The organism is Duganella rivi (assembly GCF_009857435.1).
Classification (GTDB): domain Bacteria; phylum Pseudomonadota; class Gammaproteobacteria; order Burkholderiales; family Burkholderiaceae_D; genus Rugamonas; species Rugamonas rivi.
Genome location: NZ_WWCK01000004.1, coordinates 514,422 through 629,764, shown reverse-complemented (window position 1 = coordinate 629,764; position 115,343 = coordinate 514,422). Strand labels below are relative to the sequence as shown.

Here is a 115,343-nt window from a genome sequence, read left to right as displayed (position 1 = left end):
GCAGCGGCGCTGCGGTGAAGTGCAGCCAGTGGCCGCTGGCGCCGATGTTGGGGAAGAAGTCTTCCGACTCGTATGCGCCGGGAATCAGCGTGGAGCGCTGGCTGTGGCCGGGATAGTGGGCGGCGATATTGTCGTCGCCATCCACGATCAGATCCGACAGCAGCGGGCGCTCCTTGATGTAGAACGGCTGCCACTGGTTGCGCGTGCCGACCATGCAGGCGCGCGTCCAGCCCAGCAGCTGCTCGCAAGCGCGGTTCCAGTGCGTGATGACGTGGTGGCGGTTGATGGCAAAGGTGGCGACCGGATGGCCGTCGAAGAATTCGGACAAGGCCACTTCCGCTTGCTGGGACAGTTTCATCATTGATCCTTAGTTCACGAGTATCTGGCACATATCGCTGACCATCAGCGCGCATTTTTCGGTGAGCTGCTGGCGCTGCTCGTCCGCCAACGCCAGCGTGCTCCATGCTTGTTCGCTGGCTTCGCTCGGTGTGGCGATCAGGTGCGCTAGTCCCACGGCCAAGGCCAGGCCGGTGGCGTCAGCGCGGTGCTGGCGGCTGATGGCGTCCTGTATCGCCGCCGGGAATTTCCAGTAGGCGGCCAAGGCGCTGCCAGCCTGCGCATGGTCGACGCCGAACACGGCCATTTCGGCTTGCGCTACCGTCGCGTCTTCATGCTCGTTGCACCACTGGCTTACCGCCGCGTACTCTTCGGGAAAGCGGGTGGCCAGCACCAGCCTGCCGAGATTGTGCAGCAGGCCGGCGGTGAAGGCGGTGTCGGGGCTTTGCCGCAGATGGCGAGCCAGCGCGCGCGCCCACACCGCGGTGGCAATCGCGTGGCGCCAGAACGCGTCGAAATCGAGCGGCGCATTGGCGGTCGGCGGTACCGCGCTGATCACGCCGCACGCGGTCACCAGCGTACGGATGCTGTGCAGGCCGAGCACCGACATCGCTTGCTGGATGCTGGTGACCTTGGACGGCATGCCGTAGAACGAGGAGTTGGCCAGCCGCAGCGTCTTGGCAGTCAGCGCCTGGTCGAGGGCGAGGCGGCCGGCGAGGTAGTTGAGATCGACGTCGTCTTGCTCCATGCTGGTCAGCAGCTCGGCCACCACCGCCGGCAGCGACGGCAGGTCGTGGACGCGGCGCACTACTTCATCCAGCGAGACGTGGCTCATGGCGCGGCCTCGCTCAAGCTTAGCGTGATCAGGCTGCCGCGCGAGGCCGAGTGCAAACCCATCGGATAGCCGCGCACGGCGTAGCGGCGGCCGTTGATGTGTGCGTGATGACCCGATGGCGGCGGCGCGGCGCCGTGCGGGAAAAGCTCAGGCAGTACATCGCTGGCGGCGTTGCCGAGCAGGGCGCCGGCACGCTGGAACATATTGCCGGCCGCGCCGTTGATGAAGGCGATCATGCCTTCGTCGTCCATGCCGATCACCGGCAGCGGCAGTTGCTGCAGAATCTCGCGCGCGATGTTGAGGCTGATTTCATCGCGGTCGATCTGGCGCTGCATCTGGTGCAGCAGCTGCTCCATGCGGCGGTTGGCGCTGGCCAGTTCGTGGTTGGCGTTGCGTACCTCCATGTTGAGGCGGATGTTGTCGTCGGCGATTTCCTTGAGGCGGAAGGCATCGGCAAGGTGCGCGCGTAACTGCTCGTCGTTCCACGGCTTGGTGAGGAATTTGTAGATCGCGCCCTCGTTGACGGCGTCGGTCACCGATTGCAGCTCGGTGTAGCCGGACAGCATGATGCGGATGGTATCGGGGCGCATGCTGCGCGCCTGGCGCAGGAAGTCGGCGCCGCTCAGGCCCGGCATGCGCTGGTCGGAGATGATCACGTCCACCGGCTGCTGCGCCAGCAGTTCCAATCCTTGCTCGCCGCAGTTGGCGGTCAGGATGTCGTAGCCGTCCGGGCGCAGCAGGCGCTTGAGCGCGGACAGGATGTTGGCCTCGTCGTCGACCAGCAGCAGGCAGCGGCGCTTCGTCTGCACGCGCAGCAGGTGCGGCGGCAAGCGCCGGTCTTCGCGCAGCAGCTCGCCAACCGCGCCCGCCGTTAGAGGCGCGGCGTAAAAGCCGCCTTGCACCAGATCGCACAAGTTAGTGCGCAGGAAGGCGCACTGCGCCTCGGTCTGCACGCCGTCGGCGGCGATGCGGATGCCAAGGTGGTGCGCCATGGCGATCAGCGCCTGGCATAGGGCGGCGGCGTTGTCGTCATCGGCTACCGCATGCACGCGGCCGGCGTCGAGCTTGATGTAATCGAAGGGATAGCGTTGCAAGTTACTTAAGCAGGCCGGGCCGGCGCCGAATTGATCAAGCGTCAGGCAGGCGCCGAGCTGCTTGAAGAAGCCAAGCGCGCTGTCGCTGGCGGCGGGATCGTGGGTGAGCGTGGCTTCGTTCAGTTCCAGCGTGAGCGCGGCTGGCGCGATGCCGTATTGTTCCAGCAGCGCCGCCACCTGGTGGCCGAAGCGTGGATCGTGCAGCTGCACCGGCGCGACGTTGATCGCCACCTGGAGATCGCCGCCAGCGAGCACGCCGCCTTGCCACAGCTGGCGGTCGGCACAGGAACGGCGCAGCAGCGACAGGCTGTCGGCAGTGGGCGACTGCGCCTCCAGGCCGGCGATAGCGCCATTGCGCAGATCGACCAGCGGCTGGTACAGCAGCGATTGATCATCGAACTTCATCAGGCGTTCCTATCGAAATGGAAGCGATCTGCTCGAAAATACTATCGGTCGATTATACGGCCAAACGCCGGCGTGGGCGACAGCGGGCCCGTGCGGTGCTAGTGGTAGCAAGGACTCTTGCAACAGTGTCGGCTTGTTATCTCTCTTATGGATCGCGCTGTTGCTTATCGGCGACGGGGGCTGCGCGCTGAGCAATTTTCGGTATGATAGTCGCTACACACCAACCGAAGAGCGGGAGGCGGCAATGACACAAGCATGGCTAGTGCTCACTCGTCCAGACGGGCGCGACGTTGCTGCGCCGTCCGAGGCCCAGATGGCGGCAGCCCTGGCCGACGTGTACGGCGGCAAGGTGATCGCGTCCGACGGCGGCCCCGGCAGCGCCGTGCTGCGCTTCGGTTACGACGACGGCTTGATGTACGAAATGGAAGTCTCGACCGGCGGCGCGGTGCGCTTTGCCGAATGGTCGGATCGCGACTGCGAAATCGCGCTGGCGTCGCCGCGCACCATGACGGTGGCCGCGCAGGCCGATGCCTTGCAGCTGTGGCGCTTGATGGCGCAGCGGCAGGTGGCAAAAATCCGTAACCAGCCCTGGCGCGACGATTAACGGCGCCGCTGTTCCAGGCGCGTCTGGCAATGGATGCAGAAGCGCGCTTCCGGGCGGGCGTTCAGGCGCGAGTAGCCGATTGCCTCGCCGCAATGCTCGCACAATCCATAACTGAGGTCTGCAAACTTGGCCAGTGCATGGCGCACGATGTCGAGCTGGCGCGCCGTATGCGCGGCGGCCTCGTGCACGGCAGCGTGCAGCGTGCGCTGGCTGGCGTTGTCGGCTGGGGAAGCCTCGGCCACGTGCGGCAGCGGCTGGCGCAAGTCGGTGCTGCGATCAAGATCGTCGGCCAATTGACTGAGCAGCGCGACGCGGGCGCGTTCCAGCCGCGCCTGCAAGCCATGCCATTCTTCATCGCCGAGTCCGTTCATGCCGTGACCTCCTTACGGCATTGGACAGCTGCGGCGGGGATTCGTTCTACAGCGCGTCGAGGTGGTGCTTGAGTTTTTCCAGCGGCGCGACCACGTGATCGGGCTTGCCGCTGGCGACCGCCGCGCCGAGCGACAGCAGCTCGCCGGCGAGGTCGACCAAGTCCTTGATGCGGTTGATCTGATCGATCTTGATTTGCGCGCGGGCGGCGATGTCGAGCAGCTGCTGTTGCTGCGGGCCGAGACCGCTGGCAGCCAGCACGGCGGCATCGAGATACAGGCCGTTGGCGCGCTGGCGCAAGGCCACCTCGTTTTCAAACAGCGCTTGCGCCACGCCTTGCGCCATGCCGGGCATGCCGCCTTGCGGCGCCGGCTGGCGGATGGCGCGCATCAGGCGCCGGTGCAGCGCGTCGGCGCAGGCGGACAGGTGATCGGCCAGCGCTTCGATCTCGGCTTGTGGTTTCAGGTTAGCCATGTTCGCTCCTTACGGTTGGGCGGGAAGTTGCGCCACCAATGCGCGGTGTTGCTGCTCGATCGCATCGAGATTCTTGCGCGCTAGCGTGAAGCGCAGGCCGATCAGGCGGAACTCGGCCTGCCTGGCTTGCTGCTGCGACTTGGCGAGGGCCAGCAACAGCTTGTCGCGCCTGGGATCGAGGAAAGGGATTTCCGTTTCCAGCATGCCGATGACGATGCGTTCTTCGTTGTCGCTGGTCTTATCGTACAAGCGCAACAGCGTGCGCATGGCGTCCAGCAGGTCTTGCACCGGTTGTTGGCCTTCGCGCAGCACTTCGTTGACGGCGTGCTCTTGCAGAGGCCGCGTGATGCCGCGCGCGACCAGCCGGGTCAGGCCGGCGAAGGCGTTGACGTGGCGGTCATCGAGGCCGGCATCGGGCCACGCCTTGATGCCGGTGCTGATGCTTTTCACTTGGTCTTCCAAATCATACTGATGGTCGCCGGCCAGCTTGCCCAGCGTTTGCATATAGGCTTGCAGGCCGTATCGCAGCTTGACGAAATCATCGCAGGCTTGCTGGCGGTGCACGTTCAGCTGCTGCTCGCGTGCGTCGGCTTCGGGCGAGAGGAAGGGCTGCTGGCGCTGGTAGGTGTTGCGGTAGCGCTCGGTCAATTCGTGATACGCACCGAGCTTGGGCGACTCGGCGGCAAAGGCGCGCACCTCGGCCATGCGCGGCGTGCTGCTGGCGCAGCCGGTGAGGGCGGCCAGCAAGCCGAGGATAAGCAACAAGCGGGAAGGTTTCATGGGCACTCCACTTCTGGTTGGTGGAGTGATTGTTGCCGCTGGTGAGGGCGCGCGTGTTGCGCGGGCGCAGACTATGTGGTCAGCGCTTGCCGCCAGCCGAGGCCGGTGTTGGTGTCGGCGGACGGGATGTATTCGCAGCCGAGCCACCCGTCGTAGCCGAGCTGGTCGATGAGGGCAAACAGGTGGCGGTAATTGATCTCGCCGGTACCCGGTTCGTGGCGGCCGGGCGTATCGGCAATCTGCATGTGCTTGATGAGCGGCAGATTGGCCTTGATGGTGTTGGACAGCTCGCCTTCCATGCGCTGCATGTGGTAGATGTCGTATTGCAGGAACAAGTTGGGGCAGGCGGCTTGCTTGATGACCTCCAGCGCCTGGCTGCTGCGGTTGAGGAAATAGCCGGGCATGTCGTAGTGGTTGATCGGTTCGATCAGCACGTTGATGCCGGCTGGCTGGAATTGCGCAGCGGCGTAGCGCAGGTTATCGAGGTAGGTGGCGCGGGCCAGTTCGGGGGCGAGGTTGGGTGGCACCTTGCCGGCCATGCAGTGGACTTGGCTGACGCCGAGAGCGGTGGCGTATTGGAGTGCGCTAGCGACGCTTGCGCGGAATTCCTCGATGCGCGCAGGATCGCAAGCCATGCCGCGGTCGCCGTTGTTCCAGTCGCCGGCGGGCAGATTGAACAGCACCAGCTTGAGCTGATATTGGCGCAGCAGCTCGGCGATCTGGGCCGCGTCGTACGGATAAGGGAACAAGAACTCGACGGCGTCAAAGCCGGCGTGACGGGCGAGAGCGAAGCGCTCAAGAAACGGCGCTTCGGTGTACAGCATCGACAGATTGGCAGCGAACTTGGGCATGGGATAGCGGGGTGCGCAATGACGGAGTCGCTATCCTAAACCATAAGCCTACCGTGCGGTGCGCTTTCACCCCGCACGGCGATCTGCCGGGGTCAGACCCCTTTCTGCAGTGGGTGTGGCTACTATCGGCCGCGGCCGCCGGAGCGGTGTTGGGCGGACGAGCGTGGCGCGTTGGCGTTGCCGGTGCGTGGAGCTCCACCCCCGTTGCCGCGTGGGGCGCCACCGTTGCCGCCGCCGTTACCACTGGCCGAACGTGGCTTGTTGCCGCCGCCGTTGCCGTTGCCATTGCCCGGTTTGCGCGGAGCGCCGCCGTTGCGACCGCCGCCGCCGTTGCGGTGGCCAGGGCCGCCGCTGCGCAGCTGGATCGGCTGCGGACGAGCAGTTGGATCCGGCTCGAAGCCCGGGATCACATCGCGCGGCAGGGTTTGCTTGATCAGTTTCTCGATGTCCTTCAACATCTCGTGCTCGTCCACGCACACCAGCGATACCGCTTCACCGGTCGCGCCGGCGCGGCCGGTACGGCCGATGCGGTGCACATAATCTTCCGGCACGTTCGGTAAATCGTAGTTGACCACGTGCGGCAGCTGGTCAATGTCGATGCCGCGCGCGGCGATGTCGGTCGCCACCAGCACTTGCAGCTTGTTGTCCTTGAACTCGGACAGCGCCTTGGTACGCGCCGACTGGCTCTTATTACCGTGGATCGCCATCGCGCCGATGCCGTCTTTTTCCAGCTGTTCGACCAGCTTGTTGGCGCCGTGCTTGGTGCGGGTGAATACCAGCACCTGGTGCCAGTTGTTGGACTTGATCAGGTGCGCCAGCATCGGGTGTTTCTTGTCGCGGTCCACCGGGTGGATTTTCTGGGCGATGATTTCCACCGTCGAGTTGCGGCGCGCTACTTCGATGGTGGCCGGCTTGTCCAGCAGGCCGTCAGCCAGCGCCTTGATTTCGTCCGAGAAGGTGGCCGAGAACAGCAGGTTCTGGCGCTTCGGCGGCAGGCCGGCCAGCACTTTGCGGATGTCGCGGATGAAGCCCATGTCGAGCATGCGGTCGGCTTCGTCCAGCACCAGGATTTCGATCTTGCTCAGGTCGACCGTGCCTTGGTCCATGTGGTCCAGCAGGCGGCCCGGGGTGGCGACCAGGATGTCGACGCCGTGCTTCAGTTGCTTGATCTGCGGGTTAATGCCGACGCCGCCGAAGATCACAGCCGAGTTCAGGTTGGTGTACTTGCCGTACACGCGCACGCTTTCTTCGACCTGGGCCGCCAGTTCGCGGGTCGGGGTCAGGATCAGGGCGCGTACGGCGCGCGCCGACTTGTTGCTGGTCAGCTTGATGCCAGTGGCATCGGTCGACAAGCGGTGCAGCAGCGGCAGCGTGAAGCCGGCCGTCTTGCCGGTGCCGGTCTGTGCGCCCGCCAGCAGGTCGCCGCCGTTCAGCACCGCAGGAATGGCCTGTTGCTGGATAGGGGTAGGCGAGGTGTAGCCGGTTTCAGCTACAGCGCGGACGAGGGCGTCGGACAAACCGAGGGATGAGAATGACATAGTAACTTTATGAGAATTCAGTCGAGGATTCTTGGTTTGCGGCATCGGACTGAGCGGTGCCGCAACTTTCAGTATAGCATCTAGTTTCGGATGGGAAATACTTTTTACAAATGAAAAACTCTGTGCGCATGTGACGGCCAAGGCCGCCACATAGCCACAGAGTTTTTTGTAACAAACTGCCTTGGGGAATTATGCGAATGGTGCCAGCAGGCCAACCATCTGGCCGAACACTTTCGGGCTGCCGGCAATGATATCGCCCTTGTACAGGTAGTCGGACTCGCCGTTGAACTCGGCCACGATGCCGCCGGCCTCGGTCACCAGCAGCGCGCCGCCGGCGATATCCCAAGGCTTCAGGCCTTTTTCGTAGAAACCGTCCAGGCGGCCGCAAGCGACGTAAGCCAGGTCTAGCGCGGCGCTGCCGGCGCGGCGGATGCCTTGGGTGCGCTCAGCCATGATGCCGTACATTTCCAGGTATTCTTTCAGCGCGGCCGGGCTGCCGGTCTTGTAGCCGGTGGCCAGCAGGGCGTTGGCGATACGATCGAGCTTGCCCACGCGGATGCGTTTTTCGTTCAGGTAGGCGCCGGCGCCCTTGGTGGCGGTGAACAGGTCGTTGCGGGCAGGGTCATACACCACCGACTGGGTGATTACGCCGCGCTGCGACAGCGCGATCGAGATGCAGTACTGCGGGAAGCCGTGCATGAAGTTGGTGGTGCCATCGATCGGGTCGATGATCCAGGTGTATTCTGCCTCGTCGTGGGCGTTGGCCGATGCGCCGGATTCTTCCGCCAGGAAGGCGTGGTCAGGGTAGGCCTTGGACAGCACTTCGATAATCGCTTGCTCAGCGGCTTGGTCGACGTCGGTGACGAAGTCCTTGTGGTCTTTTTCGGTGACGATCAGGCGATCGAGGTCGAAGGAGGCGCGGTTGATGACGGCGGCGCCGCGGCGGGCGGCTTTCACAGCCGTATTGATCATAGGATGTTGCATGGGCTTTTCCGTATAAAAATGCTAACGCCCACCGGGGGAATTCCAGCCCGGCGGCACGACAGGGAGACAAAATGACAAAGAGCGAAGCGGTGGCAACAAGGTAAAATTCGTCTAGGAATTCCCGTATCGACACCGCGCAATAGCGCTATTTTAAATGAACCTGCCCCAAATCAACACGAATCTTTTCAAACAACTGCGATTTATCCTGGTCGAGACTAGCCGCGCAGGCAATATCGGGGCGGTGGCGCGGGCCATGAAAACCATGGGCTATAGCGACCTGGTATTGGTGAACCCGCGCTTTGACGATGCACTGCAAGACCCCGAGGCGATTGCGTTTGCCAGCGGCGCGCAGGATATTCTAGCCAATGCGCGGGTGGTCGGTTGCGTGTCCGAGGCGCTGGAGGACATTCATTATGCGGCCGCAGTGTCGGCCCGCCTGCGCGAATTTTCGCCGCCAGTGTTGTCGCCGCGACAACTGGCAGGGCAATTGGTGGCACAGCCGGAATGGCGCGCCGCCGTCATCTTCGGCAACGAGCGCTTCGGCTTGCCGAACGAGCTGGTCGAGAAATGTAATGTGTTGATTAACATTCCCGCCAATCCCGAGTATTCCTCCTTGAACCTGTCGCAGGCCGCGCAGGTGGTGGCCTACGAGTGCCGCATGGCGGTGCTGGACGGCGCCGGCGTGGCGCTGACGCCGCGCTTGCCGGTGGGCGAGGCCAGCGAAGTGGGCTTCCAGGGCGAGGCCGCCAGCGTTGAGCAGATCGAAGGCATGTACACGCATTTGGAGCAGGCGCTGGTGCAGATCGGCTTCCTCGATGCCGGTAATCCGCGCAAGCTGATGCCGCGCCTGAAGCGCCTGTTCGCGCGCGCGCAGCTGGAGAAGGAAGAGGTCAACATCTTGCGCGGCATCGCCCGCCACATGACCGGCAAGCCCGGCGCCAAGGACTAGTCCCGCCATGCCGCGCGCGCCCGTCGTCCGCCGCTACGTTCGCGCCGCGCGGGCCGCCCACGCCGTCCGAGCCGTTGCCGTAGCCGCGCCCGCTGCAGTCGTTGCCTTCGCCGCCGTAATGGCCTTGGTGGGCGGTCTATGCGCCCCGGTTGCCGCCGTCGAGCTGCACCTGGTGGGCGCGGAAACCTCGTTCTACTGCATCCCGCCGGCGCCCGGCAGCACCGACGCGCCAAGCGGATTGGCTTACGAGCTGGCGGGCGAAATGGCGCGCCGCGTCGGCCACCCAGGAAAAATCCAGCTCTACCCGCTGGCCCGCGCGCTGATGATGGCGGCCACCACGCCCGGCACGCTGGTGGTGCCAGTATCACGCATCCCGGCGCGCGAAAAACTCTACCAATGGCAAGTGCCGATACTGGAAGACGATTTCGTTGTGGTGGCCAACAAGGACGCGGAAGTCGACATCTCCTCGCTGGCCGCAGTGCGCAAGCTGGCACTGGGCGTGGTGCGCGACGGCGCCGGCGCGCGCCTGGCCGAGGCGCACGGCTTCGACCGTATCAGCACCGTCACCCACGACGACCTCAACGCCCGCAAGCTCAGCGCCGGCCGCATCGATGCATGGCTCAGTTCGTGGAATGGCATTCTGTCGGCCCAGCGCAATGCCGGTCTGCGCGCCGATGCGCTGCGGCGCGGTGTGGTGGTGAGCCGCGTCAAAATCTACATGGCCAGTTCGCCCGAGCTTGAACCGGCGCTGATGGCCGACTGGCGCGGCGCCATGGACGCCATGGTGCGCGACGGCACTTACGAGCGTCTGCTCAAAAAATACCAATACGAGTTACCGAAATAGGACAGCATGAGCTTGAACTGGGATCATCCGCAACCGTACATACTGGAACTGTCGCCGGCCGCAGGCGATATCGATGGGCTCGATCACACCAACAACGCGGTCTACGTGCAATGGTGCGAGAAGGCCGGCTGGGCGCACTCGGAAGCGCTGGGCCTGTCGCTGGCGGACTACCGCCGCCTCGACCGCGCCATGGCGATCCGCCGCTCCGAATACGACTACATCCTGCCGACCGCCGCCGGTGAAGCGCTGCTGCTCGGCACCTGGCTATACGCCACCGACGGCAAGCTCAACATGGAACGCCGCTTCCAACTCGTGCGCGCCAGCGACGGCGTGACCGTCATGCGCGGCCGCTGGGAACTGATCTGCATCGAAATTAGCACCGGCCGCGCCCGCCGCATGCCAGCCGAATTCTGCGACGGCTATTTGCCCGCCGTGGTGGCCGCAACGAGCTAGACGCGATCTAGACGCCATCCTCTATTTTTGCCTGGGAGCAGGGTTGTGGTTTGGCTTACACTAGCCCACAAACCATAAAAATGGATGGAGACAATGCAGATTTCCCGCAGATCTTTTCTGAAGATCGGCGTGGCCGGCGCGTGCACGCTCGCAGCCGGCGGCGCTATCTATCGGCTGGCGCAAGCGCCGGCCACTCATCGTTTTGCGCTTGAAGGCGGCGCCCAGGCCGTGCTGCATGCCGTGATTCCGGCCATGCTGGGGCCGGCCTTGCCGAGCGAGCCGGAGGCGCGTGCTGCGGCCTTGGCTGCCGTCAGCCAGCGTGTGCGAGACACCGTGCTGGCGCTGCCCTTATCCACGCAAAAAGAGGTGCAGGATTTGTTCGGCTTGCTCGCGCTGGGGCCGGCGCGCCGCTTGCTGGCCGGCGTGGCCGGCGGCTGGGACCAGGCCGATCCGCGCCAAGTCGAAGCTTTCCTGCAAAGCTGGCGCACGCATAGCTTGCAGACGCTGCAAATCGCCTACCAGGCGCTGCACGATTTGATTATCGGCGCATGGTATGCCGATCCGTCCTCGTGGGAGCGCATCGGCTATCCCGGCCCGCTCAAGGAGCTGGCGGCATGAGCGTGATTCCAGATCCAATTCAGGACGGTCTCGCCGCTGGCTGGCAAGTCACCGACTGCGCGCAACTGCAAGCCGATCAAACGCTGGAAGCCGATGTGGTGATCGTCGGCAGCGGCGCCGGCGGCGGCGTTACGGCGGAAATCCTTGCGCTGTCCGGCCTCAAGGTGCTGATCGTGGAGGAGGGCGCGCTCAAGTCGTCCAAGGACTTCAAGATGCGCGAGGCCACCGCCTACCCGGAGCTGTACCAGGAAGCCGCAACCCGCAAGACCAAGGACAAGGGCATCACCATTTTGCAGGGCCGCACGGTGGGCGGCAGCACCACGGTCAACTGGACCAGCAGCTTCCGCACGCCCGACATCACGCTGCGCTACTGGAACAAGCGCTTCGGCCTCAGCGATTACACGCCGGAAGCGCTGGCGCCATGGTTCGAGATGATGGAGCAGCGCCTCAACATCATCGACTGGCCGACGCCGCCCAACGAGAACAACGACCTGCTGCGCCGCGGCGCCGCCAAGCTCAACATCCCAACCGGACTGATTCGCCGCAACGTCAACGGCTGCTGGAATCTCGGCTACTGCGGCATGGGCTGCCCGACCAACGCCAAGCAGTCGATGCTGATCACCACCATCCCATCGGCCTTGCAGCACGGCGCACACTTGCTGACGCGGGCGCGGGCCGAGAAGCTGGCGATCCACAACGGCCAAGTCAGCACGCTGGAATGCGTGGCGCTGACCGCTGACGGCCTCAGCCTCACTGGCCGCAAGCTGATCCTGCGCGCCAAGCACTTCGTGCTGTCGGGCGGCGCGATCAACACGCCGGCCTTGCTGATGCGCTCGCTTGCGCCGGACCCACACGGCTTGCTGGGCAAGCGTACTTTCCTGCATCCGTCGATGGCCTCAGTGGCGACGTACACGCAGCGCGTTGAAGGCTACTCCGGCGCGCCGCAAACCACGTACTCCGACCACTTCCTGCACACCGACCGCATCGACGGCCCGATCGGCTACAAGCTGGAAGTACCGCCGCTGCACCCGCTGCTGTTCTCCGCCATCTTGCCCGGCTTCGGCGCGCAGCACGCGGCGCTGATGCAGCAGTTCCCGCATCTGCATGCGATGGTGGCGCTGCTGCGTGACGGCTTCCACGACGACGCGGTGGGCGGCAGCGTGGCGCTGGTGAATGGCGCACCGGTGCTCGATTATCCGGTCAGCGATTTTGTCTGGGATGGCGCCAGGCGCGCCTTGCTGACCATGGCCGAGATCCAGTTCGCAGCTGGCGCCACCAGCGTGATGCCGGTGCACGAACGCGCGCAGCCATACACCAGCTGGGCGCAAGCCAAGACCGCCATTGAGTCGCTGCCGTACAAGCTGCTGCAAGCCAAGCTGGCGTCGGCGCACGTGATGGGCGGCTGCGGCATGTCGGACGATGTGCGGCTCGGCGTGACCAGTTCCAAGGGCCGCTATCACGGCCTGAGCAACCTGTCAGTGCATGACGGCTCGCTGTTCCCTACTTCCATCGGCGCCAACCCGCAGCTGTCGATCTACGGCATCGTTGCGCGCCTTGCCAGCGGCCTCGCGCAAGAGTTGACCGGCAAGCCGGCGGCGCGGCCGGTACGCGCTTAAAACACGGTATCATGCAGTCATGATTAAACGACTGCTGATCCTGCTGTTGCTGTTGCAAGCCGCGCTCGTCGGCTTGCTGGCCGTTGGTCTCTACTACTGGTGGCGTCCGGCGTGGCAAGCCACGCTGAGCGCACCGTCCACGGTCGCGGTTTATCTCGCCTTCGGCCTGCTGGCGGTGCTGCTGGTGCGCTTGTTCATTTCGGCCAACAACTTCTACCTGAGCTGGCGCGCCGGCAGCATCACGCCGCCGGATCACGCGCTCAATCCGCGCAGCGCGGCCAGCTTGTTCTGGCAAGAGTTCCATTCCTCGATGCTGACCACGTCCTACTACATGCTGCGTCCGATCGGCATGCAAGTGCATCCCGAAGCGCGCGGCTTGCCGGTGCTGCTGATACACGGCTACGTGTGCAACAGCGGCTATTGGCTACCGATGAGCAAGCTGCTGAAGGAGGCGCGCATCAGCCACTATGGCATCGACCTTGAACCGCCGGGCGCATCCATCGATGATTACGCGCCGCAGGTACAGGCGGCAGTCGAGCGGCTGCGCAAGGAGACTGGCAGCGATAAAGTCATCATCGTTGGCCATAGCATGGGCGGACTGGTGGCGCGCGCTTATCTGCGCCGCTACGGCGATGCCCATATCGCGCGCGTGATCACGCTCGGCACGCCGCATCACGGCACCGCGCTGGCGCACTTCGGCCCCGGCAGCAACGCTGCGCAAATGCGGCGCGACAGCGCGTGGCTGGCCTCGCTGGCCGCATCTGAGGCAAATACGCAACGGATGTTGATTAGTTCCATCTACTCTGTTCATGACAACATCATTGCGCCGCAGGACTCCAGCGACTTGCCTGGCGCCCGCAATCTCGTGTTCGGCGCTATAGGCCACGTGGCGCTGGGAAGGCACCCTGACATCATGCAATGCACTCTGAGAGAGATCGAGACCGCCGCGCACGCGTGATTTTGTGTGAGGATGTTGCAGCCGCCTTGCTGTATGGTTATTCCTGTACCCGTAGCAATAAGGCGAGGCGATGGCGAGCGATTTCTGCACACTGATCCTGGATGAATGCCCTGACGCGGTCGTGCTGACCACGCTGGAAGGCGTGGTGGTGTATTGGACCAAGGGTGCGCAAGCCGTGTTCGGTTACACCAGCGAGGAAGCGCTGGGTAGCCGGCTGGACGAGTTGATCGTACCGACGGCCCTGCGCGTCGACGGTGCGGCGGCGGTGCAGCAAGTGCTGGCGCACGGTGTGGCCAGCTACGAGTCGGTGCGCCAGGCCAAGGACGGCACGCTGGTCTACATCGACAGTTCCAGCAAGCTGGTGCGCGGCGCCGACGGCCAGCCCGAGTACATTTTGTGGAGTAAAAAAGACGTTACCGCGCTCAAGGTGCTGCGCGACGCCAAGCTGGTCGCGGCGCGGTACGACGGCATCCTCGAGTCCATGCCCGACGCCATCATCATGGCCAACACGGCAGGCCGCGTGGTGCTGGCCAACAGCCAGGCCGAGCGCCTGTTTGGCTACCCGCGCGGGGCGCTGCGCGGCATCGTGCTCGAGCAATTGATGCCGCTGCGTTTTCGCGGCGCCCATATGGCGCACCGCACCGGCTATGCCGCCCAGCCGCAGGTACGGCCCATGGGCAGTGGCCGCGACCTGTACGGCCTGCGCAGCGACGGTGCCGAGTTCCCGGTGGAGATCAGCCTGAGCCCGATCGACACGGAAGAGGGCGTGCTGGTGATGAGCGCCATCCGCGACATCAGCGAGCGCAAGCAATTCGAGCAGGCGCTGCAAGAAAAGAATGTCGAACTTGCAAAAGCTGTGGCAGCCAAGGATCGCTTCCTCACCGGCATGTCGCACGAATTACGCACGCCGTTGAACGCGATCATCGGTTTTACAGGTACTATGCTGATGAAGTTGCCTGGACCCATTAATGATGAGCAGAACAAACAGTTGCGCATGGTGCAAAGCAGCGCCCGTCATCTGCTGTCGCTGATTAACGATTTGCTTGACCTCACGCGCATCGAGTCGGGCAAGGTGGAATTGGACGTCGCACCGCTGCCGTGCCGCGCCTTGATCGATGAAGTGCTGACCTCGTTCAAACCGCAAGCGCGCAGCAAGGGACTGGCGCTGGAGTTTGAAGCGTCGGCCGAAGAGTTGACGGTGTCAAGCGACCGCCGGGCGGTACAGCAAATCCTGATGAATCTGCTTCACAATGCGATCAAGTTCACCAATAACGGCACGGTGCTGGTACGGCTGGCCAAGTCGATGGTGGGGACGCGCGCTTGCGCCACCATCAGCGTCAGCGATACCGGCATCGGCATCGCCGCCGAGCAGCGCGACGACATGTTTCAAGCCTTTTCGCAGCTCGATGCCGCTGCGCTGCGCCAGTTCGAGGGCACCGGACTGGGCTTGCATCTGAGCCGCAAGCTGGCGTCGCTGCTGCATGGCGAGATTTTGTTTGATAGCGAGTACGGCGTGGGCAGTGTGTTCACGCTGGCACTGCCACTGGAAGAATAAAGAAAAGGAGGGGTCACGTGTCAGCACGTATCCTGATTATCGAAGACAATGCCACCAACATGGAGTTGATGGTGTATTTGCTGCGCGCGTTCGGCTACACGCCGTTGTCGGCCAGCGATGGCGAGGCGGGCGTGGCAGCCGCCAAGCGCGAGTTGCCCGATCTGATTATTTGCGATGTCCATCTGCCCAAGCTGGACGGCTATGGCGTGGTCACCGCGCTCAAGGCCGATCCCGAGGTGCGCCATATCCCGGCGCTGGCCGTGACCGCGCTGGCCATGGTGGGCGACCGCGAGAAGCTGCTGGAAGCGGGCTTTGACGGCTACATTGGCAAGCCGATTGAACCGGATACCTTCGTGTCGCAAATTGAGTCTTTTTTACAAGGGGCAGTGTCGTCCCCGAGTAAGAACGACACGGCCACGATCTTGATCGTGGACGATCACGTACTCAATCGTGAATTCCTGATGACGCTGCTGAGCTACGGCGGCCACCGCTTGCTGGAGGCCGCCAACGGCGTCGAGGGCTTGAAAATGGTGCTGGCGGAAAAGCCCGACCTGGTGATTTCCGACATCCTGATGCCGAACATGGACGGCTACGAATTCGTCACCCGCATGCACGAGCACGCGGAGACGGCCGACGTGCCGGTGATTTTCTACACCGCCACCTACCGCGAACGCGAAGCGATGGCGGTGGCGCAATCGTGCGGCGTGCGCTGGGTGCTGCCGAAACCGTCCGACCCGGAAGTGATCCTGCAAACCGTGCAGGAAGCGCTGGGACTGGCCGCGCGTGAGCCGATGGCCGAGGGCTTGCCATCGTTTGCGCCGGAACCGCCGCAAGAAGGGCGCTTCCACGACATCGACCACAAAGTGGCCGAGTATCTGGATGAACTCGAATCGAGCAGCCAGCTCATCACGCAGTTTGCCAACGACACCGACGATAGCTCGCCCGAGAACCTGTCGCGCATGACGCAGCGGCTGTCGCAATCGCTGTCCAGTCTGCAAGCGGTAAGCTTGCGCTTGACGGCGCTGATCGAACTCGGCATCGAACTGGGCGCCGAGCGCGATCCCGGTGCGCTGGTGGAAATCGGCTGCCGCGTGGCGCAGAATATTTGCGTGTCGAAGTACGCGTGCATCGGCGTGCTGGAGCCGGGCGCGACCGAGCTCAGCTACTTTGCCAGTTGTGGCGCCGGCATGCCGGTGCGGCAGATTGCGCAAACCCCGCGTGCCGGCGTGCTGCGCGGCTTGCTTGACCAGCGCCTGCCGTGCCGCATCAACGATTTGAATGGCGACCCGGCCAGCATCGGCTTGCCGCCGACGCATCCGCCTGTGCATAGCTTCCTCGGCGTGCCGATTGCGTCGCCTGAGCGCACCCATGGCTGGCTCTACCTGGTCGATAAGCTGGGCGCAGACGGCTTCTCGGAAGTCGACGAACGCGTGGCCGGCACGGTGGCGGCGCAAGTGGCGGTGGCTTTTGAAAACCTGCTGCTGTATGAAGAAATCAAGCGCCATCACGCCCAGCTGACCTTGGACATGAACGCCCGCATCCGCCTGGACGAAGACCTGCGCCGCTTCCGTCTGGCGATGGATGCCACGGCCGACGCCATCTTCCTGGTGGACCGCGCCGGCATGTGCTTCGTAGACGTCAATGCGACGGCGTGCCGCATGCTGGGCTTCGAGCGCGACGACTTCCTCAAGGTTGGCCCGAATCGCTCGCTGGAAGGCGACCTGCACAAGCTGGAAGAACTGTACGACAAGCTGCTGGCCGGCGACCAGAGCGGCGCCATGACCGAGCTGCAATTGCACTGCCATGACGGCACGCCGCTGGCGGTGGAAGTGCAGCGCCGCACGCTGCGTTCCGGCTCCAGCTGGATCCTGGTGGCGGTGGCGCGCGACATCACCGAGCGCAAGGAAGCCGAGCAGCGCCTGCTCAAGCTGGCCCACTTCGACACCTTGACCGGGTTGCCCAATCGCAGCCAGTTCTACGATTCGTTGGCCCACTCGCTGCGGCAGGCGGAAGAGCACAAGTGGTCGCTGGCAGTGCTGTTCCTGGACGTGGATCGCTTCAAGAATGTGAATGACACGCTGGGCCACACCATCGGCGACGAACTGCTGCGCCAGTTCTCCAGCCGCCTGGTCGATTGCCTGCGTGTGCGCGACACCATCGGCCGTTTTGGCGGCGACGAGTTTGCCGCCATCCTGATGCTGCCCGACGGCGCGCAGAACGCGATTGCGGTGGTCGATAAAATCCGCGACTCGCTGCGCCGGCCGTTTGATTTGAAAGGCCACGAGGTCACCGTCACGGCCAGTATCGGCATTGCCGTCTACCCCGACGACGGCGCCGAGCCGGACACGCTGATCCAGTACGCCGACACCGCCATGTACCGCGCCAAGGAAGCGGGACGCGACGCTTTCCGTTTCTTCACCGCCGAAATGAACGCGCAATCGCTGGCGCGGCTGGACTTGGAAAACGCTTTGCGGCGCGCCATCGAGAACGAGGAATTCGTGCTGCACTTCCAGCCCAAGGTGCACATCGACAGCGGCCGCATCAGCGGCGCCGAAGTGCTGATCCGCTGGCAGCGGCCGGGCCATGGCATGGTGTCGCCGGCGCTGTTTATTCCGCTGCTGGAAGAGACCGGGCTGATCGTGCGCGTCGGCACCTGGGTGATCCACGAGGCGTGCCGCAAGATCGCTTACTGGGGCAAGACCAATGCCGGCGCGGTGCACTTGTCGGTCAACGTGTCGGGCATCCAGTTCTTTGTCGGCGGGCTGGAAGAAGAGGTATTGAGGGCGATCCGCGAGCACGGCATCGCGCCGGAGTTGCTGGAGCTGGAGTTGACCGAAAGCTCGCTGATGTCCAACGCCGAAGAAACCATCACCGTGCTGCAAAACCTGAAAGCGCTCGGCATCCAGATTTCCATTGACGACTTCGGCACCGGCTATTCCTCGCTGGCGTACCTGAAGCGCTTCCCGATCGACAAGCTGAAAATCGACATTGCCTTCGTGCGCGAAGTGACCAGCAACCCTGACGATGCGGCCATCGTGCTGGCCATCATTAACATGGCGCACAGCCTCAAGCTCAACGTGATTGCCGAAGGCGTCGAGAAAGACGCGCAGCTGTCCTACCTGCGCCGCCATGGCTGCGATGAAATGCAGGGCTATTACTTCAGCCGTCCATTGCCGGCAGACGATTTCGAAGCCATGCTGCGCGAAGGCCGCCGCATGCAAGCGCCGGTGGATGAAAGCATGGTCGAACAGCAGACCTTGCTCATCGTCGACGACGACGCTTTCATGCTCGACGTGCTGACCGATTTCCTGTCGCAAGACGGCTACCGCATCCTGACCGCGCAAACGGCGGCAGAGGGCTTCGACATCCTGGCACGCCACCGCGTGCAAGTGATCCTGTGCGACCAATGCATGCCGCTGATGAGCGGAACCGAATTCATGGAGCGGGTGAAGAACCTGGCGCCGGACACCTTCCGCATCATGCTGTCAGCGTATGCGGACCTCACGCCGATCATGGCCGCCATCAACCACGGCGCCATCGACCGCTTCTACACCAAGCCGTGGAAAGGCGCCGTCCTGCGCGAAAACATCCGCGAAGGCTTCCGCCTGCAAGCCCAGGCCCACGGCCCGGCCGCCAGCGTCTCCGCCGCCACTCAAGAAGAAATCAAAATCGCTAGCTAACGATTCGGGGTCAGCTCTGTCATTTGGACATCCAAACCAATTGTTTGATTTTCCTCAATACGCCAATTTCAGCACTTTCACGTATTGATAAAGATCAAAGATTTGCACTGACTGTCCAAATGACAGAGCTGACCCCGATCTACTCATCATATTTTGACGCGGTTTTCGCCATTGCAGACTGTCGTTATTCATCTACCTCTTTCTAAGTTCGGCCTCAATTTTCTTGATGAGATCCTGGCTCCTAAACGCCGGTGCCGAGTTTCCGCAGCTATCCACCCATAATGTGCCATCCCGATCTTCAGAAATAAAGAGGACGTGTTCTTCGCCAAGCAACATGCCATAGCGTGCGCTGGTGTTTTCGTCACGTACCGAGATAGTGTCTGGGAGTTTCCCTTTCAATCGGGTTTTCACTTTGATCTTTATCGTGTATGCAGTGATACCCACAGGATCGGTAGCATCTTCTTTAAGCTCATTTTTCTGTATGACACGGCCTACAATAATTGATTGGGCAGTCTTTATCTCATCGTCAAGCGGGATCTTATAACCCGAGATCTCTGTTTGAGGGGCAAGGCAAAATGCATTAGCTGTAGGGGTAAGTAGTACAAGATACAGCAAAGGTGCAATCAGTAGCCTGGAGGCGAGCGCGGCGTTGAAGATAAGATGCATTTTTCCCTCAGTTGGTGACTGTGGGCATCAGGATAGCACCTTGCTAAGCATGGAAAATGCGCGAACTCTCACCGTTCGCGCCAGTCGATCCTGAATTAGAAAGCGCTCTTGACCACGCCGCCGTCGACGCGCAGCGCGGCGCCGGTAGTGGCGGAGGCCAGCGGGCTGGCCACGTAGGCGACCAGCGAGGCCACTTCCTGCGGCGTGCCGAAGCGCTTGATCAGGGAAGTAGGGCGCACGTGTTCGAAGAATTCGGACTCCACTTGCTCGAAGGTTTTGCCGCTGCCGTTCGCCATGTCTTGCACGAAGTCGCCCACGCCGCGCGATTTGGTCGGGCCGGGCAGCACGCTGTTGACGGTGATGCCGGTGCCGGCCACCGATTCCGCCAATCCGCGCGAGACGGCGATCTGCGCGGTCTTGCTCATGCCGTAGTGAACCATCTCGGTTGGGATCTGGATGCCGCTCTCGCTGGAGATGAAGATGATCCGGCCCCAATTCGTGCGCTTCATTTCGGGCAGCACCAGCCGCGCCAGCCGCACGCCGCTCAGCACGTTGACGTCAAAGAAGCGCTGCCAATCTTCATCGGGAATATCTTCAAACGCCTTGGGCTCAAAGATGCCGAGGTTGTTGACGAGGATGTTGATGCCGGGATGTTTGCGGGCCACTTCCTCCGCTGCCGCAGCCTGGCTCAAGTCACCGGCAAAAGCGTGCACCGTACCCTTGGTCTCCGAACGGATGCGTTCCGCCGCCTCATCGGTACTGGCCTGCGAGCGGCCGTTGACGATTACGCTGGCGCCTTCTTGCGCCAGCGTGTGTGCAATTGCGTAGCCGATGCCGGCCGTGCTACCACTGACCAAAGCCAGTTTGCCTTTGAGCTGCAAGTCCATGTCGATTCTCCTTGGGTGAATGAGGTTCTCCGCCACTGTAGCAAGAATTCGCGCCGGCCTCTCTCTGTCGATAGTCGAGCGGTTTTCTACCCCATAGTGTAATTTAGTTGGAGTAATATCAGGTGCATGAAACTGACTCCTCTCGTTGGCGTCCTGAGCTTGCTGCTGGCCTGCGCAGCAACCCATGCTGCGCCGCTGAAAATCTATGGCATGGAGAGCAAGCCGATCAGTTTTCTGAACGGCTCCCGCCCCGACGGCTTTGCGGTGGAGCTGGCCCGCGCCATCCAAGACCGCCTCGGCCAGCGCGACCCGATCAACATCGTGCCATGGGCGCGTGCCAACACGGTGGCGGTAGCCGAGCCGGGCGTGATGCTGCTGGCCATAGGCCGTACCGTCGAGCGCGAACGCAGGATGCATTTCGTCGGCCCCATCTTCTACACCCGGGTGACGGCGTTTGCAGCCAAGGGCAAGCCGGCCGAGTGGCAGAAACAGAATGTCGATCTGCGCCAGCTGCGTGCCGGGGCGCGCCGTGGCAGTCTCTTTGTAGCGCTGCCGCGCGCGCAGGGCTACAAGGTGCAGGACGAGACCAATACTTCCGAAACCGCCGCCAAGATGCTGATGAACCACCGCTTCGATCTGTGGTTCGATGGCGAGGAGCTGTACGCCGACGCGCTGCGGCTGGCCGGCTACCGCGAGGCCGACGTTGAAATCGTGTTCCGGCTCGATCTGATCGAAGTGCACTTTGCTTTTTCCAACGGCACGCCGGATGCCACCATCAAGGCTTGGGACAACGCCCTGCGCGAGATGAAGCGCGACGGCAGCTTCGGCAAAATCTACCGCAAGTGGCTGCCGCCGCATCAACTGCCGGCCGACGCGGCCTTGTCGCATTAGTAAGCATTCTCTAGAATGGCTCGGCTAGAATAAAATACCGGCAAACAGCATTCATGGGATGGAAATGGCTAAGAAGTTGAAGAAGAACGACGACCAGCAATTGGACGCAGTGCGCATGTCGTCGCAAGAAATCTGGCAAGCCGGTTTGGCGGCCTTTGCCAAGGCACAGGAAGACGAGGGCAAGTTCTTCTCGATGCAGTTGTTCGAGGAGCGCGTGCTGCGCGCCCTGAGTTCGATCGGCGTACCGTCCCGGCAGGAAGTCGACGCGCTGCAGCAGCGTATCGACGAGCTGACCAAGCAAGTGGCCGCGCTGTCCGGCGCCGCTAAGCCAGCGGCTAAAAAGGCCGCCGCGCCCGCCAAGGCCGAGAAACCGGCTGCCGCGAAAAAGCCTGCGGCCAAGAAGCCGGCCGTTAAAAAAACGGCAGCGAAAAAGCCCGCCGCCAAGAAAGCCAAATAACTAACTGGCGGCATCTGGCCGCTAAGTGCGCCTAAAAGCGTGCGCGGGTGTTCCTCTGTGGTGCGCATCGGTGTTATGCTTGCACGAGAATAAACAGAGGTTCCACCGCTATGCTACAAAAAGCCCCACGCCGTACCCGCGAACGGATATTAGAGCTGTCCTTGCGCTTGTTTAATGAGTTCGGCGAGCCCAATATCACCACCACGGTGATCGCCGAAGAGATGAATATCTCACCGGGGAATTTGTACTACCACTTCCGCAACAAGGACGATATCGTCAACTCGATCTTCGTCCAGTTCGAGGCTGAGATCGAGCGCATTCTGACCGTGCCCAATGGCCGCCGCTCCAACATCGAGGACGTGTGGCTGTACCTGCACCTGATGTTTGAACTGATCTGGCGCTACCGCTTCTTCTACCGCGACTTGAACGACCTGCTGTCGCGCAACCGCAAGCTGGAGCTACACTTCAAGCAAATCCTCGCGCACAAGATCAAGGTCGCCAAGCAGCTGTGCGAAGACCTGCGCAGCGAGAAATCGCTGGAAGCCTCCGACACCGCCATCGACGCCATGGCCACCAATATGGTGGTGGTGGCGACTTATTGGCTGTCCTACGAATATGTACGCAACCCGCGCAAGTACAGCGAGCAGCAGTCGATGGCCGATGCGCTGGCGCGCGGCTGCTACCAGGTGCTGTCGCAGATCGGCCCTTATCTGCGCAATGAAACCAGCTTGCTGTTCCAAAAACTGTCCGAAGAATATCTGAAGAAGTTGAAGTAGACCGGAGGCTTCATGGCGTGGACCCCTTTCCCGTATCCCGATCCAGCGTTCCGCTACACGCCGGAGAGTTTGCAAGCGGCGTGGCCGCAACTGCACGCTGGTGACCGCGAGGCGTTTCCCACCCACCCGGCGCTGCTGCAAGCCTGGATTGCCTATCACGCCGGCGAGTACGAACGGGCCGCGCGGCTGGGATTGGACGTGGGCGTGAATGGCTACGCGGTGGCGCACAAAGCCATCTGCATGTACACCAACTACCTGGAGCCGAATCTGAAAAAGCGCTTGGCCACGTTTGAATGCGTGGCCGAACGCTGCGAGCGCCAGCAACTGGAGCAGCCCAATAATCCGGCCGGCTATTACTGGCACGCCTACGCGCTAGGCCAGTACTCGCAAGGGATTTCGGTGATGAAGGCGCTGGCGCAGGGACTCGGCGCCAAGATCAAGCGTAGCCTTGACACGGCGATCCAACTGGCGCCGCAGCGCGCCGATGCGCACATCGCGCTGGGCGTCTACCACGCCGAGATTCTGGACAAGGCCGGCGCCGTGCTGGCCGGCCTGACCTACGGCGTAAAGAAGGAAGAGGGCTACCGCCAGTTCGAGACGGCGCTGCAATTGAATCCCGATTCGGCCATCGCCCGCATCCAGTACGCGCGCGCGCTGCTGATGTTGGACGGTAAAAAGAAAACGGCGCAAGCCATGAGTTTGTACGAGCAGGCTGCCTGCTGTAACGTGCGTGACGCGTCCGAGCGGCTGGATCAGGACGCGGCGCAAAAAGAATTAGAAGAGGAAAAACTGAGTGGTTAAGTCGATTTGTGTGTACTGCGGCGCCAATCCTGGCGCATCCCCCCGTTTTGCCGAAGAGGCGCGCGCATTGGCGCGGGCGATGGTGGAGCGCAACCTGGCGCTGGTCTACGGCGGCGGCAAGGTGGGCCTGATGGGCGTGATCGCCGATGAAGTGCTGCGTCTTGGCGGCGAAGTCACCGGTGTGATTCCGACCGCGCTGGTTGAACGCGAAGTAGGGCATACCGGCCTGACGCGCCAGTTCATCGTCAAGGATATGCACGAGCGCAAGGCCATGATGGCGCAATTGTCCGACGGCTTTATCGCCATGCCCGGCGGCCTCGGCACGCTGGAAGAGCTGTTCGAGGTACTGACGTGGGCGCAACTGGGCATCCACTCCAAGCCGATCGGCTTGCTCAACGTTGATGGCTATTACGATGGTCTCGTCAGCTTCGTGCGTCACGCCACCGAGCAAGAGCTGGTGCGTCCGCAGCACGCGGCCCTGATGATGGTCGAAAACGATGGCGAGGCGCTGCTGCGCCGCTTGACCACCTGATCTTCACTACACTCATGAAAGTTGTAGTTTTGAAACGACGTTGCCTCGGGGAATAAATGCGTCGTTTTGGTGCGCTACGCCCCATAAGCAGTTCGGTACTGAACATTACGGTATTCAATGGTGATGGTAAATTGAAAACTGTTATGTCAATTTGGCATTAATTGTGATTTAATCGCAAGACGTGACAGGGGACGGGCCGCCTTCGGCCCGACAATAATATTCGTACCGGAGATTCAGCCTTGAAAACCTTAAAAATGTTACAAGCATCCGTCGCCGCAGCCATGTTGTGTGCTGCCTCCGCGCAGGCGACGACGATCATCGATTTCGACAAAGCCACTGTGGAAAATGGGCAGTTATCGCATGTGGTCGCTGCGTGGGTGGGGAATACCTATGTGGAAGATGGCTTCCAGCTGCAAAGCTCGGGCTGGCCAATCAATGAATTGGTGGTAGCTGACCTCACCTACAATGCCGGCTCGTATTCGATGGGCACGACCGCCCTCGATACCGTTACGCTGACCAACGCGGCCAGCAACCCGTTCAGCCTGAATTCGATTAATCTGCTGCGTCCGCTGGGCGTTGGTAACTACAAGATCACCTTTACCGGCACCAAGGCCGATAGCTCGGTGGTGACGCAGGACTTCACCTTCACCAACCTGACCTGGAACACGGTGACCTTCGGCGCCAACTTCAGCAATCTGACGTCAGTGACCTGGTCTGAAGGTTCGCCGCTGCCGTTCGGCCGCGTCTACGTGTTTGACAACATCAGCGTGACAGCGGTGCCGGAACCGGGCACCTACGCCATGCTGCTGGCCGGCCTGGGCTTGGTCGGCTGGGCGCGTCGCCGCAAGCAGGCTTGATTTAGCTCCATAACTTTCGGCCTTCGGTCTCTAGCTGGGTCAGGTAGAGACGAAGGTCGAATTCATATTGGTGGTAGTTGGGCTCCATGTAGGTGCACAACTTGTAGAACGCCTTGTCGTGCTGCTTTTCCTTGATGTGCGCCAGCTCGTGCACCGCGATCATGCGCAGGAATTCCAGCGGCACATCCTTGAACATGGTCGCTACCCGGATCTCGTGCTTGGCCTTGAGCTTGCCGCCCTGCACGCGCGAGATGGCGGTATGCAATCCCAGCGCGTGATTGATCACGTGGATCTTGCTGTCGTACTCGACCTTGTTGATCGGTTCGGCATTGCGCAAAAACTCCGTCTTTAAATCCTGCACATACTGGTACAGCGCACGGTCGGTGCGCAGGTCGTGCGGCTTGCTGTAGCGCTTGAGCAGGGTGTCGCCCAGCTGCTTGTTGGCGATCAGTTGCGAGACCTGCTGCTGGAGCTGGTCGGAATAGGCGCTGAGGTACTTCAGGTGGGACATGGCGGCGGCAAAAATGAGCGAGTCGAGACTCTACCACAATGGCAGGGGCCGAATTCTCCGTTGCGCTATATAATCGAGTATATTGCGGTTCTGACTCAGGGAGAATTGATGTTCAAAGCAAGCGTGGCGATCGCGCTGGTGGCGCTCGGCGGTGCAGCATCGGCGGCTGATGTGACGGTATCGGCGGCAGCCAGCCTGACCAACGCTTTCAAGGAAATCGGCGCGGCATTCGAGAAAGAACATGCGGGCGGCAAGGTGCTGTTCAACTTTGCCGCCTCCGACCCGCTGGTGCAGCAGATCGCCAAGGGCGCGCCGGTCGACGTGTTCGCTTCCGCCGACCAGGATGCGATGGACAAGGCCGACAACCTCAAGCTGCTGGCTCCCGGCACCCGCAAGAACTTCGCCAGCAACAGCCTGGTGCTGATCGTGCCGCAGGGCGGCAAGGTTGCTGTGAAGAGCGTGGCCGACGTAGCGCAGCCTGCCGTGGCGCGCATCACCATCGGCAATCCAGCCAGCGTGCCGGTGGGCCGCTACACCAAGGCCGCGCTGGAGCAGGCCAAGCTGTGGGCGGCGGTTGAGCCCAAGCTGATCCTCGGCACCTCGGTGCGCCAGTGTCTCGACTACGTGGCGCGCGGCGAGGTGGACGCCGGTTTCGTCTACGCCACCGATGCCGCCATCGTCAAGGACAAGGTCACCGTGGTGGCGACCGTGCCGACCGGGACGCCGGTCACGTACCCAATCGCTGTGATTGCCGCCGGGCCGCAAGCAGCACTTGGCCGCAAGTTTGCCGATTACGTGCAATCGCCTGCTGGCCAGGCGATCCTGTCCAAGTACGGTTTCGGCCGCCCATAACGTGGATGCAATTGAACCAGCTTGGGTAGCGTTGCGGCTGTCGTTGAAGGTGGCCTGCTGGGCTACCGTGATTGATCTGGTGTTTGGCGTGGCGCTCGGCTATCTGCTGGCGCGCAAGCGCTTTCCCGGCCGCGAATTATTAGATGCTTTGCTGACCCTGCCGATGGTGATGCCGCCAACCGTGCTCGGCTATTACCTGCTGGTGCTGATAGGCCGCAACGGCGTGATCGGCGCGTGGTTGCAGCAGCACTTCGGCATCAATCTCATTTTTACCTGGCAGGCGGCGGTGATCGCGGCGGCCGTGGTGGCGTTTCCCTTGGTGCTGAAAGGCGCGCGCGCCGCGTTTGAAAGCGTCGACACGCAGTTTGAGCAGGCCGCGCGCGTGCTTGGTGTGTCGTCGTTCGGCGTGTTTATGCGCGTGACTTTGCCGCTGGCGTGGCGCGGTGTGCTGGGCGGCACTTTGCTGGCCTTCGCTCGCTCGATGGGCGAGTTCGGCGCCACGCTGATGGTGGCCGGCAGCATCCCCGGCAAAACCCAGACGCTGTCGATCGCCGTGTACGAAGCCGTGCAAGCAGGGCAGGACGATCACGCCAACCTGCTGGTGATCATCACCTCGGTGGTGTGTATCGCCGTACTGGTGGTGGCCAACAAGCTGACGCCCAACCGCAACCCGCTGGTGTGATCCATGCAAATTTCTCTCGACATCAGCAAGACTCTGCGTTCCGGCGAGCGCGAATTCCAGCTTGAAGCGCGCTTTGTTTCGCAGGGCCAGCGCGTAGTGGTGTACGGCCCGTCCGGCGCCGGCAAGAGCCAGATGATGAAGGCGCTGGCCGGCCTGATGACGCCGGATCGCGGCCGCATTGAGCTGGCCGGCCGTTGCTTGTACGACGGCGTGGCCGGCATCGACGTGCCGGCACGCGAGCGCAACGTCGCTTACCTGTTCCAGGATTACGCGCTGTTCCCGCACTTGAACGTGCGGCAGAACATAGGCTTCGGCCTGCAACGCGGCTGGCGCAATCCGCGCGCCGGCGTGGACGGCGAGGCGATACGCTATTGGCTGCAAGCGTTTGAGCTGGAGCACGTGGCGCACCAATTTCCCCATCAACTATCGGGCGGCCAGCGGCAACGCGTGGCCTTGGCGCGCGCACTGGCGCCGCAGCCATCGGCGCTGCTGCTGGACGAGCCGTTTGCCGCGCTCGATCCCGGCCTGCGCGCACGCATGCGCGCCGAACTGGATACCTTGCAGCGGCGGCTGGCGATTCCGATGCTGATCATCACCCACGATCCTGAAGACGTGCGCGTGTTTGGCGAGCATGTGCTGCGCATGGAACAGGGCCGCATCGTCGAGGAGACGCAAGCATGACCATGGAATTGCAAGGCAATGTATGGCTGACCATCGACGGCCAGAAGCTGGGCGGGCTAGACCGCGTGGCGCTGTTGGCAGCGGTAGCGAAGGCGGGCTCGATCACCGCCGCTGCCAAGTCGGTCGGCATGAGCTACAAAGGCGCATGGGATGCGATCGAAGCGATGAACAACCTGGCCGGCGAACCGCTGGTCGAGCGCGCCGCGGGCGGCAAGGGCGGCGGCGGTACGCGGCTGACGCCGCGCGGCGCGCAGCTGGTGGAAAACTTCGGCAAGGTCGATGCGGCGCACCGCGAGTTTGTCGCGCACCTCAGCAGCCAGTCGCACGCATTGGCCGACGATTTTTTGCTCATTCAAAGGATGAAGATGACAACCAGCGCGCGGAATCAGTTCAGCGGCAAGGTCGTGGCGCTGAAACACGGCGCAGTGAATGATGAAGTGGTGCTGGAAATCGTCGGCGGCCAGCGCATCGTTGCCACCATCACGCGCGATAGCAGCGAGAGCCTGGGGCTGGAGATCGGCGTGGAGGCGTTTGCCTTGATCAAGGCCTCGTCCATCATCGTGGCGACTGAACTCGGCGACGTCAAACTGTCGGCCCGTAATCGGCTGATCGGCAAAGTAAGCCGCGTGCTGCCGGGCGCCGTGAATACTGAAGTGAGCATCGAACTGCCCGGTGGCGGCGCCATCGCCGCTATCGTCACGCGTGACAGCGGCGAGGCGCTGGCGCTGGAAGCCGGCGCTGAAGCGAGTGCGATCTTCAAGGCCTCCAGCGTGACTATCGGCACGCCGGCATAAGCACTTACTGCTGGTTGCCTCCTTTCGAGGATTGCTCGGAATCTGCGCCGCTGCGCGTACCGTTTTTATCGGCTGCGGCGCGCGCTGCGGACTGGCGGCTTTCGCCACCCTTGCGGCCGATGGCGGCCATGTGCTCGCGATCGCGGCTGACGGCTTCTCCACCTTTTTGCCCGGCGCGCCGGGCTTCCTCCGAATCAAACTCATGCGCCGTGCCTTTTTGGTGGGCTGCTTGGCCGCCCTTGCTGGCGATGGCGCGCTGGGTGGCTTCGTCCATGGCGGCAAAGCCGCGCTTGGCCGTGCCCTTGGGTTTGTCGCTTGCTGAATTATTTGCCATAAAAACCTCCGTCGGTTGTGTGGGTGAAGCAGCGGTTTGGCTTGCTGCTCTGTGTGGTTAGAGTTGCAAGGTTGACGGAAGTTCCAGTTAATGCCGCAGCAAGCTCCCCGGCTGGAGGTGGGCCAGCTGTTCGGCCACGCGGTGCTGGTAGCTTTGCAGCGACTGGCGGCCCGGTTGCCATTGCGCGGCGATGGCGGAGCCGAGTTGGGCGGCGTCCTTGCTGTTCATGACGCGCTGCATATCGGCGCCGGCTTCGGCAATCAGGTCGCGGCCCAGTTGCAGATTGAGGGCGCTGACCTTTTGCATGGTGTCAAAAATGCGTAGCGAGACTTCGACGTAAAAATCCAGCAGGAGGCTGACGTTCGAGCAGAGGGCGGGATTAGGGAGTGGGAACATGGTGAATCCTCGGCGTGTTGGCGGTTCTTGATAGACGCCGAGGCGGGCAGAAGGTTCCCTTGTATTTTTACGGTGTCGCCACCTGCAACACCAGCTTGCCGAAGTTCTTCCCTTCAAACAGCATATTCAGCGCTTGCGGGAAGTTTTCCAGGCCTTGGACGATGTCTTCCTTGCTCTTGACTTTGCCTTCCTTCATCCAGCCGGCCAGCGCGGCGACACCGAGGTGGTAGCGGTCGGCGTAGTCGAACACCACGATGCCTTCCATGCGCGCGCGGTTGACCAGCAGCGACAGGTAATTCGACGGGCCCTTCACCGCCGTGGTGTTGTTGTACTGCGAGATGGCGCCGCAGATGACGATGCGCGCTTTCAGGTTGATGCGGGTGAGTACGGTGTCGAGGATCTCGCCGCCGACGTTGTCGAAGTAGACGTCCACACCCTGCGGGCAATGCTGCTTGAGGCCGTCCTTGACCGAGTCGTTCTTGTAGTCGATGCAGGCGTCGAAGCCCAACTGGTTGACCACGAAATCGCATTTGTCCTTGCCGCCGGCAATGCCGACCACACGGCAGCCGAGTTGCTTGGCGACCTGGCCCACGGTCTGGCCGACGGCACCGGCCGCGCCCGACACCACGACGGTGTCGCCGGCTTTCGGCTGGCCCGATTCGAGCAGGCCGAAGTAGGCGGTCATGCCGGGCATGCCCAGCGTGTTCAGGTAAGTGGTCAGCGGCGCCAGTGTCGGATCGATTTTGTAGAACGCGCCGCTCTTGTCGTCGGCCGCCCCAGTCCAGTAGCGCTGCACGCCGGTGCCGCCCGAGACGTGGTCGCCGACGGCAAACTTGGGCGACTTCGACGCTACCACCACGCCGACGCCGCCGGCGCGCATTACCTCGCCGATGGCCACCGGGCGGATGTAGGATTTGCCCTCGTTCATCCAGCCGCGCATGGCCGGGTCGAGCGATAGGTACAGCACCTTGACGCGGATCTCGCCGTCAGCCAGCGGGCGCAGCGGCTCGTCGGCCTGTTGCCAATCGCTGTCCTTGACCATGCCGACTGGACGCGCAGCCAAGCGGAATTGCAGATTTGTCTCCATGGATTTCCTCCTTGTTGGGATGTGGATGACTATATCTCAAATTGCACGATCGTGCTATTTTTGTCTGGTGAGGCAAGGCGTGCGACAATAGGTGTCTTTTTGTCCAACCTTCGACGGTTTTAACGGTTTTATGAGCAATCCCGAATACATTTTGACCCTGTCTTGCCTGGATCAGCGCGGAATCGTTCATCGCGTATCGGGCTTCCTGGCTGACCACGGCTGCAACATCATCGATTCGGCCCAGTTTGGCGACAGCGAATCGCATCTGTTCTTCATGCGCGTGCACTTTGCCCGCGAAGATAGCAACGTCAGCGACGAACTGCTGCGCGCCGACTTCAGCCTGCTTGCCGCCGATATGAAGCTGGACTGGGAACTGCGCGACGCCCACTACAAGCCGCGCGTGATGCTGATGGTGTCGAAGATCGGCCATTGCCTGAACGACCTGCTGTTCCGTTACAAGAGCGGTTTGCTGCCGGTGGAAATTCCGGCCATCGTGTCGAACCACATGGATTTCTACCAGCTGGCCGCCAGCTACAACATCCCGTTCCACCACCTGCCGCTGGCAACCGGTGCACCGCTGGAAGACAAGCTGGCGCAGGAAGCCAGGATCATTGAGCTGATGAACACCCACAAGATCGACCTCGTAGTGCTGGCGCGCTACATGCAGATCCTGTCGCCGGGCCTGTGCGAGGCGCTGAAAGGGAAGGCGATCAATATTCACCATTCCTTCCTGCCGAGCTTCAAGGGCGCCAAGCCGTACGCGCAGGCGCACCACCGCGGCGTGAAACTGATCGGCGCCACCGCGCACTTTGTCACCGGCGATCTGGACGAAGGCCCGATCATCGAGCAGGATGTAGAGCGCGTCGATCACTCGATGGATGCCGACACCCTGTCCGCCATCGGCCGCGACGTCGAGTGCGTGGTGCTGGCGCGCGCAGTGAAATGGTTTGTTGAACACCGCATTTTGCAAAACGGCGCGAAAACCGTCGTATTTAAGTAAGAGATTTTTTAGATGGCCCTCAAAGCAACAATTTACAAAGCAGAACTGTCGATTGCCGACATGGATCGCAATTACTACGAAACGCACCAGCTGACCTTGGCGCGCCATCCGTCCGAGACCGACGAACGCATGATGGTGCGTCTGGTCGCCTTCGCGATTCACGCCAACGAGGCGCTGACCTTCACCAAGGGCTTGTTCGACGTTGAAGAGCCGGATCTGTGGCACAAGGATTTGACCGGCGCGATTGAGCTGTCGATCCAGGTCGGCCAGCCTGATGAGAAGGTGATTCTGAAGGCTTGCGGCCGCTCGGAGCACGTCTACGTATACAGCTATGCGGCCACCAGCCACATCTGGTGGAAAGGCTTGGCCAACAAAGTCGAACGCTGCAAGAATCTGACCGTGGTGGATTTGAACGCAGACGCCACCGAGCAGCTGGGCAAGATGGCGCAGCGCACGATGCAGCTGCAATGCACGATTCAAGACGGCCAGATCTGGCTGACCGATGGCACCACCACGGTTGAGGTTACCCGCGAGGTATTGAAGTCCGAGCGTTAAATTTTTAGGGAGGCTGCGATGAAGAAGTGCTTCACTTTGCTGGCGCTATATACCTTGGCCTGCGCCACGGCTGCACAAGCGCACGTGACGCTGGATCAGGCCAACGGCTATGCGGGCACGTATCAGAAGCTGGCCTTCCGCGTCGGCCACGGTTGCGACGGCAAGGCCACCACCGGCCTGACCGTCACGCTGCCGGAGGGCGCGTCGCACGCCAAGCCTATGCCCAAGGCGGGCTGGAAAATCAACATCGTCAACAACGGCGCACTGAACGAAATCAGCTGGCGCGGCGGCTCGCTGCCCGATGCTTACTTCGATGAGTTCGTGGTGCAGGTGAAGCTGGCCAGCGAGCCGGGCAAGCTGTACTTCCGCATCGTGCAGGAGTGCGGCAAGGTGAGCGTGGCGTGGGATGAAATCGCCGGTGAAAAGATGAAGGCGCCCGCACCGGTGCTGGAAGTCTTGCTTGCACCGGCCGGTACGCCGCATCACGCGCACTGATTACTTCACGACCGCGCCGCCTTTCATTACCCACTGGACTTGCTCCAGTGTTTTCACATCTTTCAGTGGCTCCCCATCCACGGCGATCAGGTCGGCAAACTTGCCGGCCTCGATGCTGCCTACCTTGTCGCTCCAGCCCAGCAGATCGGCCGCATTGACAGTGGCGGTGCGGATCGCTTGCGCTGGCGTCATGCCCAGTTTCACCAGGACGGCGAACTCGCGCGCGTTCAGGCCGTGCGGGTAGACTGCGGCGTCGGTGCCGAAAGCAATCGGCACACCGGCCTTGATTGCCTTGCCGATGTTGACACGGGCCGTCGGCAGCACCACCTTGGCTTTTTCCAACAGCGGCTTCGGCAGCTTGATGGCTTCGGCGTTTTCAATCAGCCAGTCGCCGAGGTAGAGCGTTGGCACCAGATAGGTCTTGTGCTCCTTCATCAGCTTGATGCCTTCCTCGTCGATGTAGGAGCCGTGCTCGATCGAATCGACGCCGGCCAGTACCGACAGCTTGATGCCGTCGCCGCCGTGCGCGTGGGCGGCGGTCTTGCGGCCGAGGCGGTGGGCGTCGCTGATGATGGCCTTCAATTCGTCCAGCGTGTATTGCGAGGTGCGCGGATCGTCGCCGAAGGACAGCACGCCGCCGGTGGCGCAAATCTTGATGACGTCGGCGCCGTACTTGATGTTGCGGCGGGTGACTTTCATGGCTTCGTCGGCGCCGTCGGCCACGCCGAGGGCCGTGGACTTGTACTCGGGCGCGTGCATGGTGTCGTCGCAGTGGCCGCCGGTAATGCTGAGCGGCGGGCCGGAGGCGAGGATGCGCGGGCCGGGCACGTCGCCGTCGTTGATGGCGTCGCGCAGGCCGATGTCGGTGTAGTTGTCGGCGCCGACGTCGCGGATGGTGGTGAAGCCAGCCCGCAGCGTGGTCAGCGCGTTCTTGGCGCCGACCAGCGTCACGCGCGGCACGGACTTGGCGATGATGCTGTAGCCGGCGTCTTCCGGCGCGCCGGTAATGTGAGTGTGGGCGTCGATCAGGCCGGGCAGCAAGGTCTTGTTGCCGAGGTCGATGACTTGGGCGCCGGCCGGGATGGCGAGCTTGCTGCCGGCGGCGGTGATGCGTTCGCCGCTGATCAGCACCACGGCGTTGTCGACCAGCGTGCCGCTGCGCACATCGACCATGTGGGCGGCCTTGACGGCGATGGTAGTGGGCTCTGCTGCGCAAGCCGCCGCGCAGGCCAGCATCAGGATAGACGAGGTGATCGCTTTCAAGTATTTCTCCCTAAAGTTGATGTCTTGTTGAGGAGCGCCAAACCCAGCTCGCCGCCTAGCGTACTCGGCAATGATGCTGATGGCTAGAATATTTTCATGAACTCCCGCCGCGACGCCATCTACAAGCAGCTATTTTCCCATCCCGAAATCGTGCGCGACCTGGTGGCTGGCTTCCTAACAGCCGACTGGGCGCAAGCTGCCGCCGGTGTTGCCTATCGTGTTCTATCACGGACACCATCCATGGCGTGCTGCTACCGAGTTGAGCCAGCTGATGCTGTCGCCGCCGGACGGATTGGAGCGCTTTCAGGCGAATCAGAAATATCTGTTGATCGATCAGCGCCATGACTCTGATCGGGGCGATATCGTCAGCTTGCTGTTCGATGTCTTGCGAGCATCGACTGAAGCGGAGATACATGTCGCCGCCATTGCCTTCGCCAAGAGGATGAGACAAGCTGATCTAGCGTCAGTTAGAGACAGCCTCGCTAATTGGCTGCAGCTCACCTTGCAAGACGACTTAGGCGGCGCTAACCTAGACATCGAGGAGGACTTTGCTATGCCACCAAAAAGAAAATTTAGGTTTGAAGAGGTCTTTAATGATGAGTTCTTCGAGGAACTTAAGAAAGGACCGGAAGAGAGTCGGCAACTAGGACTCGAGCAGGGGATTCAAGAAGGAAGGCAGCAAGGAGTGCAGCAGGGATTGCAGCAAGGGGAGCTGCTGGCGTTGCGCGACGTGCTGGATGATTTGCTGACCGGAGATGTGCCTGCTGCGGCTGCGCCGAAGATCGCGGAAGCTGACAGCAGCCAGCTCCGCGCTTGGATTAAATCTTTGATCGCTGGTGTTAGCCCTCAACAATTATTTGCCGAGGGCTGAGAGGCGCTTACACACCCAGCAGCGATACCGATTTGGTGTTGAGATAAGCTTCCAGCGCCTCAGGGCCGCCTTCCGAGCCATAGCCCGAATCTTTCACGCCACCAAACGGCATCTCGGCGCTAGGCGTGGCAGGCTGGTTCAGCCACAGCATGCCCACTTCCACATTGTTCATCAACTGGTGCGCATTCTTGATCGAACGCGTGAACGCATAACCAGCCAGGCCAAACGGCAGGCGGTTCGATTCCGCAATCGCCTCATCCAGCGTGTCGAAGCCACGAATCGCCGCCAGCGGGCCAAACGGTTCATCGTTAAACACACTCGCATTCAGCGGCACGTCGGCCAGAATGGTTGGCGCGAAGAAGTTGCCGTCAGTGCCAACGCGTTCGCCGCCAGTGGCAACCTTGGCGCCCTTGGCGCGTGCATCTTCCACGAACTGGCTCATCGCCGCGACGCGGCGCGGATTGGCCAGCGGGCCCAGCGTCGTGCCTTCCACCAGGCCGTTACCCAGTTGCAGACGCTCGGCATGCGCCACCAGCGCGCGGGTAAATTCTTCCTTGATGCTGTTGTGCACCAGGAAGCGGGTAGGCGAGATGCACACCTGGCCAGCGTTGCGGAACTTGGCGCCGCCGGTTGCTTCCACCGCCAGCGCGACATCCGCATCGTCCGCCACAATCACCGGAGCGTGGCCGCCCAGCTCCATGGTGACGCGCTTCATGTGCAGGCCAGCCAGCGAAGCCAGCTGCTTGCCCACCGGCGTCGAACCGGTGAAAGTCACTTTGCGGATCACCGGATGCGGAATCAGGTAGCTGGAAATCTCGGCGGGATCGCCGAACACCAGCCCCACCACGCCCGCCGGCACGCCTGCATCAACGAAGCACTGGAACAGCGCAGCCGGCGAGGCCGGGGTTTCTTCCGGCGCCTTGCACAGGAACGAGCAACCGGTGGCCAGCGCTGCCGCCAGTTTGCGGACGACTTGATTGATCGGGAAATTCCACGGCGTGAACGCCGCCACCGGGCCGACTGGCTCCTTCAGCACCAACTGCTGCGCCGCAGGATTACGCGATGGCACGATACGGCCATACACGCGCATGCCTTCGGCCGCGAACCAGTCAATGATATCGGCGCCAGCCAGCGCTTCGCCCTTGGCTTGCGCCAGCGGCTTGCCCTGTTCCTGCGTCAGCAGCACAGCGATGTCGCCGGCGCGTTCGCGCAACAGCGCAGCAGCGCGGCGCATGATGGCGGTACGTTCAAACGCCGGCACTTTGCGCCATGCTTCAAAACCGCGCTGCGCCGCCGCCAGTGCGCGATCGAGGTCGGCGGTGCTGGCGTGAGCGACCGTGCCAATGGCTTTGCCGGTCGCCGGATTCATCACCTGGATGGTCTTGCCGCCGGTGGCGTCAGTCCATTCATTGCCAATCAGCAGGCGGACGTCTGGGTAGGAAATAGTGGTCATGGGGAATCTCCGGTCATTTAAATGTGTTGCTGCGCCAGTTTGACGGCGCTAACGCCCTATACTTTGCCAGAAATTCGCCCATCGCGTATGGGCGGCCTTAGTTTTGCGGTGCGCCGCCCAGGCGCTTGATGGTGCCGGAGCCCATGATGCTCTTGCTGATCTGCGGATCGCCGTAGTAGTTGATGTCGCCCGAGCCGGCCACGCTCAGGTTCAGCGATTTCCTGGCCCAGACGGTGGCTTGGCCGGAGCCGCCGATGCTGACCACCGCGTCGCGCGCCTGCAATTGGCCCACTTGCACCCGGCCCGAGCCGCCGATCGACACTTGCAGGCGCTCGGTGTTGCCGGCCGCTTTCAGGCTGCCGCTGCCGCCCAGGGCGATCGCCACGGATTCGCTTTCCATTTGACCAACACTGATCGAGCCGGAACCGCCAACGTCGATGGTCAGGTTTTCGCCGCGCAGCTTGTCGGCGGTGACGTTGCCGGAGCCGCCGATCGACAGCTTGTCCAGCGTGCGCGCCTGCACCACGATTTTCATGATCCGGGTGTCGAGCTTGAGGTTGTTCTTGAGCGGGCGGATGCGCAGGGTGCCGTTCTCCACCACGGTTTCGATGGCCGACTGGATGTTGTCGTCGGTCTCGATGGTAACGCCCTCGGTGCTGCCGAGGCGAATCTCGACGTCGCCGCTGACGCCCACCGACAGCGCGTTGAAATGCCCAACTTCGCGGTTCTGCTTGACGATTTTGCCGCTGCCTTGCACGCGCTCGGCGCCGCTCATCCAGCTTAACGGGCCGGCTTGCGTGGTGACGATAAGGGCGCTGGCGGCCAGTACGCCGGTGGCCAGGAAAAGTGCGGATACGATGCGGCGGATGGTCATGATGCTCTCCTCTAGTGATCTTGAGTTTGCATCCTAAGGGCTCGCCGCGCCGCCCGAAACCGTGCTGCGACGGATTGCAGCCTCGGCGGAATAGAATGCGCTACACCGGGAATGGGCGGCGCATGAGGTATCATTCGTCCATGCTGACTATAACCATCAAACAGGGCAAGGAAAAACGCCTGCTGGCAGGCGATATCCTGATTTACGCCACCGCCATCGAGCGCGTCGACGGACGCCCGCAAGAAAAGAACAAGCCCGGCGCCACCGCCATCGTGCAGACCTCGTCGCGCCAATTCCTGGCGCGCGCCGCCTACAACCCGAATTCCGAGATCCGCGCCCGCGTCTGGAGCTACAAGGAAGACGAGCCGGTCGACCACGCCATGATGAAGCGCCGCGTGCGCGCCGCCATCGCCAAGCGCGCCGCCGCCGTGCGCGCCGCCTTGCCGACCGAGCTGGTGCCGGTGATCCGCGGCGACGAAGACGGCTTGCCGGGCCTGCTGGTCGATAGCTGGGGCGGTACCGCCGGTTTTCTGATCTGCCAATTCCAGTCGGCCGGCGTCGACGCCTGGAAAGTGCCTATCGTGCAAGCCTTGCTGGCCGATACCGGCTGCCCGAACGTGTTCGAGCGCTGCGACGAACTGATCCGCAAATCCGAGGGCTTGCCGGTGTTTTATCGCCCGCTGGCCGGCGAGGAACCGCCGGAGCACGTGCTGGTGACCGAAAAAGGCACACGTTTCAGCATGGATTTGCGCACCGGCTTCAAATACCCCAAGCTGCGCAGCTAAAAAGTTTCGACTCTGCAAGTTTTTCTCTTATAATCGTCCGGGACCCACCGGAGATCTGAACAGAGATGGAACACTACCAGTCGTCGCAAATCCGCACCCTGAGCTACATTGAGAACGAAGACCACCCGGTCTTCGGCACCCTCGTCGAGCAGATCCTGCACCTGCTGAACTCCAAGCTGATTTTCAGCGATATCCTGATCCACCAGAACAGTCCCTTGATGCTGCGCCAGCCGAAGGGGCTGGTTGCCGTCACCGACTCTCCGATTACACGCGAAGAATTGCAGGAGTTTTTCGAGGTGGTCGAACCCAACTGGGCCGAGCGGATTCAAGACCGCGCCTTCGACCGCGCGGTTGACCTGCACACCGCCCGCATCCGTGCCAACTGCTTCAGCTTCCAGGGCCGCAAACGCCTCGGCTGCGTGATTCGGCGCTTCCCGAAAGAGCCGATGCAGCTGGCCAAGCTGGGCCTGGGCCAGCACGAACAAAATTTCGCCAAGCTGACCAGCGGCCTGGTGTTGATTATTGGCGACACTTGCCAAGGCAAGTCGACCACCATCGCTTCCATGCTGGACGATATCAACAAGCACCGCTCCGGCCACATCATCACGATTGAAGACCCGGTGGAGACCTTGATCCCGCAGCGCCAATGCGTCATCACGCAGCGCGAGGTGGGTTTTGATGGCGACGTCGAGAGCTTCTACCTCGGCGCGCTGGATGCGCTGCGCGAGCGCCCGGACGTGATCTGCATCGGCGAAATCCGCGATGCGCAAACGGCGCAGGAAGCGCTGGCGCTGGCGGAAGCCGGCCCCTTGGTGCTGGCCTCGCTGCACGCACGTTCGACCGAGCTGGGCCTGCAAAAGATGATGCGCCTGCTCGGCAACACCGAGCCGCAGGCGCAGGCCTTGGCGCACGCCCTGCGTGGCGTGCTGTGCCAGGCGCTGCTGCCGGCCGTGAAGGGCGAGCGCTACTACCTCGCCACCGAGTGCCTGACCAACAACCCGGAAGTCACCGAGATGATTGCCGAGGGCCAGATTTCCAACCTGCGCATCTGGATGGAAGACAAGCCGGGCGAGGGCTGCCACACCATGAACACCTCGCTGCACGCGCTGCTGGCCGAGGGCAAGATCTCGGTGCAGGACGCGCGCAATGCGACCACCGACCGCATCGGTTTTGTCGAACCGTAATCAATCCAGCGGAATGGCGCGGTAGCGATTGACGTCGGTGCTGTTGATCGGTGGCGCGTTATTTCCCCATGCGCTGCGCAGGTAGGAGACGACCTGCGCCACTTCCGTATCGTTCATCACGTGGCCGAAAGGCGGCATGCTGTATGGACGCGGGTTGCCTGCCGTGGCAGGCGCAAAGCCGCCATTCAGCACGATGCGGATCGGATTCACGGCATTTTCCATCGTCAAGGCGCGGTTGCCGGCCAGCGGCGGATAGGCCGGCGGCATGCCGGCGCCGCTGGCGCCGTGACAGTCCACGCAATGCTTCTCGTACAGCTTGGCGCCGGCCGCCAGGAACGCCACGGCTTCCGGGCCGCTGTCCCGTTCGAAGGTAGGCGAGCTGGCGTCGGCCGGCATGGTGCGCAGATAGCTTGCGATGGCGTTGATGTCGCTGTCGTCCAGGTATTGCAGGCTTTCTTTCACGATTTCCGTCATGGGCCCAAACACCGTGGCGCGCGGCGAGACGCCGGTCTTCAGCAAGGCGGTGATGTGTTCTTGCTGCCAGTCGCCGCGGGCATTGAGTGCGGGCGCGTACCAGCCTAGCGCCGGGATCATGCCGCCGGATAGGCTTTCTCCGGCCTGCGCGCCGAGCGGATTGCGCGCGCTGTGGCAGGCGCTGCAATGTCCCAGGCCTTGCACCAGATACGCGCCACGATTCCATTCCACCGATTGTGTGCTGTTAGGCTGGAAGATTTCCGGCTTGAAGAACAGCAGGCGCCACGCGGCCAGTGCAATTTGCGTGTTGTAAGGGAAGCGTAGCTGATGCGGCTGGTTGGCGCGGCTGGCGGCGGGCACGGTTTGCAGGTAGGCGTGCAGGGCGTCGGCGTCGTCGCGGGTGATGCGGGTGTAGTTCGGATAGGGGAAGGCCGCATAGAGCAGGCGGCCATCCCTGGATTTGCCGTGGTGGAGGGCGCGCCAGAAATCGTCGGCAGTCCAGGCGCCGATGCCAGTGTTGCGGTCGGCGGTGATGTTGGGCGAGATCACGCTGCCGAACGGGGTTTGCAGGGCGCGGCCGCCAGCGTAGGGGGCGCCGCCGCGCGCGGTGTGGCAGGCCATGCAGTCGCCGGCCTTCGCGAGATAGGCGCCACGGGCGATGCGTTCGGCGGGCGCCAGGGCGGCAGTTGCCGCGGATGGCGGCGTCAGGTCGTCGGCCCGGAATTGCTGCGCCAGCAGTGTGGCGGCGAGCAGCAAGGCGGCCAGCAAAATGGCAATAATGGTATAAACGATTTTCCTCATTTCGCACCTCCGCGCGGCGATGGCGCGGCAGCCGGCAGTGCTGCTGTCCTTGCGCCTGCCGTGGCTTGATGGGGCGAGGCGATTGCGCTGCTGGAAGCGGCGGACGCAGGGACGCTGCCGCAGGCCAGCGGTAGCGGGGCGGGGAGGCTGGTCGCGGGGCGGGCGTTGGTGTCGGGGGCTTGCTGGCTGAGCCATGCGGAGGCCGCGGCGACATCGGCATCGCTCAGGCGGGCGGCGATGTCGGCCATGCAGTCGGGCGCGGCGGCGCGGCGCGACTTGCTTTTCCAGTTGCCGAACTGGGCGTTGATGTAATCGCTGGGCAGGCCGAGCAAGCCGGGTATCGCTGGCTCAACGCCGCTCAGCGCCGTGCCGTGGCAGGCGACGCAGGCGGGAATCTTCTTGGCCGCATCACCTTGCCGCACCAGCGCTTCGCCGCGTGCCAGCTGCGCAGCGTTAGCTTGAGCGCCGCTGCCTGCCGTTGCCGCAGCATAGGGCGGATGCTGGGCCGCAAAGTAATCGGCAATCTCGCGCAGGTAATCATCCGTCAGCCGCGTCACCATATACGTCATCATTGGGTAATGGCGGCGGCCGTCGCGGAAATTGCGCAGCTGGTTGTAGAGATAACCGGCAGGCTTGCCGGCAATGCGGGGGAAGTAGGCGTCGCCGCGCTCTTTTACGCTGTGGCAGGCGAGGCAGGCGGCCACGCGCTGTTCCAGCGTATCGGGCGGTGCGACGGGTGCGGCGGCCATTGCGGCGGCCATACTGAATGCGGCGAAAATCGGCATACCCCTCCTTGTGCAAGGCGGCGCATGGCGGCCGCTTGACTAGGATATACCGGTTTTGGCTGGTTTCGGCAGTTTCACCGGTTTCAATGGCGGCAGCTTGTTGCCAAGCTCTATCCAATGGCGGTAGACACGCAGCGCCACTTGCGCATCGTCCGCCGCGTACAAGATCTGCTTTTCGTTCAAGCGCGGCAGCGCCCAGTTGGTGGTGGAAATCTTCTTGGACTTTTGCAGCTTGAGGCCGAAGAATTTGGCCACCGCCGTTTTCGCGCCAAGATCATTCTTTTGCCCGGGCGCGCGTAGCGCCACCGACATATCGACGATGCCGGCCGCGCGGATATCCAGCTTGGCGTGCAAGCGCTTGACGTCGTCCGACAGGCCGAAGCCTATCTTTAGCGGCAGCGGCCGTTCCAGCACGGCGATCAGCATCGCCCGCATGAACGGCTCGGTGCTGGCGCCGATCTGCATCAGGAAGGCCTGCTTATCGGTGGCAAATTGAATCAGGTGCGGGCCGGTGGAGGTTTCACCGCGCGTAAAGGTCGGCTTGGACTCGGTATCAAAACCGATGGCGTCGCAGGCCAGCAGGGCGTCGCGCGCAGCGACGGCCTGTTCCGGCGTGACCACCATCTGGACATCGGCAATGCTAATGCCGAGGTAGGGCGGCAGATTGTCTTCTGCCGCCGCATCGGCCTGGTCGGCCGCGACAGGGCTATCCAACTCAGCCCTTTTTGGAGAATTTCGCGGCCAGCTGGTTCAGCTTGTCGGCACGCACCTTGGCGGCTTCCTCGGCTGCCTTGGCTTCGCGCTCGGCTTTTTTGCGCTCGGCTTCTTTCTTGTAGCGCTCTTGCAGCACTTGCGTGGCGTGGGCGCGGTGGGTATCGGTCACTTCGGCGCCTGGCTTGCCGTCGAGGTCATGGCGCACTTTGGCTTTTTCCATGACTTTCAGGTAGCGCAGCGAACCGGTGTGAATACCCAGCGCGGTGCGCATGGTTTTGCGATCCAGATCAGGCATGACGGCGAGCAACTGCTTGTCGATACCAATCGATAGCGGCAGGAAATCGCGGAAGGCCGGGAATTGGGTTTGCAGTTGTTTCAGCAGGCTGCGCGGGGACAGGGCGGCAGGCGCCGGGGTGGAGGCAGCTGGGGCTGGCTCGGCAACCGGTGGCTGTGGGGTAAGACTAGTGTTCATCGACTTCATAGGTTAAGCAACAGCCGTCAGCATATCATGGGGGGCAGCGGATTGCAGTGCCTTTTGAGCTACTGTGTCAATTTGCTCAGGCTTAAGATGGACTTAGCGTGGCGCACGCGTGTGCTTTTGCGGCCCAAAACGTGTATAATGCTCGACGCACTAACGCAATACCCTTGATCTTCCCTGATAAGAGAAACAAGCCCGTGGCTGGAAGCGGGCTTTTTTTATTCCGCAGATAATCGTCAGCTAAATTACAACATTTCCACCCAAGCGCACCGCTCGCGGTCGGCGCGGGGCTAGCTTTTTTGTAATTTTCGGCGAGCACGCTTTGAGAGATTTTTAATGACCAAACCGAAAACTTTAACGTTGTCCGTCAAGAAGCCCACCCGTGCTAGCGCCGCGCCGCTGGTGGTGCCGAAGACCACGCTATCTTATGTGATCGATAACGAAGAGGCAGCGAGCAAAGTTACGGTAGTCAAAAAGAAAACCCGCCTGAGCGCGGCAGCGGATGCTGCTGCGCAAGTGGAAGCGGATGCGCCGGTTGCCGAGGTGGCCGACGAAGCGGTCAAAGTAGTCAAAGTGGCGCGCAAGAGCGCTGCCGCCGTGGCCGAGGCCGATGCGCCTGCGGTGGTGGTCAAGGCTGCGCCGAAATCCAAACTGGTGAAGGCCAAACTGGAACCAGCACCGGTGATCGTCACCAGCGGCGCCACCGCGCCAGCCGTCAACCAGGTGACCGATGCCGCCACCTTGGCGTCGATCGACACCTCGGGCTACCAGCTGCCGGGCGTGAAAGTGCCGGGCCGCCGTGGCCGCAAGCCATCCGAGTTCATGCCGGAAAACGACGAGATCGCCGCGCTGAACGCGGTCGAGCGCGCCGAGCTGAAAGCCGTGTCGAAAGCCCGCGAACGCAAGGCCAAAGGCGGCGCCGAGCTGCTGGGCATGGATCCGAAAGCGTCGGCTGAAGAGCTGGAAAAACGCCGTACCCAGATCAAGAACCTGATCAACAAGGGCCGCGAGCGCGGCTTCCTGACCTACGCCGAGATCAACGACCAGCTGCCGGAGAACATCATCGATCCAGAAGCGATCGAGGGCATCATCGCCACCTTCAACGACATGGGCATCGCGATCTACGAGCGCGCGCCGGATGCGGAAGCGCTGCTGCTGAGCGATAACGTCGCCACCGTGACCTCGGACGACGAAGTGGAAGCGGCTGCCGCGACCGCGCTGTCGACCGTCGATTCCGACTTCGGCCGTACCACCGACCCAGTGCGCATGTACATGCGTGAAATGGGCGCCGTGGCGCTGCTGACCCGCGAAGGCGAGATCGAGATCGCCAAGCGTATCGAAGAAGGCCTGAAAGACATGATCCAGGCGATTTCGGCTTGCCCGACCACCATCGCGGAAATCATCGCGCTGGCCGGCAAGATCGAATCGGACGAAATGAAAGTGGACGACGTGGTGGACGGCTTCGTCGACCCGAACGAAAACACCCCTGCGCCTGCCGTGACCGCGGCCGCCTCGGATGACGAGGACGAGGACGAAGAGGACGACGAGGAAGAAGACGGCGACGTCGGCGGCGGCGCGGCCGGCTACTCGACCGAGCAACTGGCGCAACTGAAAACCGCCGCGCTGGAAAAATTCGCCTTCATCTCGGCGCAGTTCGAGAAAATGCGCAAGGCCAGCGGCGGCTACGGTTCCAAGGCCTACGTGGCGGCGCAAGAAGCGATTTCGGCAGAACTGCTGGGCATCCGCTTCACCGCCAAGGTCGTCGAAAAGCTGTGCGACACCCTGCGCGGCCAGATGGAAGAAGTGCGCCACATCGAGCGCGCCGTGTTGGAACTGTGCGTGAACCGCTGCGGCATGCCGCGCGCCCACTTCATCAAAGTCTTCCCAGGCAATGAAACGGATCTGGACTGGGTCGATGGCGAAGTCGATGCCGGCTACCCATACAGCACCGTGCTGGGCCGTAACGTGCCAGCCGTCAAGGAACTGCAACGCAAGATGATCGATCTGCAATCGCGTGTGGCGCTGCCGCTGGCCGACCTGCGCAAGATCAACAAGCAGATGGCGGCCGGCGAAAAACGCGCGCGCCAGGCCAAGCGCGAAATGACCGTGGCCAACTTGCGTCTGGTGATCTCGATCGCCAAGAAATACATCAACCGCGGCCTGCAATTCCTCGACCTGATCCAGGAAGGCAATATCGGCCTGCTGAAGGCGGTGGACAAGTTTGAATACCGTCGCGGCTACAAGTTCTCGACCTACGCCACCTGGTGGATTCGTCAGGCGATTACCCGTTCGATCGCCGACATGGCGCGTACCATCCGTGTGCCGGTGCACATGATCGAGACCATCAACAAGATGAACCGCATCTCGCGCCAGATCATGCAAGAAACCGGCAGCGAGCCGGATCTGGCGACCTTGGCAGTGAAGATGGAAATGCCGGAAAACAAAGTCCGCGAAATCATGAAGATCGCCAAAGAGCCGATCTCGATGGAAACGCCGATGGGCGAGGACGGCGATTCGCAGCTGGGCGACTTCATCGAAGACAACACCACGCTGGCGCCGCTGGACGCCGCGCTGCACGCCTCGATGCGCAACGTCATCAAGGAAGTGCTGGATTCGCTGACCCCGCGCGAAGCCAAGGTGCTGCGCATGCGCTACGGCGTGGAAATGTCGAATGACCACACGCTGGAAGAAGTGGGCAAGCAGTTCGACGTGACCCGCGAGCGTATCCGCCAGATCGAAGCCAAGGCCATGAGCAAGCTGCGCCAGCCATCGCGCTCGGACAAGCTGAAAACGTTCCTGACGCAGAACTAAGCGTTAGCAGAGCAGATAGAGAAGGGAGGCCATGTGCCTCCTTTTTTTCGCCTATGCTAGGATGGTGCGATGACTGAATCCAATTACTTGCAGGGAAGCTGTTTGTGCGGCGGCGTGCGGTATCGCGCGGCGTTGCCGGTCGCGCATGCAAGCCATTGCTATTGCACCATGTGCCAGAAGCAGCATGGCGCGGCGGCTGGTTCATATGCGAATGTCGCCAGTGCCGGCTTTGTGGTCGAAGCGGGGGCGGAGCTGATAACCGAGTACGCTTCCTCTGATCATGGCCGCCGTGGTTTTTGCCGCGCGTGCGGCTCGACGCTGTTCTGGCGCAGCACTGAATCCCCAGACCGCATTGCCATCACGCTCGGCACGCTGGAGCCGGAATACGCCGGCCCAGTTGAACGCGAGTGGTTTGTCGAAAATAAGCCAGCCTGGCTGCCGCTCAAATAGCACCTGCAACACTGATGTGCAGGCTGCGCGAGGTGGCGCTTAGCGTTCCACCGAGTGCGGCGAGGCGGCCTTGCATGGCGTTGAGCGTGGCTGTTTCGGCGCCGTTGCCGGAGCGGTCGCTGCTGAGCGTGATGGCGAGCCGGTTCGCTTGCAGATCCAGCTCGGCTTGCAGTTCGCTGGCGCCGGCGGCCAGGTGGCGCAGGCCGGACTGGACGACGTGGAACAGGGCGCTGGTTTGTTGCTGGCTCAGCGTGGCACTGTCGTTCGCTACCAGCAGGCGGTATGGCAGGCCCTGGCGCCGCTGCATCTGTTGGAGTTGCCACTCGATCGCCGCCGACAAGCCCAGTTCCAGCGTCGCCGGATGCAGTTCGTTGATGATGTCGCGCACGGCGCTGATGCTGGCGCTGAGCGTGTCCAGCGCCTGCGATGCGCGTTCATGCAGCAGCGGTTGCTGTTCGCCGGTGCGCGCGTGCAGCATGGCGATGTCGAGCTTCAGCGCCATCAGGTTTTGCGCCAAGTTATCTTGCGTATTCAGCGCCAGCCGCCGGTGCTGGCTTTCTACCGCGTTGCGCTGTTGCGCCGCGATCTGCCGCGTCTGCTCTAGCGCCTGCTCCAGCGCGGTTTCCTTCTGCTTGCGCTCGGTGATGTCGATGGCGCTGCAAATCAGCAAATGCGGTGTGCCGTCGCTGTGGTAGGTCGGGCGCTTGTAGGTCAGCAGCCAGCCCATGCCTTGGCGCGCCTTGTTCCACAGGTAGGCTTCATCGATGCAGGTGCGGCCGCTGGCGAAAGCGTGCAGGTCGTGTTCGCGCAGTAGCTTGATTTGCTCCGGCGGCATGTGGACGCTGCCATCGGTGCCGACCGCCTCGGCAGCACTGACTCCCCACAGCACCTCGCAGGCCGGGTTCATCATGACGACTTGCGACCGGCTGTTTTTAATGAACAGCGGATGCGGCATCAGAGCGATGATGTCGCGTAGTTCGGCTTCGCTGGCGAGTAGCGGCTCACCGCTCTCGGCTTGCAGCCAACCCATGACTTGGCTGAGTTCGGCGTATGGCGGGAAGGCAAACGAGTGGGGCATGATGTTCCGGGCAAGTTGGCTTGGAATAATTGTAATGCAAGATTGCTATTTGTTGCATTTTTCTAAATAAAAATCCCCGGCGTCCGTGAGGAGGCCGGGGATTTAACTGGCGCTAAGCAGGCTTAGCCGGTGTTGCGCAGGCCGGCCGCCACGCCGTTGATCGACAGGTGAATGCCGCGGTGCACGCGCTCGTCGGCCTTGCTTTCGTTTGACAGCGCGCGGTGGCGCTTGATCAGCTCAACCTGCAAGTGGTTCAGCGGGTCGAGGTAGGCAAAGCGGTTCTGGATCGAGCGCGCCAGCAGCGGATTGCCGGCCAGGCGCTCGGTGGCGCCGGTGATGCTTTGCAGGATCTCCAGCGTGTTCGCATGCTCCTCGGTGATGCGCTTGAAGATGCGCTCGCGCAGTTCCTTGTCCTGCACCAGTTCGGCGTAGCGCGAAGCGATGGCCAGGTCGGTCTTGGCCAGCACCATGTCCATGTTGGACAGCAGGGTGGCGAACAGCGGCCAGTGCTGGAACATCGACTGCAGTTGCGCCAGGCGCTCGGCCTTGTCGCCGTCGGCAATCCAGCCGCCGATAGCGCTGGCGAAACCGTACCAGCCCGGCAGCAGCAGGCGGCACTGGCCCCACGAGAAGCCCCATGGAATTGCGCGCAAGTCTTCGATGCGCTTGGTCGATTTGCGCGAGGCCGGGCGCGAACCGAGGTTCAGCTCGGCGATCTCGGCAATCGGCGTGGCGGCAAAGAAGTAGTCGGTGAAGCCCGGGGTCTCGTAGACGAGGTTGCGGTAGGCCTTGTAGGCGCGATCCGAAATCTCGGCCATCACCGCTTCGAAGCCGCGCAGCTGCTGCTGGTGCGCGTCGTCTTCCGACAGCGGCATCAGGCTCGCTTCCAGCGTGGCCGCGACCAGCAGTTCCAGGTTGCGGCGGCCGATGTCCTTGTTGGAGAACTTCGAGGCAATGATCTCGCCCTGTTCGGTCAGGCGGATCTGGCCGTTCACGGTGCCATGCGGCTGTGCCAGGATCGCTTCGTACGACGGGCCACCGCCGCGGCCAACCGTGCCGCCACGGCCGTGGAACAGGCGCAGCTTGACGCCGGCTTTTTCAAACACTTTGACCAGGTGCGTCTCGGCTTTGTACAGCTCCCAGTTGGAGGTCAGGAAACCGCCGTCCTTGTTGGAGTCCGAGTAGCCCAGCATGACTTCCTGGATCTGGCCCTGCTTGGCGATCAGTTCCTTCACCAGCGGGATCGCCATCACGGCTTCCATGATGCCGGCCGCGCGTTGCAGGTCGGGGATGGTTTCGAACAGCGGAATCACCATCAGATCCAGCTCTTTTTCCGCGATGCGCAGCAGGCCCAGCTCTTTTTGCAGCAGCAGCACTTCCAGCAGGTCGGACACGGTCTCGGTGTGCGAGATGATGTAGTTGCGGATCGCGCGCGCGCCGTAGCGGGCGCGGATCTCGCGCGCCGCGCGCAGCACGCCCAGTTCCGACACGGTCTCGGCGGAGTAGCTCACGTACGGCGAATTCAGCAGGCGCGGCTGCGACAGCTCGTTCAGCAGCAGCTTGACCTTGGCGTCTTCGTCCAGCGCGGCGTAGTCGGCTTGCACGCCGGATTTGGCGAACAGCTCGCCCAGCACGCGCTCGTGGATATCCGACGACTGGCGCATGTCCAGCGAAGCCAGGTGGAAGCCGAAGATATCGGCCGCGCGTTTCAAGGTGGACAGGCGCGGCTGCACCAGCACGCCGCCGTGGTTGGCGTTGAGCGAGTCGATCAGCACTTGCAGGTCGGCCGAGAAGGCGGATGCATCGGCGTAGGGCTCGGCGTGGCCGACTTCCTTGCGCAGGATATTGGTCGCACCGAGTGCGCGCGCGGTCGAGGCCAGACGGGCGTAGATGCCGATCAGGGCGCGGCGATATGGCTCGTCGGCGCGGTGATCGGAGGTGTCCGGCGACTGGTCGGCCAGCGCTTGCAATTCCGGCGAGCAGGCGATCATCAGGGTCGAAATCGACAGTTCGGCGCCCAGCGTGTGCGCTTCTTCCAGGTAAAAATCGAGGATGGTGGTGGCCTGGCGGGTCAGCGCGTGCGACATGGTGCTGCCGTTCACGTTCGGATTGCCGTCGCGGTCGCCGCCGATCCAGCTGCCCATCTGCACGTAGGGCGCGTTGATCTCGGCGCTCTCGCCGTAGTGGTGGGCGATGTCCTGCTCGATGTCATCGTACAAGCCCGGCAGTTCGCGCAGGAAGGTGATGCGGTAGTAGGACAGGGCGTTTTCAATCTCGTCGGCCACGGTCAGCTTGGAGTAGCGCAGCATGCGGGTCTGCCACAAGGTGGCGATGCGCGCGCGCAGCAGGTGCAGGTTGGCGGCGCGTTCCTTCGGCGTCAGCGGCAGGTCGCGCTCGGCCAGCAGGCGCGCGATATCGTGCTCGGCATCGAGGATGGATTTACGCTGCACCTCGGTCGGGTGGGCGGTCAGCACCGGCGAAATCAGCGCCTCCTTGAAGAAGGTCGACACGGTGTCGGCCTTCACGCCGGCCTCCTTCAGCTTGCACAGCGCGAAATTGACGCTGCCCTGCTGCGGGTTCGAGCCGGCCAGCAAGTGGGCGCGGCGGCGGCGGATGTGGTGCTGGTCTTCGGCGATATTGGCCAGGTGCGAGAAATAGGAAAAGGCGCGCACCACGGAAATCGTCTGTTCCTTGGTGAGGATTTTCAGCATGCCGTCCAATTCCTTGGCGGCGCCGGCGTCGGCTTCGCGGCGGAAGCGCACGGCGGTTTGCCGGATGGTTTCGACCACGGCGTAGACTTCCTCGCCTTCCTGGTCGCGCAGTACGTCGCCCAGCAGGCGACCGAGTAAGCGAATGTCTTCCTTCAGAGGCGCGTCCTTGTCTACGCCCGGTTGTTCAGCAGTGAGATGCGTTGCACTAGATTGGTTTGCCATGTGTTAAGCCACAAAGAGATAAATGTCGGTGCATGGGCTTGTGACCCGGTTCTGCGAGAAGGTGAGCATGCTAAAATTTGTGATCTTAAACACGCGCGTGGTACTGGCTTGCGCCGGTTAGCGTCAGCTACAGCGAAAGAACTGGTTTTGAAAACATCCGAATTGGTAACTCCCCCGTCCAGATTGGTGATCGCCTCACGCGAGAGCCGCCTTGCCATGTGGCAGGCGGAACACGTGCGCGAACGCTTGACAATATTATATCCGCAGTGCGATGTCAAAATTGTCGGAATGACGACGCGCGGCGATCAAATTCTGGATCGCACCCTGTCCAAGGTCGGCGGTAAGGGCTTGTTTGTTAAGGAACTTGAAGTGGCGATGGCCGAGGGCCGTGCCGATCTGGCCGTGCACTCGCTCAAGGATGTGCCGATGGAGTTGCCGGAAGGTTTCGCCCTGGCGGCCGTGCTGGAGCGCGAAGACCCGCGCGACGCCTTCGTTTCCAACGATTACGCCTCGCTGGACGAGCTGCCGGCTGGCGCCGTGGTCGGCACCAGCAGCCTGCGCCGCCAGTCGCTGATCGCGGCGCGCTATCCGCATCTGGTGATCAAACCGCTGCGTGGTAATCTGGATACACGCCTGGGCAAGCTGGATCGTGGCGATTACGCCGCCATTATTCTGGCTGCCGCCGGCCTCAAGCGCCTGGGCCTGCCGCAGCGCATCCGCGCACTGTTGCCGCCGGAAACCAGCCTGCCGGCCGCAGGGCAGGGCGCAATGGCGATTGAGATTGCCGAGCGCAGCGACGGCCTCGACCTGATGGCGATTCTGGCGCCGCTGAATCACGAAGCCACCGCGCAAGCCGTCACGGCTGAACGCAAAGTGTCGAAAGTATTTGGCGGCAGCTGCCAGGTGCCGCTGGCCGCCTTTGCCACGGTCGACGGCGCCGACATGCACCTGCGCGCCATGGTCGCCACGCCGGACGGCACGCGCATGGCCAGCGCCGAGGTGCGCGGCGCCGCGGCTGACGCCGAAGCGCTGGGCGCGCAAGTGGCCGAGCTGCTGCGCGCGCAGGACGCCGAGGATATCCTGTCGTCCTGCCTGAGCGAAGCCGCCCAAGCCGAAGCCGACGCCCGCTCGGCCACGCTGGCCGCCGACGCCACGGCCGCCGCGCCTGGCGCCGCCGGTGATGCCGCAGCCGCCGTTCCCGGCAAGCCGGCCGCCTGATCCGAGGATGACCGGCGCCGTCGTCATCACCCGTCCGCTGGCGCAAGCCGGGCCGCTGGCCGAGCGCGTTGCCGCGCTGGGCCGCGCGGTGGAAGTCTTGCCGCTGCTGGAAATCGCGCCGCTGGAAGACCAGTCCGCGCTGCTGGCCGCCTTGGCGCAGCTGCACCGCTACGCACTGGTCGCCTTCGTCTCGCCCAACGCCATCGACGCCGCCTTCGCCCACATTGCGCAATGGCCGGAAGGTGTAACGGCAGCCGTGGTCGGCGAGGGCAGCCGCGCCGCTCTGGCTGCCCATGGCGTGTCCGATATCGTCAGCCCGGGCGACGCCGCCCAGAGCGACTCCGAACACCTGCTGCAAACGCTGGATCTGTCCGCCCTGAACGGCAAACCAGTCCTCATCATCCGTGGCGACAGCGGCCGCGAGCTGATGGCCGACGGCCTGCGCGCCGCCGGCGCACTGGTCGACGTGGTGCCTGCCTACCGCCGCTCGGTGCCGCCGCTGACGCCCGAACTGGCCGCCACCCTGCGCCGTTTGCTGGCGCAGCAAAACGACTGGATCATTACCAGTTCTGAAGCCCTGCGCGGTCTGGTCGCTCTCCTGCATCAGTTGGACTTGCATCACCCTGACGCAATGCAGCACAATAGCGTTGTAGCTATGCAACAACAGCATCTCATCGTGCCACATGCCCGTATTGCCGAAACGGCAAATAATTTAGGATTTTCCAAGCTGACGCTCACAGGATCAGGCGACGAACGCCTGCTGGCCGCGTTACAATCATGCCTATGAACGATTTGCCTACCTTACCTGATCCAGCGGTTTCGTCCGCGAAGCCTGCCGAGACTCCGCCGCCTGCACCGACGCCGGCGCCGGCCCCGGCCCAGCCAGAACCGAGCCTGCTCGAAACCCTGCAACAGCCGCAAATGCTGGCGGTGGGCATCGTCGTGCTGACCATCCTGCTGGCCGGCCAGACGTGGTCGTCGCACGCGCGGGTCAACAAGCTGCGCGAGGAAATGGCGCTGCGCCTGCAAAAGGGCGACGCCAGCAACGCCGACACCGGCAACCTCGTGCGCAACGTGCAGGAAAGCACCAAGGAACTGCAAGCCAAGGTCGCGCTGTTGGAGAGCAAACAGCAGGAAGCGCAGAGCCAGCAATTGGCGCTGGAGCAGTTATACCAGGATCTGTCCAAGAACCGCGACGAGTGGGCGCTGACCGAGATCGAACAAGTGCTGTCGACCGCCTCGCAGCAGCTGCAACTGGCCGGCAACGTGCCGGGCGCGCTGATCGCGCTGCAAAATGCCGACCGCAGCCTGTCGCGTTCGGACAAGCCGCAATTCATCACCATCCGCCGCGCCATCGCGCGCGACACTGACAAGCTGAAAGCGCTGCCGAGCGTGGATTCGGTCGGCGTGGCGCTGCGCCTCGATAACGCCATCGCGCAAATCGATACGCTGCCGATGCTGTCGGATGAAAAGCCGACCCTGCCTGCGCCGCCGGAAAAGAAAGCCAAGGCCAAGGTCGTGCACGGCAAAGATGGCAAGCCGGTGAAAGTAGAAGAAACCACCAGCCCATGGCTGCAAGCGCTGCAAGACGGCTGGAATGGCTGGAGCAGCGAGATGTGGACCGACGTTCGCCAACTGATCCGCGTGCGCAATGTCGATACGCCGGATGCGCTGATGCTGTCGCCGACCCAAGCCTACTTCCTGCGCGAAAACCTCAAACTGCGCCTGCTGAATGCCCGCATGGCGCTGCTGTCGCGTAACGAAGGCGCCTTCCGCGCCGACCTGATCGCAGCACAGGAAGCGCTGGTCAAATACTTCGACACCCGCGCCCGTTCCACCCAGACCGTGCAGGCACTGCTGCGTCAGGTTCAGAGCAGCAATCTCGCGATTGAGATGCCGACCCTGTCCGACAGCCTGAACGCTGTGCGCAACTACAAAGCGAAGCCATAGTCATGCGTTTATTTCTCTGGTTAGTCGCCATGATGGCCGCCGCCATCGGCATTGCCGTGACGGCGCGCTTCAATCCGGGCAATGTGGTGCTGTTCTACCCGCCGCACCGCATCGACCTGTCGCTGAACTTCTTCGTGGTGCTGGAAGCGGCGCTGTTTGCCTTCCTGTACATCCTGATCCGGGCCTTCCGCGCGACCATCAAGATGCCGGGCAAGGTGGCAGCGTATCGCCAGCACAAGCGCGAGCGTGATGGCAACAAGGGCCTGCGCGAAGCACTGAAAGCCCTGTTCGAAGGCCGCTTCGGCCACGCTGAAAAGGCCGCACTGCGCGCCTCGGAATTGCCGGAAAACGCCGGCGTGGCCGCGCTGATCGGCGCCCGCGCCGCGCACCGCATGCGTCAATCGGCGCGCCGCGACAACTGGCTCAACAAGCTGGCCGATGACAGCAGCATGAAAACCGCGCGCCTGATGACGGCCACCGAGCTGCTGGTGGACGATCACCAGCCGGAGCAGGCGCTGGAAGCCGTGCGCGAGTTGAATGCCAGCGGCACCCGCCACATTCACGCCTTGCAGATGTCCTTGAAAGCGCAGCAGCAAGCCAAGAACTGGCCGGAAGTGCTGCGCCTGGTGCGCTCGCTGGACAAGCACCGTGCACTGCATCCGGCCTTGTCGTCGCGTCTGCGCGAGCTGGCTTACGATGATTTGCTGTCCGATGCCAGCCACGATGCTGAATCGCTGCTGCGCGTCTGGGCCACCGTGCCGAATGCCGACCGCATCAAGCCATACGTGGCGTGCCGCGCCGCGACCGCGCTGAATGCACGCGGCCTGCACGACGAAGCGCGACTGGTGGCGGAAGAATCGCTGGCTGCGGATTGGGACGAGCGCGTGGTGCGCGCCTACCGCGAAGCGGCGGCCCCGGCCGGTTCGCAAGCGCTGCTGATGCAGATCGAGCATTGCGAGAACTGGGCCAATGCCCGTCCAACCGATGCCGAGCTGGCGCTGACCTTGGGTTCGCTGTGCCTGAAGCAAAAACTGTGGGGCAAAGCCCAGCGCTATCTGGAGCAAGCGCTGTCGGACGCCTCCGATCCGCGCATGGTGCGCGAATCCCACCTCAAGCTGGCGCAAATGCACGAAGCGCTGGGGCAGGAAGAAGAAGCCGCCAACCACTACCGCCAGTGCGCACTGGCGACAATCCTCTAAGTCAAAAGGCCGCTTGTTAGCGGCCTTTTTTTACGCAGGGTCGGAGTCGACCGGGAAGCCTTCGATTTTCCAGCGGAGCATGCCGCCGGCGAGGTTGGCGACTTTGGTGAAGCCGGCTTTGGCCAGCAGCACGCTGGCCTGGGCGGAGCGGACGCCGGAGCGGCACACGGCTACGATAGGCTGCTCTTTATCGAACTCGGCCATGCGTTCGGTTAGCTGCGACAGCGGCACCAGCGTGGCGCCGTGCAGGTGGCCCAGGCGGTCGATGAATTCGGGAGCTTCGCGCACGTCGACGATCTGCACTTTGCTCAGTTGTTCCAGCAAGCCCATCGGTTCGATTTCCCACACGCCGCTGAAGCGCAAGGTCAGCGGCGCCCAGTCCGGCGCGTCGGTTGGCGCGTCGCCTTCCGGCTTGCCGCTGCGCATATTGGCTGGCACCGCCACCGCCATCAGCTTTGGATGCGGCAGGTTCAGATTGGTCATGTGGCCGGTGAAATCGCCCACGTCCACGTCGCCGCCAAGGCGTGGGTTGTAGCGGCGCTCTTCCGCCACGCTGGTCACCGTGATGCCGCGATAATCGTGCGCAGGGTAGAGCAGGCACGCAGGCGGCAAACTCAAAATTTGTTCGTGCACCGAGGCGAACAATTGCTGCGGGCTGCCCTGCTGGAAATCGGTGCGGCCGCAGCCGCGAATCAGCAGGCTGTCGCCGGTGAAGGCCATGCTCTCGTCATCTAAAACATAAGTCAGGCAGCCGCTGGTGTGGCCCGGCGTGGCGCGGACCGTGAGCGATCGGCTGCCGAAACGGATGGTGTCGCCATGACGCAGCGGCTTGTCGACGCCGCTCGCGCCCGCCACTTCCGACAGCGCAATCGCACTGCCGCAGCGCTGGTGCAAGCGCCACGCGCCGGTCACGTGATCGGCGTGAACGTGGGTATCCAGCGTCGCCAGCAGCTTGAGCCCGAGTTCCTGCAACAGCGCCAAATCGCGCGGCACTTGCTCGTAGACCGGATCGATCAGCACCGCGTCGCCGCCGTCGCCGAGCAGGTAGGTGTAGGTGGACGAAGTCGGATCGAACAGTTGGCGGAAAATCATAATTCGGATTTCAAATAAGGATGACCCTTATCATAACAAATGTTCAAGGGTGTTGCGCTGCACAAGCGGCCTGTACTTCGATATAATGTCGCGGTTAAACACCGCCTGCATATAAGGAAATCCCATGAGCTTGAACAAAGTATCCTCCGGCAAAGACGTGCCGAACGATTTCAACGTCATCATCGAAATCCCGATGAACGCTGACCCGATCAAATACGAAGTCGACAAGGAATCGGGCGCGATCTTCGTTGACCGCTTCATGGGTACCGCCATGCACTACCCGTGCAACTACGGCTACGTGCCGAACACCCTGTCGGCCGATGGCGACCCAGTGGACGTGCTGGTCATCACCCCATTCCCACTGATCCCAGGCGTGGTAGTGCGCTGCCGTCCAATCGGCGTGCTGAAAATGACCGACGAAGCCGGTGAAGACGCCAAGGTGCTGGCGGTGCCGGTCGACAAAGTACTGTCGATCTACAGCCACTGGCAGAAGCCGGAAGACCTGAACGAACTGCGCCTGCGCCAAATCCAGCACTTCTTCGAGCACTACAAAGATCTGGAAAAAGGCAAGTGGGTCAAGATCGAAGGCTGGCACGGCCCAGAAGCCGCCAAAGAAGAGATTCTGGCCGGCGTCGCCAACTACGAAAAAGACTTGGCAGCTAAGTAATACTGAAACCCTTTGGCGATGCGGCGATCTTGAACGCCGCAGCACACAGGGTTTTTTTTACGGCTGGCGCGCCGGTTCGCCGGACGCCATCTCCGCCTCGCGGCGCAAGCGCGACATGTACTGCGGCGTAATGCCAAGGTACGAGGCGACCGCGCGCTGCGAAATGCGCGCCTCCAGGCCCGGATACTCCTCGCGGAAGGCCGCCAGCCGTTCCTGCGCCGAAGTCTCGCCATGGTTATACGCGTGCTGCGCCAGCGCTTGCAGGCCGTGGATGGCGATATGCAGGTGGTACTGCTGCATGCCTTCATTCTGCTCGCGCAATTCCGAGGCCAGTTTCCAATCCAGCGTGAAGCCGTGAATCGGCGTCTCCGCGATCAGGAACTGCACTGCCGGCTGCCCGGTTTCCCCGGCGATGAGATCGGTCAGCGTGGTGGCCGACTCGCCCTCGCGGTAAAAGCGCAGCGTCACTTCCACACCCTCGCGATTGAAAAAGCCGCTGCGTGCCACGCCGCTGGCTAGCCAATGCACTTGCGTGGCCGGCACGCCGGCGCGTTGCAAATACTCGCCCTTGCGCACGTGGAAGGGCTTGGCAATGGTCGCCAAAATATTGGTGACGTTGTTAAATGACTCTTCGGTGACGTCAATCCGCTTCATCGTCGCGGATTTAAAGCGGTTACGTTGTTTTATGAAATCTGCGTTCATGCTGTTTTTGCCACATTACTGAGGAAACAGCCTTATTGTAACCGCTTACGGGTTTCCCTTACGTATTTATCTGCCCTTAAATGGTGCATGTTCCGCTAATTCATCGATATAGTCGTTCATGGCGGCGGTTTCTTGCGCTAAGAAGTCGGCAATCGCGTCGGCAAAGCGCGGGTCGGCCACCCAGTGCGCCGACCAGGTGGGCGTCGGCACCAGCCCGCGCGACATCTTGTGGATGCCTTGCGCGCCGCCCTCAAAGCGGTCGATGCCGTGCTGGATGCAGTAGGCGATCGACTGCACGTAGCAGGTTTCAAAGTGCAGGCCGGAGACAAATTCCAGCGTGCCCCAGTAGCGGCCGTACATGACGTTGCCGCCGATGAGATTCAGCGCTACCGCCACCGGTTCCTCGCCGCGCCTGGCCAGCACGATCATCAGGCTGTCCGGCGTTTCGGCCAGCAGGCGCTGGAAAAACGCCAGCGACAAGTAAGGCTTGGAGTAGTGCGCCTTGTAGGTCGAAACGTAGCACTGGTAGAAGAAACCCAGCACCTCCTCGGTGATGGCGCTGCCCGCCAGGTGCTCGAAGTGGATGCCTGCGTCGTGCACGCGGCGCTGGTCTTGGCGGATTTTCTTGCGCTTCTCCATTTTCATGCTGGCGAGGAAGGCGTCGAAATCGGCGTAGCCGTGGTTCTCCCAGTGGAATTGCACGCCTTCGCGCAGCATGTAGCCGGCGTCGGCCAAGGCTTGGCGGTCTTCGTCATGCGGGAACAGGATGTGTAGCGAGGAGGTGCCCAATTGCTGCGCCACTTGCAGCGCGGCGCGCGCCAGCAGTTGGCGGTCTTCGGCGGTGCGGGCCAGCAAGCGCGCGCCGGTCACCGGCGTGAACGGCACCGCCGACAGCAGCTTGGGATAGTAGGGGATGCCGTTGCGGTGGAAGGCGTCGGCCCACGCGTGGTCAAACACGTATTCGCCGCGGCTATGCTCTTTGAGATAGAGCGGCATGGCGGCATGCAGCACGCCCTCGCGTTGCAGGATCAGGTAGCGCGGCGACCAGCCGGTGTGCGGCGAGGCGCATTCCGTCTCGTGCAGCGCGTGCAGAAAGCTGTAGCTGAGCGTCGGGTTATCGCCGGCCAGCGCTTGCCACTGCGCCGGATCGATGTCCGCCAAGCTGTCGATGATCGCTAACTCTACTTCTGCCACACTGCCTCCTTGCGTAATGTTGTGCCAGTCTAGCGCATGCGGCGCAGCTTTGCCCGTGCGATAATTTGATTTTGCGACCGCTAAAGAGCTGCCATGGCCTCGAACTTCTTCAATCTGTACACCCACGACTTCGCCCGCGTCGCCATTGCCGCGCCGGTGTGCCGCATTGCCGATCCAGCCTACAACGCCGAGCAGACCATTTTGCTGGCCGAGCAGGCTGCCGCGCAAGGCGCTGCCTTGGTGGCGTTCCCGGAACTGGGCTTGTCGGCTTACACCTGCGACGACTTGTTCCACCAGCGTGCTTTGCTGGACGGCGTGCTGGACGGCCTCGCGGCGATTCTGGACGCCTCGCTGCAATGGAAGATGGCGGTCGTGGTCGGCGCGCCGCTGCGCGTCGAGCATCAGCTGTACAACTGCGCGGTGGTGATCGCCAACGGCCAGATCCAGGGCGTGGTGCCGAAAAGCTACCTGCCCAATTACGGCGAGTTCTACGAGGCGCGCCAGTTCAGCAGCGGCGATTACGCCGTTGCCACCGAAATCGACCTGCTCGGCGAGCGCGTGCAGTTCGGCTCAGGCTTGCTGTTCGAGGTGGGCGATATGCCGCTGCTCAAATTCCACGTCGAGATTTGCGAAGACGTGTGGGTGCCGGTGCCGCCGTCGTCGTTTGCGGCGCTGGCTGGCGCCACGTTGCTGGTCAACCTGTCGGCTTCGAACGCGCTGGTCGGCAAGGCCAATTACCGCAACCAGCTGGTGGGCCAGCAATCGGCGCGCTGCATCGCGGCCTATCTGTACACTTCGTCCGGCGGTGGCGAATCCAGCACCGACATGGCGTGGGACGGGCAGGGCGTGATCTTTGAAAACGGCGAGCTGCTGGCCGAAGCCAAGCGCTTTACCGACGAGCCGGCGCTGACCTTTGCCGATATCGACCTCGAACGCCTGTCGCGCGAGCGCATGCGCATGAACACCTTCGCGCAGTCGGTGCAGCGCCACGCGGCCGAAGTGGGCAAGTTCCGCACTGTGTTCTTCCACCTTGAAATCGAGCGCGACCAGCCGCTGGCGCTGAAGCGCTGCATCGAACGGTTCCCGTACGTGCCGGCCGATGCGCGCCGCCGCGACGACCGCTGCAACGAGGTCTACAACATCCAGGTTCAGGCGCTGGCGCAGCGTCTGACCAATAGCGGCTTGAAGAAAGTGGTGATCGGCGTGTCCGGCGGCCTCGACTCCACGCACGCGCTGCTGGTGTGCGCGCGCGTGATGGACAAGCTCAAGCTGCCGCGCACGAATATTCTCGCTTACACCATGCCGGGCTTTGCCACCAGCGAGCGCACGCTCAAGCAAGCGCATGCCTTGATGAAGCTGGTCGGCTGCACCTCGCAGGAAATCGACATCCGCCCAAGCTGCATCCAGATGCTGAAAGACCTCGGCCACCCGTACGCGGAAGGCAAGGAGCAGTACGACATCACCTTTGAAAACGTGCAGGCTGGCGAGCGCACCAACCACTTGTTCCGCCTGGCGAACCACAACGCCGCGCTGGTGATCGGCACCGGCGACCTGAGCGAGCTGGCGCTGGGCTGGTGCACTTACGGCGTGGGCGATCATATGTCGCACTACAACGTCAACGCCAGCGTGCCGAAGACGCTGATCTCGCACCTGGTGCGCTGGGTCGCCGAGTCCGGCGTAATCGGCCGCAACGATGCGCAAGTGCTGCTGGATATTCTCGGCACCGAGATCAGCCCGGAACTGGTGCCCGGCACCGCCGATGGCCAGCCCGAGCAGCGCACCGAAAGCACCATCGGCCCTTACGAGCTGCAAGACTTCAACCTGTACTACGTGCTGCGCTTCGGCTTCAATCCATCCAAGGTGGCGTTCCTGTCGCACACCGCGTGGAAGGACAAGGAGCAGGGCCGCTGGCCGGACGGCGATCACGTCACGCGCAACCAATACGACCTGGCGGCGATCAAGAAGAACCTCGGCATTTTCCTCGACCGCTTCTTCCGCACCAGCCAGTTCAAGCGCAGCTGCGTGCCGAACGCGCCGAAGGTCGGCAGCGGTGGTTCGCTGTCGCCGCGCGGCGACTGGCGCGCGCCTAGCGATGCGCAAAGCGTTGTATGGTTGGAGGAATTACGCTCTATTCCGGTGCAAGAGTGAATGAATAAGCTTATGTGAATGGACAGCGCACGCCTGTCGATTACAATAAACCTTTAGATAAGGAGAAGTCATGAAACAGATCACCGCGGTAATTAAGCCGTTCAAGTTGGATGAAGTACGCGAGGCGCTGGCGGAAGTCAACGTCACTGGTCTGACCGTGACCGAAGTGAAGGGCTTTGGCCGCCAGAAGGGCCACACCGAACTGTATCGCGGCGCTGAATATGTCGTCGACTTCCTGCCGAAAGTTAAAGTGGAAGTGGTGGTTGATGACGGCGTGGCTGAGCAAGTGGTGGACGCCATCATCAAGGCCGCACGCACCGGCAAAATCGGCGACGGCAAAATCTTCGTGCAGAACGTGGAGCAGGTGATCCGTATCCGTACCGGTGAGACTGGCGCAGACGCAGTCTAAGCAAACACGTTTTCTGCCTTACTCAAAAATGCCGGATCATCCGGCATTTTTTTTATATCCTTGCTTGGTTATATTAGTTCTCGATTTGTAGGTCGTTTCGTAATATAGACACACTGTCCACATCCGTGAGAGCCCGTGTCATGAGCAAACATACCTATAAAATTGCCGCGTTGTCCCTGTTGTCCATGGCCGCCAACTTGAGCGCGGCGCCCAGTGTTTATCCCACCGGCGTTACCCGCTACGATACCGCCACCGCGTACAACAGCTACGTGATTTTCAGCGGGCAGGACAAGAAGACTCACCTGATCGATATGAACGGCAACGAGGTGCATAGCTGGAATGCCGAAGGCTTCCCGCCGGTGCTGCTTGATCCAGCTCTGACCGGCGGCCAGCGCGGCAACGTGCTGGTGCAATTGGCCAGCGCACCGGGCACCTCCAACGAAGGCAACGGCTTGCGTAATCAGGCGATTGGCGAACTCGATTGGAATAGCAAGGTGGTGTGGCAGTGGGGCGCGGCAGCCAGCGCGCAGGATGCGTACGCCGCGCCGGTCGAAGGCAAGGCCAACGCGCAAGTGCCGGGCGGCAGCGCCAAGCAGCACCACGATTGGCGCCGCCTGAAGAACGGCAACACGCTGGTGCTGGCGAATCTGGTGCATCCGGTGGCGGGCTTCAGCGCGCCGCAAGTGCTGGATGACGTGATCTACGAGGTCAACAAACAGGGCGACATCGTGTGGAAATGGGTGGCCTCCGAGCACCTCAACGAATTCGGCTTTACGCCTGCCTCGCTCAAGCTGGTGAAGGAGGGCAGTTCGCCGCGCGGCAAGGGCGCGCCGTTTGACTACCTGCACATCAATAATATGTCGGTACTGGGCCCGAACAAGTGGTTCGATGCCGGCGACCAGCGCTTCAACCCGGACAATATCCTGATCGATTCGCGCGAGGCCAACTTCATCGTCATCATCGACAAGCAGACCGGCAAGGTGGTGTGGAATCTCGGCCCGGACTACCCGGCGCAAGTACGCGGCCCGCGTGTGCTGCCGCGTCCGGTGGATCAAATCATTGGCCAGCATGACGCGCACCTGATCGAGCCGGGCCTGCCGGGTGCAGGCAATATCCTCGTGTTCGACAATCAGGGCGAGGCCGGTTATCCGCGCGTCAGCGTTGGTGTGCAGCCGCGTTCGCGCGTGCTGGAAATCGATCCAATCAAAAAGCAAATCGTGTGGGAATACACGGGCGGCGATTCGAACGTGCCGGACTGGGGTTTCTACAGTTCCTTCATCAGCAGCGCCCGCCGCCTGCCGAACGGTAACACCCTGATCGATGAAGGCATGAACGGCCGCATCTTTCAGGTAACGAACAAGGGCGACATCGCCTGGGAATACATCAGCCCTTACTTTGCTCCGACGCCGGTCGCCGGCGCGGGCAAGCCGGTGCTGAGCAATTGGCTGTACCGCGCCCAACCGGTGCCGTACGACTGGGTGCCGGAAGGCACGCCACGCTCTGAGAAAGCGGTGATCCCGCCTGAACCGGGCAAGTTCCGCGTAGCTACGAACTAAACACGCGCTGATCCAATAACGACAACACGCGCCGGCCTCCATGCCGGCGTGCGGGATCCCTTACACTTTTTTTCGGACTCATCATGCAACAGAAAAAACTCGCCGTCGCCATCGCTGCGGCCTATGGCATCGCCTTCGCTGTCGCCCCGCAGGCGCTGGCTCAAAACGCTGCGGCGCTGGCCGTGGCCGCGATTTCGGATACTGCGGTGGAGGCGGCCGCCGCGGCGGACGGCGTCGATGGCGTGGGCGCCGCCGGCGCCGATGTGTCGCAAGTGATTGCCAGCGTCACCGTCTCCACCCGCCGCCGCAACGAGACCTCGCAAAGCGTGCCAACCACCATGAGCGTGCTTGACGATAAGACGCTGGAAAACAACCGCGTCTACCGCGTGCAGGATTTGCAGCAACTGCTGCCCAGCACCACGGTCAACTTCGTGCACGCGCGCCAACTGAGCTTTGCCGTGCGCGGCCTCGGCAACAATACCGCCAGCGATGGACTGGAAGGCAGCGTCGGCCTGTATCTCGATAACGTCTACCTGGCGCGCCCCGGCATGGCGGCGTTTGATGCGCTCGATGTGCAGCAACTGGAACTGCTGCGCGGCCCGCAAGGCACGCTGTTTGGCAAGAACACCACGGCTGGCGTGTTGAATATCACGACCAGGCAGCCGACCTTCCGCAGCGAGAACTCGGCCTCGGTATCGGCAGGGCAGGACAAGTTCGCGCAAGGTAAGGCCAGTATCTCCGGCGCGTTCTCGGACACGCTGGCCGGCCGCTTGTCGGTCTACAAGACGCACGAGGGCGGCTACATCAAGAACGTCTACACCGGCAAGGACGTGCAGGGTGGCGACCGCCAGGGCGTGCGTGCGCAATTGCTGTGGGAGCCGAATGACAAGGTCAGCGCGCGCGTGATTGCCGACTACAACGAGGAAGATTCCAACAACGGCACCTTGCTGTTCTTCAGCGCCGGCCCAAGCGGCAAGTGGCTGGCCCAGGCCGCCGCCGTCGGCGGCCACCCGATTACCGACCCTGCACGTCACCAAGTCAGCCTGGACAGCGGCTCGCACGTCAGCGTGCACCAGGGCGGCCTGTCGACCGAGATCAACTGGAAGCTCGATAACGACTACAAGTTCACCTCGATCAGCGCCTTCCGCTTCTGGAACTTCACGCCACGCAATGATGACGGCCTCGACGTGCCAGTTACCCTCAACGTCGGCGCACTGGCGCGTCACCGCCAGTTCACGCAAGAGCTGCGCCTGGCCACGCCGCAGGGGCGCGAAGTGGAATCGGTGGTCGGCGCGTATTACTACTACCAGAATCTCGACAACACCAACTTCACCTACAACGGCCCGCTGGCCGACAAGTTCAACGGCACGCCGAACGGTGCATGGTCCAACATCACCAGCTTTGCCGACGGCCATCTGCGCGTCAACAGCTACGCCTTGTTCGGCCAGTCGATCTGGCACATCGATCCGAAGTGGGACCTGACCGCCGGCCTGCGCGCCACCTACGAGGACAAGCGCGCCTACGAGGTGCGCTACGCTCCGACCGGCGGCGCGGCCGTCACCGGCGCAGCGCTGGCCTCGCGCAACGCCCGCTACGGCGCGTTCAACTCGGGCGACATCAAGCTCAACAACCTGAGTCCGTCAGGCTTGCTGACCTTGGCCTACAAGTTCGACGCCGACGTGCTGGGCTTTGCCACCGTGTCGCACGGCGAGAAATCGGGCGGCATCAACCTGACCGTGCCGGGCGCGGCTGGCGTGTCCTCGCTGAAGATCAACAACGAGAAAGCCAACAACGCCGAGCTCGGCATCAAGAGCAACTTCTGGGAACGTCGCGCGCAGGTCAACGCCAGCGTGTTTGCCAACGTGGTGCGTGGCTACCAAAACAACGCCTACGATCCGTCCACGCAGTCGTCCTACATCACCAACGCCGGCGACGTGCGCAGCCGCGGCGTGGAACTGGAGACCACCTTCCTCGTTGCGCGCGGCTTCACGCTCGGTGCCAACGGCGCCTTCAACGACGTCAAATACCTGAAGTACACCAATGCGCCATGCCCGCCGGAGATCGCCGGCACCTCGTGCAACCTGTCGGGCCGCGCTGCGCTGGTCAACGCGCCGCGCTGGACGAGCAGCCTGAACGCGCAGTTCGCGCAGGCCGTGGCCGAGGGCGTGGAAGCTTACTTCAACGCCAATACCTCGTACCGCACCGAGAGCTTCGGCACGCTGGACGCATCCAGGTACGCCAAGATCCCGGCGTATGCGCTGACCAATTTGTCGGCTGGCGCGCGCTTCAAGGCCGGCGGCGCCAAGTGGGACGTATCGCTGTGGGCCAAGAATGCCTTCGACAAGCTGTACTACACCAGCCTGTGGAACAGCAGCTTCGGCGCCTACAACGCCGTGATCGGCACGCCGCGCACCTTGGGCCTGACTGCCCGCGCAGATTTCTAACCAGGAGACTTAGAGCATGACCAATCATAATCGCCGCCGCATTCTTCAGTCGCTTCCAGCGCTGGCGCTGGCCAACTACTTGCCTTCCGCGCTGGCGGCCAGCAAGCAGCAGCCGAACATCATTTTCATCTTGGCCGACGACCTGGGCCACGCCGATCTGGGCGTGTATGGGCAGACCGATTTCAAGACGCCGCATCTCGACAAGCTGGCCAAGCAGGGCATCCGCTTCAACCAGGCATATGCCAACTCGGCGGTGTGCTCGGCCACGCGCTTTGCGTTGATTACCGGCCGCTACCAGTACCGCCTGCGCGGCGGCCTGGAGGAGCCGATAGCCGGCGCGTCCGATACCATCGGCTTGCCGCCGTCGCATCCGACCTTGCCGTCGCTGCTGAAGCAGCAGGGTTATGGCACGGCGCTGATCGGCAAGTGGCACTTGGGCTACTTGCCGGCCTTTGGCCCGCTGAAAAGCGGCTACGACAGCTTCTTCGGCAACTACGGCGGCGCCATCGATTACTTTACCCACAAGCCGGGCGTGGGCCCGAACGTGAAGGAAGATTTGTACGAGGGCGAGGTGCCGGTGCAGCAGATCGGCTACTACACCGATCTGCTGGGCGCGCGCGCAGTCGACTTCGTCAACAAGCAGCAAGCGGGCAAGCCGTTCCTGCTATCGCTGCATTACACCGCGCCGCATTGGCCGTGGGAAGGTCCGGGCGACGAGGCGATCTCGCGCGACATCGACAACATCTTCCACTACGATGGCGGCGACCTGGCCACTTACGGCCGCATGGTCGAATCGCTGGACGCCTCGATCGGCCGCGTGCTGGCGGCGCTGGAAAAGAAAGGCTTGGCGGACAACACCATCGTCATCTTCACCAGCGACAACGGCGGCGAACGCTTTTCGAAAACCTGGCCGCTGACCGGCCAGAAAACCGAGCTGCTGGAAGGCGGCATCCGCGTGCCGGCCATCTTGCGCTGGCCGGCCAGGGTGAAAGCAGGGCAGGTGAGCGAGCAGGTGGCAATCAGCATGGACTGGCTGCCGACCTTGCTGGCAGCCGCCGGCGGCGCACCCGATCCGCAATACCCGACCGACGGCCAGAACCTGCTGCCGATCCTGACCGGCCAGGCGCCCAACAACGAGCGCACGCTGCTGTGGCGCTACAAGGCGAACGCCCAGCGCGCGATCCGATCCGGTAACTGGAAATACCTGAAGATCGGCAAGAACGAGTTCCTGTTCGACGTGGTGAAAGACGCGCGCGAACGCGCCAACCTCGCCAAGCGCCACCCGGAGGTGTTCGAGCAGTTGAAGGCGCAGTGGGAAACGTGGGACAAGGACATGCTGCCGATTACCGCCGATGTCCGCACGCATGGCGTCGGCGGCAAGGTGCAGGCCGACCGTTACGGCGTGGACTAAATAAAGAGCGCAATCAAGCGATCCTGCACGGCGCAAGCTGGCGGCCGCGGCCCGCGCGGCCGAAAACCAATAGTAGTTAATTTTGGTGCGTTAAGAAACTATTATGGTGCAAGTGCGCACCGTCAAAAGGCATTTTCTCCTATGTGTTGCATCTATGTTGAAAGCTGGTGGCTATTTAATTGACACCTAGTGTCAGTGCATGATTCCATGCGCAGCTGTAACCGAAAGTTAAAAGGTTGCTTACCAAGCGATGCCTGCTCACACACCCATGTGAATCCCGCAGGCAGGTTCAACAAAATTGGCCCTAAGCCAAGGAGAAATATTGATGAAGTTGCGCATGAAATCGATGCCACTGGCGATTTTCCAGATCGTTGCCAGCGGTGCGTTGTCTATGGCGGTTGCCCACCCGGCATTTGCCCAGGAAACTCAAGCCGCGCCGCAGCGCGTGGTGATTACCGGCTCGCTGATCAGCCGCGCCGACAAGGAAGGTACCAGCCCGGTACAGATCCTGACGGCCGAAGACCTGGTTCGCACCGGTTCGACCTCGATCGCGGAAGTACTGAGCAATCTGTCGGCCAATGGCCAGGGTGCACTGGGTAGTGGTTTCTCCGGCGCGTTTGCAAATGGCGGCGCCGGCGTTTCGCTGCGCGGCCTCACCGTCGGCCTGACTTTGGTGCTGATCGACGGCAAGCGCATGGCGCCATACCCGCTGTCGGATGACGCACAGCGCCAGTTCGTTGACGTCTCCAACATTCCATTCGACGCGGTTGACCACATCGAAGTGCTGAAGGACGGCGCATCGTCGATTTACGGCTCCGACGCGATTGCGGGCGTGGTCAACATCATCCTGAAGAAGAGCTTCAAGGGTACCGCCCTGCGTGCCGACGCGGGCAGCTCGCAGCACGGCGGCGGCACCATGTACAAGACCGCGATCACGCACGGCTTCGGTGATCTGGAGGCCGACGGCTACAACCTGTTCGGCTCGCTCGAACTGCGCCATTCGGAAGCCATCAAGGTCGCCGACCGCGACAACTACCTGTGGGCGCAGGGCGACTGGAGCGCCCGCGGCGGTATCAACCTGAACCGCGGTGTGCCGAATGCATCGAACAACTACCTGGTCGCGACCAGCAGCCCGTTCTTCTACACGCCGAAGGGCGCCGACCCGGTGCACAACCCGGCCAACTACCAGTTCCTGGACACCAACTGCAACTATGCCAAGTACATGAGCGGTGGTTGCGCGATCCGCGACACGGTGTCCTTCCTCCAGCCTGAAACCAAGAACGTCAACGCCCTGGTCGGCTTCACCAAGAAGCTGAACGAAGACTGGCAGCTGTCGGTCAAAGGCTCGGTGTTCCAGCGAGAAAGCGAAAACAACCGCGGCGTGCCGCCGGTCTTCTCGCCGACCAGCTTCGCCGGTAACACCTCGCTGGTACCGGGACAAAACCCGCAAATCGTCAACGTGTACGGCCCGACCACCTTCAAGCAAGGCGTGGCCGGCAACACGCTGGGCGATGGCGCCCGTCTGTACGGCTACATTCCAGGCGTGGATCCTGCCAACACCCAGAAAAACAAGGCGACCTCGTCGCGCTTGGTCGCCAACCTGGACGGCAGCTGGAACGACTGGGAGCTGAAAGCGGCGGCCGGTTTCACCCGCGTGAAGACCGACATCGACTACAGTGGTTACGTGGATCGCGTCGCGCTGTACAAGGCGTTTAACCGCGCGACCAATCCGTTCAATCCGCTGGGCGGCAACAGCGCCGCGGACATGGCGGCGATTGCACCGCGCTTCAGCAACGAAGCCACCTCGACGCTGACCTTTGCCGACGCCAGCGCTTCGCACGAGTTGATGCAATTGCCGGGTGGCCCGATGGGCCTGGCGGTTGGCGTCAGCTACATGAAGAAGAAAATGGAATCGCCGTCGGCAGCGCTGCTGGCGAACGGTATCGTCGGCAACGGCGCAGCGTACGTGCTCGGCGAAGAGAAAAACGCCGCAGCCTTTGCGCAGGTACTGGCGCCAGTGCTGAAAAACCTGGAGCTGGAAGCCTCGGCACGTTTCGACCATTACGATACCTATGGCCGTTCGTTCACGCCGAAAGCCGGTTTCAAGTGGAAGCCGGCCGACATCATCGGCCTGCGCGGCACCTTCTCGAAAGGCTTCCGTGCACCTAACGCGGCGGAAAATGGCACTGCCGGTTCGTTCTTCACGTTCCACTCGGTGAACGATCCTATCCTGTGCGCCGACGGCAATCCTAAGACCAAGGGCAATGTGCCAACCGCCTGCGCGATGTCGCCGGCCTTCGTCCAGCTGACCACCAAGGATCTGGCGCCCGAGAAGTCGAAGTCGTACACCTTCGGCGCGATCATCGAGCCGACCCGCTACTTCAGTTCGACCGTGGACTACTACCGCATCGAAGTCAAGAACCAGATCAACACCGCTTCCGGCGTGCCTGGTTTCGTGCCTTCGTACGTGCGCAACGCCGTGTTCCCAGTCGATATCGCTGATGGCAATGGCGGTGTGGTGCAAGGTCTGCCATCGGTCGGCACCATCGCCTACGCGACTTCCGGCTATGTCAACTCGGGCGGCACCACCACCAGCGGCGTGGAGTTCAATTTCAAGCTGACCGGCAAGACCGCCGACTACGGCAACTTCCTGGCCGACCTGAACTTCAACCACATGATCAGCTACGTGCTGAGCTCGAACGGTGTGGATTATGAACTGGCTGGCACCCACGGCCCTTCGGTCATTTCCGGCGACACCGGCAATCCGAAAAACCGCGCACAGCTGAAGCTGGGCTGGGAAAAAGGCCCGCTGACCGCCACCACGACCTTCAACTGGGTAGGTTCGTTCTCGGCGCTGGATCCATCGGTAGAAGTGACCGACTGCACCAAGATCACCTCGATCTCGAGCCGGACGTACTTCTTCGGCAAGGACGTACCGCTGAACTACTGCCACATCCCGTCGTTCATGTCGACCGATCTGAACCTCAGCTACAAGTACAGCAAGAACCTGACCTTCAAGGCCTCGGTGCAGAACTTGTTTGACCGTCAGCCACCGATCGACGTCGCCACCTACGGCAACGCCAACAACCTGACGTCCTACAATGCATCGCTGCATCAGGCCGGCGCAGTTGGCCGCTTCTTCGCAGTAGGCGCAAGCTATCAGTTCTAAATGCCTTATCAGGCGTAATGAAGCGGAGCCCTCGTGGCTCCGTTTTTTTTCTTCTATCCTGTTTAGCGAGTGACGTTAAACAGCGACAGTCGCACAATATTCATTTGTTCGTTGCTCGCATCAATGTTAATTTCACATTACTAGCACCCGATGCTGGACTAAAAGAATACTGGAGACGACAATTGAAGACGCTACATCAAGCGGCCACCCCCTTGGCCTTGGTTAAACTCGCCCTTTTTTCGCCTAAGCATGAAAACGTTGTCATCGCTTATGAACAGCAATGACACGCAGGGCGGCGCTATCCGCAAAATCGTTATCGTTGGTGGCGGCACGGCTGGCTGGATGACCGCGGCCCCGCTGGCGCAGCGGCTGGCCAACCATCCCACCCAGCCTTGCGAGGTGATCCTGGTGGAATCGCCCGAGATCGGCACCATCGGCGTCGGCGAGGCGACCCTGCCGACCATCCGCGTCTACAACGCGGCGCTGGGCCTGGATGCAGACGACTTTGTCGCCAAGACCCAGGCCAGCTACAAGCTCGGCATCGAGTTCAAGGACTGGGGCCACCTCGGTAACCGCTTCTTCCACGCTTTCGGCGACTTCGGCCCGGCGTTGGCCGGCTTCGGCGCGCACCAGCATTGGCTGCGGTTGGCGCAAGCCTTCAACCATATGCCGGACATCGAGAACTGGTCGATTCCGTCGGTCATGGCGCGCCACAACAAGTTCGTTCCGCCGAACGAGGAAACGCCGGGCATGACCGACGCCTATTCCTACGGTTTCCATTTCGATGCCAGCCTGTACGCCAAGTACCTGCGCGACTACGCGGTGGCGCGCGGCGCCCAGCGCATCGAAGGCATGATCGTCGAGGTCGAGCAGCATCCCGAGAGCGGCTTTGTCACCGCCGTCAAGCTGCGCGACGGCCGCCGCGTTGAAGGCGATCTGTTTGTCGATTGTTCGGGCTTCCGCGGCCTGCTGATCGAGGGCGCGCTCAAGGCCGGCTACGAGGATTGGAGCGATTACCTGCCGTGCAATAGCGCGCTGGCCGTGCCATGCGCCTCGGCCCCCAGGCTGACGCCGTACACCCGCTCCACCGCCAAGGAAGCGGGCTGGCTCTGGCGCATCCCCTTGCAGCACCGCATCGGCAACGGCCACGTGTACAGCAACGGTTTTACCAGCGACGAGCAGGCGCGCCGCGCGCTGCTTGACGGCCTCGATGGCGAGGCGCTGGACGAGCCGCGCCAGATCCGCTTCGTGACCGGGCGGCGGCGCAAGTCGTGGGACAAGAACGTGGTGGCGATCGGCCTGTCGGCCGGTTTCGTCGAGCCGCTGGAATCGACCAGCATCAACCTGATTGAAACGGCGGTGGGCAAGCTGCTCGAATTATTCCCAGACCGCGATTGCAGCCCCGCGCTGGCGGACGAATTCAACCGCGTGATGGGCATCCGCTACGAATCGGTGCGCGACTTCATCGTGCTGCACTACAAGCTGACCAAGCGCGACGACTCGGAATTCTGGCGCTATTGCGCCAACATGGCCATCCCCGACTCGCTGCGCCACCAGATCGAGCTGTTCCGCGAGACCGGACGGGTGGCAATTGTCGATCGCGGCGGCTTTGCCGAGCCGTCGTTCGTGGCAATGATGATGGGGCTGGGCGCGCTGCCCAAGCGCTACGACCCGCTGGCCGAGCGCGTCGACCTGCGCGCCGTGCACGGCCACTTCGCCGCGCTGCGCGAAATGATCGCGCAGGCCGTCACCAGGATGCCGGATCACGGCGCCTACGTCGCGCGCCAGGCAGCGGCAGGTAAGGCTTTAACGAATCCAAATCAAAAACTCATGGAGGCATAACTTTCAACGATTACTTGCGGTACCAATGAAAAAAACCTAGAAGAGGGAGAGAGACAAATTGAATAAGTTACAGAAAACTGCGATCGCCGCTGCGGTCGCACAAGTGGCCGCGCTGCACGCCAGCCCGGTATGGGCCCAGACTGCGGAGCCTGCCAACCCCGGCACCACTGTGGTGGTGAGCGGCCAGCGCGCCGCGCTGCAATCGGCGCAAAAGATCAAGCAGAATGCGGACGAGGTGGTCGACTCCATCGTTGCCGAAGACATCGGCAAGCTGCCCGACCGCTCGGTCACCGAGGTGCTGCAGCGCATCGCCGGCGTCACCATCGACCGCAATATGGCGGGCGACCCGAACCGCCAGGCGGTCGAGGGTTCCGGCGTGTCGGTGCGCGGCCTGACCTATGTGCGTTCTGAAATCAACGGCCGCGATGCGTTCTCCGCCGGCGGCGGCCGCTCGCTCGGCTTCGGCGACGTGTCGCCGGAGATGATGGCTGCCGTCGACCTGTACAAGAATCCGTCGGCGGAGCAGATCGAGGGCGGCGTTGCCGGCCTGGTTAACTTGCGCACCGCCATGCCGTTCGACTTCAAGGGTTTCAAGGGCACGCTGGGCGCGTCGGAAACCTATTCCACGCTGCGCAAGGGCAAGCTGGAACCGACCGGCACCATCTTGCTGTCCAACCGCTGGACGACGGAGCTCGGCGAGATCGGCGCCCTGATCGACGTCACCCATGCCAATAGCCCAAGCCGCTCGGACAGCGTGACCGTCGACCCGTACTTCCCGCACGTGAACTCGACCGACCCGGCCAAGTACGACCGCTCCAAGACGCAGTGGATCCCGCTGGGCGTCGGTTATCGCTCGCAGGATTTCGACCGCACCCGCCGCGGCGATTACGCGGCCCTGCAATGGCGCCCGAACCGGGATCTGACCGCCGCGCTGACCTACTTCAAAACCCGCTACAAGGAAGACCTGGACGAGCACGTGGTCGCCTCGTCCGAGGACAAGTGGTATCAGCAGGTGGCCAGCGCCAACTCGGTGTTCGACAAGAACGGCGCGTTCCAGAGCGGCACCATCTCGAATCCGACCTACGGCGGTTCGCCGTTCAACAGCTCGCAGCGTATCAATACCCGCGAATCGACCACCCGCGACATCGCCCTGAACGTCGACTGGCGCCTGTCGCCGTCCGTGAAATGGACGAATGATTTCCAGCACGTGCGCTCGACCACCGAGGGCTTCGACGCCGATGTCTCGACCGGTTTCATTTTGCCGAACCAGACCATGGATTTGAGCGGCAGCGTGCCGCAGATCGGCCTCGGTTCGGCGGCCTACATGGCCGATCCGAAAAACTACTACTGGGCCTACACGCAGGAAGCGCTGGATCGCGCCACAGCCACCCAGAAAGCGTGGAAATCCGACCTCAAATATTCGTTTGACGACCCGGTGCTGCGCGATATCCGCTTTGGTGTGCGCTTTGCCGACCGCGAGGGCGAGAACCACAAGGCCCAGAAGTTCTACAACTGGCAGGCGATTACCTTCCCGTGGATGGAGGGCTGGCAGATCAACGGCGTGGCGCGCCTGAGCGATCCGCGCTTTGCCGGCGGCGCCTCGCTGCAAACCATCGACAACTTCTTCGGCGGTAAATACACGCTGCCGCCGATGCTGTTCGCCGACGAGGCCACCGTGCGCGGCTTCCCTGACCAGTGGAGCAAGATCCACGCTTACCACGATGTGCTGTGCGCCGAAAAAGGCTCGACCTGCGATCCGTGGAAGGCGGCCAGCTTCAACGACCCGGCCGCCACCAACACGCAGCGCGAGAAGACGCAATCGGCCTACACGCAGCTGCGCTTCGGCTGGGATGACCTCAAGTACCCGATCGACGGCAACATCGGCGTCCGCTTCGTGCGCACGCGGGGCGAGGGCCGCGGTTACGTCGCCTATACGCCGCCATCCGTGCCGTCGATTCCCGCCGGCGCCAATGTGACCGGTCAGGACAAGCTGATCAACATCGCCCAGTTCGCGGAAGCGCAGTCGTACAAGAACTCCTACAACAACTGGCTGCCGAGCCTGAACCTGAAACTGAAGGCCAGCGAGGAGTTGCAGTTCCGCTTTGCGCTGGGCAAGGGCATGTCGCGCCCGGACTTCAACCAGCTGCAGGTACAGACCACGCTGAACGCCCAGCACTTGCAGACCACCATCAAGGATGCCCAGGGCAACACTACCGGGGTGCAGTTCAACGGCACCAGCCTGACCGGCACCAGCGACGGCAACCCGATGCTGAAGCCGACCACCTCCACCAACATCGACCTGACCGCCGAGTGGTACTTCGCCAAGGCAGGCTCGCTGACGCTGGCAGTGTTCGACAAAGACCTGAAGGACATCATCACCACGCAGAACTACGCGTACAAGGCGAAGGACACCAGCGGCAAGGAGCAAACCTTCGTGGTCACCGGCCCGGTCAACGGCGCCAAGGGCTATGCGCGCGGCTTCGAGATCGCCCACCAGCAGTACTACGACTTCGTGCCGGCTTGGCTGCGCGGTATCGGCACCCAGGCCAGCTGGACTTATGTGAAGAGCGAGCGCACGCTGAAGAATCCGGTGTTTGAGGCATGGTGCTCGGGTAACGACGCCTCGTCCAACTTCAACCTGAGCATCAATGGCTGCGATACCGACGGCCGCGCCTTCGGCAAGACGCCGTTGCAAGGCTTGTCGCGCAACACGGTCAACTTCGCGGTGGTGTACGAGCAGCATGGCCTGTCGGCGCGCCTGGCCTATAACTGGCGTTCGCGCTACCTGCTGGGCGTGAACCAGTGGGGCAGCCGCGGCAACAACGGCTTGAACACCAATCCGGCCTCCGGCGCGGATCGCTACCTGATCCCGACCACCAACAACGACCAGGCTTTCGGCTTGCCGTTGTACCAGGCGGCATATGGCCAGTTGGACGGCTCGGTGTTCTACGACTTCACGGACAAGTTCCGCCTGGGCCTGGAAGTGACCAACCTGACCAACAAGTACACGCGCCAGATCATGGAGCAGCACGCGGGCACCTTCACCCGCCAGGTCTTCATGAGCGGCCCGCGCTACACCTTGCTGGCCACGTACGCGTTTTAATTAGTGCTTGTGGTAGTGGAGGTGCAGCTCGAACTTCCACGTCACCAGCCGGAGGATGGTGATGAAAGCTGCACTAGTCCACAGGGCCATGTCGTCGGAGACGTCGGTGTATTGGAGGCCGATGTAGAGCCAGGCGCCGAAGAAGGCGCAGATGGCGTAGGGTTTGCCATCGCGGAACACCATCGGCACTTCGTTGCAGACGATGTCGCGCAGCACGCCGCCAAATATGCCGGTGATCACGCCCATCATGGAGGCGATGAACACCGGCATGTGCGCGGCCTGCGCTTGCGACACGCCGGCCACAGTAAACAGGCCGAGGCCAATAGCGTCGGCGACCACGATCACCCGTTCGGAGATGATCTGCTTGACGGTGCGCATCAGCGGTGTCGCCAGCAGGGCCAGCACGAAGATCAGGATCGCGTACTCCTGGTGCATCACCCAGAACAGCGGCCGCTTGTCGAGCAGGATGTCGCGCAGCGTACCGCCGCCAAACGCGGCGATGAACGCCACGGTAAATACCCCCACGATGTCCATGCGCTTGCGGCGCGCCTCCACGAAGCCCGATAACGCCCCCACTAAGATCGCCACGATTTCAATGATGGTAATCAGGGAGACGTGGACAGGAACTGGCTTCATCTAAGTTTATGGACAAGGTTGCAATGGACGTAGGTTAACACGGCAGCCCCGTGCCGTGTAGACCTGTTGCACCAAGTCAACGTTTAGATTTAGCGGGAGGGTAGCAGGGCGGCGCGCAGGAGGACGATCAGGGCGCCTTCGCCGCCTTCGTTGTTGCGGGCCTGGCAGAAGGCGACCACGCCTTTTTGCACCAGCCAGCTGTGCACCATGGACTTGAGCACCGGCTCTTGCCCACGCGAGCCAAAGCCGCGGCCGTGGATCACGCACACGCAGCGGTGGTTGCGCTGCTGCGACTTGGTCAGGAACGCGCCCAGCGCATCGCGCGCCTGGTCGCGGTTCATGCCGTGCAAGTCGAGTTCATCTTGCACCGGCCAGTGGCCCTTGCGCATTTTCTTCATCACGTCAGGGCCTACGCCCGGCGCCGAGTAGTTCAGCGCCGGATCGTCTTCCAGGTAGTGGTCGACTTCAAACAGGTCGGACAGCGATTCCTTGAGCACCAGCGCATCGTCCTCGGCCTGCGTCAGCTTGCGCTTGGGCGCAGCCTCCGGCGCCACCGATTTCGGCACGCTGGGCGGCACGTAGCGATCCGACGCCGGCATGCGCTTCACGCCGCCGAGCGCGGTCTGGAAGATGTTGGCTTCCACCGCCTGCTGCTTTTCCTGCCTGGCGCGCTCCTTCTCAACGACGGCGCGCGCCTCAGCCTGCTCCCTGAGCTGCTTGCCCAGGGATTTCAGGTCTGCGAAGTCTTTCATCGCAATTACTCCTGGCCTTCCAGATAGCGCTGGGCGTCCAGCGCGGCCATGCAGCCGGTGCCGGCGCTGGTGATGGCCTGGCGGTAGATGTGATCCTGCACATCGCCGGCGGCAAACACGCCCGGTACGCTGGTGGCGGTGGCCATGCCTTCGGTGCCGGTCTTGGTCTTGATGTAGCCGTTGTGCATTTCCAGCTGGCCTTCGAAGATGCCGGTGTTTGGCTTGTGGCCGATCGCAATGAACAGGCCGTGCACCGTCACGTCGGTGATGGCGCCGGTGTCGGTCGACTGGATCTTCACGCCGGTCACGCCGCCGTCGTCGCCTACCACTTCGTGCAGGGTGTGGTTGTACTTGATCTCGATCTTGCCTTCGGCGACCTTGGCATTCAGGCGGTCGATCAGGATCGCTTCGGCGCGGAATTTGTCGCGGCGGTGGATCAGGGTGACCTTGGTGGCGATGTTCGACAGGTACAGCGCTTCCTCGACGGCGGTGTTGCCGCCGCCGACCACGGCCACCTGCTGGCCACGGTAGAAGAAGCCGTCGCAGGTGGCGCAAGCCGACACGCCTTTGCCCATGAACGCTTGTTCCGACGGCAGGCCCAGGTACTGGGCCGAGGCGCCGGTGGCGATGATCAGGGTGTCGCAGGTGTACTCGTGGCTGTCGCCGATCAGGCGGATCGGCTTTTCTTGCAGCTTGACGGTGTGGATGTGGTCAAACACGATGTCGGTGTTGAAACGCTCGGCGTGCTGCAGGAAACGCTGCATCAGATCCGGGCCTTGCACGCCCATCGGGTCGGCCGGCCAGTTTTCGACGTCGGTGGTGGTCATCAGCTGGCCGCCTTGCTCAACGCCGGTCACCAGCATCGGCTTCAGGTTGGCGCGCGCGGCGTAGATGGCGGCGCTGTAACCGGCAGGCCCGGAGCCGAGGATCAATACGCGGGCGTGTTTAGGAGTGGTCATGGCAGTATTTCTTAAAGAATGTTGGATTAATCCGAATGTGGGGGCGTACGCAGGCGCAACAAGGGTATGTCGCTATTGCAATAACGCAAGCAATACAAGATTATAGTGCAAGCAGGGAATCAGGACGAATCGTAGGGCCGGTTGTTGCCCTTATGCCTTAGAATACCGCTATCGGAAAATTTCCTGACCGCCAACATTGCATCACCTTTATACCTATGAGCAGTAAAAAAGTTCAGGAGCGCGCGCCGAAAGCGAGCGCTTCCTCCTCGTCCGGCTACACCCGCACCCCGACCGAGCGCCAGCCCCTGCCGAACCGGCTGGTGCGGCTGCTGTCGGAGGCGCGGTGGCTGGCGCTGGCCGTCCTGGGCCTGTATTTCGTGCTGATTCTGGCCACTTACGACAAGGCGGATCCGGGCTGGTCGCACGAGGCCAAGGTGCAGCTGGTGCACAATATGGGCGGCCGCACCGGCGCCTGGCTGTCCGATTTGCTGCTGTATATCTTTGGCCTGTCCGCATGGTGGTGGGCGTTTTGCGTGCTGCGCTTCGTGTGGAAGGGTTACAAGGGGCTGACGCAGAAATACGTGCTCTCGAACGAACCCGAGCCGGAGCATGCGCAGGAAGGCTTGATTCGCGGGATCGGCTTTGTGCTGCTGTTTATCGGCAGCGTCGGCCTTGAGTACCTGCGCTTGCGCACGCTGACCGGCCACGCGCAGTTGCCGCTGGTGTCCGGCGGCGTGCTGGGCAAGCTGATCGGCCATTCGGCGCACGTGGCGTTTGGTTTTACCGGCGCGACCTTGCTGCTGTTGCTGTTGTTCGGCCTGGGCTTCAGCCTGTTCTTCCACGTGTCGTGGATGGCGGTGGCCGAGCGCATCGGCGGTGCGGTGGAAAATGCGGTCGAGTGGTTCGTCCAGCGCTACCAGTACCGCGAGGATCGCCGCCAAGGCGAGGTGGCCGCCGTCAAGCGCGAGGAAGTGGTGGTGCACGAGCGCGCCAAGCACGTCGAGAAGCATCCGGTGGCTGCGCCGACCATCAAGGTCGAGCCGCAAGTGGTTACCGTGGTCAAGTCCGAGCGCGTGGAGAAGGAGCGCCAGGCCAGCCTGTTTACCGACATCCCAAGCGGCGATGGTGCGCTGCCGGCCTTGTCGCTGCTGGATGAGGCGGCCGAGGTACTGGAAACCGTGTCCATCGAAACGCTGGAATTCACCAGCCGCCTGATCGAGAAGAAGCTGTCGGACTTTGGCGTGGAAGCCAAGGTGGTGGCCGCTTATCCGGGCCCGGTCGTGACCCGCTACGAGATCGAGCCGGCCACCGGTGTAAAGGGCAGCCAGATCGTGAACCTGGCGCGCGACCTGGCGCGTTCGCTGTCGCTGACTTCCATCCGCGTGGTTGAAACCATTCCGGGCAAGAATTACATGGCGCTGGAACTGCCGAATCAGAAGCGCCAGATCGTGCGCCTGAGCGAGATCGTCGGTTCCAAGGTCTACAACGACAACGCCTCGCCACTGACCGTGGCGCTGGGCAAGGACATCGCCGGCAAGCCGGTGGTGGCCGACCTGGCCAAGATGCCGCACTTGCTGGTGGCAGGTACCACCGGTTCCGGTAAGTCGGTGGGTATTAATGCGACCATCTTGTCGCTGCTGTACAAGTCCGACCCTAAAGACGTGCGCATGATCCTGATCGATCCGAAGATGCTGGAGATGTCGGTGTATGAAGGCATCCCGCACCTGCTGGCGCCGGTGGTGACCGATATGCGCCAGGCCGGCCACGCGCTGAACTGGGCGGTAAACGAGATGGAGCGCCGCTACAAGCTGATGTCCAAGCTGGGCGTGCGTAACCTGGCCGGCTACAACGCCAAGATCGCCGAGGCCAAGAAGCGCGAAGAACACATTCCGAATCCGTTCAGCCTGACGCCGGATTCGCCGGAGCCGCTGGAAAAACTACCGACCATCGTCATCATCATCGACGAATTGGCCGATCTGATGATGGTGGTCGGTAAGAAGGTGGAAGAACTGATTGCCCGTATCGCGCAGAAAGCCCGTGCGGCAGGCCTGCACTTGATTCTGGCGACGCAGCGCCCATCTGTGGACGTGATTACCGGCCTGATCAAGGCCAATATTCCGACCCGTATCGCGTTCCAGGTGTCGTCCAAGATCGACTCGCGTACCATTCTGGACCAGATGGGTGCTGAAACGCTGCTCGGCATGGGTGACATGCTGTACATGCCGCCGGGCACCGGCCTGCCGGTGCGCGTGCACGGCGCCTTCGTTTCCGATGACGAGGTGCACCGCGTGGTGAAACACTTGAAATCGACCGGCGAGCCGGACTACATCGACGGCATCCTCGAAGGCGGCACGCTGGAAGGCGAGGGCGGCGGTGCCGAAGGCGCGGCAGCGGGCGAGGGTGGCGGCGAAGCCGATCCGATGTACGATCAAGCAGTGCAAGTGGTGCTGAAAAACCGTCGCGCGTCGATCTCGCTGGTGCAGCGTCACCTGCGCATCGGCTACAACCGCGCGGCACGCTTGCTGGAACAGATGGAAAATAGCGGCGTGGTCTCCGCCATGCAATCGAACGGCAACCGCGACATTCTTGTGCCGGCTGCCAGTGCAGAATAAAAGGATAAACCGTATGACGCGTTTTAAAGTAATCGCCGCGCTGACTGCCGGTCTGCTGCTGGCGGGCGGCGTGCAGGCGAGCGCGCTGGAGCAGTTCAAGTCCTTCGTGTCGTCGACCAAGGCGGCCAAGGGCGAATTTGTACAGCGCCAAGTCAAGAACAGCAACGGCGAAGCGCCCAAAGTATCGACGCCGGCGACCGGCACTTTTGTATTTGCCCGTCCCGGCAAGTTCATCTGGACTTACATCAAGCCGTACGAGCAAGTGCTGCAGGCCGATGGCGACAAGCTCTACATCTTCGACAAGGACTTGAACCAGGTCACGGTGAAGAAGCTGGGCGATGCGCTGGGCTCGTCGCCGGCAGCCATCCTGTTCGGCAGCAACGACCTGGAAAAGAACTTCACCCTGAGCGAAGCCGGTACCAAGGATGGCGCGGAACTGCTGAAGGCGGTGCCGAAAGCCAAGGACACCTCGTTCGAGCAAATCGTGATCGGTCTCAAAGACGGCTTGCCGGTGACCATGGAATTGAAGGACAGCTTCGGCCAGTCGTCGGTGCTGACTTTTAAAGGCATAGAAAAAAATCCGGCACTGAATGCCGCGAGTTTTAAATTCGTCATGCCGAAGGGCGCGGACGTATTCAATAATTGATTTGACGTAGCAAGGCATTCCAACGCCGCGGCTGCGATGCTGCGGCGTTTTTCCATTTCAGAACATGGCAGATTTATTTTCCACCGAACCGCGCCAGCCGCTGGCGGAAGCCCTGCGGCCCAAGACGCTAGATGATGTCATCGGCCAGCGCCACTTGCTGGGGCCGGGCAAGCCCTTGCGCCTGGCGTTTGAGTCGGGCCAGCCGCATTCGATGATCCTGTGGGGGCCGCCCGGCGTGGGCAAGACCACGCTGGCGCGCCTGACCGCCAAGGCCTATGACTGCGAGTTCATCGCCTTGTCGGCCGTGTTCTCGGGTGTGAAAGATATCCGCGCGGCGATGGAGCAGGCGCAGCACAACCTCGACATGGGCAAGCACACCATCTTGTTCGTGGATGAGATTCACCGCTTCAATAAATCGCAGCAGGATGCGCTGCTGCCGTATGCCGAGTCTGGCCTCGTGACCTTGATCGGCGCGACCACCGAGAACCCATCGTTCGAGGTGAACTCGGCGCTGCTGTCGCGCTCGCAGGTCTACGTGCTGAAATCGTTCGATGAGAGCGAGCTGCGCCAGATGGTCGGGCGCGCACGCGAGAAAGTGCTGACCCAGCTGGAGTTTGAAGACGCCGCCATCGATACCCTGATCGGCTACGCCGACGGCGACGGCCGCCGCTTGCTGAACCTGCTGGAAGTGACCGGCACCGCCGCCAACGCGGCCAAGACCAACAAGATCACCGCCGAGTTCATCCAGAACGCGCTGACCTTGAACGCGCGCCGCTTCGACAAGGGCGGTGACAATTTCTACGACCAAATCTCGGCCCTGCACAAATCGGTGCGCGGCTCGAATCCCGACGCGGCCCTGTACTGGCTGTGCCGCATGCTGGACGGCGGCGCCGATGCGCGCTACCTGTCGCGGCGCATCGTGCGCATGGCGTGGGAAGACATCGGCCTGGCCGATCCGCGCGCCATGCAAATCGCCAACGACGCGGCCACTACGTTTGAGCGCCTCGGTTCGCCGGAAGGCGAGCTGGCGCTGGGGCAGGCCGTGATCTACCTGGCGATTGCCGCCAAGAGCAACGCCGGCTACAACGCCTTCAACGAAGCGATGGCCTTCGTGCGCAAGGACAAATCGCGCGAAGTGCCGGTGCACCTGCGCAACGCGCCGACCAAGCTGATGAAAGAACTCGGCTACGGCCACGAGTACCGCTACGCCCATGACGAACCGCACGCCTACGCCGCCGGCGAAACCTACTTCCCCGACGATATGCGCGAACCGGGCTGGTACCAGCCTGTCCCGCGCGGCCTCGAAACCAAGATCGCCGATAAAATGGCCTTCTTGCGCAAGCTGGATGAGGACGCCGGCAAAAACTGATGCTGGATGTTGTAAGATAGAACATTCACGAGTTGCCGCATAAGGAGCGAGGAGCAGCATGCAGCCAGCGAAGGTGGTCGACGGTGTCGACATTTTTATCGAAGGTGAGGGCACCGAGACCATCGTCATGATTCATGGCTGGCCGGATACCTATCGCGTGTGGGATGCGCAGGTGGCCGAGCTGAAGCATCGCTACCGCTGCGTACGCTTCACGCTGCCCGGTTTCGATATCGAAAAGCCGCGCCGTTCCTACACCCTCAACGCCATGATCCGCGTGCTGTTGCACATTGTGAACAGCGTCAGCCAGAAGCAGAAGGTGATCCTGATGCTGCACGACTGGGGCTGTGTGTTCGGCTACGAGTTTTATATGCGCAACAAGGCGCTGGTGTCGGCGATAGTCGGCGTCGATATTGGCGATGCACAATCGAAAGCCACTGGCCGCTCGCGCTCGATCGGCCAAAAGATGATGGTGAGCAGTTACCAGAGCACGCTGGCGCTGGCATGGGCCATGGGCGGCCCGGTTGGCAACTTGATGACCAAGACCATGGCCCGCATGCTGGGCGCGCCATCGCCGCGCGAGTACATCAGCTCGGGCATGAATTATCCATATTACATCCTGACCGCTGGCGCGGCCGGTTCGTATAACTCGCTGGTGCCGTTCGTGCCGAAAGTGCCGATGCTGTACATCTACGGCACGCACAAACCGTTCATGTTCCACTCGCCGCAATGGACTGAGAACCTGGCCGCCACGCCAGGCTGCAAAGTGGTCGCGCTGGAAACCGACCATTGGCCGATGCTGCGCGCGCCCGAGCGTTTCAATGACATCGTCATCAAATGGCTGGAAAAACCAGCGCAAAATGATGACGAGAGTTCTTCGTCAGAGGAAGAAGACGCAGCTTAGCGCAGGCGGATTGGCTTCTGGTACGGCGCGAACGGTGGCGGCGGCAGCTGAGCCGAAGCGTAGGCCTGGCGGAAGCACTCGGCCTTCTTGCCTTCGACGTCGGTGGTGGTGCGCGTGACTTTACCGGTCGCATCCAGCGTCAGCACAATCACCACCGGATGCTTGGAGAGATCGTGGCAGTTGCCGCGTTCATCCAGTTTCTTGGCGTTGTTGTAGTTGAGCGAGATGTCCTCGTACTTGGTCGCCTTTTCATTCGGGAACTGGGCGTTGAACTTGTTCATCTCGGCCGCGAAGTTGGGATTGGCCGGCGGCGGCGGTTCATTGTTGTCCCACGACGAGCCGCCCATGGTCGAGCAGCCCGTTGCCATTGCCAGCGCGGCGCCTGCCGCTGCAATTTTCAGAGTATTGATGTTCATAGCTTCTCCTTGAAGGCTGTACTGTTGAGCGCATCGTACAAATTCCAAGGATTTCGTGGCGCACGATTAGTTGCGTAGGAGAAATCCTACAGCGCGGTGCCAGCCGCTGGAGCAGGGCGTCGGCAGGCGCACGCGCACCGCGCCCTGGCCTACCGCCTCGATCAGCATCAGCCCATCACGGCGCTGGTGCAAATGGGCTCGTCCTGGCCGCTCGGTGAAATGCTGCCGATGAAGCGCATGCAAAAGACCGTGGCGGCGGTGGCCCGCCGCGATGCCACGCTGCTGAGCGCGGTGAGCTGCTACGAGACCAACTATCCCGAATTCGCGCGCCAAATCGTCCGCCGCGCCATCGACTGGGGCCACGTCGATCCCAACGAGATCGTCGTCACCGGCTCGTGCACCGAGGCCATCAGCTTGTGCCTGTGCGCCGTGGCCAAGCCGGGCGACACCATCGCCATCGAGTCGGCCACCTATTTCGTGCTGCTGCAGCTGATTGAAGCGCTGGGCATGAAGGCGCTGGAAATCCCCACCCATCCGAAAACCGGCCCATCCATCGATGCGCTGGAATTGGCGCTGAGCGCCGGACTGGTGCAGGCCGTGCTGCTGATCCCCAACGCCAACAATCCGCTTGGCTGTATCATGCCGGAAGCGAACAAGCAGCGGCTGGCGGCGCTGGTAAGCAAGCACAACATCCCGCTGATCGAAGACGATGTCTACGGCGACCTGTGTTTTACGCCCGAGCGGCCGTGGCCGGTGAAAGCCTACGACACCGGCGGCAACGTGATGCTGTGCTCGTCGTTTTCCAAGGCTGTCAGTCCCGGCGCGCGGGTCGGTTACGTGCTGGCCGGCCGCTACGCGCAGGAGGTGGCGGTGCTGAAAATGGTGTCGAGCGGCGCCACCAGCCATTTCTTCCAGGCCGTGCTGGCCGACTTCCTCAGCGGCAGCGCCTACGAAACGCAGGTGCGCAAGATGCGGCGCGCGCTGGCGCAGCGGATCGCCCGCATGTCGGACGCGATTTGCCATGCTTTCCCGCAGCAGACCACGGTGTCTGAGCCGCAGGGCGGCTTCGTGGTGTGGGTCAGCTTGCCAGAGCAGGTTGACGCGCTGGCCTTGCACGAGCAAGCCATCGCGCAGGGCGTGGCTTTCATGCCGGGTCAGCTATTCTCCGCCTCGGGCAAATACAGCAATTACCTGCGCCTCAACTGCGGCAACGCGTGGAGTCCACGGGTAGAAGCCGCCATCGCTACGCTGGGCCAGCTAGTCCACCGCGAAGCCGACCGGCCAAGCGTGCTGCGCAGCGCCGCCTGATCCCGTTTTCCACCGTCTTTTTGCAGTTCAGCCGCCGTTTTGAGCGCTTCGTCGCATCCCCATCGCGGGCCAGAACGCCTTTAGGTACAGTACAACCATACCGCAGCACTTACTGACCAACCACCTGAAGGAGTCCATCATGAACATCGCTAAAAACATGGAAATCATCTTCGTTGCCGCCACCATCATCGCCGGCGCCACCACTTTCGCCACCGCCGCTGACGACCGCGCCGACTTCGCCATGCCAGCCGACAAAGTGGTCGCCGTCGCCAAGGCCGACATGCCAACCGTGACCGTGAGCGCCAAGCGCCTGACCGCCGCCGAAAAAGCCGCGCTGTAATGGCGGCAGCCGGCGGGCTGCGCAAAACTCGCAAGGAAGTGGCTTCATCTTGGTACAATTGACGTTTTCGATACAAACGGCACCTTGTTCCCATGATTGATATCCAACTTCTCCGTAAAGACATCGCCACCGTCGCCGAGCGACTGGCCGCCCGCAAGTTCAAGCTCGACGTAGACGCGTTCAACGCCCTCGAGTCGGAACGCAAGGCGATCCAGATCCGCACCGAAGAACTGCAAGGCAAACGCAACTCGCAGTCCAAGCTGATCGGCATGATGAAGGGCAAGGGCGAAGACACCACCGCCCTGATGGCGGAAGTGGCCGGCCTGGGCGACGAGCTCAAGGCCAACGAAGTGAAACTGGCTGACCTGCAGGGCAAGCTTGCCGACTTCCTGCAAACCATTCCGAACCTGCCGCACGAGTCGGTCCCGGTCGGCAATGATGAAACCGGCAACGTCGAAGTGCGCAAAGTTGGCACGCCGCGTACGTTTGATTTCGAGATCAAAGACCACGTTGACGTCGGCGGCCCGCTGGGCCTGGACTTCGACACCGCGACCAAGCTGACCGGCTCGCGCTTCTCGGTGATGAAAGGCGGCATCGCCCGTTTGCACCGCGCGCTGGCGCAGTTCATGCTGAACACCCACACTGACGAGCACGGCTACACCGAGTGCTACACCCCGTACATGGTCAACGCCGATTCGCTGCGCGGCACCGGCCAGTTGCCGAAATTCGAAGCCGACCTGTTCTCGGTGAAAAAAGGCGGCGCGGAAGGCGAGGGCGAGACCTTCTACCTGATCCCGACCTCGGAAGTCTCGCTGACCAACATCGTGCGCGACGACATCGTGGCAGCCGAAGCGCTGCCGCTGAAAATGACCGCCCACACGCCATGCTTCCGCTCGGAAGCGGGCAGCTACGGCCGCGACACCCGCGGCATGATCCGCCAGCACCAGTTCGATAAAGTCGAGATGGTGCAAGTGGTGCATCCAGATAACTCGTACACTGCGCTGGAAGAAATGGTCGGCCATGCCGAGACCATCCTGAAACGCCTGGGCCTGCCATACCGCGTGATGTCGCTGTGCACCGGCGACATGGGCTTCGGCGCGACCAAGACCTACGATCTGGAAGTGTGGCTGCCGGCGCAGAACACCTACCGCGAGATCTCGTCGCTGTCGAATTGCGAAGCGTTCCAGGCGCGCCGCATGCAGGCACGCTTCCGCAACGCCCAAGGCAAGCCGGAACTGCTGCACACCCTGAACGGTTCGGGCCTGGCCGTGGGCCGTACCCTGGTCGCCGTGTTGGAAAATTACCAGCAGGCCGATGGCTCGGTAGAGATCCCGGAAGTACTGCGTCCGTACATGGGCGGACAAACTTACTTGAAACTGTAAATTTGCCCTTCCATTTTCCCAAGCACCTGCTATAATCTTGCCTTCTCGCAGCAGCAGGTGGGAAAACGGAGAGGTGGCAGAGTGGTCGAATGTACTTGACTCGAAATCAAGCGTAGGGGCGACCCTACCGTGGGTTCGAATCCCACCCTCTCCGCCATTTGTTTGGATGTGAGAAAAATGTAGTAAATGCGTCACCAGGAGAGGTGGCAGAGTGGTCGAATGTACTTGACTCGAAATCAAGCGTAGGGGCGACCCTACCGTGGGTTCGAATCCCACCCTCTCCGCCAATATTCAATAAAAAAGCTCCCGCAAGGGAGCTTTTTTATTTTCCGAACAGGAGAGGAGCGAGCGCAGCTCGCGCGTGGGATTCGAAGACTCGCGCGTACTAGCGCGGGGCGGCCTGCGGGATGTAGGCGAATCCCACCCTCTCCGCCAATATTCAGTAAAAAAGCCTCCTTCGGGAGGCTTTTTTATATCCTTAAGTAGACAAACTTGTCTACATTGTGAATAATGCGTTTTCTTCAACTACGGAAGCAGACCATGTTCAAACCGCTCGTTCTCGCCCTTGCCTTGTTGCCGCTTGCCGTGCAGGCTTCCAATTTGCCGGACTATCCATTCATCCATACGACTGGCGAGGGTTTTGCCATGGTCGAGCCCGATATGGGCGAGATTGATTTCGACATCACCGCCTTCAATGCCGACGCGGCCGCAGCGGTGGCGATGGTGGCCGAGCGCGTCGCGCAAGTGCAGGCCTTGATGGTGGAAGGCGAATCGAGCGCGTCCATACGCGACATACGCAAGGAGATGCGAGCTGCCGAGGGCGACTACGCCATCCGCAGCTCGGTGCACATCGTGGTGCGCGACCTGGGCAAATGGCGGCCGCTGATGCAGGCGCTGCTGGCGATGCCCAATCTCGACCATATGTCGACCACCTTTGGCCGCAGCGACCGCGAGCAAGCCGAGCGCGAGCTGACCGCCAGCGCCGTCAAAGATGCGCAGCGCCGCGCCGAAGCGATGGCGGCCGGCTTCGGCAAAAAGGTGGGCGCAGTGAGTGCGATTTCCTCCGGCCAGTTACGCAACTTGACCAACGCGGTCGGCCTGATGCCGGGCGACCTGTACTACCGCAACCGCACCGTGGATGCCGCCCCGGCCGACAAAGACTTCCTGGCAACCGAAGTACTGCGCTGGTCGCAAACGGTGGATGTGATTTTCCGCATCAAATGAATTCGGGGTCAGCTCTGTCATTTGGACACGCGGCGCGTACCTTTGATATTTCTCAAGACATTTGCTGCTCATTGAGGAAGCTCTGTATCGCCCGGCTGACTGTTTTGACCGAAACCCGCGCGAAGCGGGCAATTTCCGGCATAGAGTAGCCCTGCGATAAATACGCCCGCGCCATGGCTTCTGCGGGCGAGCGATGGCGCGTGAAATATTCCGGCAGCGGGCGAGTTATCGCGGCGCGCTGATCGCGTTTGATCTCGGCCAGATCACCCTGCACATTGGTGCCAATTAGGCGATCGCAAAATGCTTCGTCACCGAGCATTAGTTGATTTTTCACCTCTCGCAGTGGGCTTGGGCCGTTAATGCCTGCAAGGACAAACTCCCGATAAGCTTGCTGCGCCTGATGCTGATTGCTGCTGAATTGTGCTAGTACCAAATTCACCCGTAGCCACGCTGGTGCGCCTGCCAGTCCGATGGCGGCACGATGGCTGCTCCATGGCCATGTCGCCGGCTGTGGCGTCATTCCGGCACGCACCGGATTCAACTCAATGTAGCGGGATAGCTCCAGCAAATATCTGTCTCGCTGGCACAGGATAGCCTTATACCGGCCCTGAAATACATGGCCAACCCGATCATGCCGCCGGTTGAAATATTGGGAATAGTTGCCGTTGAGGTAGCGCATGCCACGCGCCAGTCCTCCGTCCACGGTTTCCAGCAGCAGGTGGTAGTGGTTAGTCATCTGGCAGTAGGCGCGGACAGTGAAATTGAAACGCGCGCAAGTTTCGCCGAGCATGGAGAGCCATATCAGGCGATCGTTGTCTGAGCGATAAATACGGCCCTGCTTATCGCCACGTGCGGTGACGTGATAGAGTGCGCCGCGATATTCGATGCGTAATGGTCGGTTCATCCCACGAGTTTATGGCCGCGAGTTTTCCGCCTATTTGTGCTGCCTCAATATGAGCCTGGATGCGAGAGCTTTGCGACGCGCATTGATATTTCTCAAACATGTTTCGCGCGTGTCCAAATGACAGAGCTGACCCCGAATTGTTTTCCGGGCTAGAATGCTGAAAAATTAACTTGGAGATCCCATGAAGTCTTTTACTGCATTCCTCGCCGCTATTTTTCTGATTGGCGCCGTGCATGCCGCCACGCCGAATCCCGACGCTAATCAAGTCAAGGCGGCGCATGATTTGCTGGCCGCTATGCAGGCTGAGAAGATGATGCGCATGACTGCCGGCATGAGCCAGTACGCGTCGCCCGCCCAGCGCAAGGAGGTGATGGATAAGGTCATCAAGCTGCAACCGGAGCTGGTGTACTCGCGCTTGGCGCTGCCGGTTGCCAAGTTGCTTAGCACCGAGACGTCGCTGGAAATGACCAAGTTCTATCAGTCGAGCTACGGCCAGAAGGTGCTGCACGATACTTACAACAGCGGCGCGCAACTCAATCCAAGCACTCCTAAGCCGACCGCCGCAGAAACGGCCGCGCTGAAGAAGCCAGCCTACATCGCCGCCAACAAGGAGTTCAAGGCCAATGAGCAGGCGATCCACCACGAGACCTTCTTGCTGTTGAAGGCCATCATCAACGGCAAGTAACGCCGGCTGTTAGCCGCAGCACTTTTTGTACTTCTGGCCGCTGCCGCAAGGGCAGGGGTCATTGCGGCCGACCTTGGCCGCTTTCGCGACCGGCGCGTGGAAGAAGGCGTGGATCTGGATCACCGACGGCGTCACCTTGGCCGCATTCACTGGTGATTGGAACGGCATCAATAACGCCGGCTGCTGCGCCCGCAGCGGCGCCCACGCGTCGCCGCCCAGCTGCACGCCGGCCATGAAGCCGGCGCCCCACGCATCCGCCGTCCAGCTGCCGCCGCACTCATAGATCGGCTCGAAGCTGGCCGGATCTTTTTGCATCCATACCTGCATGTAGTCGTGATGGCGCAGCACCAGCGCCGTTGCTTCCGCGCAGCCCGCTCCGGCGTCGCCCCATACCAGCGGCAGCCACGCGTCTTGCGCCACTTCCGCCGGGCCGATCGCCAGCGCGGTCAACAAGCCTTCCAGCTTGGCCACGTCCATGCTGCCTGGGCTCAGCGCCGCCAGCAGGTCGTCAAGTTGCTCGTATTCGTCGTCGTTTAGTGGCGTGCTGCTCATGGTGCGCGGTGTTCCGTGTGAAAAGCCGCCATTGTACCTATTTCGCTTTGGGCGGCTGCGGTTTGTTTTTCGGCTTGTCGATCACCAGCACGTGCTGGTCTACTGCGCCGGATTTTTCCTGCTTGACGACTTGCACCGCCACTGGACGGTGGTCATACACGGAGCGCGGAGCCTTGGGAGCCAGCATGGTTATTCCTTGATAAGCATGGATGATGCCGCCGCAGATGGTGTCCCGTTTTCATTTTTTCAAGCTTGCTTTTTCCTCTGTTGTTTTTCGGAAGGGGTCAGAGATTTACGGAAATTGCGCCGCCTTTTGCTTGGTAAATTGGCTACCCAAATGTTACTTTGGCACCTCAATCCGACCGCTCCAAAGATGGCGGCGGAACCGTAGCCAGGCAGTAGTCTTGGCGCGCAAACCAATATTCAGGGATAAGATCATGGGAATTGTAATCAACGGCACTAACGGCCCCGAGGAGCTTGACGCGACCGGCGGCGGCGACACCCTCAATGGCCTCGGCGGGAATGACATGCTGTTCGGCTGGGACGGCCCGGACGTCATCAACGGCGGCGACGGCGACGATTACATCAACGTGCGGGGCCGCGGCTCCGATACCGTGGACGGCGGCGCAGGCTTAGACCGCGTGAGCTATTACAACACCGCCGGCCCGCTGAGCGTGAATCTTGAAACCGGCACGGCCGACGACGGCAACGGCAGCAACGCCATCGATCACCTGACCAGCATCGAACGCATCAACGGCAGCAACGCGTTCGGCGACGTGATTATCGGCCGCGCCGACACCAACGAAACCCTGTACGGCAACGGCGGCAACGACACCCTCGACGGCGGCGCCGGCGGCAGCGATACCACCAGCTATTACTTTGCCCAAGGCGGCGTGCAGGTCAACCTGGCGCTGGGCGCCAGCAGCGGCGCGGACGGCGCGGATGTGCTCAGTAATTTTGAAAACGTTGAAGGCAGCAACAGCTACAACGACACCATCATCGGCGACAGCGGCGCCAACATCCTGTCGGGCTTGGACGGCGACGATATGCTGACCGGCGCCGGCGGCAACGACACCATCATTGGCGGCGCCGGCAACGACCGCGCTTTCTACAGCGGCAACCGCGGCGACTACACGCTGACCACGCTGGCCAATGGCGACATCCAGGTGCAGGACAATCGCGGCGGTTCGCCGGACGGCACGGACACTGTGCGCGGTGTGAAGTTCCTGCAATTTGCCGATGTGACGCTGACGGCGGCGCAGCAGGAGCAAGTGGTCAGCAGCACCAAGACCGGCCACCAGGCGTTCAATTACTCGATCGTCTTGCAGGGCACCGGCGGCGCCGGCGCGAACGGTTACGTGACGGTGTTCCGCGCCGCCGACGCCAATGGCGAAGGCATTTACATGCGCCTGTTCAGCGGCGACGGCGAGCCACGCACCACCGATCTGCTGGTCAACACCACCACCACCGGCGACCAGCGTGCGCCGACCGCGGTGTCCTTGTCGGACGGCGGCTTTGTGGTGATGTGGGACAGCACGCCGGAGGCGGGCACCTACACCAATACCGGCCTGGTCGAAATCAAGATGCAGCGCTTCGATGCGGACGGCAACAAGGTCGGCAGCGAGGTGCAGGTCAACACCACCACCGATTATCAGCAGCGCTTCCCATCGGTCACCGCCACCGCCGACGGCGGCCTGTTTGCCGCATGGCAGTCGCGCCAGGAAGGCGGCGGCGCCAATAACGGCATTTACGGCCAGAAGTTCGATGCGGCCGGCGCCAAGGCCGGCGCCGAGATCCAGATCAACACCACCACGGCCGGTAATCAAATGTACCCGCTGGTGCGGCAAATCGCCACCGACAACGATCACGATGGTGTTGTCGACGGCAACATGGTGGTGGCGTGGTACGGCCAGCTATCGGATGGCAGCAACGGCTTTGCCCAGCAATTGCTGAACCCCGACGGCAGCAAGAGCGGCGCCGAGAAAATCGTGTACAGCCTGCCTCCCGGCGCGGTATCGAACTTCGCCCACCAGACCACGGTAGACGGCGGCTACGTGCTGTCATGGGTGGTGACCATGACCGACGGCCGCGGCGCAGTGATGGCGCGCACCTTCAATAACGACGGCACGGAACGCGGCCCGGCGATCACCGCCGCCTCCGGCGAGTACTACCTTGGCGTTGACGTCATCACCAACTACGCCGGCAACGTGATGATGGTATGGGACGTGCGCCACCCGGATGGCAGCAGCGCCATCGTCGGCCAGAACTTCAACCCGGCCACCGGCTTGCCGGTTGGGCCGCAGTACCTGGTCAGCAACCACAGCAACGGCGGCGCGGCGATGTATCCGACCCTGAATGGATCCGGCAACGGCGATGTGCTGGTGAGCTGGGGCACGCAAGGCAACCCCATCAACGGCGACAGCGGCGGCATTTACCAGCAGATGATCAATGGTAACGGCGAAACGGAATTCGGCGTGTTCAACACCGGCGCCGCGCCGGCCGCACCAACACTGTCGGTGCAAACCGTGGCCGGCGGCGGCATGCCGCAAACCAATCCTAACGGCAGCTATGTGTTGAGCCCGGCGCTGAGCAGCGGCGATACGGTCAACTTGCAGCACCTGGCGCTGAGCGGCAGCGCTCCTTTCGGCACCAAGGTGACGATTTATTCCGGCGACACGCCGATCGCGTTTGCCACAGTGGATGACCAAGGACTGTGGACGGCCGACCTCAAGAAACTGAACGACGGCGTCTATCACTTGAAGGCGGTGGTGACCGATCTGTTCGGCAACGCCAGCGCGGCCAGCAGCGTGTTTGATTTGACGGTGCAGAGCAGCGCCGTGATCAACGGCACCAGCGGCGACGACAGCCAGCAGTACTGGTACAACAACGGCGCCAACAGCAGCGCGCAAGCGCTCAACGGCGGCGACGGCAATGACACCATCGATGGCGGTGGCGGACTTGACACGCTGAGCGGCGGCGCTGGCGATGACACTTACGTCGTCAACGGCTACAACATCATCAATGAGGCGGCTTCGTCCGGCACCGACACCGTCGTCAGCACCCACGGCATGATGTTGCCGGCCAACGTAGAGAACCTCACCGTCAGCAGCAATTTCAGCCAGGGCCTGTGGGGCAATGGCCTCGATAACGTGCTCAAGGGCGGCAGCGGCGGCGATTACCTCAATGGCGGCGCCGGCAATGACGTGCTGGACGGCGGCGCCGGCAACGATAGCTTCCAACTGTCGGCCGGCCAGGACACGGTGCTCGGCGGCGCCGGCGACGAGGACACACTTAGTGTCGAGATCGCCGAGGCCACGCACGGCGTCAACATCAACCTGGCCACGCAGGCCATCCTCGACAACGGCCTCGGTGAAACCGGCGTCATCAGCGGTGTCGAGGAACTCGAAGGCAGTGTCTACAGCGACACCTTCAACGGCAGCGAGGCTGACGAGACCTTCATCAGTAACGGCGGCAGCGACAGCATCAGCGGCGGCGACGGTTTTGACGTCCTGATCTATGGCGGCAAGCAGAACTTCACCGGCAGCCTCGCCACCAGCACCGGCAGCAGCGCCGACGGCGCCATCACCTTTAGCGGCATCGAGGCGCTGGGCGGCGGCGCCGGCAACGACAGCCTGACCGGCAGCAGCAAGGCCGACATCCTCGGCGGCTTCCTCGGCAATGACACCCTGACCGGCGGCGCCGGCGATGACACGCTGTTCGGCCTCGGCGGCGACGACACAGCCGTCTTCAGCGGCAAGCAGAGCGATTACAACATCCGCACCACGGTGGAAGGCACGGTGACGGTGCAGGATAAGCGCACCGGTTCGCCGGACGGCAGCGACACCTTGCAGGGGGTGCACAAGCTGCAATTCTCCGACGGCACGGTGAGCTTGAAGGCCGTCGACCGGGTGGTCAGCAGCAATCCCGGCAACTACCAGATTTACCAAAGCACCGCCGCCAACGGCCACCACGGCGACGGCTACGTGCAAGTGTTCCGCGCCAGCGACGGCAGTGGCGACGGCCTGTACGCGCGCGCCTTCGACTCGGACGGCTTTGCCACCGGCCCGGACGTGCTGATCAACATGAGCAACACGCAGGGCGACCAGCGCGCGCCGGTGGTGGCCAGCCTGAACGGCGGCGGCTTCGTGGTGGCTTACCACAGTGCCCCGACCGTGGGTGCCGCCTACAACGACCCGGGCTGGGACATCAAGGTGCAGCTATTGAGCGGCAACGGCCAGCCGATGGGCAACCCGATCACCGTCAGCACCACGCCGGACGCCGCGCAGCGCGTGCCGGCCGTGACGGTGCTCAGTTCCGGCAACTTCGTGGTGACGTGGCAGTCGGCGCAGGCCGGCGTGGATCATCACCTCGCAGTGTACGCGCGCACCTTCGATTCCAGCGGCAATCCGATGGGCGGCGAGGTGCTGGTGGGCTCGGCCAGCGACGCACCGCAGTCTGGCCCGGCCATCACCAGCCTGGGCGACGGCGGTTACGTGATCGTGTGGAGCAGCTTCACTGAAGACGGCCATGCCGTGCTGATGGAGCAGCGTTTCAGCGCTGCCGGCAGCAAGTTGGGGACGGAGCTGGTGGTACACGAATCGGCGGCCAGCGCCGGCACGCTGTCGGTAGCGCACGCCAGCGGCTTGGCCGGTGGCGGCCACGTCCTGACCTGGCTGGCCGATGCCGATGGCAGCGGCGGCGGTGACAACGTAGTCATGGTGCGCGCCTACGATGCCAGCGGCAACCCCGCCGGCACCGCCTTCGTGGCCGGCAGTGCCGGCTACCAGAACTCGTGCACCGTGCTGGGCCTGAGCGACGGCAGCTACATGGTGGTGTGGGACGTGGAAAACATCGACGGCACGTCGGCCATCATGGGGCGCCGCTACGGCAGCGACAACGCCGCGCTGTCGGCCGAATTCAAGATCAGCAACGGCAATACTGCCGGCATCAAGCTGTTCCCGACGCTGGCCGAATTCGACGACGGCCAGATCGTGGTCAGCTGGGGCACGCAGGGTGCGGCCGAGCTGACCGGCAGCGGCGGCATCTACCAGCAGATCATCGATTACAACGGCAATCCGAGCTTCTACGCGGGCGACAACTCGGGCGCCAAGCCCGCCGCGCCAACGCTGACGGTGCAGACCGTGGTGGGCGGCGCCAGCCCGGTGCTGGATCCGGCCTATCCAAGCGCGGCATACTACCTGAAGGATGCGCCGCTGAGCAGCGGCACGGCGGTCAGCAACAGCCACCTGGTGATCAGCGGCACCGCCGCGCCGGGTTCGAGCATTACCGTCAAGGACGGCACGACCACGCTGGGCACGGCCTATGTGGACGATGATGGCCGCTGGGCGCTGGATGTGAAGATGCTGGCCACCGGCAGCCATACATTGACGGCCACCGTCACCAACCTGTCCGGCGTGACCAGCAATGCCAGCGCAGCCTTCAATCTGACGATCAACAACGTGATCACCGGCACCGCCGGCGCCGATGGCGGCGACTACTGGGCTTTGCGCGGCGCTAACGACACCGCCCAGCAATTGACCGGCCTCGACGGCAACGACACGATGGACGGCGGCGGCGGGGCCGATACCCTGACCGGCGGCGCCGGCGACGATACCTACATCGTCAAGAACACCGGCGTCGTGATCGTGGAAGCGGCCGGCGGCGGCACCGACACGGTGAAGACGGCGATCAGCTTGACGCTGCCAGCCAACGTCGAGAACGGCATGGCGTCTACTGAGAATGCCGTGGCCCTGACCGGCAATGCGCTCAACAACGCCCTCGGCGGCAACGCCGGCAACGACACGCTGAGCGGCGGCGCGGGGGCCGATACGCTGGCCGGCAACGGCGGCGACGACACTTACGTGGTGGACGTGGCCGGCGACGTGATTCTGGAAAACGACGGCGCCGGCATTGATGCGGTGCAGGTCGCCTTCACTGCGGCAGGCACTTACGCGCTGGGCGCCAACGTGGAAAACGCCTCGGTCACCGGCACCGCAGCCATTAACCTGAGCGGCAACGGCCAGTCCAACGTCCTGCTCGGCAATGGCGTAGCCAACATCCTGACCGGCAACGGCGGCGATGATGTGCTGAACGGCGGCGCCGGCAACGACACCATGATCGGCGGCGAGGGCAACGACGTCTACGTGGTGGACGCAGCCCTTGATGTCGTCACTGAGGGCGTTGATGCCGGCATCGATACGGTGCAGACCGCGCTCACCAGCTACACGCTGGCTGCCAACGTCGAGCACCTGAAATTCAATGGCACGGGCACGGCTACCTTTAACGCGGCCGGCAATGCCGGCGCCAACCAGATCGACGGCGGCGCCAATAACGACACGCTGAACGGCGGCGCCGGCAACGACACCCTCAAGGGCAGCGCTGGCAACGACAGCCTGCTCGGCGGCGACGGCGATGATGTGCTGATGGCGGGCGTAGGCGCGGCCGACGTGGCCGACGGCGGCGCCGGCGACGATACCTTGGTGGTCGCCGGTAACTACGCCAACTTCACGCGCCTGCGCGTGACCGAGAGCGACACCAGGCTGACCAATCTCACCACCGGCGAGACCATCACCATCCGCAACGTCGAGCACGTGCAATTCGGCGACGAGACCCATGACCTGGAAGATCTCATCGCCAATAGCGCCAGCCCCGGCCCGGATCTCATCGAAGGCACCGACAACAACGATACGCTGGACGGCGGCGCCGGCGCTGACACCCTGCTCGGTTTCAACGGCGACGACACCTACATTCTCGACAACAAGGACGACAGCGTTACCGAAGCGCTCAACGGCGGCATCGACACCGCGCTGGTCAGCTACGCCGCGGCCGGTACTTACACGCTGGCCCCGTACCTGGAAAACGCCAGCGTCACCTCGGCGGCCACGGTAGCGGTCAACCTCGTCGGCAACACGCTGGACAACAAGCTGATCGGCAACGGCGCGGCCAACAACCTGGCCGGCAATGCCGGCAACGACACGCTGGACGGCGGCGCCGGCGTCGATACCATGGTGGGCGGCAATGGCAACGACACCTACGTGGTGGACGTGGCCGGCGACGTGGTAACCGAGCTGGCCAACGGCGGCACCGACACCGTGATGACTGCGCTGTCCACCTACACCATGGCGGCCAACGTGGAAGTGCTGGTGTACACCGGCAGCAATCCGCTCAACGCCACCGGCAATGACGTCAACAACAATATCGCAGGCACCACCGGCAACGACACGCTGGCCGGCGGCGCCGGCAATGACCAGCTCAGCGGCAACGCCGGCAACGACGGCATGCAGGGCGGCGCCGGCAACGATACGCTGATCGGCGGCGAGGGCAATGATTCGCTCGACGGCGGCGCCGGCAGCGACGTACTGAATGGCGGCGCCGGCAGCGACACGCTGGACGGTGGCCTCATCACCGACAAGATCGGCTACAGCGATGCCAACCTCGCCAACTACGACGGTGCGACGTCGGGCATCAATGTCAACCTCGCCACCGGCGTGGCGCAGGACGGCTACGGCGGCACCGACAAGCTCAGCAACATCAACTTCGTGCGCGGCTCGGCCAAGGCCGACGTGCTGACCGGCAGCACCGCGCTGCAACTGGAACAGTTCGAGGGCGGCGCCGGCGACGACACTATTGATGGCGGCGTCGTCACCGATACGCTGAACCAGGAAAACAACAACCGGGTCAGCTATCAGAATGCCGCTTCCGGCGTCGTGGTGGATCTGGCGGCCGGCGAGGCGACCGGCGACGCCACCGGCCACGATACCCTGGCCAATATCACGCAGGTGCGCGGCTCCGCCCATGACGATGAACTGATCGGCTCGGACTCCGATCTGACCGAACAGTTTGAAGGCATGGCCGGCAGCGACACCATCGACGGCAAGGGCGGCTTCGACTTTGCGCGCTACGATACTTCGACTGCCGGGGTGCAGGTTGACCTGCACGCCGGCACGGCAACCCTGATGGACGACAGCGGCGACGTCGATACGCTGCTCAACATCGAGGGCGTGCGCGGCTCGGCCTTCCATGATGAACTGGTGGGCGGCAACGAGGAAAACGAGACCGAGGCCTTCATGGGCAACGGCGGCGACGACTACATCGACGGCGGCATCGGCTACGACCGTGTCGACTACACCAGCAGCACCAGCGCGGTGGTGGTCGATCTGGCGGCGGGCACGGCGCAGGACGGACTGGGCGGCGTGGATGACTTGCTCAACATCGAGGGCGTACGCGGCTCGGCCTTCAACGACACGCTGCTGGGCAGCGACGCCGAGTTTGAATCGTTCGAAGGGCGCGAAGGCAACGACAGCATCGACGGCAAGGACGGCACCGACCGCGTCGACTACGAGCACGCCAAGGCCGGCGTGCAGGTCGCGCTGGGCGTCGGCGCGGCAGCAGGCAGCGCCAAGGACGGCTACGGCGGCACCGACACGCTGCTCAATATCGAGGACGTGCGCGGCAGCACCTTCAACGACACCATCACCGGCAATGCCGAGGCCAACCACCTGCAAGGCCTGTCCGGCAACGACAGCCTGCAAGGCGGCGCGGGCGAGGATCTGCTCGATGCCGGCAGCGGCGTGGACGTGGTGGACGGCGGCGCCGATGCCGACTTGCTGGTGCTGAAAGGCGCTTACGAGAGCTACACCATCACCCGCCCGAACGCGACCGACGTCGTGCTGGTCAACAGCGAGACCGGCGAGAACGTCACGGTGCGCAACGTCGAGCTGTTCCAGTTCAACGGCGATACCGTGCTGAGCTACGAGGAAGTGATCGCCAATCAGCCGAGCAAGTTTGCCGACGTGCTGGTCGGCACCGACGACGCTGACACGCTCAACGGCCTGGCCGGCAGCGACACCATGTCCGGCCTGGACGGCGACGATACCTACGTGGTCGACGTGGCGGGCGACGTCATCATCGATACCGCGGGCCACGACACCGTCGAGGTGGCGTACACGGCGGCCGGCGCCTACGCCATGGGCGAAGACGTGGAAGACGCCTACGTGACGTCCGCGCTGGCGGTCAACGTGGTCGGCAACGCGGCTGACAACCAACTGGTGGGCAACGCCGCCGCCAACGCGCTGAGCGGCGGCGCGGGCGACGACACGCTGGACGGCGGCGCCGGCAGCGATACCATGATCGGCGGCGACGGCGACGACACCTACTACGTCGATGCCGCCGGCGACACGGTGACGGAAGCCGGCGGCGGCGGTACCGACCTGGTGAAGACCACGCTGGCGACCTACACGCTGGCGGCCAATGTCGAATCGCTGAGCTTCAACGGCAATAGCACGGCCGCCTTCAACGCCACCGGCAACGCGCTGGATAACGACATCAGCGGCCGTGCCGGCAACGATACCCTGAACGGCGGCGCTGGCAACGATACGCTGACCGGCATGGCCGGCGACGACAGCCTGCTCGGCGGCGACGGCAACGATGAACTGGATCCGGGGCTGGGCAGCAATGTGGTGGACGGCGGCGCCGGGCAAGACACGGTAATCCTGCTGCGCGATTTCAATGCCTACACGCGCACCCGCATCAGCGCTACCGAGACCAGGCTGGTGAACACCGAACTGAACGAGACGGTCATCGTCCGCAACGTCGAGAAGTTCCTGTTCAACGGCGTGGAGAAAACGCTGGACGAGGTCAACTTCAACCTGCCTAGCGTCGGCAACGACGTGCTGGAAGGCACGGATGCCAACAACACCATGGATGGCGGCCTCGGCAGCGACACCATGGCCGGCCTCGCAGGCGACGATACTTACGTGCTCGACGTTGCCACCGACGTGGTGAACGAGGCGGCTGACGCCGGCCTCGACACGGTGCAACTGGCCTTCAAGGCGGCCGGTACTTACACCATGACGGCCAACGTGGAAAACGCGGTGGTCACCGGCACCGTAGCGATCAATGTGGTGGGCAATGCGCTGGACAACGTCATCACCGGCAACGCCCTGGCGAATAGCCTGACGGGCGGCGCGGGCAACGACACCTTGCTCGGCGGTGCAGGCAGCGACATCATGATCGGCGGCGCCGGTGATGACGTCTACTCGGTGGACGTGGCCGGCGACGTGGTGACCGAGGGCGTAGAGGCGGGCCATGACCGCGTCGAGACCACGCTGACGACCTACACGCTGGCGGCCAACGTCGAGGATCTGAAGTACACCGGTACAGGCAACTTCGGCGCCACCGGCAATGCGCTCGATAACGAGATCACCGGCGGCGTGGGCAAGGACACGCTCAACGGCGGCCTCGGCAGCGATACCTTGCGCGGCGGCGCGGGCGACGACAGCCTGCTCGGCGGCGACGGCAATGACGTGCTGTACGCCGGCACCGGCAACGACGTGCTGGACGGCGGCGCCGGCAGCTTCGACACCGTTCGCTTGATGGGCAAGTTCGCCGACTACGTGCGCACCCGCGTCACGGCAACCGACACCAAGCTGGTCAACATCGACACCGGCGAGTCCGTTATCATCCGCAACATCGAGAACGTCGAGTTCTCGGTGGGCGACAGCACCATCGACGAGATCAACTACAACCTGGTCAGCGTCGGCAACGACGTGCTGGTAGGCGGCGCTGGCAATGACACCATCGACGGCAACACCGGCAGCGACACCATGACCGGCCACGAGGGCAGCGATACCTACGTGGTTGACGTCGCCACCGACGTGGTGGTGGAGGCCGCGAACGAGGGCACCGACACGGTCGAGGTGGCATTCAAGGCCGCCGGCACCTACGTGCTGCCGGCCAACGTGGAGCGCGCCGTTGCCACCGGCACGGTCGCGATCAGCCTGGCCGGCAACGAGCTCGACAACACATTGACCGGCAATGCGCTGGCTAACAAGCTGAGCGGAGGCGCCGGCAACGACTCGCTGAACGGCCTCGCGGGCGCCGACACGATGGAAGGCGGCTTGGGCAATGACTCCTACACGGTGGACGTGGCCGGCGACGTGGTGACGGAAGGCGTGGATGCAGGCTTCGACTATGTGTACTCCAAGCTGGGAGCCTACATCCTGGGCGCCAACCTGGAGTACCTCGCGTACAGCGGCGTCACCGGCAATTTCACCGGTACCGGCAATGCGCTGGACAACGTCATCAATGGCGGCCTCGGCAACGATACCCTGAACGGCGGCGCCGGCAACGATAGCCTGGACGGCAGCACCGGCAACGATAGCCTGCTGGGCGGCGATGGCGACGACGCGCTGGCGCCGGGCGGGGGCGCCGACGTGGTCGATGGCGGCGCCGGCAGCGACACGGTGTATGTCGCAGGCGACTTCGATGCCTACGTCCGCACCCGTGTCACGCTGACCGATACCAAGCTGGTCAACATTGCCACGGGCGACTCGGTGATTATCCGCAACGTCGAAACTGTGCACTTTGCCGATGGCAACAAGTCGCTGGAGGATGTGAACGCCAACCTCGCCAGCACCGGCAATGATGTTATCTCCGGTGGCGATAACAACGATACGCTGAACGGCGGCGCCGGCAGCGACAGCATGTCCGGCGGCCTTGGCAACGACACCTACATTGTCGACGCGGCGGGCGACGTGGTGACCGAGCTCGAGGATCAGGGCACCGATACCGTCAACGTCGCCTTCACGGCGGCCGGCAGCTACACGCTGGGTGCGAACGTGGAGAACGGCACGGTGACCGGCACGGTGGCCATCAGCATCGCCGGCAACGATCTGGACAACGTCCTGACCGGCAATGCGGTCGCCAACAAGCTGAGCGGCGGCGCCGGCAACGATACGCTGATCGGCGGCGCCGGCGTCGATACGCTGGAGGGCGGCGTCGGCAACGACGTCTACGTGGTGGACGTGGCCACCGATGTCGTCAACGAAGGCGCAGGCGCCGGCACCGACCGCGTCGAAACCGCGCTGGCGAGCTACGCGCTGGGCCTGAACGTCGAGAATCTCCAGTACACCGGCACGGCGAACTTTACCGGCACCGGCAACACGCTCGGCAACGAGATCACCGGCGGCATCGGCAAAGATACGCTGAACGGCGGCCTCGGCAACGACACCCTGCGCGGCGGGGCAGGCGACGACAGCCTGGCCGGCGGCGATGGCGACGACCTGCTGTCTGCGGGCATCGGCGCGGCCGACATCATCGACGGCGGCGCCGGCAGCGATACGGTGCAGGTACTGGGCGAGTTCAAGGATTACATCCGCTCCCGCGTGAACGGCACCGACACCAGGCTGGTCAACCTCGCCACCGGCGAAGCGCTGACCATCCGCAACGTCGAAACCGTGCACTTCACCGATGGCGACAAGCTGCTGAGCGAGGTGCAAGACAACAGCGCCAGCACCGGCAACGACGTGCTGACCGGCAGCGACAACAACGACACCATCAACGGCGGCGCAGGCAGCGACACCATGTCCGGCTATCTCGGCGATGACGTCTACGTGGTCGATGTGGCCAGCGACGTGGTGAGCGAGCTGGAAGACGAGGGCATTGATCTGGTGCAGGTGGCCTACACCGCCGCCGGCGCCTACACGCTGACGGCCAACGTCGAAAACGCCACGGTGAGCTCGGCTGCGGCAGTCAGCCTGGTCGGCAATGCGCTCGACAACGTCCTCACCGGCAACGCCGCAGCCAACAAGCTGACCGGCGGCGCCGGCAACGACACCCTGAACGGCGGCGCCGGCACCGACACCATGGAAGGCGGCGCCGGCAACGATGTCTACGTGGTGGACGTCGGCACTGACGTGGTGACCGAAGCCGGGGGCGCCGGCACCGACCGCGTGGAAACCACGCTGGGCACCTACACGCTGGCGGCCAACGTCGAGAACCTGAAATACATCGGCGCGACCGCCATCAACGCCACCGGCAATGTGCTCGACAACGACATCACCGGCGGCAGCGGCAAGGACACCTTGACCGGCGGCCTTGGCAGCGACACGCTGCGCGGCGGTGCAGGCGACGACAGCCTGGCCGGCGGCGATGGCGACGACCTGCTGCTCGCCGGCCTCGGCTTGGCCGACGTGGTTGACGGCGGCGCCGGCAGCGACAAGGTGCAAGTGCTGGGTGACTTCAAGGACTACGTGCGCACCCGCGCGACCCTGACCGATACCAAGCTGGTCAATACCGTCACCGGCGAGACGCTGACCATCCGCAACGTCGAAACCGTGGCGTTTGCCGACGGCGACAAGACGCTGGCGGAGGTGAACGCCAACGTCGCCAGCCCGGGCAACGACTCACTGACCGGCCTGGACGGCAACGACACGCTGAACGGCGGCGCCGGCATCGACACCATGGCCGGCGGCCTCGGCAACGACACCTACGTCATCGATGTGCTGACCGACGTGGTGAGCGAGCTGGCCGACCAGGGCAGCGACACTGTCAACGTGGCGTTGGCGGCGGCCGGCAGCTACACGCTGCCAGCCAACGTGGAAAACGGCACGGTGACCGGCACAGCGGCAATCAGCATCGTCGGCAACGACCTGGACAACATCCTGACCGGCAATGGCGTGGGCAACACGCTGACCGGCGGCATCGGCAACGATACGCTGGTCGGCGGCGCCGGCACCGACACCCTGATCGGCGGCGTGGGCAACGACGTCTACGTGATCGACGTCAGCACCGACGTCGTGACCGAGGCCGTAGGCGCCGGCACCGACCGCGTGGAAACCGCGCTGGCGAACTACACCTTGGCGGCCAACGTCGAGAACCTGGTCTACACCGGTTCGCTGGCCTTTACCGCCACCGGCAACGCGCTGGCGAACGACATCAAGGGCGGCATCGGCGCCGACAAGCTGACAGGCGGCACCGGCAACGACACGCTGAGCGGCGGTGCAGGCAGCGATACGCTGGCCGGCGGCCTTGATGCCGACACCTTCGTGCTGAACAGCGCGACCGGCATCGACACCATTAGCGACTTGCTTACTGGCACCGACAAGCTGGCCATCAGCCAGGCCGCCTTTGCCATCGGCAATGGAGATGCCGTGATCGACGGCGCCGAGCTGCGCACCAGCGCCGGCGGCTTCTCGTCGAGCGCCGAGCTGGTGGTGTTCACGCCGAATGTGAGCGGCACGGTGTCGGCCGCCACGGCGGCTGCGGTGATCGGCTCGGCCGCCAGCGGCTTCACGCTGAACCAGCAGGCGCTGTTCGTGGTCGATAACGGCGCCAACAGCTACGTCTACCTGTTCAAGTCGAGCGGCACCGACGCGGCGGTATCGGTCGGCGAGCTGACCCAAATCGCCGTCCTGACCGGCAACGCCGCCACGGCCTTGGCCGACTACCAGTTCGTCGCCTGACGCGACTGGAGCCGCCCTGCGTGCGTTGGCGCACGCAGGGCGGCATTTCCTTCCTTGCTTATGGCGCCGCTTGCCCAACACTGAAAGCAACGCCATTCCAAGGAGAAGCGCATGCATTCCACCCCCGACCCCGACGTGCCGCCGCCGCAGCCGGAAAAGGATCCACCGCCGGACAACACGCCGTTGCCCGAACACGCCCCCATCGAAGAACCCGAGCCGCCCAAGCCGCCCGTGAAAACTTGACGATTGATTACGCTGCTGTGTGCGCCAGCGCACCGTCTCAGCTGTGGAACGGACGGTATGCTGGTTCCACACAACAGCTTGTTGCCCGTCGGATACATATTTTCCTATTTGTGCTCCGTGTCACACAGCTGCAATGAAAGAGTTTCTATAATTTAGTCATGTCGTCGATTTCTGTTCACGGAGAGAATCATGGGCAATTCTTTACACAATAAAATCTACCTCGGTCGCCGCACTGTTGCACTGAGCACCAAGCGTGTACAAGCCATGATTTGCATCGCCGCCTTTGCCAGCATCGGCCTGGCGTGGCTGGTGCTCCGAGCGTTCCAGTAATTCCCAAGCACGTTCTTTATTGCCATTGCCATTGCCTGGCGACGGCGCGGCTTGCCGCCGGGCCAGTGTGCGCGTACCATGAGGGCCGCAGCAGTCTCTTATGGAAAAAATAGCAATGAAGAATGAAAAATTCACGCAGGACGAGTACGACGCCCTGTACGAAATCAAGCGCGGCATCAAGGGTGACCGCGTCAGCGCGTGCGTAGGCCGCAATAGCAAGCGCCTGTCCGGCCTGAAACTGATCAGCATCGCACACAACGGCCGCATTGCGCTGACCGACAAGGGCGAGCAGGCCATCTTCCTGCGCCGTTGCGTATTGGCTTTGCGCGCGCTGTCCGAGCAAGCCGGCGCGGCCATTGATGCCGACGTGGCGTTGTTCCTCGGCAAAAAATCCCACATCATCGAGCGCGCCGAGGGCGGCTTCGAAATCAGCGACAAGGGCCGGGAGTCGCTGGCAGACATCATTAGCCAAGGTTACTGATAAAAACGCTCCTACGGAGCGTTTTTTTTGCTGTAATGTAGAGCTTATACAGCAAACAATAAAAACCGGACGCGTCATGAGATTCACCACGCTGCAAAAGTTTCGCAAACTATTCGGTGTAATGGTGGCGGCCGTGGTGCTGGTGCTGCTGGTCGTCTCGCTGTTCGTGGTGCATGTGCTGAACCAGAGCCGGCTGCGCTACTACGCCAGCGCCGAGGAAACCTCGCACAACCTCGTGATCTCGCTGGAAAATTTCCTGCACTCGCATTTCCGGGAGGTCGATCTCGCCATGCGCCGGGCCGACCTCGAGTTCCGCACCATGCACGAGCAGAAGCGCTTTGACGATGAGAAGTTCAGCGCCTACCTGCGCAGCTTGAAGGAGCGCCTGCCGCAGGCGCAGGCGGTGCGCGGCTCCAACGCAGCGGGACAGGTGATCTACGGCGAGCAGGTCGATGTGAGCAAGCCGCAAGACCTGACCATCCGCGAATTCTATGCGCGGGTGCAGAGCGAGCACCAGCTGATCTTTGGCATCCCGGTGCAGTCGCGGATCAGCGGCGAGTGGGTGCTGCCGCTGGTCTATCCGCTGACCCTGCCGAACGGCGAGTTCGGCGGCACCGCTTACGTGCTGATGAACAGCGCGCACATCAGCGAGGCGTTTTCCAACCTGAATATCGGCGCCCACGGCTCGATCGTGCTGCTCGACGATAAGCGGCGCGTGCTGCAGCGCTATCCAGAGGTGCCGGACATGCCGTTCGGCAGCACCATCAAGATCAATCCGGCCACTCAGGCCATCCTCGACGGCAAGCAAAAGCGCGCCAGCTACACCATCATCAGTCCGCGCGACGGCCTGGAGCGCACGCTCAGCGTGGAGAAGGTTGGCACCTACCCGGTGTACGTGGTGGTGGGGCTGGCCAGCGATGACTTCCTCGCGCCGTGGTACAAAGAGGTGCGCAACGCCTCGATTTTCCTTGGCCTGCTGATCGGCTTGGGGGTTGCCTTGCTGCTGGGCGTGCGCTACGGCCTGAACAAGCAGTACCAGTCGCTGACGGCGCTGGTCGATGCCGAACGCGCGCTGCAAAATTCGCTGGCCCAGCTGACCGCGTCGGAATCGCGCTGGCGCTCGCTGACCGAGGGCTTGCCGCAGATGGTGTGGACTGCCACGCCCGAGCTGCGGATCGATTTCCTCAGCCATCACTGGGAGAGTTTCAGCGGCATCCCGGCCACCCAGCTGATCCTCGCCGGCGACTGGTCGCGCGTGATTCATCCCGACGACATGCCGGTAGTGACGGCGGCCTGGCAGCGCGCGCTGCACGACGGCGACCAGTTCCGCTGCGATTGCCGGCTGCGCCGCCACGACGGCGAGTGGCGCATTTTCGACAACCACGCGCTGCCGCAGCGCGACGCCAACGGCGTCATCCTGAGCTGGGTCGGCAGCAGTACCGACAGCACCGAGCTGCGTGCCGCGCATGACGCGCTGTTGCAGGCCAAGGACGCGGCCGACCAGGCGGGACGCGCCAAGTCGGACTTCGTGGCCAACATGAGCCACGAGATCCGCTCGCCGATGAATGCGGTGCTGGGCATGCTGCAATTGCTGCGCCAGACTGCCATGAACGGCCGCCAGCAAGATTACGTCGACAAGGCGCACGCCGCCGCCAGCGCCTTGCTCGGCCTGCTCAACGACGTGCTGGACTTCTCCAAGGTGGAGGCCGGCAAGCTGGCGCTCGATCCGCACCCGTTCCGGCTCGATAAGCTGTGGCGCGACCTGGCGGTGATCTTGTCGGCCAATGTCGGCCCGAAAAATATCGAGGTGCTGTTCCGCGTGGCGCCGGAATTGCCGGCGATGGTGGTAGGCGACGCCTTGCGCTTGCAGCAGATCTTGCTCAACCTGGCTGGCAACGCCATCAAGTTCACCGAGCGCGGCGAGGTGGTGGTGTCGGCCCAGCTGGTGGCGCAGAACGAGCACAGCTTGTCGATTGCGTTTGCCATCCGCGATACCGGCATCGGCATTGCGCCTGAGCAGTGCGAACACATTTTTGATGGCTTCTCGCAGGCCGAAGCGTCGACCGCGCGCCGCTACGGCGGCACCGGGCTGGGCTTGGCGATCAGCCAGCGGCTGGTGCGGCTGATGGGCGGCAAGCTGCGCGTGGTGAGCGAAGTAGGCCATGGCAGCGTGTTTGATTTCACGGTGGAGTTGGGCATCTGCGAGCAACTGCCGGAAGCGGCGCCGCTGGCCGCGCTGCCGCTGCAGGACGCGGTGATGCGCGGCCTGTCGTGCCTGGTGGTGGACGACAACCCGGTGGCGCGCACGGTGCTGCGCGAGATGGCGTCCTCGTTCGGCTGGCGGGTGGATGTGGCGGCCGACGGCTACGAGGCGCTGGATGCGATTGCCGGGCAGATCGCCCGCCGCAAGGCTTACGACGTGGTGTTCATCGACTGGCGCATGCCGGCGCTGGATGGCTGGGAAACCAGTTGCCGTATCCGCCAGCTGGCGCCCGAGGGCAAGACGCCGCTGATCGTGATGGTGACCGCGCACGACCGCGAACTGCTGGCGCAGCGCCACAAGGAAATGGAGCCGGTGCTGGATGGCTTCGTGGTCAAGCCGGTGACGGCCTCGATGCTGTTCGACGCCGTGGCCGATGCGCGGCTCGAGAACCGCAAGCCGCTGGGGCTGCCGGTGGCGGCGCCGTCGCAGCGGCGGCTGGCCGGCTTGCGCCTGCTGCTGGTGGAAGATAATCCGGCCAATCAGCAGGTCGCCAGCGAATTGCTGGGCAACGAGGGCGCGCAGGTGGAAGTGGCGAGCTCGGGCCAGATGGCGCTGGGCGTGGTGCAGCGCTCAGGGCCGCTGCCGGACTTGATCCTGATGGATATCCAGATGCCGGAAATGGACGGCTACCAGACCACGCGCGCCATCCAAGGCCGGCTGGGCTTGGCAACGCCAGCCATCGTGGCCATGACCGCCAATGCGCTGGCAGCCGACCGCATTGCCGCGCTGGAGGCTGGCATGGCCGATCACATCGGCAAGCCGTTCGACCTTGAGCAATTGATCGAGGTGATTCTGCAGCACGCGCGCAAGGGCGGCGCGGCGGGCGTGGCGGTGGTGGCTGCCGCAGCGACTGCCACTGCGGCAGCGGCGGTTACGGCCGACCCAGCGCAGGGCGGGGCGATGGCGCTGCCTGACGCCGGTCTTAACAGCGCTGCCGCGCTGAAGCGCCTGGGTGGATTGGAGTCGGTCTACCTGATCGCCTTGCGCAGCTTCGTGGTGGAGGCAGAGAAGCTGGCGCAGCAACTGCACGAAGCGCGCAGCGAGCAAAACACGGCCGCAGCCTTGCCGGCGCTGCACACGCTGAAAGGGTTGGCCGGCACCGTCGGCGCCGACCGCTTGGCGACGCTGAGCCAGCTGGCCGAGCGTGCCCTGAAACAAGACGCCGGTGCGTGGTCGCCGCTCGGCCTGGTGCTTGATGCTTGCCCCGGCGTGGCCGAGGACATCGAGCAGCTACTTACTGAAAGCCATCGGCGGTAATCTCCAGTTCCGTGACCTCGCCGTAAGTCTTGGCGATGTCGCGGATATCAGCCGCTTTGCCGATCAACACCGTTTGCAATTGCTTGCGCGGGAAGTGCTTGTTGATCAGCGCCTTGGCCCGCTCCGGCGTCAGGCTGTCGACATCCTTGCTGAAATTGTCGATCTGGGCGCGATCCACTTTGTTGGCGTACATCTCGCCCAGCAAGCCGGCCAACTGCTCGCTGGTCTCGTACTTCGGCGGGAACTGGCCCTTGACGTAAGCCTTGGCCGATTCCAGCGTGGCCTTGTCGATGCCTTGGTCCCACAGCCGTTGGTAGGTCTTGTGCGTGAGCGCCAGCGCCGCCGCAGTCTTATCCGACGCGGTGAAGCTGCTGATGGCAAAGGTGCCGGTCTGCGACAGCGGGCTGAATCCGCTGAACGCGCCGTAGGTCAGGCCGGAGTTCACGCGCAACTCGTCGTTGAGCCACGAGGTAAAGCGGCCGCCCAGCACCGTGTTCAGCACGTGCAGCGGCACATAGTCGGGATCGTTGCGGGCGATGCCGGCGCCGCCGATCAGGTAGGTGGTTTCGATGGCGTCGGCCTTGTTCACCAGCAGCACGCGCGCCTTGTCGGCCTTGATCTTGCCGTTGTCTTGCGCGGCCGGAGCCGGGCCCTTGGCTTGCCATGCGCCGAACAGCGATTCGATCTGCTTGCGCATCTCGCTCTTTTGGAAATCACCGACCACCACGATGGCGGCATTGTCCGGGCGGTAGTATTGCTGGTAGTAGCGCTGCACGTCGCCTTGCTTGAGCGCGCTCACGCTGCTGACCGTGCCGCTGGCGGGAATCGCGTAGGGGCTATCGCCAAACAGCATGGCGCGGTAGTAGTTCTGCACCACGTTGCTCGGCGCTTCCTTGGCTTGCTTGAGGCCGCTCACCTTGCGTTCGCGCAGTTTGCTCAGCTCGGCATCGTCAAAGCTTGGTTGCAGCAGAATTTCGGCGAACAGCGGCAGTAAGGCGGGTGCATCGGCGCGGGCGAAGTTGGCTTGCACGGTGCTGGCCTCGGCGCCGGCGCCCCCGGCCAGGCGCGCGCCACGGTAATCGAAGGCGTTGTCGATGGCGGCTTTGTCATGGGCTTTGCTGCCGAGCAGCAGGGCGTCGCCGGTGAGGTTGGACAGGCCGGGCTGCTTGCCGTCGTTGACGGCGCCGGCTTTCACCACGGCGCGCACTGAGATCAGCGGCACTTCGTGGCGCTCCATCAGGTAGACGGTGAGGCCATTTTGCAGCGTGATGGTGTCGAACTCGGGCAGGCGGAATTCGGCGGCGCTGGCGTGCAGCGCACTGGCGGCCAGGCTGGCGGCGATGATGTTTTTCTTCATGGATCAATCCTCCTTGGCGGCCAGCACGCCGACGGTGCGCTGCGATTTCTTCAGGTATTTGGCGGCGACGGCCTGGATGTCGGCCGTGGTCAGTTTCCGGTAGGCGGCGGGCGCGTCGTACAGCTTTTTGTAGCCGCCGTAGAACACCTCGTAATTGCCTAGCTGGAGGGCCTTGCCGTTGATGGTTTCCTGCTCGCGGTAGAGGTTGACCAGTTTCTGGTTTTTGACTTTTTGCAGTTCCTCGTCGCTGACGCCGTCCTTGACCAGCTTGTCGACTTCGGCCAGCAGCGCGTGTTCCAGCTGCGCCGCTTTGACGTTGGCGGCAGCCACGGCCGACAGGTAGAGCAGGCCGGGATCGAAGCCTTCGAGGCTGTCGGCGCCGACCGTCGTGGCCAGTTGCTGGTCGACCAGCGCCTTGTATAGGCGCGAGGTTTTGCCGTCGGTCAGCACGCCTTGTAGCACCTGCAGCGCGTAGTGATCCGGGCTGTCGGCGGCGGGGATTTTGTAAGCCACGCTGAGGTTGACCGAGGTGGCCGATTCCTTGGCAATGAACACGCGCCGCTCGCCCACTTGCGGCGGTTCGACGGTGCGCACCGGCGGCGGCAGCGCGCGCTTGGGAATGCCGCCGAAGTATTTGGTGGCCAGCTTCTTCACCTCGCCGGTCTTGACGTCGCCGACGATGACCACCACCGCGTTGTTGGGCGCGTAGTAGGTGCGGAAGTAGTGTTCGAGGTCGGCCTGCGTCCACGCCTTGATGTCGGATTCATGGCCGATCACCGGCAGGGCGTAGGTATGGGCGGTGAAGGCCGCGCTGTTGACGTCGATGTACAGCGCCATCAGGTTGGAGTTTTCGAGGTTGGTGCTGCGCTCGGACAGCACCACGCCGCGCTCGCTCTCGACCATTTTCGGATCGATGGTGAGATTGGCGACGCGGTCGCTTTCCAGCGTGAAGATGGTCTCCAGCGCGGCGGCCGGGAACCAGTCCTGGTACACGGTGACGTCGCTGCTGGTGAAGGCGTTGTTGGAACCGCCGGCAGCCTCCATGGTGCGGTCAAACATCTTCGGGCCGAATTTTTTGGAGCCGTTGAACATCATGTGTTCAAAGAAGTGCGACAGGCCGGTGATGCCGGGCGTTTCATTGCGCGAGCCGACTTTCCAGAAGGTGTACATGGTGGCGTTCGGAATGCCGTGCGACTCGAGCACGATGAATTTCATGCCGTTGTTCAGGGTGAAGGTCTGGACCTGATCGGCGCTGGCGGCGGCTTGCGCGGTGGTGGCCAAGGCGAGCATTAAGCTCGCGGCCAGGACTTTCCATTTCATAGCTGCTCCGTGGCGAAGGTGAGCGTAAAGTGTACAACTTTTGATAACTATTTGCGAATGGCAAGCTTAGCGGCTAGCATGTTGTTAAATACAACTGGGAGCTAGGCAATGGAAAAACCGATGAACTGGGTTGAGCATGAACTGAGCATGACGGTGCTGATGACCCCTGATATGGCCAACTTTAGCGGCAACGTCCACGGCGGCACCATCTTGAAGTACCTGGACAGCGTGGCCTACGCCTGCGCCAGCCGCTACTCGGGCAGCTACGTGGTGACCTTGTCGGTGGATCAAGTGATGTTCCTGCAGCCGATCCATGTGGGTGAACTGGTGACTTTCCTGGCCTCGATCAACTACACCGGCCGCACCTCGATGGAGGTGGGCATCCGGGTGGTGACGGAAAATATCCAGCAGCGCCTGGTGCGTCACGCGAACAGCTGCTATTTCACCATGGTGGCGGTCGATTCCAATCGCAAGCCGGTGGAAGTGCCGGTGCTGCAACCGGAAACCGAGGAGCAGAAGCAGCGCTGGGAACAAGCGCTGCTGCGCAAACAAGCCCGCCAGATGGTGCATGGCAACCGCAAGAAATGAGCGGCGCGATAAAACGGCTGGCGGCGCTGGCGATAATGGCGGCGGCGCTGCCGTGCGCGCTCGCTGCGCAGCCTAGCGGCAAGCAGATCATTGGCGATGTGAGCCGCATCGTTGCGCCGGCCGGCGTGCAGGAGAATTTCAAGCTGCACATCAACGGCATCGACCAGTGGGTGTACACGCGCGGGCAGGACCGCAAGAATCCGGTGCTGCTGTTCCTGCACGGCGGCCCAGCGTCGCCAAGCGCCCCGACCATGTGGATGTACCAGCGCCCGCTCGAAGAGTATTTCACGGTGGTCAATTACGACCAGCGCGGGGCCGGCAAGACCTACCTCGACAATAGCCCGGACACGGTGCGGCCTACCTTGAACATCGCACAGTTTGTCGATGATTCGGTCAAGATCGCGGAGCAAGTGTCCAAGCGCTACGGCAAGCGCAAGGTGATCCTGGTAGGCCACAGCTGGGGCACGGTGGTCGGCATGCGCGCCGCGCTGGCGCGGCCGGACCTATTCCATGCTTACGTCGGCATCGGGCAGGTCATCAGCATGCTGGATAACGAAAAGGTCAGCTTCGATTTCGCGCTGGCGCAGGCCCGCAAGGAAAACAACCCGCAGGCGCTGAAGGAACTCGCATCCATCGCGCCTTACCCGGGCGATACGCCGATCACGCGTGAACGCATCGTCATCGAGCGTAACTGGGCGCAGCAATACGGTGGGCTGGCCGCGTATCGCAGCGACTTCGCCTACTACTTCGATGCGCCGCTGCTGTCGCCGGAGTATGACGAGGCTGCCACCAAGGCCATCGACCAAGGCAGCCTGCTGACGCTGGAACGCGTGCTGAATGAGTGGTTGCAGGTGGACTTCAAGCCGGTCCGGCGTTTCCCGATTCCGGTCGTGATGTTCATGGGGCGGCACGATTACACCACGCCGTCCGAACCGACCGCGGCCTGGCTTGCGAAGGTCAAGGCGCCTTACAAGCGCGCGGTCTGGTTCGAGAATTCCTCGCACCTGGTACAGTTCGAGGAGCCGGGCAAGACGCTGGTTAGCTTGCTGGAATACGTCCGCCCGCTGGCCAAGGACTAGCTCTGCTTACGGCGGCGGGTCAGGAACACCAGGCCCGCCGCGATGACCGATGCCGTCGCCAGCGCGTATAAGCCGCCCTGGATCGAGCCAGTTTTCTGCTCAAGGTAGCCGAAGGTGGCCGGAGCGACAAAGCCGCCCAGGTTGCCCAGCGAGTTGATCAAGGCGATCACCGCTGCGGCGATGCGGCTGTCCAGGTAGCCTTGCGGAATCGGCCAGAACAAGGACGATGCGGCCTTGAAGCCGATGCCGGCAAAGCAGATCGCCACGAACGCAAATACCGGGCCGGCGATGGTGGAGGCGAACATGCCGCACGCCGCAATCACCAATGCCACTGCTACCCACGCCTGCTGGTGGCGATAGCGCTGCGCCAAGCCGGCAAACATATACATCGCCGCAATCGAGATGATCCACGGGATCGAGTTGAACAGGCCAACCTGGAACTCGCTGAAGTGCCCCATCTTCTTGATGATGCTCGGCAGCCAGAAGGTGGCGCCGTAGATGGTCAGCTGGATGGCGAAGTAGATGAAGCAGAACAGCGCAATCCGCGAATCTTTCAGCAGCGTGAACATGCTGGCGTGGGCCGGCTTGTTGGCGTCGCGTTCCTTTTTCTCGGCAGCGATGATGGTGGTCAGGGCAGTGCGCTCGGACTCGGTCAGCCACTTGGCATCTTCCGGCCTGGAATCAAGGAAGAACCACACCACGAAGCACAGCGCCACCGAGGCCAGGCCTTCGATGATGAACATCCATTGCCAGCCGTGGAAGCCGCCGCCGTTAATCGATAACAGTGCGCCCGACAGCGGCCCCGACATCACCGACGCCAGCGCCGAGCCGCTCAGGAAAATCGCCATGGCCTTGCCGCGCTCGCGGTTCGGCAGCCACTGGGTGAAGTAGTAGACCACGCCAGGGAAGAATCCGGCCTCGGCCACGCCCAGCAGGAAGCGCATCACGTAGAACGAGGTCTCGCCCTGTACGAAGGCCATGCCGGTGGCGACCACGCCCCAGCTGGCCATGATGCGGGTCAGCCACGCCTTGGCGCCGAAGCGCTGTTGCAGGATGTTGGATGGCACCTCGAACAGCGCATAGGCAAGGAAGAAGATGCCGGCCCCGAAGCCGAACGCAGCCGCGCCGATGCCGAGGTCTTGCTCAAGGTGCGAGCGCACGAAGCCGATGTTGACGCGGTCGATGTAGTTGGCGATGAACATCACCACGAACAGCGGCAAGATGCGCCACTTGACCTTGCTGACGGCCATGTCGAGCACGGTAGGGGCGGCGCTGCTGCTGCCGCTGACTGTAGTTGCTGCGGTAGTCATGAATGTCTCCTTGGTTCTTGTTGTATTTTTTTAGCGAACCATGCAAGGCATTTTGTTGTTGAACTTCCAGCCGGGAATCAGGAACTGCATCGCCACCGCATCGTCCCGCGCGCCCAGCCCCATGTTGTTGTAGAGGTGGTGGGCGGCTTCGATGGCTTCCATGTCCAGCTCGACGCCCAGGCCCGGTGCGGTCGGCACTTGCACCATGCCGCCCTTGATTTGCAGCGGATTGCGCGTAAGGTGCTGGCCGTCTTGCCAGATCCAGTGGGTATCGATGGCGGTGATGTTGCCCGGCGCGGCAGCGGCCACGTGGGTGAACATCGCCAGCGACACGTCGAAGTGGTTGTTGGAGTGCGAGCCCCACGTCAGGCCCCATTCGTGGCACATCTGCGCCACGCGCACCGAGCCTTGCATGGTCCAGAAGTGCGGATCGGCCAGCGGAATATCAACCGATTGCAGCTGGATGGCGTGGCGCATCTCGCGCCAGTCAGTGGCGACCATATTGGTGGCGGTCAGCAGGCCGGTGGCGCGCCGGAACTCGGCCATCACTTCACGGCCCGAGTAGCCGTTCTCGGCGCCGCATGGGTCTTCGGCGTAGGCTAGCACGTTGCCTTTGTCGCGGCACAGGCGGATCGCATCTTTGAGCAGCCAGCCGCCGTTCGGATCGAGCGTGACGCGCGCTTGCGGGAAGCGTTCGTGCAGGGCGGTGACGGCTTCCATTTCTTCTTCGCCACGGAACACGCCGCCTTTCAGCTTGAAGTCGTTGAAGCCGTAGCGCTCGTAGGCGGCTTCGGCCAGCTTGACCACGGCGTCCGGCGTCAGCGCGGCCTCGTTGCGGACGCGCGACCAGTTGTCGGTGGCGTCGGCCGGGGTGTCGGCGTAGGGCAGGTCGGTCAGCTTGCGGTCGCCGATGTAGAACAGGTAGCCGAGCATCTCGACTTCCTTGCGCTGCTGGCCTTCGCCGAGCAGGGCGGCGACCGGCACGCCGAGGAACTTGCCGACCAGGTCGAGCAGGGCGGCTTCCAGCGCCGTGATGGCGTGCACGGCAATGCGCAGGTCGAAGGTTTGCAGGCCACGGCCGCCTGAATCACGGCCGTTCAGCGCGGCGCGGGCGGCGTTGAGCAGGGCGTTGTAGTTGCCGATCGGCTGGTTCAGCAGCAGGGTGCGGGTGTCTTCCAGCGCCTGGCGGATCTTCTCGCCGCCCGGCACTTCGCCGACGCCGGTGTTGCCGGAGCTATCGGTCAGGATCACCAGGTTGCGGGTGAAGTAGGGGCCGTGCGCGCCGCTGAGGTTGAGCAGCATGCTGTCGCGGCCGGCTACTGGGATGACCCGCATGGCGGTGATACGTGGTGTCTCGTTCATGGTTTTCCTTCTAAAATGATTGCGCTGTCATTTCAATCTTAGAGATATGTCGGCGTAAACTCAAGGCAAATTGATGATAAAAAATGATGCGCAATGCTACAATGGCACATCTTTTTTTATCGAGGCTGTCATGAGCGATCTGCGCACTTTGCGGACGAATACCGGGGAAATGCTGGTCAGCGGAGCGACGCTGGCCGATGTGGCCAAGGTGGCTGGCGTGTCGCCGATTACTGTGTCGCGCGCGCTCAACCAGCCGCATCTGGTACGGCCGAATACGGTGGCCAAAGTGCAGGCGGCGGTGCAGCAGACCGGCTACGTCAAGAACATGATGGCGGGGGCGCTGGCGTCCAACCGCAGCCGCTTGGTGTCGCTGGTGCTGCCGACCATCTCCACGCCGATCTTTGCCGATATGGTGCAGGCGGCCAGCGATCATCTGACGGCGGCTGGTTATCAAGTGATGCTGGGCTTGTCCAGCTACGAGGCGTGGCGTGAGGAAGTGCTGGTGGAGACCATCCTCAGCCGCCGGCCCGATGGCGTGATCCTGACCGGCTCGCTGCACACCGACAGCACGCGGCGCCGGCTGCAAGCCTCGCAAGTGCCGGTGGTGGAGGCGTGGGATTTAACGCCGTCGCCGATCGACATGATGGTCGGCTTCTCGCACGAGGAAGTAGGGCACGTGATTGCGCAGCACTTGCTGGAGCAGGGCTATAAGCGCATCGCCATCCTGGCGGTGGAAGATCCGCGCGCGGCGCGGCGCAATCAGGGCTTGCAGGCTGGACTGGCCAAGCACGGCGTGCAGGTGGCGGCGGTGCAGGTCATGCCCTTGCCGTCGACCTTTGCGCTGGGGCGGGATGGTTTGTCGCTGCTGCTGGAGCGCTGCCCGGATGTCGATGCGGTGGTGTGCAGTTCCGACACACTGGCGCACGGCGTGCTGACTGAGGCCATCGCGCGCGGGCTGCCGGTGCCGCAACAACTGGCGGTGGTTGGCTTCGGCGATTTGAATTTTGCGGCGCGCACCTACCCGCCGCTATCGACTGTGCGCGTCGATGGCGCTAATATCGGACGTGTGGCAGCGCAAGCGATATTGGATCGGCTGGAAGGCAAGGCGGTAGCCGGCCTGACCGACACCGGCTTCCAGTTCATCCAGCGCGGCAGCACCTAAACCGATAACAACAGGGAGGCCGGCATGGAAATGAAACGCATCAATGCGGGGAAATTGCGGGCCATCGGCTACGACGCGCGCGACAAGCTGCTGCGGGTGGAGTTCGAGGACGGCACGGCCATGGACTATTCGGGCGTGGGCAACGAAGTGTGGCGCAAGCTGTCGACTTCCGGCTCGGCGTGGAGCTACTACCGCGACAACATCGAGGAAGAGTACACCGGCCGCAAGGGCGTGGTCCGCAAACCAACCACGCGCGCGGATCTGGAAGACCTGTTCAAATCGCCTGGCGAATAAGGCGCGCGAATCCATAGTCCCGCCATGTTTCGCGAGGATTGAATACTAGGCTTTCTTCGCCGGCGTGCCGAAGGAAACCCATTCTTGTTCCATGTCTTCTTCGATCTGGCTGA

General features: G+C 62.8%; 97 protein-coding genes and 2 tRNA genes (2 of these 99 cut by a window edge). 60 read left to right on the top strand and 39 right to left on the bottom strand.

Annotation, left to right across the window (positions count from 1 at the left end):
* The 3 genes in view from GTP45_RS15310 to GTP45_RS15300 are tightly spaced (at most 6 nt apart) and all read right to left on the bottom strand, a layout consistent with a single transcriptional unit that may run on beyond the window.
* Positions 1-361, bottom strand: the 5' portion of a protein-coding gene (locus tag GTP45_RS15310) for a PAS domain-containing sensor histidine kinase (RefSeq protein WP_229258472.1). The gene continues 1,019 nt to the left of window position 1, outside the view; the window shows 361 of its 1,380 coding nt (coding positions 1-361); its start codon is at positions 359-361; its stop codon lies off the left edge, out of view.
* A gap of 6 nt (positions 362-367) precedes the next feature.
* Positions 368-1,171 carry an HDOD domain-containing protein gene (locus GTP45_RS15305; RefSeq protein ID WP_161014715.1) on the bottom strand — a complete coding sequence of 268 codons (804 nt, stop codon included), beginning with the start codon at positions 1,169-1,171 and terminating at the stop codon, positions 368-370.
* On the bottom strand, positions 1,168-2,670 hold the full coding sequence (locus tag GTP45_RS15300; protein ID WP_161014714.1) for an EAL domain-containing protein: 1,503 nt from the start codon (positions 2,668-2,670) through the stop codon (positions 1,168-1,170). Before GTP45_RS15300 ends, GTP45_RS15305 begins: the two co-directional genes overlap by 4 nt.
* A 244-nt stretch (positions 2,671-2,914) precedes the next feature.
* Between GTP45_RS15300 and GTP45_RS15295 the strand changes: the two genes are divergently transcribed.
* Entirely contained in the window at positions 2,915-3,274 is a 360-nt protein-coding gene (locus GTP45_RS15295; protein WP_161014713.1) for a hypothetical protein, read from the top strand.
* Here the strand turns inward: GTP45_RS15295 and GTP45_RS15290 are convergent.
* From GTP45_RS15290 to GTP45_RS15265, 6 genes are all read right to left on the bottom strand, one after another.
* Positions 3,271-3,645 (bottom strand): TraR/DksA family transcriptional regulator, encoded by a 375-nt coding sequence (locus tag GTP45_RS15290; protein ID WP_161014712.1) that lies wholly within the window; start codon positions 3,643-3,645, stop codon positions 3,271-3,273. The two genes, GTP45_RS15295 and GTP45_RS15290, sit on opposite strands and share 4 nt — an antisense overlap.
* A gap of 46 nt (positions 3,646-3,691) precedes the next feature.
* On the bottom strand, positions 3,692-4,117 hold the full coding sequence (locus GTP45_RS15285) for a hypothetical protein (protein WP_161014711.1): 426 nt from the start codon (positions 4,115-4,117) through the stop codon (positions 3,692-3,694).
* Positions 4,118-4,126: 9 nt separating this feature from the next.
* Positions 4,127-4,897 (bottom strand): hypothetical protein, encoded by a 771-nt coding sequence (locus GTP45_RS15280; protein ID WP_161014710.1) that lies wholly within the window; start codon positions 4,895-4,897, stop codon positions 4,127-4,129.
* A gap of 71 nt (positions 4,898-4,968) precedes the next feature.
* Positions 4,969-5,748: a 2-oxo-tetronate isomerase gene (otnI, locus tag GTP45_RS15275; RefSeq protein WP_161014709.1), complete on the bottom strand. Its 780-nt coding sequence runs from the start codon at positions 5,746-5,748 to the stop codon at positions 4,969-4,971.
* A gap of 122 nt (positions 5,749-5,870) precedes the next feature.
* A complete protein-coding gene (locus tag GTP45_RS15270) occupies positions 5,871-7,286 on the bottom strand; it encodes a DEAD/DEAH box helicase (RefSeq protein WP_161014708.1) in 1,416 nt (471 codons plus the stop codon).
* Positions 7,287-7,475: 189 nt separating this feature from the next.
* Positions 7,476-8,258, bottom strand: coding sequence for an inositol monophosphatase family protein (locus GTP45_RS15265; protein ID WP_161014908.1), 783 nt, complete (start codon positions 8,256-8,258; stop codon positions 7,476-7,478).
* Positions 8,259-8,424: 166 nt separating this feature from the next.
* Here GTP45_RS15265 and GTP45_RS15260 point away from each other — a divergent pair, with 166 nt between their 5' ends.
* From GTP45_RS15260 to GTP45_RS15225, 8 genes are all read left to right on the top strand, one after another.
* The gene (locus GTP45_RS15260) at positions 8,425-9,219 is read left to right on the top strand and encodes an RNA methyltransferase (protein ID WP_161014707.1); all 795 of its coding nucleotides are present in this window, start codon (positions 8,425-8,427) and stop codon (positions 9,217-9,219) included.
* Positions 9,220-9,226: 7 nt separating this feature from the next.
* Entirely contained in the window at positions 9,227-10,063 is an 837-nt protein-coding gene (locus GTP45_RS15255) for a substrate-binding periplasmic protein (RefSeq protein ID WP_161014706.1), read from the top strand.
* 6 nt (positions 10,064-10,069) lie between these two features.
* Positions 10,070-10,516 carry an acyl-CoA thioesterase gene (locus GTP45_RS15250; RefSeq protein ID WP_161014705.1) on the top strand — a complete coding sequence of 149 codons (447 nt, stop codon included), beginning with the start codon at positions 10,070-10,072 and terminating at the stop codon, positions 10,514-10,516.
* 93 nt (positions 10,517-10,609) lie between these two features.
* The gene (locus GTP45_RS15245; protein ID WP_161014704.1) at positions 10,610-11,134 is read left to right on the top strand and encodes a hypothetical protein; all 525 of its coding nucleotides are present in this window, start codon (positions 10,610-10,612) and stop codon (positions 11,132-11,134) included.
* A complete protein-coding gene (locus tag GTP45_RS15240; protein WP_161014703.1) occupies positions 11,131-12,750 on the top strand; it encodes a GMC family oxidoreductase in 1,620 nt (539 codons plus the stop codon). The genes GTP45_RS15245 and GTP45_RS15240 overlap by 4 nt, the downstream gene beginning before the upstream one ends.
* A gap of 19 nt (positions 12,751-12,769) precedes the next feature.
* A complete protein-coding gene (locus tag GTP45_RS15235) occupies positions 12,770-13,708 on the top strand; it encodes an esterase/lipase family protein (protein WP_161014702.1) in 939 nt (312 codons plus the stop codon).
* A 70-nt stretch (positions 13,709-13,778) separates the two neighbouring features.
* Complete coding sequence (locus GTP45_RS15230) at positions 13,779-15,263, top strand: PAS domain-containing sensor histidine kinase (RefSeq protein ID WP_161014701.1); 1,485 nt, start codon at positions 13,779-13,781, stop codon at positions 15,261-15,263.
* Between the two features lie 17 nt (positions 15,264-15,280).
* On the top strand, positions 15,281-18,943 hold the full coding sequence (locus GTP45_RS15225) for an EAL domain-containing protein (RefSeq protein ID WP_161014700.1): 3,663 nt from the start codon (positions 15,281-15,283) through the stop codon (positions 18,941-18,943).
* A gap of 192 nt (positions 18,944-19,135) precedes the next feature.
* On the opposite strand, the gene GTP45_RS15220 is transcribed toward GTP45_RS15225, so the two are convergent.
* On the bottom strand, positions 19,136-19,609 hold the full coding sequence (locus GTP45_RS15220) for a hypothetical protein (protein ID WP_161014699.1): 474 nt from the start codon (positions 19,607-19,609) through the stop codon (positions 19,136-19,138).
* A 95-nt stretch (positions 19,610-19,704) separates the two neighbouring features.
* The gene (locus GTP45_RS15215) at positions 19,705-20,496 is read right to left on the bottom strand and encodes an SDR family NAD(P)-dependent oxidoreductase (RefSeq protein WP_161014698.1); all 792 of its coding nucleotides are present in this window, start codon (positions 20,494-20,496) and stop codon (positions 19,705-19,707) included.
* 126 nt (positions 20,497-20,622) lie between these two features.
* On the opposite strand from GTP45_RS15215, the gene GTP45_RS15210 reads away from it, so the two are divergent.
* The 6 genes from GTP45_RS15210 (at position 20,623) to GTP45_RS28710 (ending at position 24,810) form a co-directional block, all read left to right on the top strand.
* Positions 20,623-21,387 (top strand): substrate-binding periplasmic protein, encoded by a 765-nt coding sequence (locus GTP45_RS15210; RefSeq protein WP_161014697.1) that lies wholly within the window; start codon positions 20,623-20,625, stop codon positions 21,385-21,387.
* Positions 21,388-21,451: 64 nt separating this feature from the next.
* Positions 21,452-21,844, top strand: a complete 393-nt coding sequence (locus tag GTP45_RS15205) for a phasin family protein (RefSeq protein WP_161014696.1) — start codon at positions 21,452-21,454, stop codon at positions 21,842-21,844.
* A gap of 110 nt (positions 21,845-21,954) precedes the next feature.
* A complete protein-coding gene (locus GTP45_RS15200) occupies positions 21,955-22,620 on the top strand; it encodes a TetR/AcrR family transcriptional regulator (protein ID WP_008446927.1) in 666 nt (221 codons plus the stop codon).
* 12 nt (positions 22,621-22,632) lie between these two features.
* On the top strand, positions 22,633-23,421 hold the full coding sequence (locus GTP45_RS15195; protein ID WP_161014695.1) for a tetratricopeptide repeat protein: 789 nt from the start codon (positions 22,633-22,635) through the stop codon (positions 23,419-23,421).
* Positions 23,414-23,953: an LOG family protein gene (locus GTP45_RS15190; protein WP_161014694.1), complete on the top strand. Its 540-nt coding sequence runs from the start codon at positions 23,414-23,416 to the stop codon at positions 23,951-23,953. Before GTP45_RS15195 ends, GTP45_RS15190 begins: the two co-directional genes overlap by 8 nt.
* Before the next feature lie 254 nt (positions 23,954-24,207).
* On the top strand, positions 24,208-24,810 hold the full coding sequence (locus GTP45_RS28710) for a PEP-CTERM sorting domain-containing protein (protein ID WP_229258471.1): 603 nt from the start codon (positions 24,208-24,210) through the stop codon (positions 24,808-24,810).
* A gap of 1 nt (position 24,811) precedes the next feature.
* Here GTP45_RS28710 and GTP45_RS15180 read toward each other — a convergent pair whose 3' ends face one another.
* Positions 24,812-25,321: a M48 family metallopeptidase gene (locus GTP45_RS15180; protein WP_161014693.1), complete on the bottom strand. Its 510-nt coding sequence runs from the start codon at positions 25,319-25,321 to the stop codon at positions 24,812-24,814.
* A 108-nt stretch (positions 25,322-25,429) separates the two neighbouring features.
* Here GTP45_RS15180 and modA point away from each other — a divergent pair, with 108 nt between their 5' ends.
* From modA to GTP45_RS15160, 4 genes are read left to right on the top strand one after another with little or no spacing between them, the layout of a single operon-like run.
* On the top strand, positions 25,430-26,173 hold the full coding sequence (gene modA, locus GTP45_RS15175) for a molybdate ABC transporter substrate-binding protein (RefSeq protein WP_161014692.1): 744 nt from the start codon (positions 25,430-25,432) through the stop codon (positions 26,171-26,173).
* A gap of 10 nt (positions 26,174-26,183) precedes the next feature.
* On the top strand, positions 26,184-26,855 hold the full coding sequence (modB, locus tag GTP45_RS15170) for a molybdate ABC transporter permease subunit (protein ID WP_161014907.1): 672 nt from the start codon (positions 26,184-26,186) through the stop codon (positions 26,853-26,855).
* A gap of 3 nt (positions 26,856-26,858) precedes the next feature.
* A complete protein-coding gene (locus GTP45_RS15165; RefSeq protein ID WP_161014691.1) occupies positions 26,859-27,536 on the top strand; it encodes a sulfate/molybdate ABC transporter ATP-binding protein in 678 nt (225 codons plus the stop codon).
* A 2-nt stretch (positions 27,537-27,538) separates the two neighbouring features.
* Complete coding sequence (locus GTP45_RS15160; protein ID WP_161014906.1) at positions 27,539-28,330, top strand: TOBE domain-containing protein; 792 nt, start codon at positions 27,539-27,541, stop codon at positions 28,328-28,330.
* Positions 28,331-28,334: 4 nt separating this feature from the next.
* Here the strand turns inward: GTP45_RS15160 and GTP45_RS15155 are convergent, their stop codons facing one another.
* From GTP45_RS15155 to GTP45_RS15145, 3 genes are all read right to left on the bottom strand, one after another.
* Positions 28,335-28,664 (bottom strand): KGG domain-containing protein, encoded by a 330-nt coding sequence (locus GTP45_RS15155; protein WP_161014690.1) that lies wholly within the window; start codon positions 28,662-28,664, stop codon positions 28,335-28,337.
* Between the two features lie 87 nt (positions 28,665-28,751).
* Entirely contained in the window at positions 28,752-29,060 is a 309-nt protein-coding gene (locus GTP45_RS15150) for a phasin family protein (RefSeq protein ID WP_161014689.1), read from the bottom strand.
* 67 nt (positions 29,061-29,127) lie between these two features.
* Positions 29,128-30,147, bottom strand: a complete 1,020-nt coding sequence (locus GTP45_RS15145) for an NADP-dependent oxidoreductase (RefSeq protein ID WP_161014688.1) — start codon at positions 30,145-30,147, stop codon at positions 29,128-29,130.
* A gap of 130 nt (positions 30,148-30,277) precedes the next feature.
* Between GTP45_RS15145 and purU the strand changes: the two genes are divergently transcribed.
* From purU to GTP45_RS15130, 3 genes are read left to right on the top strand one after another with little or no spacing between them, the layout of a single operon-like run.
* On the top strand, positions 30,278-31,147 hold the full coding sequence (gene purU, locus GTP45_RS15140) for a formyltetrahydrofolate deformylase (RefSeq protein ID WP_161014687.1): 870 nt from the start codon (positions 30,278-30,280) through the stop codon (positions 31,145-31,147).
* A gap of 12 nt (positions 31,148-31,159) precedes the next feature.
* The gene (locus GTP45_RS15135) at positions 31,160-31,702 is read left to right on the top strand and encodes a YaeQ family protein (protein ID WP_161014686.1); all 543 of its coding nucleotides are present in this window, start codon (positions 31,160-31,162) and stop codon (positions 31,700-31,702) included.
* 18 nt (positions 31,703-31,720) lie between these two features.
* Complete coding sequence (locus GTP45_RS15130) at positions 31,721-32,197, top strand: YcnI family copper-binding membrane protein (protein WP_161014685.1); 477 nt, start codon at positions 31,721-31,723, stop codon at positions 32,195-32,197.
* Here GTP45_RS15130 and GTP45_RS15125 read toward each other — a convergent pair whose 3' ends face one another.
* Positions 32,198-33,460 carry a Xaa-Pro dipeptidase gene (locus GTP45_RS15125; RefSeq protein ID WP_229258470.1) on the bottom strand — a complete coding sequence of 421 codons (1,263 nt, stop codon included), beginning with the start codon at positions 33,458-33,460 and terminating at the stop codon, positions 32,198-32,200. It lies immediately after the preceding gene.
* A 205-nt stretch (positions 33,461-33,665) separates the two neighbouring features.
* On the opposite strand from GTP45_RS15125, the gene GTP45_RS15120 reads away from it, so the two are divergent.
* A complete protein-coding gene (locus GTP45_RS15120; RefSeq protein WP_371874459.1) occupies positions 33,666-34,331 on the top strand; it encodes a hypothetical protein in 666 nt (221 codons plus the stop codon).
* 7 nt (positions 34,332-34,338) lie between these two features.
* Here GTP45_RS15120 and GTP45_RS15115 read toward each other — a convergent pair whose 3' ends face one another.
* Complete coding sequence (locus GTP45_RS15115; RefSeq protein ID WP_161014684.1) at positions 34,339-35,784, bottom strand: NAD-dependent succinate-semialdehyde dehydrogenase; 1,446 nt, start codon at positions 35,782-35,784, stop codon at positions 34,339-34,341.
* Between the two features lie 97 nt (positions 35,785-35,881).
* Positions 35,882-36,658: a head GIN domain-containing protein gene (locus GTP45_RS15110; RefSeq protein WP_161014683.1), complete on the bottom strand. Its 777-nt coding sequence runs from the start codon at positions 36,656-36,658 to the stop codon at positions 35,882-35,884.
* Positions 36,659-36,798: 140 nt separating this feature from the next.
* Here GTP45_RS15110 and GTP45_RS15105 point away from each other — a divergent pair, with 140 nt between their 5' ends.
* Entirely contained in the window at positions 36,799-37,443 is a 645-nt protein-coding gene (locus GTP45_RS15105) for a class I SAM-dependent rRNA methyltransferase (RefSeq protein ID WP_161014682.1), read from the top strand.
* A gap of 65 nt (positions 37,444-37,508) precedes the next feature.
* Complete coding sequence (locus GTP45_RS15100; RefSeq protein WP_161014681.1) at positions 37,509-38,627, top strand: type IV pilus twitching motility protein PilT; 1,119 nt, start codon at positions 37,509-37,511, stop codon at positions 38,625-38,627.
* Here GTP45_RS15100 and GTP45_RS15095 read toward each other — a convergent pair whose 3' ends face one another.
* The 4 genes from GTP45_RS15095 to GTP45_RS15080 form a co-directional block, all read right to left on the bottom strand.
* Positions 38,628-39,902, bottom strand: a complete 1,275-nt coding sequence (locus GTP45_RS15095) for a cytochrome c (protein WP_161014680.1) — start codon at positions 39,900-39,902, stop codon at positions 38,628-38,630. It lies immediately after the preceding gene.
* Entirely contained in the window at positions 39,899-40,687 is a 789-nt protein-coding gene (locus GTP45_RS15090) for a c-type cytochrome (protein ID WP_161014679.1), read from the bottom strand. Before GTP45_RS15090 ends, GTP45_RS15095 begins: the two co-directional genes overlap by 4 nt.
* Positions 40,688-40,726: 39 nt before the next feature.
* Positions 40,727-41,311, bottom strand: a complete 585-nt coding sequence (locus tag GTP45_RS15085) for a 3'-5' exonuclease (RefSeq protein WP_161014904.1) — start codon at positions 41,309-41,311, stop codon at positions 40,727-40,729.
* A gap of 91 nt (positions 41,312-41,402) precedes the next feature.
* Complete coding sequence (locus GTP45_RS15080) at positions 41,403-41,882, bottom strand: ProQ/FINO family protein (RefSeq protein ID WP_161014678.1); 480 nt, start codon at positions 41,880-41,882, stop codon at positions 41,403-41,405.
* Positions 41,883-42,215: 333 nt separating this feature from the next.
* Here GTP45_RS15080 and rpoD point away from each other — a divergent pair, with 333 nt between their 5' ends.
* Positions 42,216-44,690, top strand: a complete 2,475-nt coding sequence (rpoD, locus tag GTP45_RS15075; RefSeq protein ID WP_161014677.1) for an RNA polymerase sigma factor RpoD — start codon at positions 42,216-42,218, stop codon at positions 44,688-44,690.
* Between the two features lie 69 nt (positions 44,691-44,759).
* Positions 44,760-45,140 (top strand): GFA family protein, encoded by a 381-nt coding sequence (locus GTP45_RS15070; RefSeq protein WP_161014676.1) that lies wholly within the window; start codon positions 44,760-44,762, stop codon positions 45,138-45,140.
* On the opposite strand, the gene GTP45_RS15065 is transcribed toward GTP45_RS15070, so the two are convergent.
* The gene (locus GTP45_RS15065) at positions 45,133-46,218 is read right to left on the bottom strand and encodes a PAS domain-containing sensor histidine kinase (protein ID WP_161014675.1); all 1,086 of its coding nucleotides are present in this window, start codon (positions 46,216-46,218) and stop codon (positions 45,133-45,135) included. The genes GTP45_RS15070 and GTP45_RS15065 overlap by 8 nt on opposite strands.
* Positions 46,219-46,340: 122 nt before the next feature.
* A complete protein-coding gene (gene ppc, locus GTP45_RS15060; RefSeq protein ID WP_161014674.1) occupies positions 46,341-49,151 on the bottom strand; it encodes a phosphoenolpyruvate carboxylase in 2,811 nt (936 codons plus the stop codon).
* 147 nt (positions 49,152-49,298) lie between these two features.
* Between ppc and hemC the strand changes: the two genes are divergently transcribed.
* From hemC to GTP45_RS15040, 4 genes are read left to right on the top strand one after another with little or no spacing between them, the layout of a single operon-like run.
* Positions 49,299-50,369: a hydroxymethylbilane synthase gene (hemC, locus tag GTP45_RS15055; protein WP_161014673.1), complete on the top strand. Its 1,071-nt coding sequence runs from the start codon at positions 49,299-49,301 to the stop codon at positions 50,367-50,369.
* 7 nt (positions 50,370-50,376) lie between these two features.
* Positions 50,377-51,156 (top strand): uroporphyrinogen-III synthase, encoded by a 780-nt coding sequence (locus GTP45_RS15050; protein ID WP_161014672.1) that lies wholly within the window; start codon positions 50,377-50,379, stop codon positions 51,154-51,156.
* Complete coding sequence (locus tag GTP45_RS15045; protein WP_161014671.1) at positions 51,153-52,319, top strand: uroporphyrinogen-III C-methyltransferase; 1,167 nt, start codon at positions 51,153-51,155, stop codon at positions 52,317-52,319. Before GTP45_RS15050 ends, GTP45_RS15045 begins: the two co-directional genes overlap by 4 nt.
* A 2-nt stretch (positions 52,320-52,321) precedes the next feature.
* Positions 52,322-53,518: a heme biosynthesis protein HemY gene (locus GTP45_RS15040; RefSeq protein ID WP_161014670.1), complete on the top strand. Its 1,197-nt coding sequence runs from the start codon at positions 52,322-52,324 to the stop codon at positions 53,516-53,518.
* A 30-nt stretch (positions 53,519-53,548) separates the two neighbouring features.
* Here the strand turns inward: GTP45_RS15040 and GTP45_RS15035 are convergent, their stop codons facing one another.
* Positions 53,549-54,610: an MBL fold metallo-hydrolase gene (locus GTP45_RS15035; RefSeq protein ID WP_161014669.1), complete on the bottom strand. Its 1,062-nt coding sequence runs from the start codon at positions 54,608-54,610 to the stop codon at positions 53,549-53,551.
* Positions 54,611-54,734: 124 nt separating this feature from the next.
* Between GTP45_RS15035 and ppa the strand changes: the two genes are divergently transcribed.
* Positions 54,735-55,277, top strand: coding sequence for an inorganic diphosphatase (ppa, locus tag GTP45_RS15030; RefSeq protein WP_161014668.1), 543 nt, complete (start codon positions 54,735-54,737; stop codon positions 55,275-55,277).
* 57 nt (positions 55,278-55,334) lie between these two features.
* On the opposite strand, the gene GTP45_RS15025 is transcribed toward ppa, so the two are convergent.
* Positions 55,335-55,931, bottom strand: a complete 597-nt coding sequence (locus GTP45_RS15025; protein ID WP_161014667.1) for a Crp/Fnr family transcriptional regulator — start codon at positions 55,929-55,931, stop codon at positions 55,335-55,337.
* 114 nt (positions 55,932-56,045) lie between these two features.
* Positions 56,046-57,173, bottom strand: a complete 1,128-nt coding sequence (locus tag GTP45_RS15020; RefSeq protein ID WP_161014666.1) for a GNAT family N-acetyltransferase — start codon at positions 57,171-57,173, stop codon at positions 56,046-56,048.
* Positions 57,174-57,266: 93 nt separating this feature from the next.
* Here GTP45_RS15020 and GTP45_RS15015 point away from each other — a divergent pair, with 93 nt between their 5' ends.
* The 8 genes from GTP45_RS15015 (at position 57,267) to GTP45_RS14980 (ending at position 73,255) form a co-directional block, all read left to right on the top strand.
* Positions 57,267-59,321, top strand: coding sequence for an NAD(+) synthase (locus GTP45_RS15015; protein ID WP_161014665.1), 2,055 nt, complete (start codon positions 57,267-57,269; stop codon positions 59,319-59,321).
* Between the two features lie 70 nt (positions 59,322-59,391).
* Complete coding sequence (locus GTP45_RS15010; RefSeq protein WP_008447011.1) at positions 59,392-59,730, top strand: P-II family nitrogen regulator; 339 nt, start codon at positions 59,392-59,394, stop codon at positions 59,728-59,730.
* 140 nt (positions 59,731-59,870) lie between these two features.
* Complete coding sequence (locus GTP45_RS15005) at positions 59,871-61,286, top strand: aryl-sulfate sulfotransferase (protein WP_161014664.1); 1,416 nt, start codon at positions 59,871-59,873, stop codon at positions 61,284-61,286.
* Positions 61,287-61,369: 83 nt separating this feature from the next.
* The gene (locus GTP45_RS15000) at positions 61,370-63,730 is read left to right on the top strand and encodes a TonB-dependent receptor (protein ID WP_161014663.1); all 2,361 of its coding nucleotides are present in this window, start codon (positions 61,370-61,372) and stop codon (positions 63,728-63,730) included.
* A gap of 16 nt (positions 63,731-63,746) precedes the next feature.
* Positions 63,747-65,141: a sulfatase family protein gene (locus GTP45_RS14995; RefSeq protein ID WP_229258468.1), complete on the top strand. Its 1,395-nt coding sequence runs from the start codon at positions 63,747-63,749 to the stop codon at positions 65,139-65,141.
* Between the two features lie 325 nt (positions 65,142-65,466).
* Positions 65,467-68,310 (top strand): TonB-dependent receptor, encoded by a 2,844-nt coding sequence (locus GTP45_RS14990; RefSeq protein ID WP_161014662.1) that lies wholly within the window; start codon positions 65,467-65,469, stop codon positions 68,308-68,310.
* A 270-nt stretch (positions 68,311-68,580) separates the two neighbouring features.
* Positions 68,581-70,152 carry a tryptophan halogenase family protein gene (locus tag GTP45_RS14985; RefSeq protein WP_161014661.1) on the top strand — a complete coding sequence of 524 codons (1,572 nt, stop codon included), beginning with the start codon at positions 68,581-68,583 and terminating at the stop codon, positions 70,150-70,152.
* 58 nt (positions 70,153-70,210) lie between these two features.
* On the top strand, positions 70,211-73,255 hold the full coding sequence (locus GTP45_RS14980; RefSeq protein ID WP_161014660.1) for a TonB-dependent receptor: 3,045 nt from the start codon (positions 70,211-70,213) through the stop codon (positions 73,253-73,255).
* Here GTP45_RS14980 and GTP45_RS14975 read toward each other — a convergent pair whose 3' ends face one another.
* From GTP45_RS14975 to trxB, 3 genes are all read right to left on the bottom strand, one after another.
* Entirely contained in the window at positions 73,256-73,891 is a 636-nt protein-coding gene (locus GTP45_RS14975) for a trimeric intracellular cation channel family protein (protein ID WP_161014659.1), read from the bottom strand.
* A gap of 89 nt (positions 73,892-73,980) precedes the next feature.
* The gene (locus tag GTP45_RS14970; RefSeq protein WP_161014658.1) at positions 73,981-74,643 is read right to left on the bottom strand and encodes a Smr/MutS family protein; all 663 of its coding nucleotides are present in this window, start codon (positions 74,641-74,643) and stop codon (positions 73,981-73,983) included.
* A gap of 5 nt (positions 74,644-74,648) precedes the next feature.
* Positions 74,649-75,602: a thioredoxin-disulfide reductase gene (trxB, locus tag GTP45_RS14965; protein ID WP_161014657.1), complete on the bottom strand. Its 954-nt coding sequence runs from the start codon at positions 75,600-75,602 to the stop codon at positions 74,649-74,651.
* 215 nt (positions 75,603-75,817) lie between these two features.
* Between trxB and GTP45_RS14960 the strand changes: the two genes are divergently transcribed.
* The 4 genes from GTP45_RS14960 (at position 75,818) to GTP45_RS14945 (ending at position 81,130) form a co-directional block, all read left to right on the top strand.
* Positions 75,818-78,214, top strand: coding sequence for a DNA translocase FtsK (locus GTP45_RS14960; protein ID WP_161014656.1), 2,397 nt, complete (start codon positions 75,818-75,820; stop codon positions 78,212-78,214).
* A 13-nt stretch (positions 78,215-78,227) separates the two neighbouring features.
* Entirely contained in the window at positions 78,228-78,860 is a 633-nt protein-coding gene (gene lolA / locus GTP45_RS14955; protein WP_161014655.1) for an outer membrane lipoprotein chaperone LolA, read from the top strand.
* 64 nt (positions 78,861-78,924) lie between these two features.
* Positions 78,925-80,229, top strand: a complete 1,305-nt coding sequence (locus GTP45_RS14950) for a replication-associated recombination protein A (protein ID WP_161014654.1) — start codon at positions 78,925-78,927, stop codon at positions 80,227-80,229.
* Positions 80,230-80,287: 58 nt separating this feature from the next.
* Complete coding sequence (locus GTP45_RS14945; protein ID WP_161014653.1) at positions 80,288-81,130, top strand: alpha/beta fold hydrolase; 843 nt, start codon at positions 80,288-80,290, stop codon at positions 81,128-81,130.
* Here GTP45_RS14945 and GTP45_RS14940 read toward each other — a convergent pair.
* Complete coding sequence (locus GTP45_RS14940; protein WP_161014652.1) at positions 81,127-81,546, bottom strand: hypothetical protein; 420 nt, start codon at positions 81,544-81,546, stop codon at positions 81,127-81,129. The genes GTP45_RS14945 and GTP45_RS14940 overlap by 4 nt on opposite strands.
* Before the next feature lie 96 nt (positions 81,547-81,642).
* Between GTP45_RS14940 and GTP45_RS14935 the strand changes: the two genes are divergently transcribed.
* The 6 genes from GTP45_RS14935 (at position 81,643) to GTP45_RS14910 (ending at position 85,800) form a co-directional block, all read left to right on the top strand.
* On the top strand, positions 81,643-82,854 hold the full coding sequence (locus GTP45_RS14935) for an aminotransferase-like domain-containing protein (protein WP_371874458.1): 1,212 nt from the start codon (positions 81,643-81,645) through the stop codon (positions 82,852-82,854).
* Between the two features lie 139 nt (positions 82,855-82,993).
* Positions 82,994-83,194, top strand: coding sequence for a hypothetical protein (locus tag GTP45_RS14930; RefSeq protein ID WP_161014651.1), 201 nt, complete (start codon positions 82,994-82,996; stop codon positions 83,192-83,194).
* A 92-nt stretch (positions 83,195-83,286) separates the two neighbouring features.
* Positions 83,287-84,576 carry a serine--tRNA ligase gene (gene serS / locus GTP45_RS14925; RefSeq protein WP_161014650.1) on the top strand — a complete coding sequence of 430 codons (1,290 nt, stop codon included), beginning with the start codon at positions 83,287-83,289 and terminating at the stop codon, positions 84,574-84,576.
* Positions 84,577-84,643: 67 nt separating this feature from the next.
* Positions 84,644-84,733, top strand: a tRNA-Ser gene (locus tag GTP45_RS14920).
* A gap of 40 nt (positions 84,734-84,773) precedes the next feature.
* A tRNA-Ser gene (locus tag GTP45_RS14915) sits at positions 84,774-84,863 on the top strand.
* A 253-nt stretch (positions 84,864-85,116) separates the two neighbouring features.
* A complete protein-coding gene (locus tag GTP45_RS14910) occupies positions 85,117-85,800 on the top strand; it encodes an SIMPL domain-containing protein (RefSeq protein ID WP_161014649.1) in 684 nt (227 codons plus the stop codon).
* A 52-nt stretch (positions 85,801-85,852) separates the two neighbouring features.
* Here GTP45_RS14910 and GTP45_RS14905 read toward each other — a convergent pair whose 3' ends face one another.
* Positions 85,853-86,704, bottom strand: coding sequence for a transposase (locus GTP45_RS14905; RefSeq protein WP_161014648.1), 852 nt, complete (start codon positions 86,702-86,704; stop codon positions 85,853-85,855).
* A 181-nt stretch (positions 86,705-86,885) separates the two neighbouring features.
* On the opposite strand from GTP45_RS14905, the gene GTP45_RS14900 reads away from it, so the two are divergent.
* The gene (locus GTP45_RS14900) at positions 86,886-87,389 is read left to right on the top strand and encodes a DUF2059 domain-containing protein (RefSeq protein ID WP_161014647.1); all 504 of its coding nucleotides are present in this window, start codon (positions 86,886-86,888) and stop codon (positions 87,387-87,389) included.
* Between the two features lie 9 nt (positions 87,390-87,398).
* On the opposite strand, the gene GTP45_RS14895 is transcribed toward GTP45_RS14900, so the two are convergent.
* Together GTP45_RS14895 and GTP45_RS28055 are read right to left on the bottom strand one after the other, a co-directional pair.
* Positions 87,399-87,941, bottom strand: a complete 543-nt coding sequence (locus tag GTP45_RS14895) for a UPF0149 family protein (RefSeq protein WP_161014646.1) — start codon at positions 87,939-87,941, stop codon at positions 87,399-87,401.
* 37 nt (positions 87,942-87,978) lie between these two features.
* Entirely contained in the window at positions 87,979-88,128 is a 150-nt protein-coding gene (locus GTP45_RS28055; RefSeq protein WP_166454631.1) for a hypothetical protein, read from the bottom strand.
* A 250-nt stretch (positions 88,129-88,378) separates the two neighbouring features.
* Between GTP45_RS28055 and GTP45_RS28395 the strand changes: the two genes are divergently transcribed.
* The 5 genes from GTP45_RS28395 (at position 88,379) to GTP45_RS14880 (ending at position 106,758) form a co-directional block, all read left to right on the top strand.
* Positions 88,379-102,184: a beta strand repeat-containing protein gene (locus GTP45_RS28395; protein WP_161014645.1), complete on the top strand. Its 13,806-nt coding sequence runs from the start codon at positions 88,379-88,381 to the stop codon at positions 102,182-102,184.
* Positions 102,185-102,295: 111 nt separating this feature from the next.
* Entirely contained in the window at positions 102,296-102,427 is a 132-nt protein-coding gene (locus tag GTP45_RS29025; RefSeq protein ID WP_267876198.1) for a hypothetical protein, read from the top strand.
* Between the two features lie 189 nt (positions 102,428-102,616).
* Positions 102,617-102,757, top strand: coding sequence for a hypothetical protein (locus GTP45_RS27965; RefSeq protein ID WP_166454630.1), 141 nt, complete (start codon positions 102,617-102,619; stop codon positions 102,755-102,757).
* Positions 102,758-102,872: 115 nt separating this feature from the next.
* A complete protein-coding gene (locus GTP45_RS14885; RefSeq protein ID WP_161014902.1) occupies positions 102,873-103,238 on the top strand; it encodes a hypothetical protein in 366 nt (121 codons plus the stop codon).
* 76 nt (positions 103,239-103,314) lie between these two features.
* On the top strand, positions 103,315-106,758 hold the full coding sequence (locus GTP45_RS14880) for a response regulator (protein WP_161014644.1): 3,444 nt from the start codon (positions 103,315-103,317) through the stop codon (positions 106,756-106,758).
* On the opposite strand, the gene GTP45_RS14875 is transcribed toward GTP45_RS14880, so the two are convergent.
* On the bottom strand, positions 106,736-108,115 hold the full coding sequence (locus tag GTP45_RS14875; protein WP_161014643.1) for a M16 family metallopeptidase: 1,380 nt from the start codon (positions 108,113-108,115) through the stop codon (positions 106,736-106,738). The genes GTP45_RS14880 and GTP45_RS14875 overlap by 23 nt on opposite strands.
* 3 nt (positions 108,116-108,118) lie before the next feature.
* On the bottom strand, positions 108,119-109,435 hold the full coding sequence (locus GTP45_RS14870; RefSeq protein WP_161014642.1) for a M16 family metallopeptidase: 1,317 nt from the start codon (positions 109,433-109,435) through the stop codon (positions 108,119-108,121).
* 120 nt (positions 109,436-109,555) lie between these two features.
* On the opposite strand from GTP45_RS14870, the gene GTP45_RS14865 reads away from it, so the two are divergent.
* Both GTP45_RS14865 and GTP45_RS14860 read left to right on the top strand, forming a co-directional pair.
* Positions 109,556-110,023: an acyl-CoA thioesterase gene (locus GTP45_RS14865; protein WP_161014901.1), complete on the top strand. Its 468-nt coding sequence runs from the start codon at positions 109,556-109,558 to the stop codon at positions 110,021-110,023.
* Positions 110,020-111,102, top strand: a complete 1,083-nt coding sequence (locus tag GTP45_RS14860; RefSeq protein WP_161014641.1) for an alpha/beta fold hydrolase — start codon at positions 110,020-110,022, stop codon at positions 111,100-111,102. Before GTP45_RS14865 ends, GTP45_RS14860 begins: the two co-directional genes overlap by 4 nt.
* Here GTP45_RS14860 and GTP45_RS14855 read toward each other — a convergent pair.
* Both GTP45_RS14855 and gudD read right to left on the bottom strand, forming a co-directional pair.
* On the bottom strand, positions 111,099-112,412 hold the full coding sequence (locus GTP45_RS14855; protein ID WP_161014640.1) for an MFS transporter: 1,314 nt from the start codon (positions 112,410-112,412) through the stop codon (positions 111,099-111,101). The two genes, GTP45_RS14860 and GTP45_RS14855, sit on opposite strands and share 4 nt — an antisense overlap.
* A gap of 30 nt (positions 112,413-112,442) precedes the next feature.
* Positions 112,443-113,774 (bottom strand): glucarate dehydratase, encoded by a 1,332-nt coding sequence (gene gudD, locus GTP45_RS14850; protein WP_161014639.1) that lies wholly within the window; start codon positions 113,772-113,774, stop codon positions 112,443-112,445.
* 130 nt (positions 113,775-113,904) lie between these two features.
* Between gudD and GTP45_RS14845 the strand changes: the two genes are divergently transcribed.
* Both GTP45_RS14845 and GTP45_RS14840 read left to right on the top strand, forming a co-directional pair.
* On the top strand, positions 113,905-114,936 hold the full coding sequence (locus GTP45_RS14845; protein WP_161014638.1) for a LacI family DNA-binding transcriptional regulator: 1,032 nt from the start codon (positions 113,905-113,907) through the stop codon (positions 114,934-114,936).
* 24 nt (positions 114,937-114,960) lie between these two features.
* On the top strand, positions 114,961-115,230 hold the full coding sequence (locus GTP45_RS14840; RefSeq protein WP_161014637.1) for a KTSC domain-containing protein: 270 nt from the start codon (positions 114,961-114,963) through the stop codon (positions 115,228-115,230).
* A gap of 45 nt (positions 115,231-115,275) precedes the next feature.
* Here the strand turns inward: GTP45_RS14840 and GTP45_RS14835 are convergent, their stop codons facing one another.
* Positions 115,276-115,343: the end of a hypothetical protein gene (locus GTP45_RS14835; protein ID WP_161014636.1), read on the bottom strand. The gene runs 322 nt beyond the window's last position; only the last 68 of its 390 coding nucleotides appear in the window; its start codon lies off the right edge, out of view — the gene reads right to left on this strand; its stop codon occupies positions 115,276-115,278.

What these genes read in the sequence shown, in the direction of transcription:
- GTP45_RS15305 (WP_161014715.1), bottom strand. Translation starts at nt 1,171, where the DNA reads ATGAGCCACGTCTCGCTGGATGAAGTAGTGCGCCGCGTCCACGACCTG.
- GTP45_RS15300 (WP_161014714.1), bottom strand. Translation starts at nt 2,670, where the DNA reads ATGAAGTTCGATGATCAATCGCTGCTGTACCAGCCGCTGGTCGATCTG.
- GTP45_RS15295 (WP_161014713.1), top strand. Translation starts at nt 2,915, where the DNA reads ATGACACAAGCATGGCTAGTGCTCACTCGTCCAGACGGGCGCGACGTT.
- GTP45_RS15290 (WP_161014712.1), bottom strand. Translation starts at nt 3,645, where the DNA reads ATGAACGGACTCGGCGATGAAGAATGGCATGGCTTGCAGGCGCGGCTG.
- GTP45_RS15285 (WP_161014711.1), bottom strand. Translation starts at nt 4,117, where the DNA reads ATGGCTAACCTGAAACCACAAGCCGAGATCGAAGCGCTGGCCGATCAC.
- GTP45_RS15280 (WP_161014710.1), bottom strand. Translation starts at nt 4,897, where the DNA reads ATGAAACCTTCCCGCTTGTTGCTTATCCTCGGCTTGCTGGCCGCCCTC.
- otnI (WP_161014709.1), bottom strand. Translation starts at nt 5,748, where the DNA reads ATGCCCAAGTTCGCTGCCAATCTGTCGATGCTGTACACCGAAGCGCCG.
- GTP45_RS15270 (WP_161014708.1), bottom strand. Translation starts at nt 7,286, where the DNA reads ATGTCATTCTCATCCCTCGGTTTGTCCGACGCCCTCGTCCGCGCTGTA.
- GTP45_RS15265 (WP_161014908.1), bottom strand. Translation starts at nt 8,258, where the DNA reads ATGATCAATACGGCTGTGAAAGCCGCCCGCCGCGGCGCCGCCGTCATC.
- GTP45_RS15260 (WP_161014707.1), top strand. Translation starts at nt 8,425, where the DNA reads ATGAACCTGCCCCAAATCAACACGAATCTTTTCAAACAACTGCGATTT.
- GTP45_RS15255 (WP_161014706.1), top strand. Translation starts at nt 9,227, where the DNA reads ATGCCGCGCGCGCCCGTCGTCCGCCGCTACGTTCGCGCCGCGCGGGCC.
- GTP45_RS15250 (WP_161014705.1), top strand. Translation starts at nt 10,070, where the DNA reads ATGAGCTTGAACTGGGATCATCCGCAACCGTACATACTGGAACTGTCG.
- GTP45_RS15245 (WP_161014704.1), top strand. Translation starts at nt 10,610, where the DNA reads ATGCAGATTTCCCGCAGATCTTTTCTGAAGATCGGCGTGGCCGGCGCG.
- GTP45_RS15240 (WP_161014703.1), top strand. Translation starts at nt 11,131, where the DNA reads ATGAGCGTGATTCCAGATCCAATTCAGGACGGTCTCGCCGCTGGCTGG.
- GTP45_RS15235 (WP_161014702.1), top strand. Translation starts at nt 12,770, where the DNA reads ATGATTAAACGACTGCTGATCCTGCTGTTGCTGTTGCAAGCCGCGCTC.
- GTP45_RS15230 (WP_161014701.1), top strand. Translation starts at nt 13,779, where the DNA reads ATGGCGAGCGATTTCTGCACACTGATCCTGGATGAATGCCCTGACGCG.
- GTP45_RS15220 (WP_161014699.1), bottom strand. Translation starts at nt 19,609, where the DNA reads ATGCATCTTATCTTCAACGCCGCGCTCGCCTCCAGGCTACTGATTGCA.
- GTP45_RS15215 (WP_161014698.1), bottom strand. Translation starts at nt 20,496, where the DNA reads ATGGACTTGCAGCTCAAAGGCAAACTGGCTTTGGTCAGTGGTAGCACG.
- GTP45_RS15210 (WP_161014697.1), top strand. Translation starts at nt 20,623, where the DNA reads ATGAAACTGACTCCTCTCGTTGGCGTCCTGAGCTTGCTGCTGGCCTGC.
- GTP45_RS15205 (WP_161014696.1), top strand. Translation starts at nt 21,452, where the DNA reads ATGGCTAAGAAGTTGAAGAAGAACGACGACCAGCAATTGGACGCAGTG.
- GTP45_RS15200 (WP_008446927.1), top strand. Translation starts at nt 21,955, where the DNA reads ATGCTACAAAAAGCCCCACGCCGTACCCGCGAACGGATATTAGAGCTG.
- GTP45_RS15195 (WP_161014695.1), top strand. Translation starts at nt 22,633, where the DNA reads ATGGCGTGGACCCCTTTCCCGTATCCCGATCCAGCGTTCCGCTACACG.
- GTP45_RS28710 (WP_229258471.1), top strand. Translation starts at nt 24,208, where the DNA reads ATGTTACAAGCATCCGTCGCCGCAGCCATGTTGTGTGCTGCCTCCGCG.
- GTP45_RS15180 (WP_161014693.1), bottom strand. Translation starts at nt 25,321, where the DNA reads ATGTCCCACCTGAAGTACCTCAGCGCCTATTCCGACCAGCTCCAGCAG.
- modA (WP_161014692.1), top strand. Translation starts at nt 25,430, where the DNA reads ATGTTCAAAGCAAGCGTGGCGATCGCGCTGGTGGCGCTCGGCGGTGCA.
- GTP45_RS15165 (WP_161014691.1), top strand. Translation starts at nt 26,859, where the DNA reads ATGCAAATTTCTCTCGACATCAGCAAGACTCTGCGTTCCGGCGAGCGC.
- GTP45_RS15160 (WP_161014906.1), top strand. Translation starts at nt 27,539, where the DNA reads ATGGAATTGCAAGGCAATGTATGGCTGACCATCGACGGCCAGAAGCTG.
- GTP45_RS15155 (WP_161014690.1), bottom strand. Translation starts at nt 28,664, where the DNA reads ATGGCAAATAATTCAGCAAGCGACAAACCCAAGGGCACGGCCAAGCGC.
- GTP45_RS15150 (WP_161014689.1), bottom strand. Translation starts at nt 29,060, where the DNA reads ATGTTCCCACTCCCTAATCCCGCCCTCTGCTCGAACGTCAGCCTCCTG.
- GTP45_RS15145 (WP_161014688.1), bottom strand. Translation starts at nt 30,147, where the DNA reads ATGGAGACAAATCTGCAATTCCGCTTGGCTGCGCGTCCAGTCGGCATG.
- purU (WP_161014687.1), top strand. Translation starts at nt 30,278, where the DNA reads ATGAGCAATCCCGAATACATTTTGACCCTGTCTTGCCTGGATCAGCGC.
- GTP45_RS15135 (WP_161014686.1), top strand. Translation starts at nt 31,160, where the DNA reads ATGGCCCTCAAAGCAACAATTTACAAAGCAGAACTGTCGATTGCCGAC.
- GTP45_RS15130 (WP_161014685.1), top strand. Translation starts at nt 31,721, where the DNA reads ATGAAGAAGTGCTTCACTTTGCTGGCGCTATATACCTTGGCCTGCGCC.
- GTP45_RS15115 (WP_161014684.1), bottom strand. Translation starts at nt 35,784, where the DNA reads ATGACCACTATTTCCTACCCAGACGTCCGCCTGCTGATTGGCAATGAA.
- GTP45_RS15110 (WP_161014683.1), bottom strand. Translation starts at nt 36,658, where the DNA reads ATGACCATCCGCCGCATCGTATCCGCACTTTTCCTGGCCACCGGCGTA.
- GTP45_RS15105 (WP_161014682.1), top strand. Translation starts at nt 36,799, where the DNA reads ATGCTGACTATAACCATCAAACAGGGCAAGGAAAAACGCCTGCTGGCA.
- GTP45_RS15100 (WP_161014681.1), top strand. Translation starts at nt 37,509, where the DNA reads ATGGAACACTACCAGTCGTCGCAAATCCGCACCCTGAGCTACATTGAG.
- GTP45_RS15095 (WP_161014680.1), bottom strand. Translation starts at nt 39,902, where the DNA reads ATGAGGAAAATCGTTTATACCATTATTGCCATTTTGCTGGCCGCCTTG.
- GTP45_RS15090 (WP_161014679.1), bottom strand. Translation starts at nt 40,687, where the DNA reads ATGCCGATTTTCGCCGCATTCAGTATGGCCGCCGCAATGGCCGCCGCA.
- GTP45_RS15085 (WP_161014904.1), bottom strand. Translation starts at nt 41,311, where the DNA reads ATGGTGGTCACGCCGGAACAGGCCGTCGCTGCGCGCGACGCCCTGCTG.
- GTP45_RS15080 (WP_161014678.1), bottom strand. Translation starts at nt 41,882, where the DNA reads ATGAAGTCGATGAACACTAGTCTTACCCCACAGCCACCGGTTGCCGAG.
- rpoD (WP_161014677.1), top strand. Translation starts at nt 42,216, where the DNA reads ATGACCAAACCGAAAACTTTAACGTTGTCCGTCAAGAAGCCCACCCGT.
- GTP45_RS15070 (WP_161014676.1), top strand. Translation starts at nt 44,760, where the DNA reads ATGACTGAATCCAATTACTTGCAGGGAAGCTGTTTGTGCGGCGGCGTG.
- GTP45_RS15065 (WP_161014675.1), bottom strand. Translation starts at nt 46,218, where the DNA reads ATGCCCCACTCGTTTGCCTTCCCGCCATACGCCGAACTCAGCCAAGTC.
- ppc (WP_161014674.1), bottom strand. Translation starts at nt 49,151, where the DNA reads ATGGCAAACCAATCTAGTGCAACGCATCTCACTGCTGAACAACCGGGC.
- GTP45_RS15050 (WP_161014672.1), top strand. Translation starts at nt 50,377, where the DNA reads ATGACCGGCGCCGTCGTCATCACCCGTCCGCTGGCGCAAGCCGGGCCG.
- GTP45_RS15045 (WP_161014671.1), top strand. Translation starts at nt 51,153, where the DNA reads ATGAACGATTTGCCTACCTTACCTGATCCAGCGGTTTCGTCCGCGAAG.
- GTP45_RS15040 (WP_161014670.1), top strand. Translation starts at nt 52,322, where the DNA reads ATGCGTTTATTTCTCTGGTTAGTCGCCATGATGGCCGCCGCCATCGGC.
- GTP45_RS15035 (WP_161014669.1), bottom strand. Translation starts at nt 54,610, where the DNA reads ATGATTTTCCGCCAACTGTTCGATCCGACTTCGTCCACCTACACCTAC.
- ppa (WP_161014668.1), top strand. Translation starts at nt 54,735, where the DNA reads ATGAGCTTGAACAAAGTATCCTCCGGCAAAGACGTGCCGAACGATTTC.
- GTP45_RS15025 (WP_161014667.1), bottom strand. Translation starts at nt 55,931, where the DNA reads ATGAAGCGGATTGACGTCACCGAAGAGTCATTTAACAACGTCACCAAT.
- GTP45_RS15015 (WP_161014665.1), top strand. Translation starts at nt 57,267, where the DNA reads ATGGCCTCGAACTTCTTCAATCTGTACACCCACGACTTCGCCCGCGTC.
- GTP45_RS15010 (WP_008447011.1), top strand. Translation starts at nt 59,392, where the DNA reads ATGAAACAGATCACCGCGGTAATTAAGCCGTTCAAGTTGGATGAAGTA.
- GTP45_RS15005 (WP_161014664.1), top strand. Translation starts at nt 59,871, where the DNA reads ATGAGCAAACATACCTATAAAATTGCCGCGTTGTCCCTGTTGTCCATG.
- GTP45_RS15000 (WP_161014663.1), top strand. Translation starts at nt 61,370, where the DNA reads ATGCAACAGAAAAAACTCGCCGTCGCCATCGCTGCGGCCTATGGCATC.
- GTP45_RS14995 (WP_229258468.1), top strand. Translation starts at nt 63,747, where the DNA reads ATGACCAATCATAATCGCCGCCGCATTCTTCAGTCGCTTCCAGCGCTG.
- GTP45_RS14990 (WP_161014662.1), top strand. Translation starts at nt 65,467, where the DNA reads ATGAAGTTGCGCATGAAATCGATGCCACTGGCGATTTTCCAGATCGTT.
- GTP45_RS14985 (WP_161014661.1), top strand. Translation starts at nt 68,581, where the DNA reads ATGAACAGCAATGACACGCAGGGCGGCGCTATCCGCAAAATCGTTATC.
- GTP45_RS14975 (WP_161014659.1), bottom strand. Translation starts at nt 73,891, where the DNA reads ATGAAGCCAGTTCCTGTCCACGTCTCCCTGATTACCATCATTGAAATC.
- GTP45_RS14970 (WP_161014658.1), bottom strand. Translation starts at nt 74,643, where the DNA reads ATGAAAGACTTCGCAGACCTGAAATCCCTGGGCAAGCAGCTCAGGGAG.
- trxB (WP_161014657.1), bottom strand. Translation starts at nt 75,602, where the DNA reads ATGACCACTCCTAAACACGCCCGCGTATTGATCCTCGGCTCCGGGCCT.
- GTP45_RS14960 (WP_161014656.1), top strand. Translation starts at nt 75,818, where the DNA reads ATGAGCAGTAAAAAAGTTCAGGAGCGCGCGCCGAAAGCGAGCGCTTCC.
- lolA (WP_161014655.1), top strand. Translation starts at nt 78,228, where the DNA reads ATGACGCGTTTTAAAGTAATCGCCGCGCTGACTGCCGGTCTGCTGCTG.
- GTP45_RS14950 (WP_161014654.1), top strand. Translation starts at nt 78,925, where the DNA reads ATGGCAGATTTATTTTCCACCGAACCGCGCCAGCCGCTGGCGGAAGCC.
- GTP45_RS14945 (WP_161014653.1), top strand. Translation starts at nt 80,288, where the DNA reads ATGCAGCCAGCGAAGGTGGTCGACGGTGTCGACATTTTTATCGAAGGT.
- GTP45_RS14940 (WP_161014652.1), bottom strand. Translation starts at nt 81,546, where the DNA reads ATGAACATCAATACTCTGAAAATTGCAGCGGCAGGCGCCGCGCTGGCA.
- GTP45_RS14930 (WP_161014651.1), top strand. Translation starts at nt 82,994, where the DNA reads ATGAACATCGCTAAAAACATGGAAATCATCTTCGTTGCCGCCACCATC.
- serS (WP_161014650.1), top strand. Translation starts at nt 83,287, where the DNA reads ATGATTGATATCCAACTTCTCCGTAAAGACATCGCCACCGTCGCCGAG.
- GTP45_RS14910 (WP_161014649.1), top strand. Translation starts at nt 85,117, where the DNA reads ATGTTCAAACCGCTCGTTCTCGCCCTTGCCTTGTTGCCGCTTGCCGTG.
- GTP45_RS14905 (WP_161014648.1), bottom strand. Translation starts at nt 86,704, where the DNA reads ATGAACCGACCATTACGCATCGAATATCGCGGCGCACTCTATCACGTC.
- GTP45_RS14900 (WP_161014647.1), top strand. Translation starts at nt 86,886, where the DNA reads ATGAAGTCTTTTACTGCATTCCTCGCCGCTATTTTTCTGATTGGCGCC.
- GTP45_RS14895 (WP_161014646.1), bottom strand. Translation starts at nt 87,941, where the DNA reads ATGAGCAGCACGCCACTAAACGACGACGAATACGAGCAACTTGACGAC.
- GTP45_RS28055 (WP_166454631.1), bottom strand. Translation starts at nt 88,128, where the DNA reads ATGCTGGCTCCCAAGGCTCCGCGCTCCGTGTATGACCACCGTCCAGTG.
- GTP45_RS28395 (WP_161014645.1), top strand. Translation starts at nt 88,379, where the DNA reads ATGGGAATTGTAATCAACGGCACTAACGGCCCCGAGGAGCTTGACGCG.
- GTP45_RS29025 (WP_267876198.1), top strand. Translation starts at nt 102,296, where the DNA reads ATGCATTCCACCCCCGACCCCGACGTGCCGCCGCCGCAGCCGGAAAAG.
- GTP45_RS27965 (WP_166454630.1), top strand. Translation starts at nt 102,617, where the DNA reads ATGGGCAATTCTTTACACAATAAAATCTACCTCGGTCGCCGCACTGTT.
- GTP45_RS14885 (WP_161014902.1), top strand. Translation starts at nt 102,873, where the DNA reads ATGAAGAATGAAAAATTCACGCAGGACGAGTACGACGCCCTGTACGAA.
- GTP45_RS14880 (WP_161014644.1), top strand. Translation starts at nt 103,315, where the DNA reads ATGAGATTCACCACGCTGCAAAAGTTTCGCAAACTATTCGGTGTAATG.
- GTP45_RS14875 (WP_161014643.1), bottom strand. Translation starts at nt 108,115, where the DNA reads ATGAAGAAAAACATCATCGCCGCCAGCCTGGCCGCCAGTGCGCTGCAC.
- GTP45_RS14870 (WP_161014642.1), bottom strand. Translation starts at nt 109,435, where the DNA reads ATGAAATGGAAAGTCCTGGCCGCGAGCTTAATGCTCGCCTTGGCCACC.
- GTP45_RS14865 (WP_161014901.1), top strand. Translation starts at nt 109,556, where the DNA reads ATGAACTGGGTTGAGCATGAACTGAGCATGACGGTGCTGATGACCCCT.
- GTP45_RS14860 (WP_161014641.1), top strand. Translation starts at nt 110,020, where the DNA reads ATGAGCGGCGCGATAAAACGGCTGGCGGCGCTGGCGATAATGGCGGCG.
- GTP45_RS14855 (WP_161014640.1), bottom strand. Translation starts at nt 112,412, where the DNA reads ATGACTACCGCAGCAACTACAGTCAGCGGCAGCAGCAGCGCCGCCCCT.
- gudD (WP_161014639.1), bottom strand. Translation starts at nt 113,774, where the DNA reads ATGAACGAGACACCACGTATCACCGCCATGCGGGTCATCCCAGTAGCC.
- GTP45_RS14845 (WP_161014638.1), top strand. Translation starts at nt 113,905, where the DNA reads ATGAGCGATCTGCGCACTTTGCGGACGAATACCGGGGAAATGCTGGTC.
- GTP45_RS14840 (WP_161014637.1), top strand. Translation starts at nt 114,961, where the DNA reads ATGGAAATGAAACGCATCAATGCGGGGAAATTGCGGGCCATCGGCTAC.